Annotated in this window: 112 protein-coding genes and 2 pseudogenes (2 of these 114 cut by a window edge); 65 read left to right on the forward strand and 49 right to left on the reverse strand. The window is 62.5% G+C overall.

The window, feature by feature from the left end; translation table 11 throughout:
* From NRG23_RS19935 to phoB, 3 genes are all read right to left on the reverse strand, one after another.
* On the reverse strand, positions 1–45 hold the 5' end (the start) of the coding sequence (locus tag NRG23_RS19935) for a hemolysin family protein (RefSeq protein ID WP_257371816.1). It extends 1,296 nt beyond the left edge of the window; only the first 45 of its 1,341 coding nucleotides appear in the window; the start codon lies at positions 43–45; the stop codon falls past the left edge of the window.
* 116 nt (positions 46–161) lie between these two features.
* Positions 162–1,454, reverse strand: coding sequence for a phosphate regulon sensor histidine kinase PhoR (phoR, locus tag NRG23_RS19940; protein WP_257375083.1), 1,293 nt, complete (start codon positions 1,452–1,454; stop codon positions 162–164).
* 80 nt (positions 1,455–1,534) lie between these two features.
* Entirely contained in the window at positions 1,535–2,224 is a 690-nt protein-coding gene (gene phoB, locus NRG23_RS19945; RefSeq protein WP_007896474.1) for a phosphate regulon transcriptional regulator PhoB, read from the reverse strand.
* 151 nt (positions 2,225–2,375) lie between these two features.
* Between phoB and NRG23_RS19950 the strand changes: the two genes are divergently transcribed.
* Positions 2,376–2,759, forward strand: a complete 384-nt coding sequence (locus NRG23_RS19950) for a hypothetical protein (protein WP_257371817.1) — start codon at positions 2,376–2,378, stop codon at positions 2,757–2,759.
* Between the two features lie 69 nt (positions 2,760–2,828).
* Here the strand turns inward: NRG23_RS19950 and ubiA are convergent, their stop codons facing one another.
* Both ubiA and NRG23_RS19960 read right to left on the reverse strand, forming a co-directional pair.
* Positions 2,829–3,719 carry a 4-hydroxybenzoate octaprenyltransferase gene (gene ubiA / locus NRG23_RS19955; protein ID WP_009051597.1) on the reverse strand — a complete coding sequence of 297 codons (891 nt, stop codon included), beginning with the start codon at positions 3,717–3,719 and terminating at the stop codon, positions 2,829–2,831.
* Entirely contained in the window at positions 3,719–4,282 is a 564-nt protein-coding gene (locus tag NRG23_RS19960; protein WP_257371818.1) for a chorismate lyase, read from the reverse strand. Before NRG23_RS19960 ends, ubiA begins: the two co-directional genes overlap by 1 nt.
* A 216-nt stretch (positions 4,283–4,498) precedes the next feature.
* Between NRG23_RS19960 and NRG23_RS19965 the strand changes: the two genes are divergently transcribed.
* The 28 genes from NRG23_RS19965 to NRG23_RS20100 all read left to right on the forward strand — a co-directional run bounded on the left by NRG23_RS19965 (position 4,499) and on the right by NRG23_RS20100 (position 36,288).
* Entirely contained in the window at positions 4,499–4,666 is a 168-nt protein-coding gene (locus NRG23_RS19965) for a rubredoxin (RefSeq protein ID WP_009051595.1), read from the forward strand.
* A 39-nt stretch (positions 4,667–4,705) separates the two neighbouring features.
* A complete protein-coding gene (locus NRG23_RS19970) occupies positions 4,706–5,854 on the forward strand; it encodes an NAD(P)/FAD-dependent oxidoreductase (protein WP_257371819.1) in 1,149 nt (382 codons plus the stop codon).
* Between the two features lie 188 nt (positions 5,855–6,042).
* A complete protein-coding gene (locus tag NRG23_RS19975; protein ID WP_003213368.1) occupies positions 6,043–6,318 on the forward strand; it encodes an HU family DNA-binding protein in 276 nt (91 codons plus the stop codon).
* Positions 6,319–6,949: 631 nt separating this feature from the next.
* A complete protein-coding gene (tssA, locus tag NRG23_RS19980; RefSeq protein WP_257371820.1) occupies positions 6,950–8,506 on the forward strand; it encodes a type VI secretion system protein TssA in 1,557 nt (518 codons plus the stop codon).
* A 33-nt stretch (positions 8,507–8,539) separates the two neighbouring features.
* On the forward strand, positions 8,540–9,043 hold the full coding sequence (tssB, locus tag NRG23_RS19985) for a type VI secretion system contractile sheath small subunit (RefSeq protein WP_007930286.1): 504 nt from the start codon (positions 8,540–8,542) through the stop codon (positions 9,041–9,043).
* A 29-nt stretch (positions 9,044–9,072) separates the two neighbouring features.
* Positions 9,073–10,548, forward strand: a complete 1,476-nt coding sequence (gene tssC, locus NRG23_RS19990) for a type VI secretion system contractile sheath large subunit (RefSeq protein WP_009051592.1) — start codon at positions 9,073–9,075, stop codon at positions 10,546–10,548.
* 14 nt (positions 10,549–10,562) lie between these two features.
* On the forward strand, positions 10,563–10,970 hold the full coding sequence (gene tssE, locus NRG23_RS19995; RefSeq protein ID WP_007930282.1) for a type VI secretion system baseplate subunit TssE: 408 nt from the start codon (positions 10,563–10,565) through the stop codon (positions 10,968–10,970).
* 14 nt (positions 10,971–10,984) lie between these two features.
* Entirely contained in the window at positions 10,985–11,491 is a 507-nt protein-coding gene (locus tag NRG23_RS20000) for a PAAR domain-containing protein (RefSeq protein ID WP_373922230.1), read from the forward strand.
* A gap of 4 nt (positions 11,492–11,495) precedes the next feature.
* Positions 11,496–12,347, forward strand: a complete 852-nt coding sequence (locus NRG23_RS20005; protein ID WP_257371823.1) for a hypothetical protein — start codon at positions 11,496–11,498, stop codon at positions 12,345–12,347.
* Positions 12,344–12,748 carry a hypothetical protein gene (locus NRG23_RS20010; protein WP_016703139.1) on the forward strand — a complete coding sequence of 135 codons (405 nt, stop codon included), beginning with the start codon at positions 12,344–12,346 and terminating at the stop codon, positions 12,746–12,748. The genes NRG23_RS20005 and NRG23_RS20010 overlap by 4 nt, the downstream gene beginning before the upstream one ends.
* Positions 12,749–12,845: 97 nt before the next feature.
* Complete coding sequence (locus tag NRG23_RS20015; RefSeq protein ID WP_023967800.1) at positions 12,846–13,052, forward strand: hypothetical protein; 207 nt, start codon at positions 12,846–12,848, stop codon at positions 13,050–13,052.
* 116 nt (positions 13,053–13,168) lie between these two features.
* Entirely contained in the window at positions 13,169–14,956 is a 1,788-nt protein-coding gene (gene tssF, locus NRG23_RS20020) for a type VI secretion system baseplate subunit TssF (protein ID WP_007930278.1), read from the forward strand.
* Positions 14,920–15,927, forward strand: a complete 1,008-nt coding sequence (tssG, locus tag NRG23_RS20025) for a type VI secretion system baseplate subunit TssG (RefSeq protein ID WP_007930277.1) — start codon at positions 14,920–14,922, stop codon at positions 15,925–15,927. The genes tssF and tssG overlap by 37 nt, the downstream gene beginning before the upstream one ends.
* A gap of 11 nt (positions 15,928–15,938) precedes the next feature.
* Entirely contained in the window at positions 15,939–18,593 is a 2,655-nt protein-coding gene (tssH, locus tag NRG23_RS20030; protein WP_101283998.1) for a type VI secretion system ATPase TssH, read from the forward strand.
* A gap of 10 nt (positions 18,594–18,603) precedes the next feature.
* The gene (locus NRG23_RS20035) at positions 18,604–20,121 is read left to right on the forward strand and encodes a sigma-54-dependent Fis family transcriptional regulator (protein WP_009051587.1); all 1,518 of its coding nucleotides are present in this window, start codon (positions 18,604–18,606) and stop codon (positions 20,119–20,121) included.
* Between the two features lie 95 nt (positions 20,122–20,216).
* The gene (locus NRG23_RS20040) at positions 20,217–20,357 is read left to right on the forward strand and encodes a hypothetical protein (protein WP_007930271.1); all 141 of its coding nucleotides are present in this window, start codon (positions 20,217–20,219) and stop codon (positions 20,355–20,357) included.
* Between the two features lie 17 nt (positions 20,358–20,374).
* On the forward strand, positions 20,375–21,568 hold the full coding sequence (gene tagH / locus NRG23_RS20045) for a type VI secretion system-associated FHA domain protein TagH (RefSeq protein WP_009051586.1): 1,194 nt from the start codon (positions 20,375–20,377) through the stop codon (positions 21,566–21,568).
* 5 nt (positions 21,569–21,573) lie between these two features.
* The gene (gene tssJ / locus NRG23_RS20050) at positions 21,574–22,074 is read left to right on the forward strand and encodes a type VI secretion system lipoprotein TssJ (protein ID WP_009051585.1); all 501 of its coding nucleotides are present in this window, start codon (positions 21,574–21,576) and stop codon (positions 22,072–22,074) included.
* 2 nt (positions 22,075–22,076) lie between these two features.
* Positions 22,077–23,408 carry a type VI secretion system baseplate subunit TssK gene (gene tssK / locus NRG23_RS20055; protein WP_009046207.1) on the forward strand — a complete coding sequence of 444 codons (1,332 nt, stop codon included), beginning with the start codon at positions 22,077–22,079 and terminating at the stop codon, positions 23,406–23,408.
* A gap of 5 nt (positions 23,409–23,413) precedes the next feature.
* On the forward strand, positions 23,414–24,283 hold the full coding sequence (icmH, locus tag NRG23_RS20060; protein WP_007930266.1) for a type IVB secretion system protein IcmH/DotU: 870 nt from the start codon (positions 23,414–23,416) through the stop codon (positions 24,281–24,283).
* A gap of 14 nt (positions 24,284–24,297) precedes the next feature.
* Complete coding sequence (gene tssM / locus NRG23_RS20065; RefSeq protein ID WP_257371826.1) at positions 24,298–27,825, forward strand: type VI secretion system membrane subunit TssM; 3,528 nt, start codon at positions 24,298–24,300, stop codon at positions 27,823–27,825.
* Positions 27,825–28,553: a PP2C family serine/threonine-protein phosphatase gene (locus tag NRG23_RS20070; RefSeq protein WP_007930264.1), complete on the forward strand. Its 729-nt coding sequence runs from the start codon at positions 27,825–27,827 to the stop codon at positions 28,551–28,553. Before tssM ends, NRG23_RS20070 begins: the two co-directional genes overlap by 1 nt.
* Entirely contained in the window at positions 28,550–29,620 is a 1,071-nt protein-coding gene (locus NRG23_RS20075) for a serine/threonine-protein kinase (RefSeq protein WP_257371827.1), read from the forward strand. The genes NRG23_RS20070 and NRG23_RS20075 overlap by 4 nt, the downstream gene beginning before the upstream one ends.
* A gap of 21 nt (positions 29,621–29,641) precedes the next feature.
* Entirely contained in the window at positions 29,642–31,723 is a 2,082-nt protein-coding gene (locus NRG23_RS20080) for a type VI secretion system tip protein VgrG (RefSeq protein ID WP_257371828.1), read from the forward strand.
* 11 nt (positions 31,724–31,734) lie between these two features.
* Positions 31,735–32,541, forward strand: a complete 807-nt coding sequence (locus NRG23_RS20085) for a DUF4123 domain-containing protein (protein WP_124302267.1) — start codon at positions 31,735–31,737, stop codon at positions 32,539–32,541.
* Positions 32,538–33,080 (forward strand): DUF3304 domain-containing protein, encoded by a 543-nt coding sequence (locus NRG23_RS20090; protein ID WP_124302266.1) that lies wholly within the window; start codon positions 32,538–32,540, stop codon positions 33,078–33,080. The genes NRG23_RS20085 and NRG23_RS20090 overlap by 4 nt, the downstream gene beginning before the upstream one ends.
* Positions 33,068–33,694 (forward strand): DUF3304 domain-containing protein, encoded by a 627-nt coding sequence (locus NRG23_RS20095; protein WP_226303220.1) that lies wholly within the window; start codon positions 33,068–33,070, stop codon positions 33,692–33,694. Before NRG23_RS20090 ends, NRG23_RS20095 begins: the two co-directional genes overlap by 13 nt.
* Positions 33,679–36,288: a DUF2235 domain-containing protein gene (locus NRG23_RS20100; RefSeq protein ID WP_101283990.1), complete on the forward strand. Its 2,610-nt coding sequence runs from the start codon at positions 33,679–33,681 to the stop codon at positions 36,286–36,288. The genes NRG23_RS20095 and NRG23_RS20100 overlap by 16 nt, the downstream gene beginning before the upstream one ends.
* Before the next feature lie 51 nt (positions 36,289–36,339).
* Here NRG23_RS20100 and NRG23_RS20105 read toward each other — a convergent pair.
* A pseudogene (locus tag NRG23_RS20105) lies at positions 36,340–36,613 on the reverse strand (DUF3077 domain-containing protein).
* A 575-nt stretch (positions 36,614–37,188) separates the two neighbouring features.
* Here NRG23_RS20105 and NRG23_RS20110 point away from each other — a divergent pair.
* From NRG23_RS20110 to NRG23_RS20135, 6 genes are all read left to right on the forward strand, one after another.
* On the forward strand, positions 37,189–37,332 hold the full coding sequence (locus NRG23_RS20110) for a hypothetical protein (RefSeq protein WP_257371829.1): 144 nt from the start codon (positions 37,189–37,191) through the stop codon (positions 37,330–37,332).
* A 1-nt stretch (position 37,333) separates the two neighbouring features.
* A complete protein-coding gene (locus NRG23_RS20115) occupies positions 37,334–37,864 on the forward strand; it encodes a DUF3304 domain-containing protein (protein ID WP_257375084.1) in 531 nt (176 codons plus the stop codon).
* A gap of 38 nt (positions 37,865–37,902) precedes the next feature.
* Positions 37,903–38,406, forward strand: a complete 504-nt coding sequence (locus tag NRG23_RS20120) for a DUF3304 domain-containing protein (RefSeq protein ID WP_257371830.1) — start codon at positions 37,903–37,905, stop codon at positions 38,404–38,406.
* 26 nt (positions 38,407–38,432) lie between these two features.
* Positions 38,433–38,939, forward strand: coding sequence for a DUF3304 domain-containing protein (locus NRG23_RS20125; RefSeq protein WP_373922231.1), 507 nt, complete (start codon positions 38,433–38,435; stop codon positions 38,937–38,939).
* 87 nt (positions 38,940–39,026) lie between these two features.
* A complete protein-coding gene (locus NRG23_RS20130; RefSeq protein ID WP_257371831.1) occupies positions 39,027–39,455 on the forward strand; it encodes a hypothetical protein in 429 nt (142 codons plus the stop codon).
* Between the two features lie 193 nt (positions 39,456–39,648).
* Complete coding sequence (locus tag NRG23_RS20135; protein WP_009051576.1) at positions 39,649–40,032, forward strand: hypothetical protein; 384 nt, start codon at positions 39,649–39,651, stop codon at positions 40,030–40,032.
* A gap of 79 nt (positions 40,033–40,111) precedes the next feature.
* Here NRG23_RS20135 and NRG23_RS20140 read toward each other — a convergent pair whose 3' ends face one another.
* From NRG23_RS20140 to exbB, 6 genes are all read right to left on the reverse strand, one after another.
* Positions 40,112–41,512, reverse strand: a complete 1,401-nt coding sequence (locus tag NRG23_RS20140; RefSeq protein WP_124314494.1) for an aminoacyl-tRNA deacylase and HDOD domain-containing protein — start codon at positions 41,510–41,512, stop codon at positions 40,112–40,114.
* A 78-nt stretch (positions 41,513–41,590) separates the two neighbouring features.
* Positions 41,591–43,666 (reverse strand): ATP-dependent DNA helicase RecG, encoded by a 2,076-nt coding sequence (gene recG / locus NRG23_RS20145; protein WP_025807008.1) that lies wholly within the window; start codon positions 43,664–43,666, stop codon positions 41,591–41,593.
* 9 nt (positions 43,667–43,675) lie between these two features.
* Positions 43,676–44,596, reverse strand: coding sequence for a hydrogen peroxide-inducible genes activator (locus NRG23_RS20150; protein WP_257371832.1), 921 nt, complete (start codon positions 44,594–44,596; stop codon positions 43,676–43,678).
* 169 nt (positions 44,597–44,765) lie between these two features.
* On the reverse strand, positions 44,766–45,512 hold the full coding sequence (locus NRG23_RS20155; protein WP_009051572.1) for an energy transducer TonB: 747 nt from the start codon (positions 45,510–45,512) through the stop codon (positions 44,766–44,768).
* Positions 45,509–45,937 (reverse strand): TonB system transport protein ExbD, encoded by a 429-nt coding sequence (exbD, locus tag NRG23_RS20160; RefSeq protein ID WP_007921142.1) that lies wholly within the window; start codon positions 45,935–45,937, stop codon positions 45,509–45,511. Before exbD ends, NRG23_RS20155 begins: the two co-directional genes overlap by 4 nt.
* 6 nt (positions 45,938–45,943) lie before the next feature.
* Entirely contained in the window at positions 45,944–46,930 is a 987-nt protein-coding gene (gene exbB / locus NRG23_RS20165) for a tonB-system energizer ExbB (RefSeq protein ID WP_041985121.1), read from the reverse strand.
* A gap of 187 nt (positions 46,931–47,117) precedes the next feature.
* Between exbB and NRG23_RS20170 the strand changes: the two genes are divergently transcribed.
* Positions 47,118–47,975 (forward strand): SDR family oxidoreductase, encoded by an 858-nt coding sequence (locus NRG23_RS20170; protein ID WP_257371833.1) that lies wholly within the window; start codon positions 47,118–47,120, stop codon positions 47,973–47,975.
* A 49-nt stretch (positions 47,976–48,024) separates the two neighbouring features.
* On the opposite strand, the gene NRG23_RS20175 is transcribed toward NRG23_RS20170, so the two are convergent.
* The 6 genes from NRG23_RS20175 to NRG23_RS20200 form a co-directional block, all read right to left on the reverse strand.
* On the reverse strand, positions 48,025–48,765 hold the full coding sequence (locus NRG23_RS20175; RefSeq protein ID WP_124340894.1) for a hypothetical protein: 741 nt from the start codon (positions 48,763–48,765) through the stop codon (positions 48,025–48,027).
* A 55-nt stretch (positions 48,766–48,820) separates the two neighbouring features.
* Complete coding sequence (locus NRG23_RS20180; RefSeq protein WP_007921133.1) at positions 48,821–49,201, reverse strand: RidA family protein; 381 nt, start codon at positions 49,199–49,201, stop codon at positions 48,821–48,823.
* Between the two features lie 36 nt (positions 49,202–49,237).
* A complete protein-coding gene (spoT, locus tag NRG23_RS20185; RefSeq protein ID WP_007921131.1) occupies positions 49,238–51,343 on the reverse strand; it encodes a bifunctional GTP diphosphokinase/guanosine-3',5'-bis pyrophosphate 3'-pyrophosphohydrolase in 2,106 nt (701 codons plus the stop codon).
* A 57-nt stretch (positions 51,344–51,400) separates the two neighbouring features.
* Positions 51,401–51,664, reverse strand: coding sequence for a DNA-directed RNA polymerase subunit omega (gene rpoZ, locus NRG23_RS20190; RefSeq protein ID WP_007921129.1), 264 nt, complete (start codon positions 51,662–51,664; stop codon positions 51,401–51,403).
* A gap of 167 nt (positions 51,665–51,831) precedes the next feature.
* Positions 51,832–52,452 carry a guanylate kinase gene (gmk, locus tag NRG23_RS20195; RefSeq protein WP_009051568.1) on the reverse strand — a complete coding sequence of 207 codons (621 nt, stop codon included), beginning with the start codon at positions 52,450–52,452 and terminating at the stop codon, positions 51,832–51,834.
* Between the two features lie 12 nt (positions 52,453–52,464).
* The gene (locus tag NRG23_RS20200; protein WP_007921125.1) at positions 52,465–53,328 is read right to left on the reverse strand and encodes a YicC/YloC family endoribonuclease; all 864 of its coding nucleotides are present in this window, start codon (positions 53,326–53,328) and stop codon (positions 52,465–52,467) included.
* 269 nt (positions 53,329–53,597) lie between these two features.
* Between NRG23_RS20200 and rph the strand changes: the two genes are divergently transcribed.
* Together rph and NRG23_RS20210 are read left to right on the forward strand one after the other, a co-directional pair.
* Entirely contained in the window at positions 53,598–54,320 is a 723-nt protein-coding gene (gene rph, locus NRG23_RS20205) for a ribonuclease PH (RefSeq protein WP_007921124.1), read from the forward strand.
* Between the two features lie 31 nt (positions 54,321–54,351).
* The gene (locus NRG23_RS20210; RefSeq protein WP_257371838.1) at positions 54,352–54,720 is read left to right on the forward strand and encodes a DUF4870 domain-containing protein; all 369 of its coding nucleotides are present in this window, start codon (positions 54,352–54,354) and stop codon (positions 54,718–54,720) included.
* Positions 54,721–54,781: 61 nt separating this feature from the next.
* Here the strand turns inward: NRG23_RS20210 and NRG23_RS20215 are convergent, their stop codons facing one another.
* Entirely contained in the window at positions 54,782–55,561 is a 780-nt protein-coding gene (locus tag NRG23_RS20215; protein WP_003176915.1) for an exodeoxyribonuclease III, read from the reverse strand.
* An 81-nt stretch (positions 55,562–55,642) separates the two neighbouring features.
* Here NRG23_RS20215 and pyrE point away from each other — a divergent pair, with 81 nt between their 5' ends.
* Positions 55,643–56,287 (forward strand): orotate phosphoribosyltransferase, encoded by a 645-nt coding sequence (gene pyrE, locus NRG23_RS20220; protein WP_007921122.1) that lies wholly within the window; start codon positions 55,643–55,645, stop codon positions 56,285–56,287.
* A gap of 143 nt (positions 56,288–56,430) precedes the next feature.
* Here pyrE and argB read toward each other — a convergent pair whose 3' ends face one another.
* The 4 genes and pseudogenes from argB to coaBC all read right to left on the reverse strand — a co-directional run bounded on the left by argB (position 56,431) and on the right by coaBC (position 60,700).
* Positions 56,431–57,336: an acetylglutamate kinase gene (gene argB, locus NRG23_RS20225; RefSeq protein WP_007921120.1), complete on the reverse strand. Its 906-nt coding sequence runs from the start codon at positions 57,334–57,336 to the stop codon at positions 56,431–56,433.
* 39 nt (positions 57,337–57,375) lie between these two features.
* Positions 57,376–58,779, reverse strand: a pseudogene (locus NRG23_RS20230) (phosphomannomutase/phosphoglucomutase); the annotation flags it as partial.
* Between the two features lie 251 nt (positions 58,780–59,030).
* Positions 59,031–59,486 (reverse strand): dUTP diphosphatase, encoded by a 456-nt coding sequence (gene dut / locus NRG23_RS20235; RefSeq protein WP_009051563.1) that lies wholly within the window; start codon positions 59,484–59,486, stop codon positions 59,031–59,033.
* A 5-nt stretch (positions 59,487–59,491) separates the two neighbouring features.
* Positions 59,492–60,700 carry a bifunctional phosphopantothenoylcysteine decarboxylase/phosphopantothenate--cysteine ligase CoaBC gene (gene coaBC / locus NRG23_RS20240; RefSeq protein WP_016703156.1) on the reverse strand — a complete coding sequence of 403 codons (1,209 nt, stop codon included), beginning with the start codon at positions 60,698–60,700 and terminating at the stop codon, positions 59,492–59,494.
* A gap of 131 nt (positions 60,701–60,831) precedes the next feature.
* On the opposite strand from coaBC, the gene radC reads away from it, so the two are divergent.
* Positions 60,832–61,506 carry a DNA repair protein RadC gene (gene radC / locus NRG23_RS20245; protein WP_007921116.1) on the forward strand — a complete coding sequence of 225 codons (675 nt, stop codon included), beginning with the start codon at positions 60,832–60,834 and terminating at the stop codon, positions 61,504–61,506.
* 95 nt (positions 61,507–61,601) lie between these two features.
* Here the strand turns inward: radC and NRG23_RS20250 are convergent, their stop codons facing one another.
* Complete coding sequence (locus NRG23_RS20250) at positions 61,602–63,188, reverse strand: ABC transporter substrate-binding protein (protein ID WP_110175286.1); 1,587 nt, start codon at positions 63,186–63,188, stop codon at positions 61,602–61,604.
* A gap of 544 nt (positions 63,189–63,732) precedes the next feature.
* Between NRG23_RS20250 and rpmB the strand changes: the two genes are divergently transcribed.
* Together rpmB and rpmG are read left to right on the forward strand one after the other, a co-directional pair.
* On the forward strand, positions 63,733–63,966 hold the full coding sequence (gene rpmB / locus NRG23_RS20255) for a 50S ribosomal protein L28 (protein WP_007921114.1): 234 nt from the start codon (positions 63,733–63,735) through the stop codon (positions 63,964–63,966).
* Positions 63,967–63,977: 11 nt separating this feature from the next.
* A complete protein-coding gene (rpmG, locus tag NRG23_RS20260) occupies positions 63,978–64,133 on the forward strand; it encodes a 50S ribosomal protein L33 (RefSeq protein ID WP_003177274.1) in 156 nt (51 codons plus the stop codon).
* A 58-nt stretch (positions 64,134–64,191) separates the two neighbouring features.
* Here the strand turns inward: rpmG and NRG23_RS20265 are convergent, their stop codons facing one another.
* Entirely contained in the window at positions 64,192–64,554 is a 363-nt protein-coding gene (locus NRG23_RS20265) for a cupin domain-containing protein (protein WP_016703158.1), read from the reverse strand.
* A 235-nt stretch (positions 64,555–64,789) separates the two neighbouring features.
* Between NRG23_RS20265 and NRG23_RS20270 the strand changes: the two genes are divergently transcribed.
* Together NRG23_RS20270 and NRG23_RS20275 are read left to right on the forward strand one after the other, a co-directional pair.
* Positions 64,790–66,283 carry an aldehyde dehydrogenase gene (locus NRG23_RS20270; RefSeq protein WP_016703159.1) on the forward strand — a complete coding sequence of 498 codons (1,494 nt, stop codon included), beginning with the start codon at positions 64,790–64,792 and terminating at the stop codon, positions 66,281–66,283.
* 143 nt (positions 66,284–66,426) lie between these two features.
* Positions 66,427–67,575: an MFS transporter gene (locus tag NRG23_RS20275; RefSeq protein WP_257371839.1), complete on the forward strand. Its 1,149-nt coding sequence runs from the start codon at positions 66,427–66,429 to the stop codon at positions 67,573–67,575.
* A 97-nt stretch (positions 67,576–67,672) separates the two neighbouring features.
* Here NRG23_RS20275 and NRG23_RS20280 read toward each other — a convergent pair whose 3' ends face one another.
* Together NRG23_RS20280 and NRG23_RS20285 are read right to left on the reverse strand one after the other, a co-directional pair.
* Positions 67,673–69,211 carry a phospholipase D family protein gene (locus NRG23_RS20280; protein WP_373922264.1) on the reverse strand — a complete coding sequence of 513 codons (1,539 nt, stop codon included), beginning with the start codon at positions 69,209–69,211 and terminating at the stop codon, positions 67,673–67,675.
* Positions 69,212–69,301: 90 nt separating this feature from the next.
* Complete coding sequence (locus NRG23_RS20285; protein WP_016703162.1) at positions 69,302–70,732, reverse strand: PLP-dependent aminotransferase family protein; 1,431 nt, start codon at positions 70,730–70,732, stop codon at positions 69,302–69,304.
* Between the two features lie 180 nt (positions 70,733–70,912).
* Between NRG23_RS20285 and NRG23_RS20290 the strand changes: the two genes are divergently transcribed.
* Positions 70,913–71,158 carry a DUF1127 domain-containing protein gene (locus NRG23_RS20290; RefSeq protein WP_016703163.1) on the forward strand — a complete coding sequence of 82 codons (246 nt, stop codon included), beginning with the start codon at positions 70,913–70,915 and terminating at the stop codon, positions 71,156–71,158.
* Positions 71,159–71,284: 126 nt separating this feature from the next.
* On the opposite strand, the gene NRG23_RS20295 is transcribed toward NRG23_RS20290, so the two are convergent.
* Positions 71,285–72,598 carry an FAD-binding oxidoreductase gene (locus tag NRG23_RS20295; protein ID WP_257371841.1) on the reverse strand — a complete coding sequence of 438 codons (1,314 nt, stop codon included), beginning with the start codon at positions 72,596–72,598 and terminating at the stop codon, positions 71,285–71,287.
* A 148-nt stretch (positions 72,599–72,746) separates the two neighbouring features.
* Between NRG23_RS20295 and NRG23_RS20300 the strand changes: the two genes are divergently transcribed.
* Entirely contained in the window at positions 72,747–73,100 is a 354-nt protein-coding gene (locus tag NRG23_RS20300; protein ID WP_009051553.1) for a YkgJ family cysteine cluster protein, read from the forward strand.
* A 112-nt stretch (positions 73,101–73,212) separates the two neighbouring features.
* Here the strand turns inward: NRG23_RS20300 and NRG23_RS20305 are convergent, their stop codons facing one another.
* Positions 73,213–73,701: an Lrp/AsnC ligand binding domain-containing protein gene (locus tag NRG23_RS20305; RefSeq protein ID WP_007932443.1), complete on the reverse strand. Its 489-nt coding sequence runs from the start codon at positions 73,699–73,701 to the stop codon at positions 73,213–73,215.
* A 156-nt stretch (positions 73,702–73,857) separates the two neighbouring features.
* Between NRG23_RS20305 and dadA the strand changes: the two genes are divergently transcribed.
* The 6 genes from dadA to NRG23_RS20335 all read left to right on the forward strand — a co-directional run bounded on the left by dadA (position 73,858) and on the right by NRG23_RS20335 (position 79,986).
* Positions 73,858–75,159: a D-amino acid dehydrogenase gene (gene dadA / locus NRG23_RS20310; protein ID WP_009051552.1), complete on the forward strand. Its 1,302-nt coding sequence runs from the start codon at positions 73,858–73,860 to the stop codon at positions 75,157–75,159.
* Positions 75,131–75,484 carry a RidA family protein gene (locus tag NRG23_RS20315; RefSeq protein WP_009046176.1) on the forward strand — a complete coding sequence of 118 codons (354 nt, stop codon included), beginning with the start codon at positions 75,131–75,133 and terminating at the stop codon, positions 75,482–75,484. Before dadA ends, NRG23_RS20315 begins: the two co-directional genes overlap by 29 nt.
* Before the next feature lie 91 nt (positions 75,485–75,575).
* Complete coding sequence (gene alr / locus NRG23_RS20320; RefSeq protein ID WP_041985100.1) at positions 75,576–76,652, forward strand: alanine racemase; 1,077 nt, start codon at positions 75,576–75,578, stop codon at positions 76,650–76,652.
* 128 nt (positions 76,653–76,780) lie between these two features.
* Positions 76,781–77,329, forward strand: a complete 549-nt coding sequence (locus NRG23_RS20325; protein WP_007932420.1) for a cupin domain-containing protein — start codon at positions 76,781–76,783, stop codon at positions 77,327–77,329.
* Positions 77,330–77,512: 183 nt separating this feature from the next.
* A complete protein-coding gene (locus NRG23_RS20330; RefSeq protein WP_009046174.1) occupies positions 77,513–77,926 on the forward strand; it encodes a cytochrome c5 family protein in 414 nt (137 codons plus the stop codon).
* Positions 77,927–78,060: 134 nt separating this feature from the next.
* The gene (locus tag NRG23_RS20335; RefSeq protein WP_009051550.1) at positions 78,061–79,986 is read left to right on the forward strand and encodes an acetyl-CoA hydrolase/transferase C-terminal domain-containing protein; all 1,926 of its coding nucleotides are present in this window, start codon (positions 78,061–78,063) and stop codon (positions 79,984–79,986) included.
* 103 nt (positions 79,987–80,089) lie between these two features.
* On the opposite strand, the gene NRG23_RS20340 is transcribed toward NRG23_RS20335, so the two are convergent.
* Together NRG23_RS20340 and rep are read right to left on the reverse strand one after the other, a co-directional pair.
* The gene (locus tag NRG23_RS20340) at positions 80,090–80,659 is read right to left on the reverse strand and encodes a xanthine phosphoribosyltransferase (protein WP_009051549.1); all 570 of its coding nucleotides are present in this window, start codon (positions 80,657–80,659) and stop codon (positions 80,090–80,092) included.
* Positions 80,660–80,761: 102 nt separating this feature from the next.
* Positions 80,762–82,771, reverse strand: a complete 2,010-nt coding sequence (gene rep / locus NRG23_RS20345) for a DNA helicase Rep (RefSeq protein ID WP_009046172.1) — start codon at positions 82,769–82,771, stop codon at positions 80,762–80,764.
* A 266-nt stretch (positions 82,772–83,037) separates the two neighbouring features.
* Here rep and NRG23_RS20350 point away from each other — a divergent pair, with 266 nt between their 5' ends.
* Positions 83,038–84,711 carry a bifunctional diguanylate cyclase/phosphodiesterase gene (locus NRG23_RS20350; protein WP_257371842.1) on the forward strand — a complete coding sequence of 558 codons (1,674 nt, stop codon included), beginning with the start codon at positions 83,038–83,040 and terminating at the stop codon, positions 84,709–84,711.
* Positions 84,712–84,753: 42 nt separating this feature from the next.
* On the opposite strand, the gene NRG23_RS20355 is transcribed toward NRG23_RS20350, so the two are convergent.
* Positions 84,754–86,163, reverse strand: coding sequence for a NorM family multidrug efflux MATE transporter (locus NRG23_RS20355; RefSeq protein WP_172833386.1), 1,410 nt, complete (start codon positions 86,161–86,163; stop codon positions 84,754–84,756).
* Positions 86,164–86,320: 157 nt separating this feature from the next.
* On the opposite strand from NRG23_RS20355, the gene NRG23_RS20360 reads away from it, so the two are divergent.
* The 3 genes from NRG23_RS20360 to NRG23_RS20370 all read left to right on the forward strand — a co-directional run bounded on the left by NRG23_RS20360 (position 86,321) and on the right by NRG23_RS20370 (position 90,504).
* Positions 86,321–87,241, forward strand: coding sequence for a LysR substrate-binding domain-containing protein (locus tag NRG23_RS20360; RefSeq protein ID WP_009051546.1), 921 nt, complete (start codon positions 86,321–86,323; stop codon positions 87,239–87,241).
* A gap of 189 nt (positions 87,242–87,430) precedes the next feature.
* Positions 87,431–89,407 (forward strand): methyl-accepting chemotaxis protein, encoded by a 1,977-nt coding sequence (locus NRG23_RS20365; RefSeq protein ID WP_038635898.1) that lies wholly within the window; start codon positions 87,431–87,433, stop codon positions 89,405–89,407.
* A gap of 125 nt (positions 89,408–89,532) precedes the next feature.
* Positions 89,533–90,504 (forward strand): Ca2+-dependent phosphoinositide-specific phospholipase C, encoded by a 972-nt coding sequence (locus NRG23_RS20370; protein WP_257371843.1) that lies wholly within the window; start codon positions 89,533–89,535, stop codon positions 90,502–90,504.
* A 4-nt stretch (positions 90,505–90,508) separates the two neighbouring features.
* Here the strand turns inward: NRG23_RS20370 and NRG23_RS20375 are convergent, their stop codons facing one another.
* A complete protein-coding gene (locus tag NRG23_RS20375) occupies positions 90,509–91,435 on the reverse strand; it encodes an ABC transporter six-transmembrane domain-containing protein (protein ID WP_174248211.1) in 927 nt (308 codons plus the stop codon).
* Between the two features lie 114 nt (positions 91,436–91,549).
* Between NRG23_RS20375 and NRG23_RS20380 the strand changes: the two genes are divergently transcribed.
* On the forward strand, positions 91,550–92,125 hold the full coding sequence (locus NRG23_RS20380; protein ID WP_009051542.1) for a TetR/AcrR family transcriptional regulator: 576 nt from the start codon (positions 91,550–91,552) through the stop codon (positions 92,123–92,125).
* 106 nt (positions 92,126–92,231) lie between these two features.
* The gene (locus NRG23_RS20385; RefSeq protein ID WP_257371844.1) at positions 92,232–93,446 is read left to right on the forward strand and encodes an aldose 1-epimerase family protein; all 1,215 of its coding nucleotides are present in this window, start codon (positions 92,232–92,234) and stop codon (positions 93,444–93,446) included.
* 6 nt (positions 93,447–93,452) lie between these two features.
* Here NRG23_RS20385 and NRG23_RS20390 read toward each other — a convergent pair whose 3' ends face one another.
* The 9 genes from NRG23_RS20390 to NRG23_RS20430 form a co-directional block, all read right to left on the reverse strand.
* The gene (locus tag NRG23_RS20390; protein WP_124345218.1) at positions 93,453–94,946 is read right to left on the reverse strand and encodes a YifB family Mg chelatase-like AAA ATPase; all 1,494 of its coding nucleotides are present in this window, start codon (positions 94,944–94,946) and stop codon (positions 93,453–93,455) included.
* Positions 94,947–95,054: 108 nt separating this feature from the next.
* A complete protein-coding gene (locus tag NRG23_RS20395; RefSeq protein ID WP_198919513.1) occupies positions 95,055–95,804 on the reverse strand; it encodes a phosphocholine cytidylyltransferase family protein in 750 nt (249 codons plus the stop codon).
* A 6-nt stretch (positions 95,805–95,810) separates the two neighbouring features.
* Complete coding sequence (locus NRG23_RS20400; protein ID WP_257371845.1) at positions 95,811–96,443, reverse strand: gamma-glutamyl-gamma-aminobutyrate hydrolase family protein; 633 nt, start codon at positions 96,441–96,443, stop codon at positions 95,811–95,813.
* Positions 96,440–98,842: a PEP/pyruvate-binding domain-containing protein gene (locus NRG23_RS20405; RefSeq protein ID WP_257371847.1), complete on the reverse strand. Its 2,403-nt coding sequence runs from the start codon at positions 98,840–98,842 to the stop codon at positions 96,440–96,442. The genes NRG23_RS20400 and NRG23_RS20405 overlap by 4 nt, the downstream gene beginning before the upstream one ends.
* Positions 98,839–99,567 carry a formyltransferase family protein gene (locus NRG23_RS20410; RefSeq protein ID WP_257371848.1) on the reverse strand — a complete coding sequence of 243 codons (729 nt, stop codon included), beginning with the start codon at positions 99,565–99,567 and terminating at the stop codon, positions 98,839–98,841. Before NRG23_RS20410 ends, NRG23_RS20405 begins: the two co-directional genes overlap by 4 nt.
* A complete protein-coding gene (locus NRG23_RS20415) occupies positions 99,564–100,136 on the reverse strand; it encodes a hypothetical protein (RefSeq protein WP_124340888.1) in 573 nt (190 codons plus the stop codon). Before NRG23_RS20415 ends, NRG23_RS20410 begins: the two co-directional genes overlap by 4 nt.
* Positions 100,130–100,657, reverse strand: coding sequence for an adenylyl-sulfate kinase (locus NRG23_RS20420; protein WP_016703177.1), 528 nt, complete (start codon positions 100,655–100,657; stop codon positions 100,130–100,132). Before NRG23_RS20420 ends, NRG23_RS20415 begins: the two co-directional genes overlap by 7 nt.
* A gap of 4 nt (positions 100,658–100,661) precedes the next feature.
* Positions 100,662–101,723, reverse strand: coding sequence for a CDP-glycerol glycerophosphotransferase family protein (locus NRG23_RS20425; RefSeq protein WP_016703178.1), 1,062 nt, complete (start codon positions 101,721–101,723; stop codon positions 100,662–100,664).
* 227 nt (positions 101,724–101,950) lie between these two features.
* Complete coding sequence (locus NRG23_RS20430; protein ID WP_007926648.1) at positions 101,951–102,211, reverse strand: accessory factor UbiK family protein; 261 nt, start codon at positions 102,209–102,211, stop codon at positions 101,951–101,953.
* Between the two features lie 416 nt (positions 102,212–102,627).
* Here NRG23_RS20430 and glnK point away from each other — a divergent pair, with 416 nt between their 5' ends.
* From glnK to sutA, 4 genes are all read left to right on the forward strand, one after another.
* Complete coding sequence (glnK, locus tag NRG23_RS20435; RefSeq protein WP_002555808.1) at positions 102,628–102,966, forward strand: P-II family nitrogen regulator; 339 nt, start codon at positions 102,628–102,630, stop codon at positions 102,964–102,966.
* 35 nt (positions 102,967–103,001) lie between these two features.
* Entirely contained in the window at positions 103,002–104,339 is a 1,338-nt protein-coding gene (locus NRG23_RS20440) for an ammonium transporter (protein ID WP_009051452.1), read from the forward strand.
* Between the two features lie 211 nt (positions 104,340–104,550).
* Complete coding sequence (locus NRG23_RS20445; protein WP_016703180.1) at positions 104,551–104,976, forward strand: secondary thiamine-phosphate synthase enzyme YjbQ; 426 nt, start codon at positions 104,551–104,553, stop codon at positions 104,974–104,976.
* Positions 104,977–105,079: 103 nt separating this feature from the next.
* On the forward strand, positions 105,080–105,403 hold the full coding sequence (sutA, locus tag NRG23_RS20450) for a transcriptional regulator SutA (RefSeq protein ID WP_007926654.1): 324 nt from the start codon (positions 105,080–105,082) through the stop codon (positions 105,401–105,403).
* A gap of 97 nt (positions 105,404–105,500) precedes the next feature.
* On the opposite strand, the gene NRG23_RS20455 is transcribed toward sutA, so the two are convergent.
* From NRG23_RS20455 to NRG23_RS20480, 6 genes are read right to left on the reverse strand one after another with little or no spacing between them, the layout of a single operon-like run.
* Positions 105,501–106,205, reverse strand: a complete 705-nt coding sequence (locus tag NRG23_RS20455) for an HAD family hydrolase (protein ID WP_257371852.1) — start codon at positions 106,203–106,205, stop codon at positions 105,501–105,503.
* Positions 106,205–107,101, reverse strand: a complete 897-nt coding sequence (gene xerC / locus NRG23_RS20460; RefSeq protein WP_009051449.1) for a tyrosine recombinase XerC — start codon at positions 107,099–107,101, stop codon at positions 106,205–106,207. Before xerC ends, NRG23_RS20455 begins: the two co-directional genes overlap by 1 nt.
* A 2-nt stretch (positions 107,102–107,103) precedes the next feature.
* Entirely contained in the window at positions 107,104–107,829 is a 726-nt protein-coding gene (locus tag NRG23_RS20465) for a DUF484 family protein (protein ID WP_009051448.1), read from the reverse strand.
* Between the two features lie 13 nt (positions 107,830–107,842).
* Complete coding sequence (gene dapF / locus NRG23_RS20470; RefSeq protein WP_009051447.1) at positions 107,843–108,673, reverse strand: diaminopimelate epimerase; 831 nt, start codon at positions 108,671–108,673, stop codon at positions 107,843–107,845.
* A 4-nt stretch (positions 108,674–108,677) separates the two neighbouring features.
* The gene (gene lysA, locus NRG23_RS20475; protein ID WP_257371854.1) at positions 108,678–109,925 is read right to left on the reverse strand and encodes a diaminopimelate decarboxylase; all 1,248 of its coding nucleotides are present in this window, start codon (positions 109,923–109,925) and stop codon (positions 108,678–108,680) included.
* A gap of 9 nt (positions 109,926–109,934) precedes the next feature.
* Positions 109,935–110,087 (reverse strand): lipoprotein, encoded by a 153-nt coding sequence (locus NRG23_RS20480; RefSeq protein ID WP_007926668.1) that lies wholly within the window; start codon positions 110,085–110,087, stop codon positions 109,935–109,937.
* Between the two features lie 239 nt (positions 110,088–110,326).
* On the opposite strand from NRG23_RS20480, the gene cyaY reads away from it, so the two are divergent.
* The 3 genes from cyaY to rnk all read left to right on the forward strand — a co-directional run bounded on the left by cyaY (position 110,327) and on the right by rnk (position 111,458).
* On the forward strand, positions 110,327–110,659 hold the full coding sequence (cyaY, locus tag NRG23_RS20485) for an iron donor protein CyaY (protein WP_007926670.1): 333 nt from the start codon (positions 110,327–110,329) through the stop codon (positions 110,657–110,659).
* 4 nt (positions 110,660–110,663) lie between these two features.
* Positions 110,664–110,897 (forward strand): DUF1289 domain-containing protein, encoded by a 234-nt coding sequence (locus NRG23_RS20490; protein ID WP_257371859.1) that lies wholly within the window; start codon positions 110,664–110,666, stop codon positions 110,895–110,897.
* A gap of 147 nt (positions 110,898–111,044) precedes the next feature.
* Complete coding sequence (gene rnk, locus NRG23_RS20495) at positions 111,045–111,458, forward strand: nucleoside diphosphate kinase regulator (RefSeq protein WP_007926672.1); 414 nt, start codon at positions 111,045–111,047, stop codon at positions 111,456–111,458.
* 18 nt (positions 111,459–111,476) lie between these two features.
* On the opposite strand, the gene NRG23_RS20500 is transcribed toward rnk, so the two are convergent.
* A protein-coding gene (locus tag NRG23_RS20500; RefSeq protein WP_009051443.1) for a class I adenylate cyclase crosses the window boundary here: on the reverse strand, positions 111,477–111,627 show its 3' end. The gene runs 2,699 nt beyond the window's last position; only the last 151 of its 2,850 coding nucleotides appear in the window; its start codon lies beyond the right edge, outside the window — the gene reads right to left on this strand; the stop codon is at positions 111,477–111,479.

Below are 111,627 nucleotides of genomic sequence, written 5' to 3' on the forward strand. Positions count from 1 at the left end.
GTCGGCGAAAAGAGACGCGAGGGTAAAACCAGGGGAAGGGTCCATGATGGAGTTTTGCGGGTTCCGTGTATTCGAAAAAGAGAGAAATGCGCGGCGCAATGGCAGGCGCAAGCCAGCCAATGTAGCGGCTGGCAGGGCGATTGCCTAGTGGCGCGTGGCTGTCACCGCTGGTCGGTCAGGGTGCCGGCACGGAATCTTTTCACCTGGGCCGGGGCGAAATGGCAGGTAAAAGTGCTGCCGTGGCCGGGTACGCTGCTGATCTCCAGGCGCGCCCGGTGGCGCAGCAGCACATGCTTGACGATGGCCAGGCCCAGGCCGGTGCCGCCGGTGTTGGAGTTGCGGCTGGAGTCGACCCGGTAGAAGCGTTCGGTCAGGCGCGGCAAGTGCTTGCTGTCGATGCCGATCCCCGAGTCCTGCACGCTCAGGTGCGCGCCTTGCTCGTCGCCCCACCAGCGGATGCGGATGTTGCCCTCGGCCGGGGTGTATTTCACGGCGTTGAACACCAGGTTGGAAAAGGCGCTGCGCAGTTCCGCCTCGCTGCCCTTGAGCTGGATCTGCGCGTCGGCTTCCAGGGTGATGCGCTGGTTGCGCTCCCCGGACAGCGCCTGGGCATCGCTCTTGATCGATTGCAGCAGCGCATCGATCGGCACCGGCTGGTTGTCCGACGGGTAGTCGGTGGCTTCCAGCTTGGCCAACAGCAGCAGGTCGTTGAGCAGGGTCTGCATGCGCTCGCCTTGCTGCTGCATCTGCTGCAGGGCGCGGCTCCAGCGTGGGTTCACTTCCTCGACGTTGTCGAGCAGGGTTTCCAGGTAGCCGCAGATCACCGTCAGCGGCGTGCGCAGCTCGTGGGAGACGTTGGCGATGAAGTCCTTGCGCATCTGTTCCAACTGGTGGATGCGGGTCACGTCGCGCACCAGCATCAGGTGTTCGTTGTTGCCGTAGCGGGTGATGTACAGCTGGATGCGTATCCGGTCGTTGGTCGGCGAGGGGATCTCCAGTGGCTCGTTGTAATTGTCCTGCTCGAAATATTCCTTGAAGCGCGGATGGCGCACCAGGTTGGTCACCGGCTGGCCGCTGTCCTGCGGGGTCTTCAGGCCCAGCAGGGTTTCCGCGGCGCGGTTCCACCATTCCAGGTTGCCGTCGCTGTCGAGCATGATCACCGCGTCTTTCAGCGCCGCAGTGGACTCCTGGACCCGGTCGATCACCGCTTGCAGGCGCCCGCGCACTCGTTGGTCGCGGCGTTGCAGGTGATAGATGCTGTCGAACACCTCGCCCCACAGGCCGTAGCCATCGGGCGGTGCTTCATCGGGTTGGTGCAGGCGCAGCCATTCGTGCAGGCGCAGCAGTTGCTTGAGGGTCCAGGCCAGATAGATCCCCAGGCCGATGGCCAGGCTCCAGCCGTAGTAACCGCTGATCAGGCCCACCAGCAGGCAGCCGGTGACCAACAGCAGCATGTGGCGAATCAGGGTGCCATGCCAGTTCTGGTTCACTTAACACGCGTCCTTGTAAGCGTCTGGCGAATAAGGGGCCGGCTTCAGGCCTTGGTGGAAAAACGGTAGCCGGTGCCGCGCACGGTTTGTACCAGATTCTCGTAGGCATCGCCCAAGGCTTTGCGCAGGCGGCGGATATGCACGTCGACGGTACGCTCTTCGACGTAGACGTTGCCGCCCCAGACCTGGTCCAGCAACTGGCCGCGGGTGTAGGCGCGCTCCTGGTGGGTCATGAAGAATTGCAGCAGGCGGTATTCGGTCGGGCCCATCTCGGCCGGTTTTCCGTCGATGGTCACGCGGTGGCTGATCGGGTCCAGCAGCAGGCCGCCGACTTCGATCGGCGCCTCGCCGTCGGTCGGGCCGGCGCGGCGCAGCACGGCCTTGAGGCGCGCGACCAGCTCGCGAGGGGAGAACGGCTTGGTGATGTAGTCGTCGGCGCCGACTTCCAGGCCCTGGATCTTGTTGTCCTCTTCGCCCTTGGCGGTGAGCATGATGATCGGGATGTCACCGGTCAGCTCATCGCGTTTCAGGCGCCGGGCCAGCTCGATGCCGGAGGTGCCGGGCAGCATCCAGTCGAGCAGGATCAGGTCGGGCTTGCGGTCGACGATGATGGCATGGGCCTGCTGGGAGTTCTCCGCCTCCAGGCAGTCGTAGCCGGCCATTTCCAACGCAACGGCGATCATTTCGCGAATGGGCGCTTCGTCGTCAACGATCAGAATGCTCCTGCCAACCATGCTTAATCCTCTTGTCATTTAACTGTCTTGCGCCGCATTAGATAACGGAATTATTGCAGTCGTGTGACAGTATTTTAGGTGCTGGGGCGAGGGCTGCATTCGTGGACTAAGCTTTGGGTCCGAATCCTGACAACCACCAAAGAAGGTTTCTATGACTCAACTCACGCAATCCTGGAAAACCCTGTTGCTGAGCGCTGCGCTGGCCCTGCCGGGGCTGGCGTTCGCCGCAGAACCGGCAATGGTCAAGGACGGTATGTTCGTCGATCTCAAGGGCATGACCTTGTACACCTTTGCCAAGGACGCCGGCGGCAAGTCCATGTGTAACGACAAGTGCGCCGCCAACTGGCCGCCGCTGATGGCCGCCAGCGGCGACAAGGCCATGGGCGAGTGGACCGTCATCAAGCGTGACGACGGCTCCATGCAGTGGGCCTACGACGGCAAGCCGCTGTACACCTTCGTGATGGACAAGAAAGCCGGTGACATGACCGGCGACGGTAAGATGGACGGCGCCTGGAAAGTAGCCAAGCCTGATTGATGGCAGGGCGATTATCGCGGGCCAGCCTCTTTCCTGCGCAGGAGCGAGGCTGGCCCGCGATCACGATCCTCAGCGCACCGCGTAATCCACGACTATCCCCAGGAAAATCGCCAACCCCGCCCAGTGGTTATGCAGGAAGGCCTTGAAGCACTTCATCCGGTCGCGATCGCGGGTGTACCAGAACTCCCAGGCAAAACACCCGGCCGCCACCAGCAAACCCAGGTGGAACCAGATACCCAACTCGAAACGCGCGCCCGCCAGCAGCAGGCACCCCAGCGCCAGGCCCTGCAGGGTCAGGATGATCACCCGGTCGGCTTCGCCGAACAGGATCGCGGTGGATTTCACCCCGATCTTCAGGTCGTCGTCGCGGTCGGTCATCGCGTAATAGGTGTCATAACCCACGGTCCACAGCAGGTTGGCGATGTACAACAGCCAGGCGGTGGCCGGCAGTTCGCCGGTTTCGGCGGTGAAGGCCATCGGGATGCCCCAGGAGAACGCCGCGCCCAGCACCACTTGCGGGTAATAGGTGTAGCGCTTCATGAAGGGGTAGGTGGCCGCCAGGGCCAGGCCGCCCAGCGACAGCCAGATGGTCGCCGCGTTGGTGCACAGCACCAGCAGGAAGCTGATGAACATCAGCACGGCGAAGAACACCAGGGCTTCCTTGGAACTGATCTTGCCGCTGACCAGCGGACGCTGTTCGGTGCGCTTCACGTGGCCGTCGACCTTGCGGTCGGCCCAGTCGTTGATCACGCAACCGCCGGCCCGGGTGAGGGTCACGCCGAGGACGAAAATCACGATATTGGCCAGCGATGGCGAGCCTTCGCCGGCAATCCACAGGGCCCAGAGGGTCGGCCAGAGCAGCAGGTAGATGCCGATCGGCTTGTCCATGCGGGTCAGCTGGATAAAGTCCCAGGCGCGCGGATTCAGGCGGTTGAGGGATTTGAGCAGGCTCTGATACATCAGCGGTTCTCCGGCTGGGCGCCGGCGGCGCTCCACAGGGACGGCAGGAAGATTTCGGCGACCAGCACGCTCAGGGTTGCGCGATCGAAGCGTGAACGGCGGGCCCAAAGGTCATCGGCTTGCACCTCGTCGGGCAGCCACGGGCGTGGGTAATGGCAGACCTCGATGGGGCGGCGCGCAAAGGCCTGGTCGCAGAACAGCAGTTCACCCAGGGAGCGGCTACCCAGTTCGTCCATGTTCAGCCCGCCATCCTGCAGGGCGCTACGGGCCGCCACGCTGCGGGCGAATACCCAGGCCTGGCCGTGACCGCGCAGATACACCTCGCGTACCCAGCCCTGGCTACCTAGCGGCAGGTCCAGCGCGGCGCATTCGTCGGCACGCAGGGTCTGCCAGCCCTCGACCAGCGGCGTCACGCTGAAACCGTCATTGGAGAGACGGGTCAGGCGCCGGGTCAGCGAACCTTCATCGAACAGCCAATCGAGGGTCTGTGCGTCGGGGAGGGGCGTCAGCCGGCTTTGCGAGAGCCAGTCCGGGGTGGAAAATGGAGAGATTGAGTGCGGCACAGTGGGTCATTATTGGCAGCAAATGAGGCCGCGAGCTTAGCATGGCGACAGGCGATTTTGCCGCAATGGAGCGGCCGTCCGCAGCGAACGTGCTTGCATCCGTCGGTGCTCATCAGTACAAAACGCGCTGGGCCGGACGCGCCCCCTGGCGTCATCCAGAGTCGATTCATCGACCATCCCGCCGGCAACAGCCTGAGAACCTGAGGAAACGCGTAAATGAAAAAGTGGCAATGTGTGGTCTGCGGCCTGATCTACAACGAAGCCGACGGCTGGCCGGACGACGGAATCGTGCCCGGTACCCGCTGGGAAGACGTGCCTGAAGACTGGCTCTGCCCGGATTGCGGAGTCGGCAAAATGGATTTCGAAATGATCGAGATCGGCTGATCACAACCTGGTGATCCCCTGAACCTGAAGGAGTAAGGAATGAAACCACCTGTCGTCATCGTGGGCACCGGGCTGGCCGGCTACAACCTGGCCCGAGAGTTTCGCAAGCTCGATAGCGAAACGCCGCTGCTGCTGATTACCGCCGATGACGGACGTTCCTATTCCAAGCCGATGCTTTCCACCGGCTTCGGCAAGAACAAGGAAGCCGACGGCCTGAGCATGGCCGAACCCGGCGCCATGGCCGAGCAGTTGAAGGCCGAGGTGCGCACCCATACCCGCATCAGCGGCATCGACCCTGGCCACAAGCGCCTGTGGATTGGTGAAGAAGCGGTGAACTACCGCGACCTGATCCTCGCCTGGGGCGCGGAAACCGTGCGCGTACCGGTGGAGGGCGATGCCGGCGACCTGATTTTCCCGATCAACGACCTGGAAGACTACGCGCGCTTTCGCGCGGCCGCGGCCGGCAAGCGCCGGGTGTTGCTGCTGGGCGCCGGCCTGATCGGCTGCGAGTTCGCCAACGACCTGATCCTCGGCGGTTATGAAGTGGACCTGGTAGCGCCTTGCGAGCAAGTCATGCCGACGCTGTTGCATCCTGCGGCAGCTGCCGCGGTACAGGCCGGGCTGGAAAGCCTGGGCGCGCGCTTCCATCTGGGGCCGGTGCTCAATCGCTTGCAGCGCACAGCGGATGGCCTCGAGGCGCATCTGTCCGACGGCGAGGTGATCGCCTGCGATCTGGTGGTGTCGGCGATCGGCCTGCGCCCACGCATCGACCTGGCCGCCGCCGCGGGGTTGATGGTCAACCGCGGGGTGGTGGTGGACCGGCATCTCAAGACGTCCCACGCCAACATCTATGCCTTGGGCGACTGCGCCGAGGTCGATGGGCTGAATTTGCTGTACGTCATGCCCCTCATGAGTTGTGCGCGAGCGCTGGCACAAACCCTGGCGGGTAACCCGACGGCAGTCAGTTACGGGCCGATGCCGATCACCGTGAAAACCCCGGTCTGTCCATTGGTGGTTTCGCCACCGCCACGCGGCCTGGAAGGCGTGTGGGCGGTCGAGGGGCAGGGCGCCGACATCAAGGCGCTGTGCCGCGATGCCAGCGGCAAGCTGCTGGGTTATGCCCTGACCGGGGCCGCGGTCATGGAGAAATTGGCCCTGAACAAGGAGCTTCCCGGCTTATTGGCCTAAATACCGGTCGTTCTGTCGGAATAATCATGTGTTTGCCGCTACAAAGGTCGCGCAGAGACTGGCGCCACTCCTAACCGCGTGCCATCCTCACACCCGTCTGCCGCAGAGTAGAGCCTGCGGCGCCTTGGGCGCTGTTCCGGAAGAACAGCACGGACATAACAACAAAAAACCGTCAAAGAGGCTTCACTATGCGTAAACCAGAACTCGCCGCTGCAATTGCTGAAAAAGCGGATCTGACCAAAGAACAAGCCAACCGCGTTCTCAACGCCGTTCTCGAAGAAATCACCGGCGCCCTGCATCGTAAAGACAGCGTCACCCTGGTAGGTTTCGGAACCTTCCTGCAGCGTCACCGTGGCGCCCGTACCGGCAAGAACCCGCAAACCGGTGAGCCGGTGAAGATCAAGGCCAGCAACACCGTAGCCTTCAAGCCAGGCAAATCGCTGAAAGACAGCGTCAATCCATAACTGTTGCGAACTCCCTCGATAGCAGGGAGAACCGTATTGAAAAATGGGCAAGCCGATACTTCGGATGCCCATTTTTTATGGGTGGCTGTTCCGTATATAAAGAACAGGAATGCATGAAGCAAGTTTTGTTAGAACTCCATCTGTACTGTTCAAAAAACATACAGATTGTTGCGATAGCAAACTACCGTCTCGAGTGCCATCATATTGGTGGCACTTTTCAAAGTTAGGTGTTGTACGCGGACTGCACTTTTTTATAAAAGTTCAAAATTAAGATTGTTCCCGTATCCGGCACTTTTCGACTCTGTCTGGCATTGTCCCTTAATCATTGAATCGTTCTCTGGTTTATATCGCGCAAGGCTCTGGCCGGCGGCTCCCAGCGTTTCTGGTTGAAATAGGGATTCAACTGACTGCCTAAGGGGAACCCCTGTCATATATAAGGCAATCTCTTACGAGCAGCCGATGACAGTTCGTCTTGTCGTTTGAAGGGATGCTTGCTAGTGGCCATCATACTGATTACGATGCGCGCTCTTGAAAGAGCAGGCTCAATTGGATGAGTACGCTCTTCGATACTGTCCAGCACGTGAAAAAAGTCTCGCGTGCGTATAGACCGTAATCTCAAAAAAGGCCATGGATGTCCTACTCAAGTAAACTTTCTGCCCATTACCTCGACCTCGCCAAGGCCTCTGTTTCCAAAGAGAGTTTTGCGGGCGAGGACGTTCGCTTCTCCAGCGAATACGAGGCACTGGAAAGTGAGCTGTGCAAAGCCCAATCCATGCACGAAAGCGGCCAGATCGACTGGCTGAAAATCCTCGAAAACAGTGAAGCGCTGCTGCGTATCCAGTCCAAGGATCTGCGGGTGGCCGCCTGGCTCACCTGGGCCTTGTATCAGCGTGAATCCTTCCCCGGCCTGCTGGCCGGCCTTGGTCTTCTGCAGCACCTGTGCGAACAGCATTGGGCGCAGATCCACCCCGCCAAACTGCGTACCCGGGCTGCCGCCATCGGCTGGCTGGTGCCGCGTCTCGAGCAGGTGCTGGGCGAAAACATCGCGATCAAGGAGCAACTGCCGCTGTTCCGCCGCCTGGTGGAACACCTGGAAGGGCTCGATACCGTGCTCACCGAGCATCTGGGCGACAACGCGCCCTTGCTGCTGCCGATCTGCCGGCGGCTGTCGACCATGGTCCAGCGCGCCGCCGACAACCAGCCGGAACCCGGCGCCGTGGGCGCGGTGGTGGCGCAGGTCAAGCAGGCCGCGACCCAGCTGTTCACGCCCGGCGCGCCCATCGACAACGAGAAGGAAGCGCAGAAGGCCCTGCGCGCGTTGCAGGAAAACGCCCGGCCGCTGAGCGCCTGGTGGCTCAAGCAGAAGGCCACCGATGTGCGCGCCCTGCGCCTGAACCGCACCATGCTGTGGTTGCCCATCGATGCCGTCCCGGAGCGCAATGCCGAGCAGATCACCGCGTTGCGCGGGTTGCCGGCCGACAAGCTCAAGACCTATCAGGAACGTTTTACCAACGGGCAGTACGCCGACCTGCTGGTGGAGCTCGAAGCCAGCCTGGCCAGGGCGCCATTCTGGTTCGACGGCCAGCGCATGGTCTGGGAATGCCTGCAGGGGCTGAACGCCGACCAGGCGATGCGCGAAGTGGAGTTTCACTTCGCACTCCTGTTGCAGCGTCTGCCGGGGGTGGTCGAACTGCGTTTCCACGACGGCGCGCCTTTTGCCGATCCGGCCACCCGCAGCTGGATCAGCGCTCACGTCATGCCCCATCTGCAAAGCGCCAGTGCGCCGCGCAAGGTCGAAGCGACCACCAGCCAGCCGGCCTGGGAAGAAGCCCTCGAAGAGGTCTTGCCGATCCTGCGCAAGGACGGCCTCAAGGCCGCCGTGCAGGTCCTCAAGCAAGGCCTGCAGAACGCCCACGGCGGGCGGGTGCGGTTCTTCTGGCAGTTCAGCCTGGCGCGGCTGTGCTTCATGGCCAAGAAATACGAACTGGCCAAGACCCAGCTTGAAACCCTCGATCAAGAATTACTGAGCTCGGGCCTGCATGCCTGGGAGCCGGATCTTGCGTTGGAAGTGCTGCACCTCCTGCATAGCTGCTGTGAGTTGTTGCCGCAGAACCACGCAGTGCGAGAACGCAAGGAAGAGATTTATCGCAGGCTGTGCCACCTCGACCTCGAAGTGGTACTCGAATAGGCCCCAGGGCCAACAACCGCAAGGAGAAAAGCCATGGCCAAAGAAGGCTCGGTAGCCCCCAAGGAACGCATCAACGTCACCTTCAAACCCGCCACCGGCGGTGCTCAGGAAGAGATTGAACTGCCGTTGAAGCTACTGGCAATCGGTGATTACACCCAGCGCGTGGACGAGCGCAAAGTGGAAGACCGCAAGCCGATCAGCATCGACAAAATGACGTTCGACGAAGTGCTGGCCAAGCAGGAGCTGAGCCTGACGCTGAGCGTGCCTAACCGTCTTCAGGAAGAGGGCGACACCGAAGAGCTGGCGGTCAAGCTGCGCGTCAACTCGATGAAGGACTTCAACCCGGCCAGCCTGGTCGAGCAAGTGCCTGAGCTGAAAAAACTGATGGAACTGCGCGACGCGCTGGTGGCCCTCAAGGGTCCGCTGGGTAACGCCCCTGCATTCCGTAAAGCCATCGAAGGCGTACTCGCCGACGACGAATCGCGCGGTCGTGTACTCGGTGAGCTGGGCCTGAACGCCGCAGCCACCGAAGCCTGAGTCTCTATCAGTCAAGGAAGCCAAACACTATGAGCACTAGTGCAGCACAACAGAAAAGCAACGAGAACGGCGAGTACAGCATTCTCGACAGCATCATCGCCGAAACCCGCCTGACTCCGGACGACGAAGCCTACGACATCGCCAAGCGCGGCGTGTCGGCCTTCATCGAAGAGCTGCTCAAGCCTCAGAACGACGGTGAGCCGGTCAAGAAGGCCATGGTTGACCGCATGATCGCCGAGATCGATGCCAAGCTCAGCCGCCAGATGGACGAAATCCTTCACCACGAAGACTTCCAGTCCCTGGAATCGGCCTGGCGTGGCCTGCAGTTGCTGGTCGACCGCACCAACTTCCGCGAAAACATCAAGATCGAAATCCTCAACGTCTCCAAGCAGGACCTGCTGGACGACTTCGAAGATTCGCCGGAAGTGATGCAGTCTGGCCTGTACAAGCACATCTACACCGCTGAATACGGCCAGTTCGGTGGCCAGCCGGTGGGCGCGATCATCGCCAACTACTTCATGTCGCCAAGCTCGCCAGACGTGAAGCTGATGCAGTACGTGTCCAGCGTTGCCTGCATGTCCCACGCGCCGTTCATCGCCGCGGCCGGTCCGAAATTCTTCGGCCTGGAAAGCTTCACCGGCCTGCCGGACCTGAAGGATCTGAAAGATCACTTCGAAGGCCCGCAATTCGCCAAATGGCAGAGCTTCCGCCAGTCGGAAGACTCGCGCTACATCGGCCTGACCGTACCGCGCTTCCTGCTGCGCAACCCGTACGATCCGGAAGAGAACCCGGTCAAATCCTTCGTCTACAAGGAAACCGTTGCCAACAGCCACGAGCACTACCTGTGGGGCAACACCGCGTACGCCTTCGGTACCAAGCTGACCGACAGCTTCGCCAAGTTCCGCTGGTGCCCGAACATCATCGGCCCGCAGAGCGGTGGCGCAGTAGAAGACCTGCCGCTGCACCACTTCGAAAGCATGGGCGAAATCGAAACCAAGATCCCGACTGAGGTCCTGGTTTCCGACCGTCGTGAATACGAACTGGCCGAGGAAGGCTTCATCTCCCTGACCATGCGCAAAGGCAGCGACAACGCGGCGTTCTTCTCCGCAAGCTCGGTGCAGAAACCGAAGTTCTTCGGCATCAGCGCCGAAGGCAAGGCTGCGGAGCTGAACTACAAGCTCGGCACCCAGCTGCCGTACATGATGATCGTCAACCGCCTGGCTCACTACCTGAAAGTGCTGCAGCGCGAGCAACTCGGTTCGTGGAAAGAACGTACCGACCTCGAGCTGGAGCTCAACAAGTGGATCCGCCAGTACGTCGCCGACCAGGAAAACCCGAGCGCCGAAGTTCGTGGCCGCCGTCCGCTGCGCGCCGCGCAGATCATCGTCAGCGATGTGGAAGGTGAGCCGGGCTGGTACCGCGTCAGCCTGAACGTGCGCCCGCACTTCAAGTACATGGGGGCCGATTTCACCCTGTCGCTGGTTGGCAAGCTGGACAAAGAGTAACCAGGAGCTAGGTCATGACCGGATACGGCAGCCTTTTCGAACGCCTGAGTGGCGAGGCCGACAAACGTGTCGGCTGGAGCCGCGAGGTTTCCGCCATGGCGTCGGTGGCTGCCCATCTGGGCAAGATGCTCAGCACCCGTGCGGGCAGCGTGCAGACGCTGTCCGATTACGGGCTGCCCGATCTCAACGACATGCGCCTGAGCCTGCACGACGCCCTGAGCCAGGCTCGCCTGGCCATCGAAAGCTTCATCGAAGCCTACGAGCCGCGTCTGAGCAATGTGCGTGTCGTTTCCCTGCCGCGTGATCACGACCAGCTCAAGCTGGCTTTCAATATCGAAGGCCTGCTTGAGGTGGACGGGTTCAAGCGCCAGGTCAGTTTTTCCGCGCGCCTGGATGGCAGCGGACAGGTCAAGGTCAGTTAAGCAAGGAAACGACGATGTCAGGTAAACCCGCAGCACGCGTCAGCGACCCCACCGCCTGCCCGCTCCCCGGCCATGCAACCAACCCGATCGCCGCCGGTTCCGGCGATGTGTTCTTTGACGGCCTGCCCGCCGCCCGCCAGGGCGATACCTCGGCCTGTGGCGGCGCGATGTCCGGCGCCCTGGCGACCACCGTGCTGATCAATGGCAAGCCGGCGGCCACGGTTGATTCGGTCGGGACTCATGGAAATATCGTTATCGGTGGGTCGGGGACGGTGATTATCGGGAATTCCCACTCGGCGGCGCCGTTTGTGGCGCCGGAGCCTGTAGTCATTCCTGGAGTCTTCAATCGTATTTTTTCGTTCCAGACTGCAGATGGGCAGCCAGCCGCCAACTTGAATTACAGGATGGTTTCTGAAAGTGGAATAGAAAAAGCTGGATGTTCATCGGCAGCTGGAGGAACTGGATGTTTTTCAACCGGTAAGCAAAGCGAAATGGTCACCATTTACGTGTCGTCGGAGTAACTGCGTGGAAACCACAATTGTTATCGACGGCGTTTCCCATGTTTTCAAGACTTCCGATAGAAAGACGGAGCTGAAAATTAAGGCGGAAACAACGCCCAGTGAGGACAAGAAGCCGAAACAGCTTCCATTGCCCAATGTCTGGTTGGTAACCAGGAATAATGGGGTGCCGCTTTTTGCTCTAAAACCAGCAGCCTCAGACATTCAATTCCGAATTCTGACGGCTGAGAAGCTGTACGAGGCAAAACGTCAGTGGTTTGAACCGTTGGCGGATAATTACCGGAAAATGATATGGGTTAATCCGGAGTCTCAAACAGCTGGTTCGGAGTCTTATAGTGCGTACAAGCACTTTACATGGGCGCAAATCATCAAGTTCGCAGTCGTGGATCGTATGTCGATCAGCTTTGCACCAAAAATGCCTGGCGACTGGAAAAACAGCGCAGAAGGCGGAGCCAAGTTTCTGATAGTAATGATTGAGGGCAAGCCTTATTGGTCCGATGCTGTAGGGCAGATACCATTCGCTACTGATACATACCGTCTTTATTTTGAAGAAACCAAGCAACTTGAAGCCTCTATCCTGAAGACGGTCGAGACGGGCATGAAGTATGGAGACGGTCTTCCTGTATTTCCAAAGGAAGACTTTTCCAATGAGTATGACAACTACATGGTCTTACGTGGCGCGCTATGGGCTTCTGAAAACTTTGAGCTACGTGTGGAAAAGGTAAGGGTGTTTGCCGGTCGCATGGGCTATCGCGAAAAGATCGTAACCAGCACTGTGTACCGCGGTGCATCGGACCAGAAACTGAGAAGCTCCATTACACAAGATTCGGTACAAAAGTACGGGGTTTGGCAGAAGTGATAGCGAGGATCGCTGTAGGCTTGTTTGTCCACTTCTGTGCCTGTGTGGCATATGTGGTGCTCAACTATTACGGGGTTTCTTTATATAAACACCTGTTTGGTGGGCTGACTTCCCGAGGCGCATCCATCGGGATCGCCATGTACATGGTTTTTTATCTTTTTGTTGCGGTGAACCTTGTTGTTTCTCTAGTTCCAAAGGTCGCAGTTAAATGGGGGGCGCTAATGGTTATGGTCGCCCTGATATCGATTTACCTGCTTCCTGAATACCCTGTTCGAGCATTTGCATACAGTGCGTTGAGCGGCAGCTTGACTGCAGTGGCGATACTTGTTGCGAATAAAGTGAATAAATATTTATCGCAGCGAATCGCAAAGCAAGGGGCAAAGGGTGAACTCAATGACTAAGTTCGCCGGCTTCCTCCTGTTTCCTGTGACCTTGAGACGCGGCGCAACAGGTCTACAACAAACCATTTGTCTGTCGCGAACCGGGGTTCAATAAGTGATGGATCTTAAAGGTTATTTGGCGGTATTGGCGGATAGCGACCTGTTTGGCGTTTTGGCAATCGTCTGTTTTTTTGTGGCGATTGGTGGCCTGTTTGCCGGTATCAGGAATTCCAAGGGGCATAGGGCTCTGGTCTTTCTATGTCTGATGTCTGTTCCGTTGCTTGAGGCCGTTGGTAGCTACTTCGCTAATTTGCCTCCAGCCTGAATGCCGATTTTGGGTTGGGCTGAATGAACTTCCTGAATCAACTGCCCGAATGAATATGAAGACTACGTCGACGCACATACCGAGTTCACCCGAATTCAACACCAAGCAGGTAACCCGTGTCCTTTAACCACTACTACCAAAGCGAACTCACCGCGCTGCGCCAGCTGGGTCGCCGTTTCGCCGAGCGTAGTCCGGCCCTGGCGCCGTTTCTCGGGCAGGCCGGGCGGGACCCGGATGTGGAGCGCCTGCTCGAAGGTTTCGCGTTCCTCACCGGTCGCCTGCGGCAGAAGCTCGATGACGAGCTGCCGGAGCTGAGCCACTCGCTGATGCACCTGCTGTGGCCGAACTACATGCGGCCGTTGCCGGCATTCAGCATCCTGCAGTTCGACCCGCTGAAGCAGTCCGGGCCGGCCCTGCGTGTGGAGCGTGATACGCCGGTGGAGAGCAAGCCCATCGATGACGTGCGCTGCCGCTTCCGGACCTGCTACCCGACCGAAGTCCTGCCGCTGGACCTGACCGCGCTGAACTACTCGGTGAAAGGCGACGGCGCACTGCTCAGCCTGCGCCTGGAGATGAGCTGCGACGGCCATCTCGGCGAGCTGAACCTGAGCCGCCTGCGCCTGCACCTGGCGGGCGAGCGCTACATCAGCCAGATGCTCTACCTGAGCCTGCTGCGCAACCTCGAAGGCATCGAGCTGGTGCCGCTGGGCATGGATGGCAAGCCGTTCCCGGGTGTCAGTGGCAATGCCATGTCGTTCAAGATGCCCGGCAACCGCGTGCAGCCGGTGGGCTTTGCCGAAGAAGAGGCGTTGATCCCGTACCCGCTCAACACCTTCCGCGGTTATCGCTACCTGCAGGAGTATTTCGCCTTCCAGGACAAGTTCCTGTTCGTCGACCTGAACGGCCTGGACCTGCTCAAGTCGCTGCCGGAGGACACCCTCAAGCAGTTGCACGGCCTTGAGGTGCGCTTCGACATTCGCAAGAGCGGCATCCAGCGCCTGCGGCCGACCCTGGACAACGTGAAGCTGTATTGCACGCCGATCGCCAACCTGTTCAAGCACGACGCGCTGCCGATCCGTCTCGATGGCAAGCAGGACGAGTACCTGCTGTTGCCGGCCGAGTACGACCTGGAAAACTGCGGCGTGTTCTCGGTGGAAACCGTGACCGGCTGGAAGCCCGGCGGCCTGGGTTACCAGGAATATGTGCCGTTCGAATCCTTCGAGCACGATCCGAGTTTCGACGTCCCGCAAAGCCGCCCGCACTACAGCATCCGCCAGCGCTCCTCGTTGCTGCATGACGGCCTGGACACCTACCTGAGCTTCGGCATCCGCCACACCGAGGCCCACGAAACCCTGTCCATCGAGCTGACCTGCACCAACCAGAACCTGCCGCGCCGGCTCAAGCTCGGCGAGATCAACCAGGCGTGCGAGGAAACCCCGGAATTCCTCAGTTTCCGCAACATCACCCCGGCCACTTCGAGCTACGCGCCACCGCTGAATCGCGACTTCCTGTGGAAGCTGATCAGCAACATGTCGCTCAACTACCTGTCGCTGGCCAACGTCGACGCGCTCAAGGTGATCCTGGAAACCTACGACTTGCCGCGCTACTACGACCAGCACCTGGAAAAGGTCAGCAAGCGCCTGCTGGGTGGGCTCAAGTCGATCCGCCACGAGCATGTCGACCGGCTGCACCGGGGCCTGCCGCTGCGCGGTCTGCGCACCGAGCTGACCATCGATCCGGAAGGTTATATCGGTGAAGGCGACATGTTCGTCTTCGCTTCGGTTCTCAACGAGTTTTTCGCTCTTTACGCCAGTCTCAACTCGTACCACGAGCTGCGGGTAAAAAGTACACAGGGAGAGGTGTACCAATGGACACCACGTATGGGTCTACAGCCCCTGCTTTAAGCGGGCTGACCCGGGTCATCCGCGAGTACTCGCTGTTCCAGGCCGTGCTGCTGGTGGTGGACCGGCTGCGCGATTCCCATCCGGGCCTGAGCGAAGAGGATCTCTACGACCAGCTGGAATTCCAGGCCAATCCGAGCCTGGGTTTCCCTGGCAGCGACGTCGATCGCGTGGAGTTTTTCGAAGAGCACGGGCAGATGCGCGCGCGCCTGCGGTTCAACCTGATCGGGCTGTTCGGCTCCGGCTCGCCGCTGCCGGCGTTCTACGGTGAGCAGGCCCTGGGCGACAGCGAGGACGGCAACCCGACCCGCAACTTCCTCGACCTGTTCCATCATCGCCTGCAGCGGCTGATGCTGCCGATCTGGCGCAAGTACCGCTACCGCGCCAGCTTCAAGAGCGGCGCGCTCGACCCGTTTTCCGCCCAGCTGTTCGCCCTGATCGGTCTCGGCGGCGAAGACATCCGCAAGGCCAAGGAACTGAACTGGAAGCGCCTGCTGCCGTACCTCGGCCTGCTCAGCCTGCGGGCACACTCGGCGGCGTTGATCGAGGCCGTGCTGCGCTACTACTTCAAGCATGCGGACCTGGTGATCGAGCAGTGCATCGAGCGTCGGGTGGAGATTCTCGAAGAGCAACGCAACCGCCTGGGTCGCGCCAACAGCCAGCTCGGCGAAGACCTGGTGCTGGGCGAGCGGGTGCGCGACCGCAGCGGCAAGTTCCGCATCCATATCCGCCAGCTCGACTGGCAGCGCTTCCACGAATTCCTGCCGATCGGTTTCGGCTACCAGCCGTTGTGCGCGCTGGTGCGGTTCACCCTGCGTGACCCGCTGGACTATGACATTCGCCTGGTCCTGCGCCAGGAAGAAATCCGCGAACTGCGCATCGGTGAGCAAAACGCCTGTCGCCTCGGGTGGACCAGTTGGCTCGGCCGCGAACGCGCGGACGGCGTGGTGACCCTGGGCAGCAAAATTCATTAAGGACAGATGACATGATCAACGTAGACCTGCAGCAACTGATCCAGGCGCTGGACGCCGAAACCCGCCGTGACCTGGAAAGCTCCGCCGAACGCTGCGTCGCCCGTGGCGGCAGCAAGATCCTGGTCGAAGACCTGTTGCTGGGTCTGCTGGAGCGTCCGCAAGGCCTGCTCGCCCGCGCGCTGCAGGACGCCGAAGTGGATGCCGGCGAACTGAGCGCGGCACTGCAATCGCGGGTCGAGCACAGTGCCTCGCGCAACCCGGTGTTCGCCCCGGAACTGGTGCAGTGGCTGCAGGACGCCTTGCTGGTGGCCAACCTCGAACTGGGCCAGAGCCAGGTCGAACAGGCGGCGCTGATCCTCGCCCTGCTGCGCAACCCGATGCGTTACGCCGGTAGCCGTTACCAGCCGCTGCTGGCCAAGCTGAACATCGAACGGCTGAAGGATTTCGCCCTGTCGCAGAAGGAAGAGCCGGCCAGCGGCAAGCCGGCGGCGCCGGGCGAATCGCTGTTGCAGCGCTTCACCCACAACCTGACCCAGCAGGCGCGCGAGGGCAAGCTCGACCCGGTGCTGTGCCGCGATGGCGCGATCCGCCAGATGGTCGACATCCTCGCCCGGCGCCGCAAGAACAACCCGATCGTGGTCGGCGAAGCCGGCGTCGGTAAAACCGCGGTGGTCGAAGGCCTGGCCTCGCGCATCGCCGCCGGTGAAGTGCCACAGGTGCTCAAGGGCGTCGAGTTGCTGTCGCTGGACATGGGCCTGCTGCAGGCCGGCGCCAGCGTTAAGGGCGAGTTCGAGCGCCGCCTCAAGGGCGTAATCGACGAGGTCAAGGCTTCGCCTAAGCCGATCATTCTGTTTATCGACGAAGCCCACACCCTGATCGGCGCCGGCGGCAACGCGGGTGGTTCCGACGCGGCCAATCTGCTCAAGCCAGCCCTGGCCCGCGGCGAGCTGCGGACCATCGCCGCCACCACCTGGGCCGAATACAAGAAGTACTTCGAGAAAGACCCGGCACTGGCCCGTCGCTTCCAGCCGGTGCAGCTGCACGAACCGACCGTCAGCGAGGCGGTGACCATCCTGCGTGGCCTGGCCCAGGTCTACGAAAAGAGCCACGGCATCTACCTGCGCGACGACGCGGTGGTGGCCGCGGCCGAACTGTCGGCCCGCTACCTGGCTGGCCGCCAGCTGCCGGACAAGGCGGTGGACGTGCTCGACACCGCCTGTGCCCGGGTGCGCATCAGCCTGGCGGCGGCGCCGGAGAGCCTGGAACGCCTGCGTGGCGAGCTGGCCGAAGGCGGCCGTCAGCGCCAGGCACTGCGCCGCGATGCAGAGGCCGGCCTGGTGATCGACCAGGAAGCGCTGGACGCGTTGGAAGCCCGTCTGGCCGACGCCGAGGCCGAGCAACAAGCCCTGGAAACCCTGTGGAGCGAACAGCGCACCCTGGCCGAGCGTCTGCTCGAACTGCGCCAGCAACTGGCCAAGGCTCGCGACGCGGCCAACCAGCCACCGCGGGTATCGGTGGAAGAAGACGCCGAAGGCACGGTGATCGAAACCCTCGCCGCCGAAGTGGAAGAAGGGCAGAGCGTCGAGGCGCTGGAGGCTGCCCTCAACGAAACCCATCGCGCCCTGAGCGATGCCCAGAGCCAGGAGCGTCTGGTCAGCTTCGAAGTCTGCCCGCGCCTGGTGGCCGAAGTGATCAGCGCCTGGACCGGTGTGCCACTGACGCAACTGGCCCGTGAACACAACGCCAAGGTGGCGAGCTTCGCCACCGACCTGCGCGCCCGCATTCGTGGCCAGGAGCAGGCGGTGCATGCGCTGGATCGCTCGATGCGCGCCACCGCCGCTGGCCTGAACAAGCCGGATGCGCCGGTGGGGGTATTCCTGCTGGTGGGCCCGAGCGGCGTCGGCAAGACCGAAACCGCCCTGGCCCTGGCCGACCTGCTGTACGGCGGCGATCGCTTCATCACCACCATCAACATGTCCGAGTTCCAGGAGAAGCACACCGTGTCGCGCCTGATCGGCGCGCCGCCAGGCTACGTTGGCTACGGCGAAGGCGGCATGCTCACCGAGGCGGTGCGGCAGAAGCCGTATTCGGTGGTGCTGCTCGACGAGGTCGAGAAAGCCGACCCGGACGTGCTCAACCTGTTCTATCAGATCTTCGACAAGGGCGTGGCCAACGACGGCGAAGGGCGCGAGATCGACTTCCGCAACACGCTGATCCTGATGACCTCGAACCTGGCCAGCGACCGCATCAGCGCCCTGTGTGAGAACGGTGAGCGGCCGAGCGCCGAGATCCTGGAAGAGACCATCCGCCCGGTGCTCAGCAAGCACTTCAAGCCGGCGCTGCTGGCGCGCATGCGCGTGGTGCCGTACTACCCGGTGGGCGGCCCGGTGCTGCGCGAGCTGATCGAAATCAAGCTGGGCCGCCTGGGCGAGCGCCTGAACCGTCGCCAGCTGGATTTCACTTACTGCCAGAACCTGGTCGACCACCTGGCCGAGCGCTGCACCCAGAGCGAAAGCGGCGCGCGCCTGATCGATCATCTGCTCGACCTGCACGTACTGCCGCTGGTGGCCGACCGCCTGCTGGACGCCATGGCCACCGGCGAGAACCTCAAGCGCGTACACGCGACGCTCGACAGCAGCGGCGGCGTGACCTGCGAGTTCGCCTGAGGTGGGTGTGATGTTCACTCGTGTACCGCAACCGCTGATCTATGCCGAGGCGCTGTTGGCGCAGTTCGCCAGCCTGTCGCGGGCGGCGGACGGTGGCGCGCTGCTGGGCGATTTCGTGCGCGGCGTGGCCGGGCTCAGCGGTTGCGAGCTGAGCCAGCTGTACCTGCTGGATGCCACCCATACCCGGCTGGGCCTGAGCGCCGAATGCCTGGGCGGCATCCTGCAACCGCGGGAAGCGGCGAGCCTGCCGGCGGACTACAACGGTGAGCAGCTGCTGCAGTTCGCCCTGTGCCAGAACCGCGTGGTGAGCCTGGTGGGGCTGAGCGGCAGCCTGCACGAAACCAGCTTCCTGCCGGCCCGGGATACCCCCTGGCAGTCACTGCTGTGCGTGCCGCTGGTGAACACGCAAAAGGCCGTCGAGGGCCTGCTGCTGTGCGCCAGTCGCGAACATATCGACCTGCAGGGTTTCGCCGATTCCATGGGCCAGTTGGGCTCGTTCGTGCTCGGGCAATTGCACCTGCTGCAACGCCTGCGTCGTCCGGTGGGCGACGCGACGCCCGTGGCCAGCACCCCGGTCAGCGCCAGCGGCTACGGGCTGATCGGCAACAGCACGGCCATGCGCCAGACCTACCAGTTGATCAGCAAGGTGCTGCACAGCCCCTACACCGTATTGCTGCGCGGCGAGACCGGCACCGGCAAGGAAGTGGTGGCGCGGGCCATCCACGACTACGGCCCACGGCGCTCCCAGGCGTTCATCGTGCAGAACTGCGCGGCGTTCCCGGAGAACCTGCTGGAGAGCGAGCTGTTCGGCTACCGCAAGGGTGCCTTCACTGGCGCCGATCGCGACCGTCCGGGGCTGTTCGACGCGGCCAATGGCGGCACCCTGTTGCTGGACGAAATCGGCGACATGCCGCTGTCCCTGCAAGCCAAGCTGCTGCGCGTGTTGCAGGAGGGCGAGATCCGTCCGCTGGGTTCCAACGACACCCACAAGATCGACGTGCGCATCATCGCCGCGACCCACCGCGACCTGGCGGTGCTGGTCAGCGAAGGCAAGTTCCGCGAGGACCTGTACTACCGCCTGGCGCAGTTCCCGATCGAGTTGCCGGCCCTGCGCCAGCGCGAAGGCGACATCCTCGACCTGGCCCGGCACTTCGCCGACAAGGCCTGCGCCTTCCTGCAGCGCGACCCGGTGAGCTGGTCGGAAACCGCCCTCAATCACCTGTCGGGCTACACCTTCCCGGGCAACGTGCGCGAGCTCAAGGGCCTGGTGGAACGGGCGGTGTTGTTGTGCGAAGGCGGTGAGCTGCTGGCCGAGCATTTCTCCCTGAGCAGCGAAGCGCTGCCGGAAGAACCCGGCCTGAACCTGCGCGAACGCCTGGAGAAAGTCGAGCGCCACCTGCTGCTCGATTGCCTGCGCAAGAACGACGGCAACCAGACCCTGGCGGCCCGCGAGCTGGGGCTGCCCAGGCGCACGCTGCTGTACCGCCTCGGGCGGTTGAACATCAATCTTGGCGACTTCGAGGGTTAGCGCGACATGACTTTCCCCAGCGCCTTTTTCGTTTCGCCAAGCGTCGCCCGCCAGGGTCGGCGCTTTGTGCATTGTCTACCCATGGAGACCCTCTGATGTCTGTTCGTCACTGGCAAGCCGCCCTGCTGGCTCTGATCGTTCTCAGCGGCCTCGGCGGCTGTAGCGGTAATTACAAATTCAACGACAACACCTATCGCCCATTGGGTGATCCGCAGGCGGTCAATCGCGGCAAGTGACCGCAAGGAGCATCATCATGGAACTGGTTTTCGAAATGCTGAACACCAAGCAGTTCGTGCCCACGGAGTTGAGCAGCAAAACCTTCAAGCAGGCCGGTGGGGTGATCGGGCGGGGCGAGGATTGCGACTGGATCATTCCGGACCGCAAGCGTCATCTGTCCAATCACCACGCGATCGTCAGCTACCGCGACGGAATGTTTTTCCTCACCGATACCAGCAGCAACGGTATCCAGGCCAGCGACAGCGGCGCGCGCCTGCGCAAGGGCGAGCCGCAGCGTATCGAGCACGGCAGCGTGTATGTGCTGGGGGATTTCGAGATCCGCGCGCGCCTGGTGCGCGATCCGGCGACCTTCGACGCCGAAGTCGGTCGTCCGCAAGCCGCTGGCAGCATCATTCCCGATGACGCATTCCTCGACCTCGACCCGCTCAACGCGCTGGACCAGCAGGAGCGGGTGTATTCGGAAATCGACGAGCTGACCGCGCTCAACACGCCGCGCCAGGAACCACGGCAGCGCGCGGACTATGCGCGCATCGACATGGAAAGCCTGCTGGTGCCGGAACTGGTGGCCCAGCCCGAGGCGCCGGTCGCCGTCGAGCCGGCCCCGGTGGAGCGCCAGCGCGAAGGCTTCTGGGAGCATTTCGGCGCGGCGCTGGGGGTGGACCTCAAAGGTCTCGATCACGACGCCCGCGAAGCCCTGGCGATCGATGCCGCGCGCCTGCTCAAGCAAAGCATCGGCGGCCTGCAGCAGAGCCTGCGCACCCGCAGCGAGCTGAAAAACGAACTGCGCCTGGCCCTGACCACGGCCCAGGGCGGTAGCAAGAACCCGCTCAAGTTTGCCGTGGACGCCAGCGAAGCGCTGGGCATCCTGCTGCAGGGCAACAAGCCCGGCCAGTTGCCGGCCGAGCAGGCGATCTCCCGCGCGTTCCGCGATCTGCAGGCGCACCAGGTGGCGCTGCTGACCGCCAGCCGCGCGGCCGTGCGCGGCACCCTCGAGCATTTTTCGCCGCAGCAACTGACCCTGCGTTTCGAGCGCGACAACAAGCCGTTGCTGGCCACATCCGGCAGCCGCTGGCGCGCCTACAACCGCTACCACCAGGCCCTGCGCCAGGACGATGACTGGAGCGAACGCCTGCTGGCCCGCGACTTCGCCCAGGCCTACGAAGAACAGATCCGCCTGATCTCCACCCTTCACACCGAACACCAAGGATGATGCGCATGTCTCGCTGCTCGACCCTGTTACTCAAGACGCTGGCTGCGCTGACCGCCCTGGCGTTGCTCGCCGGCTGCTCGTCGCTGTCGCCGTACTCGACCATGACCAAGCTCAACCTCAAGCTGACCGCCAGCGACCAGCTCAACCCGGACCTCAACGGTCGTCCGTCGCCGATCGTGGTGCGGCTGATCGAGCTCAAGCATCCGGTGGCCTTCGAGAACGCCGATTTCTTCAGCCTCTACGAGCGCGCCAAGGAGTCCCTGGCCCCGGACATGGTGGCCAGCGAAGAACTGGAACTGCGCCCGGGTGAAACCGTGGAACTCAAGCTCAGCGTCGAAGAAGGCAGCCGCTACGTCGGCGTGCTGGCGGCCTACCGCGACCTGTCGGAAACCCAGTGGCGCTATGTGGTGCAGCTCACTCCGGTGGAACTGACCGAAGCCGACCTGACCCTCGACCAGGCCGGTATCCGCACCAGCAATGCAACGCTCGCCAAGGCGGACAAGTAATCATGAACGTGCATAAAGTCATTTGGCAGGAAGGCATGTTGCTGCGCCCGCAGCACTTCCAGCACAACGATCGCTACTACGACTACCAGATGAAAACCCGCACCCAGTTGCTGGGCAGTTATTCCTGGGGGTTCCTGAGCCTGGAGATCGACCTGCAGTTCCTCAACATGGGCAAGCTGGTGATCAGCCAGGCCTCCGGCATCCTGCCCGACGGCAGCCTGTTCGAGCTGGGTGGCAACACCGAGCCGCTGGCCCTCGACGTACCGCCGAACACCGGCAACACCCCGGTCTACCTGGCCTTGCCGCTGGTGACCGGCAACCACATCGAGTCGCGCCGTCCGGAGCAGTCCGATGTGCTGGCGCGCTACACCACCTACGAGGCGGAAGTGGCCGACTCCAACGCCGGCGACGATTCCAGCAGCCAGGTCAGCTGCGCCCGGCCGGACTTCCGCCTGCTGCTCGGCGAGCAACAGAGCGACCAGGCCTATGTGAAGCTCAAGCTCTGCGAAGTCCTCGACACCACGCCCGACGGGGTGATCAGCCTCGACCCGGACTTCGTGCCGACCTTCATCCACGCCCATGCCTCGAGCTACCTGCTGTCGTGCCTGAAGGAAGTGATCAGCATGCTCAGCCACCGCGGCGACACCATTGCCGACCGGATCCGTTCCAACGGCAAGGTCGGCGGTGCCGAAGTCGGCGACTTCATGATGCTGCAACTGATCAACCGCACCGAACTGCTGCTGCGCCACTACCTGGGCCTGGAGCAGGTGCATCCGGAAGAGCTGTACCGCACGCTGCTGACCATGCTCGGCGATCTGGCGACCTTCGCCAGCGACAGCAAGCGGCCGCGCCTGGACAGCCGCTACCAGCACAGCGACCAGGGCGCGAGCTTTCGCAAGTTGATGGACGCGATCCGCCAGGTGCTGTCGATGGTGCTCGAACAGCACGCCATCGAGCTGGTGCTGCAGGCTCGCCAGTACGGGATCATCGTGTCGCCGTTGCATGACCACAAGCTGCTGGGTTCGGCTTCGTTCGTCCTGGCCGCCAGCGCCAACTGCGACTCCGAAGAACTGCGCCATCGTTTGCCGGCGCACCTCAAGGTCGGCCCGGTGGAGCGCATTCGCCAGCTGGTCAACCTGCACCTGCCGGGGATCAAGGTCAAACCCTTGCCGGTGGCGCCACGGCAGATCGCGTTCCACTCCAACAAAACCTATTTCATCCTCGAACTCAGTTCCGAAGACCTGGCGCAACTGGAGCGTTCCGGTGGTTTCGCCTTCCACGTGTCCGGCGAATTCGCCGAGCTTGAACTGAAATTCTGGGCCATCAGGAACTGACCGACATGATCAAGGACATGGAACACAACCAGGACGACAAGACCGTCCTGCTCGATCGCCAGGGCCATGGCCCGGCGCAGAGTCCGCTGACCGATTTCGCCGCGCCGCCACGCTTCGAGCAACTGGAAGAACGGATGATCTACGCCGCGCGCCTGCGCCCGGCCGAGGCCTTCAACATCAGCCTGAACGCGCTGGTGGCGGCGGCCTCCGATCTGTTGTCGGAAGTGGTGCGCCTCAAGCACAGCGACACCCGCGAAGACCTGTACGCGCTCAACGAGCGGCTGACCTCGGCCCTGAAACTGTTCGAGGTGCGCGCCCTGCACAACGGCGCCGAAAGCAGCCAGGTCATGGCCGCCCGCTACGTGCTGTGCACCGTGGTCGACGAGGCGGTGGTCACCACTCCGTGGGGCAATGAAAGCGAGTGGTCGCAGATGAGCCTGCTCAGCAGCTTCCACAACGAGACCTTTGGTGGCGAGAAGTTCTTCCAGCTGCTGGACCGGTTGTCGAAGAACCCGGTCAAGCACCTGCCGATGCTGGAGCTGATGTACCTGTGCCTGTCGCTGGGCTTCGAGGGCAAGTACCGGGTCATGGCCCGCGGCATGCTCGAACTCGAAGGCATCCGCGATGCGCTGTACCGGCAGATCCGCCAGCTGCGTGGCGACGTGCCGCGCGAGCTGTCGCCGCATTGGGAAGGCCTGCACGACAAGCGCCGCAGCCTGGTGCGCATCGTGCCGTGGTGGATGGTCGCGCTGTTCACGGTGGTCTGCCTGGTGGTGATGTATTCGGGGTTCGCCTGGGTTCTGGGCGAGCAGCGCGAGACCGTTCTGCAACCTTATCAGCAGCTTGACCCGGCCGTGGTCCAGCCCCAGCCGTAATACAGGGACGTGTGATGAAAAACTTCTTCAAGAAAGTCGGCGCCTTCCTGCGCAAGACGTGGGTCTGGACGCTGTTGCTGGTGCTGTTCGTGGCGCTGCTGGTGTGGTTCGTCGGGCCGCTGCTGGCGGTCAACGACTACAAATTCTGGGAAAGCGCGACCTCGCGCCTGCTGACCATCAGCGTGCTGTTCCTGATCTGGGGCCTGACCATGGTCTTCGTCAGCTGGCGCGCCGGGATCCGCAAGAAAGAAATGGAAGACAGCGAAGACGGCCAGGAACGCCTGCGCCGTGAAGAGCTGATCGACGAGGAACAGAAAGAGCTGCGCAGCCGCTTCAAGGAAGCCATGCGCACCCTCAAGACCTCCAGCCTGTACCGCGGGCGCAGCGAGCGCTGGCGCAACGACCTGCCCTGGTACCTGCTGATCGGTCCGCAGAGCAGCGGCAAGACCAGCCTGCTGGACTTCTCGGGCCTTGAGTTCCCGATCAACAAGATCGACCGCAAGCTGACCCGCGACACCATCGGCACCCGGCATTGCGACTGGTACTTCGCCGACCACGGCGTGCTGATCGACACCGCCGGCCGCTACCTGACCCAGCCCGACGCGGAAGTCGACGGCAGCGCCTGGAGCACCTTGCTCAACCTGCTGCGCAAGCGCCGTCGCGGGCGTCCGCTCAACGGTGTGTTGGTGACCATTCCGGTGGAACTGCTGCTGAGCGGCAACGAGCCGGATCTCGACACCCTGGCGCGCCAGGTCCGCGCGCGCCTGCAGGACGTGCACCAGAAGCTGCACGTCGACGTGCCGGTGTACCTGGTGCTGAGCAAGGCCGACCAACTGCTCGGCTTCGACGAGTTCTTCGACCAGCTGAGCCGCGAGGAAAGCGATCAGGTGCTCGGCACCAGCTTCCGCAAGGAGCAGAACGGCACCGACGTCGCCGTGCTGCGCCAGGAGTTCGAAGAGCTGCTGCGCCGCCTGAACAGCCAGGTGATCATGCGCATGCACCAGGAGCGCGATACCCAGCGCCGTGGCCGCATCCTCGACTTCCCGCACCAGTTGGGGCAGATCGGCGAGCGTCTGTGCCTGTTCGTCGACATGGCATTCACCGGCAACCGCTACCAGCGGGCCAGCCAGCTACGCGGTTTCTACCTGACCAGCGCGCCGCACCTGACGGAAAAACTCGACCCCGACACCGCCAGCATCGGCGCCAGCCTGGGCATGGCGGCCGGTGTGCTGCCGACCCTGCGCAGCGGTCGTTCGCGCTTCATTCACCACCTGCTGAGCCGGGTGATTTTCCCCGAGGCCGACCTGGCTGGCCTGGACAAGCGCGAGCGCAATCGCATCCATTGGGGCCAGCGTGCGCTGTACGTTGGCGCGCTGGTGGCCCTGGGCTTGTTCGGCCTGCTCTGGGCCGGCGGTTTCTCCGCCAACTACGAGCGCCTGGAAAACCTGCGCTCCCTGGCGCAGAACTGGAACCAGCAGCGCACCGCGCTGACCGCCCGCGACGACGCGATGGCGGCGCTCAAGACCCTCGACACCAGCTTCGAAGCCACCAAGGTGTTCCCGGCCAAGGGCGACGTCTCGCTGCACGAGCGGGTCGGCCTGTACCAGGGCGAGGAAAGCAACCCGGTGGTGCTCAGCGCCTACGAGCGTGAGCTGCAAGCGCAGCTGCTGCCACGGGTGGCGCAGATGCTGGAAGGGCAGATCCGCAGCAACATGCGCGACCGCGACCGCCTGCTCAACAGCCTGCGGGCGTACCTGATGCTGAACATGCAGGACCGTCGCGATCCGTCCTGGCTCAAGGACTGGGTGGCCAGCGACTGGTCGACACGCTACGCCGGCAACACCGCGGTGCAGAACGGCCTGAACGCGCACTTCGAACGCCTGCTCAAGCTGCCGTTCAGCTACCCGCTCAACGACACGCTGGTGGCCCAGGCGCGCCAGGTGCTGCGCAGCGAGTCGTTGGCCAACGTGGTCTATCGCGTGCTGCGCGAACAGGCGCGGAGCCTGCCGGAGTACCGCCTGAGCCAGCATCTGGGGCCGCAAGGCAGCCTGTTCGTCGGCACCGACTACGCGATCCCGGGCTTCTACACCCAACAGGGTTACCAGCAGTATTTCTCGGTCCAGGGCACGGCGCTGGTCACCGATATCCTGCGTGACAACTGGGTGCTGGGCGAAGGCAGCGGCATCAGCGGCATGGACCTGCGCCGCCTGATGGTGGAACTGGAACAGCTGTACTTCCGCGACTACGCCAACTTCTGGAGCGAAGCGGTCGGCCAGGTCGGTCTGCAACCGTTCAACGACGCTGGCGAAGGCGCTGATCAGGTCGCCGGCCTGACCTCGGCCAACTCGCCAGTGCTGCAACTGTTGGTGGAGGTGCGCGAGAACACCCGCTTCCAGGCCATCGCCGAAAGCGCCGAAGACGTGACCGCCGCGGCGGACAAGGCCGCCGAGAAGGGCGGGGCGCTGGGCAAGGTCGCGGCGGCTGCCGCGGGCAAGGCCCAGGAAGCCCTGGCCAAGAACCTGCCGGACACCGCGAAGAAGTCGCTGCAACGTCGCTTCGAACCGCTGCACCGCCTGCTGGACGACAACAACGGCCCGGCCGCTGACCTGACGCCGGCGCTGCAAGCGCTGAACGACCTGCAACTGCAACTGGCCGGCCTGGCCCGTGCCAGCGCGCCCGAGCAGGCGGCGTTCGAGATGGCCAAGACCCGCATGAGCGGTCAGCGCGATGCCCTGAGCAGCCTGCGCAACGCCTCGGTGCGCCTGCCGCGTCCGGTGAGCGTGTGGTTCAACGTGCTGGCGGAAGACACCTGGCGCCTGGTGCTCAACGACTCCTACCAGTACCTCAACCAGCGTTACCAGAGCGAGCTGTACAGCTTCTACGGCAAGGCCATCAGCAAGCGTTATCCGTTCAGCGCCCACAGCACCAGCGATGTCGCCATCAGCGACTTCCGCGAGTTCTTCAAGGCGCAAGGCATCGCCGATCGCTTCTTCGAAACCTACATGCGGCCTTTCGTCAGCGGCGATCCGGGCAACTACCGCCTGCGCAGCATCGACGGCCACAGCCTGCCGATGTCCAAGGTCTACCTCGACCAGATGGCCGCGGCCCAGGTGATCCGCCAGAGCTTCTTCTCGGAGAACCCGGCGGAGCCGCAGGTGCAGTTCAAGCTGGAGCCCTACACCCTGGACCCGGCGGTGAGCCGCTCGGAGTTCCGTTTCGGCGACAAGACCATGGAATACCGCCACGGCCCGATCGTGCCGGTGTCCTTCAAGTGGCCGACCGACGCCGAAGACGGCCGCACCAGCCTGGTGCTGGACAAGATGGCCGGGCGCCCGGTGGGCATTGAAAAGAACACCGGCCCCTGGTCGCTGTTCCGCCTGTTCGACCTGATGCAGACCGAGTACCTGACCGGCCGTGACGTGCTGGTGCTCAAGGCCGACCTGGGCGGCCTGCGCGCCAACTACCTGCTGATGAGCCAGCGCACGCCGAACCCGTTCGACATGGGCGTGCTGCGCACCTTCCGCATGCCGGTGCAGCTCTGATGCTGGTTGCCAGTACCTGGCGCAGCGCTGCGCGCACCGACCCGGGCAAGGTTCGGGCGCGCAACGAAGATGCCTTCCTCGACTGTCCGGAGCAGGGGCTCTGGGTGGTCGCGGACGGCATGGGCGGGCATCAGGGTGGCGACATCGCCAGCCAGTTGATCGTCGCCAGCCTGGCCGAGTTGCCGGCGCAGGACAGTTTCGACGAGCGGCTCAAGGGCTTGCGCCAGTGCCTGCACTGGCTCAACCGGCGCCTGGGCCAGGAGTTGACCGTCACCGCCGAGCGCCACGACAGCATCATGGGCAGCACCGTGGTCGCGCTGTTGCTGGAAGGCGACCGCGCGGCGTGCATCTGGGCCGGCGACAGCCGCTGTTACCTGTGGCGCGGGCAGCGTCTGTACCAGCTGTCCAAGGACCATTCGCTGCAACAGCAACTGATCGACGAGCAGCAGATGAGCGTCGAGCAGGCGCGGGCCCATCCGGCGGCCAATGCCCTGACCCGGGCGGTGGGCGCCAGCGAGCAGCTGACCCTGGATGTGCTGGAGCTGCAGGTCTACCCCGGCGATGCCTTCCTGCTGTGCAGCGACGGCCTGTACCAGGGGCTGACCAGCGACGCGCTGGGCAACGCCTTGAGCCTGGCTTCGCCGCAGGTGGCGCTGGAGCGCCTGTTCGACGGCGCCCTGCGCGGCTCGGCCCGGGACAACCTGACAGCCGTGGTGATCCGCCAATGAGTGATCTCAAATCCGGTCTGGATAACATCCTGATGAGCGAGGAAGAGGCCAGCAACCTGACCTATTTCGCCTTCGCCAAGGCCAATGAGGCGCCGCGTCCCGTGGCGCCCAAGGCCAAGGGCAAGGGCAAGGGGCGCAACCGCTCGAGGAACCGCTCCCGTTCCAAGGCCAAGGCCGTGGCGCCTGTGGGTGGGCTGCCGGATGTGCTGGCCGGACGTTACCGCCTCGAGCGCCTGCTCGGGGCCGGTGGCATGGGCGCGGTCTACCGCGCGCGGGACCTGCTGCATGAGCAGTTCGGCGATCCCGACCCTTACATAGCGCTCAAAGTCATGAGCGAAGAATTCTCCGAGACGCCGGATGCCAGTGCCTTGCTCTACAGCGAGTTCGCCCTGACCCGACGCCTGCGCCACCCGAACGTCGTGCGCTTGCACAGCTTCGAGGTGGACACCCAGTGCCAGCGCGCCTTCATCACCATGGAGCTGATGCGCGGACTGACCCTGGACAAACTGCTCTGCGAGCGGCCGTTGGGCCTGCCCTGGAAAGAGCTGCGCGATGTGGTGCGGCCACTGCTCGATGCCCTGGCGTACAGCCACGCGCGCGGTGTGCTGCACGGCGACCTGAAGCCGAGCAACGTGATGCTCTGTGAAGACGGCGTGCGGCTGTTCGACTTCGGCCTGAGCCAGGCCGAGGAGGGCTTGCTGCCCGGCCTGCCGCAGCTGAGCCGCAGCCGCTTCAACGCCTGGACGCCCGGCTATGCCGCCCCCGAATTGCTGGAGGGCGGGGCCTTGTCGGCCAGCGCCGATCTGTACGCGGTGGCCTGTGTGATCTTTGAGCTGGCCTGCGGCAAACACCCGTATCGCCGGTTGCCGTCGACCCAGGCCCGCGACGAACGCCTGGACCGCACGCTGCAGGCGCCCAAGAACCTTCCCAGACACTGTTGGCCAGCCCTGCGCGCGGCGCTGGCCTTCGATGCGGCGCAACGCACCATCTGCGCCCAAGCATTGCGCGACGCCATGCGCGCGGATTCGTCCTGGCTGCAACGCTGGTTCCATCGGCGTAACGGATGACCACCGAACAGGGAGCAAGATATGTTCAATCCTTCCAATGAAACCCACTTCAGCCTGACGGTCGACGACTTCCAGGGTGACTTGCAGGTGCTGTCTTTCGAAGGGATCGAAGGCATCAGCCAGCCGTTCCGTTTCGATCTGGAACTGGTCAGCGAGAACCCCGACCTGGACCTGGAGACGCTGCTGCACAAGCAGGCGTTCCTGGCCTTCGACCCGACTGCTCTGAACGGCGGGGGCTCGGGCATCCACGGGCAGATCTACCGCGTGGCCCAGGGCGATGCCGGCAAACGTCTGACCCGCTACAAGGTGTCGCTGGTGCCGCAACTGGCCTACCTCGAACACCGCACCAACCAGCGCATCTACCAGCAAATGTCGGCGCCGAAGATCATCGCCCTGATCCTCGAAGAGCACGGCATCCAGGGCAACGCCTACCGGTTCCAGCTCGGCACCCCGTGCCCGGACCGCGACTACTGCGTGCAGTACGACGAAACCGACCTGCATTTCATCCAGCGCCTGTGCGAAGAGGAAGGCCTGCATTACCACTTCCAGCACAGCCCGCAAGGCCACCTGCTGGTATTCGGCGACGACCAGACCGTGTTCCCCAAGCTCGGCCAGCCCACCGCCTATATCCAGGGCAGCGGCATGGTCGCCGACGAGCCGGTGATCAAGGGTTTCAACCTGCGCCTGGAAACCCGCACCCGCCGCACCACCCGCCGCGACTACGACTTCGAGAAGCCGCGCCTGCAACTGGAAGCGGCCTATAAGCCCGAGGCTGAAAGCGAAGAACCGGACCTGGAAGACTACGACTACCCGGGCCGCTTCACCGACCGTGCGCGCGGCAAATTCCTCAGCCAGCGCGCCCTCGAACGCCACCGCGCCGACTACCAGCAGGCCGAAGGCTGGGGCGACCAGACCCGCCTGGTCAGCGGCCACTTCCTGGAACTGTCCGAGCACCCGCGCAGCGAGTGGAACGACCTCTGGCTGCTGACCCACATCGTCCACGAAGGCAAGCAGCCACAGGTGCTGGAAGAGTCGGTGACCAGCGACACCACCGACAACAAGGATGACTTCCACCAGGGCTATCGCAACCGCTTCCTCGCCACGCCCTGGCAGGTGTTCTACCGCCCGGCCCTGAACCACCCGAAACCGCGCGTGCTCGGTAGCCAGACCGCGGTGGTCACCGGGCCCAAGGGCGAAGAAATCCACTGCGACCAGTATGGGCGGGTCAAGGTGCAGTTCCACTGGGATCGCGAAGGCAAGGCCGACGACAAGACCAGCTGCTGGCTGCGCGTGTCCTCCAGCTGGGCCGGCGACCGCTACGGCGCCATCGTCATCCCGCGCATCGGCATGGAAGTGTTGGTGACCTTCCTCGAAGGCGACCCCGACCAGCCGCTGATCACCGGCTGCCTGTACCACAAGGAACATCCGGTGCCTTACGCCCTGCCGGCGAACAAGACCCGCACGGTGTTCAAGTCCATGAGTTCCCCCGGCGGCGCCGGCTACAACGAACTGCGCATCGAAGACAAAAAAGGCGCCGAACAGATCTTCATCCACGCCCAGCGCGACTGGGATGAAAACATCGAGCACGACCAGAAAATCCGCATCGGCCACGAACGCCACGACACCGTGGAGAAGAACACCTACACCGAACTCAAGGCCGAAGAACACCGCATCACCCACGCCGACCGCAAGACCGAAACCCGCGTCGACGACCACCTGACCGTGGGCGAAAACCAGCACATCAAACTCGGCACCGCCCAACTGACCAAAGCCGGCCAGGAAATCCACCTCAAGGCCGGCGCCAAGATGGTCATCGAAGCCGGCAGCGAACTGACGATCAAGGCCGGGGGGAGCTTTATCAAGCTCGATGCCGGCGGCGTCACGGTGGTGGGGCCGGTGGTGAAGATCAATGCGGGGGGCTCTCCGGGGAGTGGCACCGGGATCGGCATTAAGCCGCCGACGTTGCCGGGGGCGGCGGATAAGGATGTGGCCGGTGATCTGCCGGTGGTTGCGCCGAGCAACATACCGATGCCACCGCCACCGGTGTGCAAGGAATGCCTGGCCCGGGCCAAACGTAACAGCCAAGCCCTGGCGGCACGCTAAAGGACCCTGACATGTACGCAAGCAATCCGCAGTGGCACGAGCTGTTATGGGACGAAGCCCAACGACTGGGCCAGGAGCATATCGACCTGCTGATCGACGCCACCAGCCTCGACTACCCGTTGCTGGCAGAGCTGGCGAACCAGCCGGACGCACCGGCATTGGCCAAGCTGTTCGACAACACCCCGGAAGTGGCGATCGCCGACTTCGGCCCGCTGCTGCTGCGGGTGAACAAGGCGCAGAAACCCTGGTTGAAAACCTTCATCAGTGCTGTCGACTGCAATCAGCATGTGCTGGCGCTGTTCAGCCCCTGGAGCTTCGAAGCCCTGGCCGGGCATCTGCGCAGTTGCACCCAGGCGCGCTGGAACCAGGGCCGCTCCGAAGGCGTGTTGCGCTACTACGACCCGCGCATGTTCGTGCCAGTGTGCGAAACCCTGACCCCGGCTCAAGGCCAGGCCTTCCACACCCCGGTCATCGTCTGGCACTGGCTCGACCGTGACCAGCAAGCCCAGAGCCTGCCCGGCAACTACGTGCGCCACGCCCCGCCACCGGTTATCGAGCCCTTCATGTTCGACCACCCGCAAGTGGCCAACCTGCTGGCCTGGACCGAGGCCGACAACTACCGCATCGAACGCTGCGCTACCCCGCAGGACTACGGCATGAGCCGTAAGGAAGGCCTGATCCGCCACCTGTTCCACAGCCAACTGGCCGCCAATAAAAAAGGCCTCAAGGAACCGGAAGAGCGGCAACCCTTTATCCAGGAATGGCTGCTGGATAACTCGCCTTTCGTCATCGACGAGCCACCGAGGCCGTTGATATGAAGCGGTCTTTCAAGGGGAATGCCTGCAGCCAGGTGCTACGGCTGCTGTTGGGCGTGGGCAGCGTACTGATGATTACCGCCTGCCAGAGCCCCTCCAAGATGTTGGGCGCTCCGGTGACTGGTTATAACCATACTTCTGCAGCGATCAACCGTTTTACGGTTAATGGTGCTGGAGGGCCGAACTTGGGCCCCCATCAAGGAGGGGGAAAACAGGTCTGCTGCGGTCTTGTTCCTCGCGAGTGGGTGCCAGGGCTTAGGGCGATTGTTGAATGGGAGAAGGATCCTGATCCTGGCGGCTACATCAAGCGAGACCAATATGGCCAGCTTGATACTGAGGACTACAAACGGCATGCCGCCAACTACTCACATCACAAGGTTACGGTTGAAATCCCTCGGTACGCTGTAGCAGGGAGTTTGAAAGTGCATTTTCTTCCGTGCGACCAAGTGCATGTTTCTGTAGACAACATTAAACCCGGCTCTCCGGGTTATCCCTATAACTACCCGATGAACATGGAGGGGCCGAAGGTATGTGTACTTTAATTATAAATAAGATTATGGCGTACTTTTTCTTGCTCAGAAAAAATGGCTTTTTATCGGGGGCATATGTGCATGTCCAAGGTCGATTTTATATTTTTGATTTAGTTCGTTGTTCGTTGTTGGTTTTGGGGGTAGTGACAGTAAGTGCCTGTCAAGCTGAATCAAAAATGTTATCTGCTCCAGTAACTGGTTATAACCATACCTCTGCTGCTATCAATCAGTTCACCATTAACGGAGCAGGTGGACCAAACTTGGGGCCGAATCTGGGGGGTGGTGGTGAGGTTTGCTGCAGTGTAATTCCTCGTAAATGGAACCCGGGATTAAAGGCAATCGTGAAGTGGGAAAAGGATCCTAATGCTGGCGCGTCAGTAAATTGGCCTCCGCTTGGAACAGATGCTTATCGAGAGGCATATCGAAAGCACGCTGCTAAATTTACTCGCCATCAAGTAGTCGTAGATATCCCCCAGTATGGGGAAAAAGTTTGCGCGCTGCAGGTTCATTTCCTTCCTTGCGATCAGGTTAAGGTATCTACAACATGCTTTACGCCGTCCAATCCTAACTATCCTGACAAAGAATATTTCAAAATTAAGGAGCCGGCGGTATGTCCGAGTCATTAAGAAAAGACGTTTCTCCGTCTCCTAGTGCGGCGTTGATTGCACCCAAATTTCCTCAAGATGGCCGGCTTCCCAGCGATGCTAAGGCTCTTTCAGAGAATATTGCCATACAGAGGCGTGGTGAGGTTGCTTTCGGAAATAAACTTCGTAAAAAGCTACAGGCTAAAGGAGAAGCCTATAGCGGGATGCCTTGCTGTAAGACTCTGCACATTACTATCGCATTTGATGGAACTAATAATAACGATAAGGCTGACAGAGCTTCGATTCCGTCGTCCTGTAGTAATATTGCAAGAATCTTTCATGCCAGTATTGGTGGAGTTGCAGCTGAAGAGCAGGGTTTTTTCCGTTATTACAGTCCTGGTGTAGGAACCGTATTCCCAGATGTTGGTGAGTACGCCCCCAGTGATAGTGGGCTGATGTTTGCTAGTGGTGGTGAGAGTCGCATCAACTGGGGGCTCACTCGATTAATCGATGCATTGAAACAGACATTGGAAGGTACTAGGCTCGATCTACCCAAGACGCAAGAACTCGTGGAGTCTATGGCGACTGGTACAATTACTTTTCTGAGTGGTGGATTGCTTCAGAATGGTGAGAAGAAACGCGCTGCAACTATGGGAGATGAAATATCCAAATTAGAAAAAATTCTGGATAAACGTGTTGAGTCAGAAGAAAAGCCACATATTTTAGCAATAAAATTATATGTCTATGGCTTTTCTCGTGGTGCAGCACAAGCGCGTACATTTGCGAACTGGTTACAAGTACTGACTCGTGTGCAAGGAGATTCTGGTAAAACAGAATACCGTTTCGCCGGTCTTCCAATTTCTATAGAGTTTCTTGGTATTTGCGACACAGTGGCTGCTGTAGGCATGGCTGACAGTATGCCGTTCGCTGCTGGTCATATGGGGTGGGCAGACGACACAATGCGTCTGCCTGATGAAGTGTTAGCACAGTGCATGGACACAGCACTTCCAAATGATTGTCACTATTTGAAGCGGTGTGTGCATTTGGTTTCAGCACACGAGCAACGTGCAAGCTTTCCTTTAGATTCTATTCGGCGTAGACCGAAAAATGCTCAAGGTAAACGCGACTCTAAACAGGCATCTGGTTATCGTGATGGTACTGAAGAGTATCTGTACCCTGGTGTGCACTCTGATGTCGGAGGAGGTTATTCGCCAGGGAATCAAGGGAAGGCTATGGGAGGTTCGGCAGAGTTACTTTCGCAGATTGCTTTACATCATTTGTATGCGGAGGCATTCAAGGCTGGAGCACCATTGCAAGTTCCAAAAAGTATTCTTATTACAGATATTCATGAAGCCTACCGCGGGATGGATGACATCACGCAAAACGAATTCGACTTTAGCTCGACATTAGTAACACGTTTCAATGCTTGGCAGTCCCAAGCTAGAGCCGGCACGATGGACGAGATGATGAGGCGCGAGCATGCGTTGATTACCGCTTGGCGTATTGATCGCTATGCAGGCGGTCTGGCTCAACGCGGTTTCTTCGCAAATGTGGAAAAGGATATGCCTAAGGCCGAACAGGAAGCCTGGGAGGCAATCTACAAGCGTCATTCAGCCAAGGATGCCGCTGCTGCTCAAGGGAAACCGCTGCCAACATATACAGAGAAGGAGGAAAAGGAATATCAGGCGAATGTCCAACTTGTAGGCCAAGACAAAGTGGATAGCATTAGTACGGAAAAGGCGTTCGATCCTCCGCTGGATCAGGCTCAGCTACTCGGTGCAGCCGCAGAGTTTCGCCGTGACTATTTTAAGGAGTGGGGAATTGTCGATGATTGGAAGTACGGAAGCTTAATTGTCGATATGTTGGTGGGGGGGACGGTCTATGCAATTAACGAAGAAGATGAGGCCGAGGAATACAATTACCTGCATGACAACGGTACTAAACGTTATCAAGAGATATTCAGTGCTCCAGATAAGCCCCGTAAGGGGCAGGAAGACTTAGTGGCATTGTTCGATGACCAAGTGCATGACTCTCGCGCATGGTTTATGAATACATCGGGGCTTGGTCCCCGTGAGCCGTTCACTGACTATTTCCGTATTCGACTGGTACATTTTGATAACGAATCCAATAAGCAACTTTCACCAATAGTGACAGCAGGACGTGTAATAGGCTTGGGTATTGCCGTGGCCAGTATTGGCTTGAGCATCAAGAAGCGTGACCCTCGAATGCTACTGGCATTACCTTTGATGACTGCGGTCAGCCCAATTCTCACAGGTAAAGTCAGTCTGCCGGAAATCAGTGCTTTCGACCCTGTCACTGGCATAGCCCTACCGATGATGAACAACTTGGATTCGCTACGAGCTTTTACTAAAACACCGGGAGACGTCACGGCCAAGGTCGCGGCATTACCGCCACTGTTGCCATTGAGCGAAGCAACTGCCAACACACCTGCGTTGCAGAAAATCCTGGTGGCGCACCAGGCTCTGGAGGCTGTGGAGGCGGCACGCAACAAGGATGCGGGATCATTGGCTGGAATGCTGGCGAAAGCTGCCAACGACGAGGACAAGCCCGGAAGTTGGAAAGACATGCTGGCGAATCAGGTCGGCAATATGAAGTCGTCCGAGAAGAAGGTGTAGCGGCAAGGAAGTAAAGGGCGGCACTCGTTGAGTCGCCCTTTGCTTGCTGATTTAGGCGTGCTCTTGAGTGGTGGTTACGTCAGAGAGCATTGCAGTAGAAAGGTCATCCACCACCGCTTTGCCCATTTCGCACAGATAATAAGCCGGCCAAGCGTAGCGCTCTCCTTGTTCCTCCATTGCCGCATCGAGCATGAGTTTTTTGGTTGGAAGCATGCTCCAAGGCTTCCCGAACTGGGATATCTGGATTGACGCGGAACAGGCTTTGTTCTTTTTCGCCGCAATCGGCGAAGGTGACGATGCCAATGGTTTTGACTGAGGTGGTCATTGCGCACCTCCAGCTCTGGGCAGGGAATGGGTTTTGAATGGGGTGGTGATGTGCATGGCAGTAACTCCGTTTACTGAATTGAGCTGCCGTTTCGTTTCCAGTCGAAAGGGTGGCAGCTATGCGCGGGCTGGAAAACCGGAGTAAACGGAACCCGGCAGACCCGAAGGTCTCCCGCGCACAGCCGCCATAACACGAGAAAGCCAGGCACAAAAAAGCGCCAGCAATCGTGATAGTTGGCGCTGCTGCACCGTTTACTCATCGGGTTTCCAGGCCCGGCCGCTGATTTTGCAGCGACGGCGGAAGGATAGCGGGGAGGCTGGGCAGCTGCAACGACAGGATTACTGCATTTTATGACGATGTGTTTTCGGCGTGTTCAGCGGGCTTGGGTGACAGCGTCAGTCCGATCTTTATGAGTCGCGCACTAAATAGGAATCATCGCGCCGCTAAATTGGTGTTTTCCTACATTCGCCAAACGCTCAACTTGGTAGCGTCTTGTGAGTTTCTCGTTGGGCTTCGATAAGCAACTCTTCATAGCCTCACGGATGTAATGGATGGCTATCGACAGGGAGTAAGCAATGTTCATCCTCTTCAACGAAAAGTACTTCACCCCTCTGCCTGGCTTTGATTGCTATGACCCATGTTGCGGTGTGCTGGCGGTGAATAAAAAAGGGCCAAAGACTGACTCCTTCGTTGTCATCAACGACCGGCGCCGTGGCTGATATGAGCCAGGGGAGATTGTTCGGAGGAATGGCGCTGGGGGTGTTGGGTGCGCTGATGCTCTCTGCATGCCAGGCTCGTCAGGAAATACTGAGTGCTCCGGTGGCGGGGTACAACCACACCTCGGCTGCGATCAACTGGTTCAGCGTCAATGGCGCTGGAGGTGGTAATGCGGGTCCGCATCAGGCGGGTGGCAGTGAGGTGTGTTGTGGCATGGTCCCGCGAAACTGGACCCCAGGCTTGCGAGCTATTGTGGTGTGGGAAAAGGATCCCGCGCCCTATGCTTACGGAAAATGGAGTGAGCGCCCTTACTCTGATGAATGGAGGGCGCGTATGGCAGTGCATAAAAAACAATATTCACGTCATGAAATGACAGTGGAAATACCAAAATACGATGAACCAGGAAGCCTGAAGGTTCACTTTCTTCCCTGTAATGAAGTACGGGTTTCAGCTACAGGCATTACTCCTGGGTACCCTGGTTATCCCTACAACTTTCCGATGAATATGCCAGAGCCCAAAGTATGTCCGGACTGATGAGGTGCGCTATGAGGTGGGGAGCGTTGCTTGGGCGAATGACAGTTGGGATAGCGGTGATGCTGATGTTTTTGGCGTGTCAGACCGAGCCGAAAATGCTGGCCGCACCGGTGACGGGATACAACCACACCTCGGCTGCAATCAACTGGTTCAGCATCAATGGCGCAGGAGGCGGAAATTTGGGGCCTCATGAAGGTGGAGGCAGCCAGGTTTGTTGTGGGGTGGTACCGAGATACTGGACGCCAGGGCTGAGGGCGATTGTCGAGTGGGAAAAGGACCCTGACCCATACTCTTCGAAGATGTGGCCAGAGCAACCTTACTCAGATGCCTGGACCAAGCGGATGGAAGCAAAAAAGCGGCAGTACACACGTCATAAGGTGACGGTTGAAATTCCGAGGTATAACGAGCCCGGAAGTCTGAATGTTCACTTTCTCCCCTGTAATGAAGTACGGGTTTCAGCTACAGGCATTACTCCTGGGTACCCTGGTTACCCCTACAACTTTCCGATGAATATGCCAGAGCCCAAAGTATGTCCGGACTGATAAGGCGAGGAGTATTGCTTGGGCGAATGACGGTTGGGATGGCAGGGATACTGATGCTTTTAGCGTGTCAGACCGGCCCGCAAATGTTGAGCGCACCAGTAACCGGATACAACCACACTTCGGCGACTATCAATTCCTTCACCATTAACGGTGCTGGAGGGCCAAATCTTGGTTCGAATTTGGCTGGTGGGGGTGAGGTTTGTTGCGCTGTCTTACCCCGCCATTGGCGCCCGGGTTTGAAGGCAACAGTGACGTGGGAAAAGGATCCCAATCCAGGTGAGTCTGTAAATTGGCCTCCCCTTGGAACGGACGCTTATCGAGAGGCATACCGAAAGCATGCCGCCAAGTACACCCAACATCGCGCCGTTGTGGATATCCCGCAGTATGGGGAGAAAGTCTGTGCACTCCAGGTTCACTTCCTTCCCTGCGATCAGGTGCGGGTATCGACAACCTGCTACACACCCAGCAATCCCAACTACCCCGACCGGGAATACTTCCAGATGAAGGAGCCGGCAGCATGCCCGGTTCTTTGATCAGTTTTGGGGCCTCATGAGGGTGGAGGTCGCCAGGCATGACTATTACGAGTTGTCGCGAGTTCTCTTGTTTAAGGTAGAAAATCCATGAGGTTTGTCATTCAGCCCCCTTCCTTTAACGCATTTGAAGGCCTGTTCTCTGTAAAGCGTATAAGCCGACTCGGCGCTGGTGTCTTGCTCGGAACGCTGTTGCCGATCATGACCTGCTCAGCGCAAGGCCGGGAATCGGGAGAGGGTTGTTACGGTTACCTCACTGAGTTGGTCAGGAGCAGCAATTTTCCCTTTCGAGAGGTCGCCAAAGAGAAGGCCAACTTGCTGATCGATGAGGATGATGGCGAGACGATCCGGGCCAAGGTGTTTTTCGATACGCAGGGGACGGGCACGCTTGGGTGGGTGAAGTATGGTGTGAACGATGGGTCGTTGCTGGATATCACGGTGGATCCTGAGGAGCCGGTGGTGCTGCGTTATGACGAGCGTTTTGCGCAGGGGTACAGCAAGTGTCTTGAGCAGCGATAGTGCTGGGGCTGTATTCGTCGGCGAGTGCTGCGCACTCGATCGCAGCCTTCGGCAGCGGCTACAGAGTGCGTGACTTGGTGGTCATTTTCGCTAAAAAGACATTCATCTTTCTCTAACGCTGCATAACGGTGGCGTTCCCTTCCGAAGCCGCTACACTGCGCCAGCCGTTCATTTTTTCTTTGGGGCTTTGCGCATGAAATTTCGTTTTCTGCTGTGGATGATGGGGCTGTTGATGGGCAAGGCCAGCCGGACCAATCCTGCGTTTCAGCAGCAGTTGGGTGACAAGGAACTGGTGTTTCAGTTGCAGACGCTGGATGGCAAGGTGGCGCGGCATTTCCGGGTGAAGGACCAGCGGATTACTAGCAAGTCCGGTGTCTATCCCGAGCCGGCGTTCGCCATTGCCTTTAAAGACGCGGCCTATGGTTTTGCCACGATGCAGGCGAAGAACAAGCAATTGGCCTTTATGACCGGGATTCAGGACAAGTCGATCCAGATCAAGGGCAACCCGGCGCTGGTGATCTGGTTCCAGGGGCTGACCAAGTACCTGAAGCCGAAGAAGGCCAAGCCGAAGGCGTGAGGCCGGTCAGGTAGACCGAGGTGGATTCATCGCGGGCAAGCCTCGCTCCTACAGGGGCGGGGGCTTGTCCGTTTTGTTTTCAGTGCTGGCTGAACTGCGAGGCCAGTTCGCGCAGCAGCACTTCGGCTTCGAGGACTTTGCTGACCACGTCTTCGGCTTTGTCGCGGGACAGGCCGAGGCGTTCGAGCAGGGCGTCAGGGATGTCTTCGACGGGGCCGGAGCCGATGCCGCGGCTGCGCAGCAGGCGCACGGCCAGGCACACCAGGTTCGGGTATTCGGCGTAGGCACCGTCATAGCTCGGGTCGTGCTGGAAGCGCAGGGCGGTGGACAACTCGTCCGGCATATCCCAGTAGCGCATCAGCCAGGCGCCGATCTGCTCGCGGCTGATGCCCAGCAGGTGCTGTTCGACGTAGCTGTGGCACAGGTGCGGGTTGACCTCCAGGTGGCGGCAGATCAGCGAGAAGTGCGGCGGGAAGACGTGGGCCAGCAGCAGGTAGCCGAAGTTGTGCAGCAGGCCGGCGAGGTAGGTCAGGCCGGATTCCGGGCGCTGCGCGCGCGGCATGGCGCGGGTCAGGCCTTCGATGACGGCGGCGGTGTAGATCGACTGCTGCCAGTACGGCGTGCTGTGTTGCGGGTGGTCCTTGGGCAGGCTCAGGGTCTTGCCCAGGGCCAGGCCCAGCGCCAGGTTGATCACCAGGTCGAAGCCCAGCACGCGGACGATGGCGTCTTCCACCGAGCGGATCTTGCCCGGCGAAGCGTAATAGGGCGAAGCCGCCCAGCTCACCACTTGCGCGGCCAGGGCCGGGTCGGTTTCCACCACGCCGGTGATGTCGTCGATGGTGGCGTTGGGGTCGACCCGCAGCTTGATGATCTTCTGCGCGGTTTCGGCGAGCGGCGGAATCTCGATGGTCGCTTCCAGGCGTTGCTGGATGCGCCGGGCGGTGAAGGCCTGCATGGCCTGGGTGATTTCCTCGCGGTCGTCGTCCGGGCGGTCGAGGTTCGGGCGGATGCTGCTCAGGGCTTCGCCGAAGTTGCCGGCGCTGGCCTTGCTCAGCATGCTCTTGAAGGCGTCGCTGGTGATTTCCAGCAGTAGGCCCGGCTCGCCGGAGTTGATCAGCAGGTGCGGCTCGCGCAGCAGGCTTTCTTCGTACAGGCAGGGCGAGCTGGTGAGCGCCGGCAGGCCGGGCAGCAGGCTCAGGTTGTGTTTGCCGAGCATGCGCTCCAGGCGTTCCGTGGAGACGGCGGTCAGGCGGCGGCCGGTCAGTTCGGCGAGGCGATTGAGGTCCAGCAACTGGCTCTGCGGGAACAGCACCATCAGCGCGCCGACGGCGTCGTCCAGCAGGACGGCCTGTACCTTGCGCGCGGCTGGCAGGCCCGGGTGGTCGAGGACTTCCGTGAAGCCGATGTCCAGTTTACCGAGCAGCAGCCGGATTACAGACGGAGCGTGCGGGGCTGCGGTGGCGAGGGCAACTTCTGTCATGGTCTGTATCCGTTTTCAAACAATTTCAGGAGTATAACCAGCTTGATCGGGGCATTCGCCCCTTAACTGAGACGCTGCTCACACTTGGCCGTATTGCTGCCCGTGGCGCAGCCAGCGTTCCAGCAGCGGGCTGACGTGATGCGGCCAGCGCTCCAGCAAGGCCTGGGCGGCATCGCGCACGGCCGGCAGCAGGTCGGCATCGCGCATCAGGTCGGCGACCTTGAATTGCAGCAGGCCGGTCTGGCGGGTGCCGAGCATCTCGCCGGGGCCGCGCAGTTCCAGGTCCTTTTCGGCGATGACAAAACCGTCGTTGGTTTCGCGCATGATGCCCAGGCGCTGGCGGCCGATCTGCGACAAGGGAGGATGGTAGAGCATGACGCAATGGCTGGCGGCGCTGCCCCGACCAACGCGACCGCGCAGCTGGTGCAGCTGGGCCAGGCCCAGGCGCTCGGGGTTCTCGATGATCATCAGGCTGGCGTTGGGCACATCGACGCCGACTTCGATCACGGTGGTGGCCACCAATAGTTGCAATTCACCGGCCTTGAACTGGCCCATGACCTCGGCCTTTTCCGCCGGCTTCATGCGCCCGTGGATCAGGCCGACCCGCAGTTCGCCCAGGGCGCTGCTCAGGTCTTCGTAAGTGGTTTCCGCGGCCTGGCACGTCAGCTCTTCGGATTCCTCGATCAGCGTGCACACCCAATAGGCCTGGCGCCCTTCGGCGCAGGCGGCGCGCACCCGCTCGATGACCTCGACGCGGCGCGAGTCGGTCACCAGCACGGTGTTCACCGGCGTGCGGCCTGGGGGCAGTTCGTCGAGGATCGAGGTGTCCAGGTCGGCGTAGGCGCTCATGGCCAGGGTCCGCGGGATCGGCGTGGCGGTCATGATCAGTTGGTGCGGGCACAGGCGCCCACCCACGCCTTTCTGGCGCAGGGCCAGGCGCTGCTGCACGCCGAAGCGGTGTTGTTCGTCGATGATCACCAGCGCCAGGTTCTTGAACTGCACTTCGTCCTGGAACAGCGCGTGGGTGCCGACCACCATCGGCGCGCCGGCGGCGATCTGCTCCAGGGCCGCTGTGCGGTTCTTGCCCTTGAGCTTGCCGGCCAGCCAGGCGACCTCCAGCCCCAGCGGTTCGAGCCAGCGCTTGAAGGTGATGAAGTGCTGCTCGGCGAGGATCTCGGTCGGCGCCATCAGCGCCACCTGATAACCGGCCTCCAGCGCCTGCAGGGCGGCAAGGGCGGCGACCACGGTCTTGCCGGCCCCCACGTCGCCCTGGATCAGCCGCAGCATCGGCTCGGGCTGGCTGAGGTCGTAGGCGATCTCGTTGCCGACCCGCTGCTGCGCCCCTGTGGGCGGAAAGCCGAGGTTCTTCAGGTACTGCGCCGGCAGCCGGGTAGCCTTGGGTAGCGCCGGGGCGAGTTGCGAGCGCAGGCTTTCGCGCAGGCGCTGCTGGGACAGCTGATGGGTCAGCAGTTCCTCGAACGCCAGGCGATGCTGTGCCCAATGGTGACCCAGGGCCAGCTCGTCGACATCGGCGTCGGCCGGCGGGTGGTGCAGGTAGCGAATCGCATCGTCCAGCGGCGCCAGCTGGTAATCCCGCGCCAGCTCTTGCGGCAGCCAGTCCGGCAGGCTGCGCGGGCCGAGCAGGGCCAGGCTCTGCTGGCACAGCATGCGCAGGCGTTGCTGGGTCAGGCCTTCGGTGAGCGGGTAGATGGGGGTCAGGGTCTGGTCCACGGGCGGCGGTTCATCGCCGCTGATGGCGCGGTATTCCGGGTGGTAGATTTCCAGCCCCGAGGCGCCAGGGCGGGCTTCGCCATAACAGCGCACGCGGGTGCCGCGCTTGAGGCCTTCCTTCTGCGCGTTGCTGAAATGGTAGAAGCGCAGGCTGAGCCCGCCGGTGCCATCCTGCAGGCGTACCAGCAGGCTGCGGCGCTTGCCCATCACCACGTCGGCGCCGCTGACGGTGCCTTCGATCACCGCGTCCTGCCCAGGGCGCAGCGCGCCGATCGGCACCACGCGCGTGCGGTCCTGATAACGCAGGGGCAGGTGGAACAGCACGTCCTGCAGGTTCTCCAGGCCGACCTTGGCCAGCTTTTCGGCCATGGCTTCGCCGACGCCCTTGAGTGCCGTGACCGGCACGTTCGACAGCTCAGTCATCGCGACGGCTTAACTCGCGGCAGGCGGCTTGGCCACCGAACACAGGCGGATCGAGTCGGCGAGGATCTCGATGGCTTTCGGCCGCGGAAAGCTGGCGCGCCAGGCGATCGCCACGGTGCGGAACGGCACGGGCGCGCTCAGCGGCCGTACTTCGATCACGCCGGGGGTGTAGTGATGGCTGTCCACCGCCGAGAGCGGCAGGATCGAGACGCCAAGGCCGGAAGCGACCATGTGGCGGATGGTTTCCAGGGAGCTGGATTCCACCGTGGTGTGCTTGGCGCCGTCGTTGCCTTTGGCCAGGGTCGGGCAAGCCTCGAGTACCTGGTCGCGGAAACAGTGGCCTTCGCCCAGCAGCAACAGGCTCTTGTCGTTGAGCAGGTTGGCGTCGATGCTCTCTTTCTGGGTCCAGGGGTGGGTGCTTGGCATCAGCACGTAGAAGGGTTCGTCGTACAGCGGCAGGGTCAGCACGTCGGCTTCGTTGAACGGCAGGGCGATGATGATCGCGTCCAGTTCGCCGTTGCGCAGCTTGTCGCGCAGCGCGTGGGTGAAGTTCTCTTCGATGTACAACGGCATCTGCGGGGCGACCCGGTGCAGTTGCGGGATCAGGTGTGGGAACAGGTAGGGGCCGACGGTGTAGATCGCGCCGACTTTCAGCGGGGCGGTCAGCTGGTTCTTGCCGGCCTGGGCCAGCTCGCGAATGCCCTGGGCCTGTTCGAGGACCTTTTGCGCCTGGGCGACAATGCCTTCGCCGACCGGCGTCAGACGTACCGCACTCTTGCTGCGCTCGAAAATCAGCACACCGAGTTCGTCTTCAAGCTTCTTCACGCCCACCGACAGGGTCGGCTGGCTGACATGGCAACGCTCGGCCGCGTGGCCGAAGTGCTGCTCTTGGGCGAGGGTAACGATGTAGCGTAATTCAGTCAGAGTCATAGCGGACGTCCATGAGGTTGCGGGCCAAGCATACCGGCTGCAATCGATAGACGCACGTTATCAGACTCAATGCTCGCTGTGACACTGGGCAATCCATGTTGCTCATGCCCGGAAAAGCAAAAAGGCACCTTTGGGTGCCTTTTTGCTGGGGATCGCCTGTGCGTCATGCTCAGCGGCGACGTTTCTCCAGGGAGTAAACGAAGGGCGCGACGATCTCGATCGAGCCGTTGTTGAGCATGTCCGCCGGTGGCTTGGGCAGCGGTTGGGCGCGGCGGATCATTTCCAGGGTGGCCCGGTCCAGATCGGCATTGCCCGAGCGTCCCACCAGCTCATAGGACAGCACGTTGCCTTGGGCGTCGACCACGAAGCGCAGTCGGTTCAGGCCTTCCTTGCCGCGTGCCTGAGCGCCCGGCGGGTACTTCTTGTACTTGGCCAGGTGCGCCAGCAGCGTGCCTTGCCAGCTTTCCTTGGCGGCGATCTGGGCCGGCGACGGACCCGGAGCAGGTGCCGAGGACGGTGCCGCGGTAGGAGTCGGCGGAGCGTCGCTGGGCTTCTCTTCGCTGGGCTTTTCCTTCGGCGGTTCCGGTTTTTTCTCCACAGGCTTGGGCGGTTGTGGCTTGGGCTTGGGTTTGACCGGCTTGGGCACGGAAATCGTCGGCTTCGGCGCTTCCGCGAGTTTGGGCAGCGGCAACTCTTCGACCGGAGCCGGCGGCTGCGGTGGCGTCACGACCTTGGGCGGTGCGGGAGGAGGCGGTGCCGGAAGCGGCGCCAACTCGACCATCATCGCCTGGGGTGGCAGCTCGACCGGCGTGGGGGAACTCCAGTTGAGCGCGAGCAGGATCGCGACCGCATGGACCCCCAGTACGATGGCCAGGCTACCGCTGTAACGCGTCAGTTTTTGGCGCGTCGTGATCATTTCTTGGTAGCCGTCTCAAGTCCGACCAGGCCGACCTTCAGGTATCCGGCGGCCCGCAGGGCATCCATCACGCTCATCAGGTCGCCGTAATCCACGCCTTTGTCGGCCTGGAAGAAGATCGTCGTGTCTTTTTTGCCCTGGGTCTTGGCGTCGAGGGTGGCGCCGAGGGCTTCGGCCTTCACTTCGTCGTCGCCGAGGTACAGGCGTTGGTCGGCCTTGACGCTGAGAAACACCGGTTTCTCGGGGCGTGGCGCCGGTTTGGCCGTCGAGGCCGGGAGGTCGACCTTGATGTCCACGGTAGCCAGCGGCGCCGCGACCATGAAGATGATCAGCAGCACCAGCATCACGTCGATGAACGGCGTGACGTTGATTTCGTGGTTTTCGGCGAGATCGTCTTCTGCGCCTTCTTTCAAATGCAGGCCCATGGCGGATTACCCTACTTTGGCCACATGAGGTTGCGCAGAGCGCTCGGCGGTCGGCAGGTGATCGAGATCACGGCTGACCAGCAGCAGGACTTCTGCGGAGGCGTCGGAGACCTGGGCCTTGTAGCCGGCGATGGAGCGGGCGAAGACGTTGTAGATGACTACAGCCGGAATGGCCGCGACCAGACCCAGGGCGGTTGCCAGCAGGGCTTCGGCGATGCCGGGGGCGACGACGGCGAGGTTGGTGGTCTGGGTTTTGGCGATGCCGATGAAGCTGTTCATGATGCCCCATACGGTACCGAACAGGCCGACGAAGGGCGCGGTGGAACCGATGGTGGCGAGCACGCCGGTGCCGCTGCTCATGTTGCGGCCGCAGGCGGCTACCAGGCGCTCGAGGCGGAAGCTGACGCGTTCCTTGATGCCTTCTTTCTCGCGGCTGTTGGCCGACAGGCGCATTTCTTCCAGCGCATCGTGGACCAGCAGATTGGCCAGGGTGCCTTCTTTGGCAGCGGTGACGCTGGCTTCCTTGAGGGTGGTGGCCTTTTTCAGGGCGAGGATCTCACCGCGCAGGCGACGCTTGGCGCCCATCAGCTCGAAGCCTTTGGCGATCCAGATGGTCCAGGTGATGATCGAGGCGATAGCCAGGCCGATCATCACCAGCTTCACGATGATGTCGGCGTTCTGGTACATGCCCCAAGGGGACAGGTCGTGGGCCATGCCCAGGCTGTTGTCCGCTTCGAGGACTTCAGGTGCGTCGTCGGCCGGCTCGCCTTCGACAGGTGCCGGCGCTGCGGCGACCGGGGTGGCTACCGGCGCCGCGGCATCGGCCGGCGCGTGGGCTGCCGCAGGTGTCGAGGCGCCAGTCGGGGCCTGCTCATCGGCGAAGGCCGCGGTCGGTGCCAGCAGCAGGCTGAACAGCAACGCCGCGGCCGCACTCATGGCGCGCAGCGGGCTTGGGCGTTGGGTTGGCGAAGCGGAGAATGGATTGCGTGTCATGCTGGCCGGACCTGAGAGGGAAAAGGGTAAGTGTCCTTCTAGGCCTCGCAGGGCCGAGAACAAATGGGCCGTCATTATTGCAACTAATTCTTGTTAACAGAAGTAATAGAGTATCTTTTTTTCTTTGATTGCTAGCCGCTCGTCCATTGCCGACGCTAGTCTGTGCCTTTCTGATAGGAGTTTTCTGATGTCCGCCCCTTCTGTTCTGATCGCTGGCTGCGGTGATGTCGGCAGCCGTCTGGCGAAGCAACTGCTGGCTGAAAACTGGCAGGTCTACGGCCTGCGGCGCACGGTTTCGCAATTGCCGGAAGGGGTGATCGGCGTGGCGGGCGATCTTTTCAGCGAGCAGTGCCCGGCAGCCTGGCCCACCACACCGCTGGATTACCTGGTGTACAGCGCGGCCGCTACCGAGCATGACGAGGCGGGCTATCGCGCGGCCTATGTCGAGGGGCTGACCCATGTGCTGGGCTGGCTCAAGCAGAACGGGCAGTCTCCGAAGCGCCTGTTGTTCGTTTCCAGCAGCAGCGTCTATGGGCAGAAAGACGGCGAGTGGATCGACGAGACTTCTCCTGCGCAGGCCGGCGGCTATTCCGGCCGGCTGATGCTCGAGGCCGAGCAAGTGGCGTTGCAGAGTGGCATTCCAGCCAGCCTGGTGCGCTTGACCGGGATCTACGGCCCGGGGCGGGAATGGCTGTTGAACCAAGTGCGCCAGGGGTATCGCGTGGCCATCGATCCGCCGTTGTATGGCAACCGCATCCATGCCGACGACGCCGCGGGGTTGCTGGCCTTCCTGCTGCAGGCCGATCGGCGTGGCGTGCAGCTTGAGGACTGCTACATCGGGGTCGACGACGCGCCGGTGCCTTTGGCGGAGGTGGTGGGCTGGCTGCGCGAGTACCTGGGCGTGACCGAGTGGGCGGACAATTCGAGTGTGCGGCGCTCCGGCAGCAAGCGCTGCAGCAATGCCCGCGCCAGGGCCCTGGGCTGGGAGCCGCGTTATCCGAGTTTTCGCGAGGGGTATGCGGAGATTATCGAGGGGCAGGACTGAGTTGCAGATAGATAAAGAAAAAGGAGCCTTTGGGCTCCTTTTTGCTGGATCACTGTTTTTCCAGTAGCCACTGGCGCGTACCCGGGGTGAGGGAAGGTACCTCATCCGCCTGGGCGGTGTTGATGGTCTGGAAGATCTCCAGTTGCTCACCGTTACGCGCGAAGATCCACGGGTTGCCCTGGCCGTTGAGCTGCAGCCAGAGGTTGTCGTAGCCGCCGCTCATCGACGCGCAGTCGCCGGCGAGGCAGAGTGCGTAGCGATCGGCGCCCGGCAGGCCCATGACCTGGCCGTTGGACTGGAACAGCACGGTGCCGCCTTCGCCCGGGCCGTTGACGATTTTCCATTCGCCGCCCAGGTAAGCCGAGTACAGCGCACGCTCGAAGTTGGCGCCCAGTGGCGCGCCTTCCGGTGCTGGCTCCTTGGGACGATCGAACACCTGTTCCGGCTCGTTGTCGTTGGCTTCTTGCAGCAGCTGTTTGCCGTCGCGGCTCAATGTGCTGGCGGAGCTACCGTAGAAATCGATTTTCCAGGAGCCGGACTCTTCAGCCAGCACCTTGCCTTCGACATTTTCGAAGCCGTTGGTGTAGCGCGCCTGGCTGGCCTTGGTGTTGACGTCCCATTCCAGGTTCGGGCCGTAGCCTTGCAGGGCTTCGCGCAGCGGTCCGCCTTTGGCGGCGGCGTCGATGGCGACCTGATTGATCCAGGTGCCACTGATGTCACGGTCAGCGGGATCGCTGGCACAGCCGCCGAGGAACAGGGCGCACAACGAGAGGGCTAGCGCTTTGCGCATGAGGAAATCCTTTCAGAACGAAGACGGCGCGGCCTGGGTAGCCGCGCCGGACGTGTTACTCGATGACCAGGATGGCATCCATTTCAACCTGCGCGCCTTTTGGCAGGGCGGCAACGCCGATGGCGGCGCGGGCAGGGTAAGGCTGCTGGAAGTACTTGCCCATGATCTCGTTGACCTTGGCGAAGTGGCTCAGGTCGGTGAGGAAGATGTTGAGCTTGACGATGTCCTTGAACGAACCACCGGCGGCCTCGGCCACGGACTTGAGGTTCTCGAATACCTGGACGGTCTGGGCTTCGAAGCCTTCCACCAGTTCCATGGTCTTTGGATCGAGCGGGATCTGGCCGGACATGTAGACGGTGTTGCCTGCCTTGATCGCCTGGGAATAGGTGCCGATCGCGGCGGGTGCCTTGTCGCTGGTGATAACGGTCTTGGTCATGAATGACTCCTTGTAATGGGCGGGCTGTATAGCGAGCTATGCACGCATGCGAGTGATGCGAATGACCCCGGTCAGGGCGCGCAGTTTCTTGATCACACGAGCCAGGTGCACGCGGTCGTGCACGCTGACCACCAGTTGGACCACGCTGATGCGACCATCCCGTTCGTCCATGCTGATTTTCTCGATATTGCCGTCGGCCGCGTTGACGCTGCTGGCCAGCAGGGCGATCAGGCCGCGCTGGTGTTCCAGCTCGACGCGCAGCTCGACGTTGAATTCGCCGGTGACATCCTTGGCCCACGAAAGCTGGATGCATTTTTCCGGGTTGTGGCGGATTTCGCTGATATTGCGGCAGTTGTCCAGGTGCACCACCATCCCCTTGCCCGCGGACAGGTGGCCGACAATCGGGTCGCCCGGGATCGGCGTGCAGCACTTGGCGTAGCTCAGGACCAGGCCTTCGGTACCGCGAATGGCCAGCGGACCTTCCGGGCTTGGCAGCTGTTCGCCTTCGCCGAGCAGGCGGCGGGCGACCACATAGGCCATGCGGTTGCCCAGGCCGATGTCTTCCAGCAGGTCTTCGATCAGTTCCAGGCGATACTCGGTGAGCATCGCTTGCACGCGTTCGGCGGGGATCTTTTCCAGCGCGCTGTCGAAACCGTTGAGCACCTTGTTCAGCAGGCGTTCGCCCAGGCTGATGGACTCGGAGCGGCGTTGCAGTTTCAGCGCATGGCGAATGTGGGTGCGAGCCTTGCCGGTGACCACGAAGTTGAGCCAGGCCGGGTTGGGGCGTGCGCCCGGGGCGCTGACGATTTCCACGGTGGAGCCGCTTTGCAGCGGTTCGGACAGCGGCGCCAGGCGGCGATTGATACGACAGGCGATGCAGCTGTTGCCCACGTCGGTGTGCACCGCGTAGGCGAAGTCCACTGCGGTGGAGCCTTTGGGCAGCTCCATGATCCGGCCCTTCGGCGTGAACACGTAGACCTCGTCGGGGAACAGGTCGATCTTCACGCTCTCGATGAACTCCAGGGAATTGCCGGCGCGTTGCTGCATCTCCAGCACGCCCTTGACCCACTGACGAGCCCGGGCATGAGTGCCCTTTGGCTGCTCGTCGCCGCTGGATTTGTACAGCCAGTGGGCGGCGATGCCGTTGTTGGCCATCTCTTCCATTTCGCGGGTGCGGATCTGGATCTCGATCGGAACGCCGTGCATGCCGAACAGCGTGGTGTGCAGCGACTGGTAGCCGTTGGCCTTGGGAATCGCGATGTAATCCTTGAAGCGACCTGGCAGCGGCTTGTACAGGTTGTGTACGGCGCCGAGCACGCGGTAGCAGGTGTCGACCTTGTCGACGATGATCCGGAACGCGTAGACGTCCATGATCTCGTTGAAGGCCCGGCGTTTGCCGCGCATCTTTTTATAGATGCCATACAAGTGCTTCTGGCGGCCGCTGACCTCGCCCTGGATGCCGTCGATGGCCAGGCAGTGGCTCAGGGATTCTTCGATCTTGTTGACGATTTCCTTGCGGTTGCCCCGGGCGCGCTTGACCGCTTGGTAGATCCGCGCGGAACGCATCGGGTGCATGGCCTTGAAACCGAGGTCTTCGAATTCGATGCGGATGCTGTGCATGCCCAGGCGGTTGGCGATGGGCGCGTAGATCTCCAGGGTTTCCTTGGCGATCCGCCGGCGTTTTTCACCGGACAGCACTTCCAGGGTGCGCATGTTGTGCAGGCGGTCGGCCAGCTTGACCAGGATCACGCGAATGTCGCGCGCCATGGCCATGGCCATCTTCTGGAAGTTTTCCGCTTGGGCTTCGGCCTTGGTCTCGAAGTTCATCTGGGTCAGTTTGCTGACCCCGTCGACCAGTTCGGCCACGGTTTCACCGAACTGCGCTTGCAGCGCTTCTTTGGCGATACCGGTGTCTTCGATCACGTCATGCAGCATGGCCGCCATCAGGCTCTGATGGTCCATATGCATGTCGGCGAGAATGTTTGCGACCGCTAATGGGTGCGTGACGTACGCCTCGCCGCTGCGACGGCGCTGACCGTCATGGGCTTGTTCGGCGTAGAAATACGCTCGGCGGACCAGATTGACCTGGTCCGTGCCGAGATAGGTCGATAAGCGATCGGCGAGGGCGTCTATGCTCGGCATGATGACTCCTGCCGTAGGCTGTGATCCCGCGCCGTGCTACGTCGACCAGGCATAGGCTTAGACGGCCTCGTTGGACTCGTCCTCGAAAGCAGCAAAAAGCGGTTCATCTTCAACGATTTCGGCTTCGGCGATAGCTGCGTAGTCGATCAGGCCTTCAGCGATTTCACGCAGGGCGACGACGGTAGGCTTGTCGTTTTCCCATGCTACTTTCGGCTCTTTGCCGCCGGTTGCCAGTTGACGGGCACGCTTGGTAGAGAGCATGACCAGCTCAAAGCGGTTATCCACGTGTTCTAGACAGTCTTCAACGGTTACGCGGGCCATGGTCTTCCTCGTAGCAAATGCAATATGCGCGCTGCCCGGATGGGCGAGCGGACTCAACAGTTTAAAAAATCACCAGCGATTAGGGAAGCGCTGATTTTTTAACCAAGCTTTCCGACGCGCTACAAGCGCCAATGTAAAGCCCTTGCAGCGGTTTTGGGAAGTGCTATTCAGCCCAGCAATTCGGCGAGCAATTTGCCGAAACGCTGTTGCTGATGCTTTTGGTGCAGCTGGTTGGTGCGGAAAATCGCCTTCAGGTCGTCCAGCGCATGGGCGAAATCGTCGTTGATGATCAGGTAGTCGTAATCGACGTAGTGGCTCATCTCGCTGACGGCTTCGCGCATCCGGCCTTCGATGATCTCGTCGCTGTCCTGGCCGCGGTTGGTCAGGCGCTGGCGCAAGGCCTGCTGGGACGGCGGCAGGATGAAGATCGAACGCGCCTGGGGCATCAGCTTGCGCACTTGCTCGGCACCTTGCCAGTCGATTTCCAGGATCAGGTCGTGACCTTCGTCCAGGGTCTGCTGCAAGTGGCTTTGGGAGGTGCCATAGAGATTGCCGAAGACTTCGGCGCGCTCGAGGAAGTCGCCGTGTTCGCCCATCTTCACGAATGCTTCGCGGGAGACGAAGTGGTAGTTCACGCCGTCCACTTCGCCCGGGCGCATGGCGCGGGTGGTGTGGGAAACGGAAACACGGATCGACGGGTCGGCGTCGATCAGGGCCTTGACCAGGCTGGTCTTGCCCGCGCCCGAGGGGGCGGAAATGATGTAGAGGGTGCCGGTGCTGTGGTTCATGTCTGGGTAGCCTTACTCAATATTCTGTACTTGTTCGCGCATCTGCTCGATCAACACCTTGAGGTTGACCGCAGCCTGGGTACTGCGCGGGTCGAAGGCCTTGGAGCCCAGTGTGTTGGCTTCGCGGTTGAGTTCCTGCATCAGGAAGTCCAGGCGCCGGCCAGCGGCGCCGCCGGACTTGAGTACGCGGCGCACTTCGATGATGTGGGTGCTCAGGCGGTCCAGTTCTTCGGCGACGTCGCTCTTCTGGGCGAGCAGCACCATTTCCTGTTCCAGGCGGGTAGGGTCCAGTTCGGCCTGCATGTCGGCGAAGCGATCGAGAACCTTCTGGCGCTGGGTCGCGAGCATCTGCGGGACCAGTTCGCGCAGGGTCACGACATCTTCCTCGATGGAGGTCAGGCGTTCGTTGATCAGCCGGGCCAGCTCCGCGCCTTCGCGCTCGCGGCCGCTCTTCAGCTCTTTCAGCCCCTGGTTGAACAGGCTCAGGGCTTCGTTGTTCAGCGCCTGCGGGTCGCTGGCATCGGCCACCAGGACGCCGGGCCAGGCCAGCACTTCCAGTGGGTTCAGCGCCGCCGGCTGCTTGATCAGGCTGGCAACGGACTCGGCTGCCGCCACCAGTTGCGCGGCGCGCTCCCGGTCGACCTGCAGTGGTTTGCCGGTGGTTTCTTCGGTGAAGCGCAAGGTGCATTCGAGCTTGCCGCGCGACAGTCCCTGGCGCAGCGCCTCGCGGACCGCGCCTTCCAGATCGCGAAAGGATTCCGGCAAGCGCAGGTGCGGTTCCAGGTAACGGCTGTTGACCGAGCGCAGTTCCCAGCTCAGGGTGCCCTGAGTGCCGGCCCGTTCTACCCGGGCGAAGGCGGTCATGCTGTGCACCATGGAGGTACCTCCGATACAGGTCCGCCACCAACCGCAAAGGGTTGTACGGGCCCGATATGAATGAATTGAAGCCGACAGGCTGCGAAGGCGCAGGATTGTAGCGCAGTGCGGTGGATGCTCCCAAACCGCGGGTGTGACAAAGCGCTGCGAAGCGACCGGAGGGCCGTTCCAGAGGTATCGCCGACGGGCCGGGGTTTTTAGAACTGCCCAGGCAAGGCCGTGGGCTCTATAATGATCGGCAGTTTTCCGTCCCCGTACAGGTATTCCCTATGAAACGTCCAAGTGGTCGCGCTGCCGATCAGCTCCGCTCGATCCGCATCACCCGCAACTACACCAAACACGCCGAGGGATCTGTACTGGTCGAGTTTGGTGATACCAAAGTGATCTGCACGGTCAGCGTCGAGAACGGCGTGCCCCGCTTCCTCAAGGGTCAGGGCCAGGGTTGGTTGACCGCCGAATACGGCATGCTCCCGCGCGCCACCGGCGAGCGTAACCAGCGTGAAGCCAGTCGCGGCAAGCAAGGCGGCCGTACCCTGGAGATCCAGCGTCTGATCGGTCGTTCCCTGCGCGCTGCGCTGGACATGACCAAGCTGGGCGACGTCACCCTGTATGTCGACTGCGATGTGATCCAGGCCGATGGCGGTACCCGTACCGCGTCGATCACCGGTGCCATGGTGGCCTTGGTGGACGCTTTGAAAGTGATCAAGAAGCGTGGCGGCCTGAAGGGCGGCGACCCGATCAAGCAAATGATCGCGGCGGTGTCCGTGGGCATGTACCAGGGTGAGCCGGTGCTGGATCTGGATTACCTGGAAGACTCGGCGGCCGAGACCGACCTCAACGTGGTCATGACCAGCACTGGCGGTTTCATCGAAGTCCAGGGCACTGCCGAAGGCGCGCCGTTCCAGCCGGAAGAACTGAACGCCATGCTGGCTTTGGCCAAGAAAGGCATGAGCGAGATTTTTGAATTGCAACAGGCAGCCCTGGCTGACTGATTGCCCGGTAGCTTTCAGCAAGGAGAGCAGCATGAGCGACGACCAGCTTCCGCAACCTGTCCCGAGCCATGAGGTGCGTCAGTGGGCGATGTTCTGTCACCTGTCGGCGTTGCTGGGCATCTGGATTCCGTTCGGCACCCTGATCGGCCCGCTGGTGCTCTGGCAGATGAAGCGCGAGACGGACCCGTTCATCGATGCCCAGGGCAAGGAAGCGCTGAACTTTCAGATCACCGTGGCTCTTGCCTCGCTGGTCTGTTTCCTGCTGATGGTGGTGCTGGTGGGTTTCCTGCTCTTCGGTCTGCTGGCGATCGGCGCCCTGGTGCTGACCATCATCGCCGGGGTCAAGGCCAATGAAGGGATGGCGTACCGTTACCCGTTCACCTGGCGATTGATCAAATAGGCCGAGCGCCCACAAAAAAGCCGACAGTGATGTCGGCTTTTTTGTGGCTGCGAAAAGACGCTTAGATGGTCAGCGTCCAGTCGTAGTCCACGATCAGCGGCGCGTGCTGCGAGAAGCGCGGCTGGCGTGGCAGGCGTGCGCTGCGCACGAAGCGACGCAGGCCTGGGGTCAGCAGCTGATAGTCGAAGCGCCAGCCCAGGTTGAGCATCTCGGCCTGTTCGTTGTCCGGCCACCAGCTGTATTGATCGCCTTCACGGCTGACTTCGCGCAGGGCATCGACATAACCCATGTTGCCGACAATCTCGTCCATCCAGGCACGCTCAGGCGCCAGGAAACCCGGAGATTGCTGGCTGTCACGCCAGTTCTTGATATCCAGCTTCTGTTGCGCCACGTACAGCGAGCCACAATAAATGTACTCGCGACGTTTGCGCCGCTGTTTATCCAGGTAACGGGCGAAGTCGTCCATAAGCTTGAACTTCTGGTTCAAGTCTTCATCGCCGTTCTGCCCGGAAGGAAGCAGCAAGGTCGCGATGCTGACCTTGTCGAAATCGGCTTGCAGGTAGCGCCCGTAGCGGTCGGCCGTCTCGAAGCCGAGACCGCTGATGACAGCCTTCGGTTGCAACCGCGAGTACAAAGCCACACCGCCTTGGGCGGGAACTTCGGCATCGCAGGCATAAAGGAAGTAGCCATCCAGTTGGAAGGCTGGATCGTCCAGTTCAAAGGCGGAGGCGCGGGTGTCCTGCAGGCAGATGACGTCGGCATTCTGTGCTTGCAGCCAACTGAGCAAACCTCGCTCCACTGCAGCCTGAATACCATTGACGTTCACACTGATGATCCGCATAAATGGCCCCAAAAATCACGTGCGTGTATGATACCCGAGGTCTACCTAATTAGCTAAATCCGTGGTATTTGGGGCTTTTTCATGCAGGCGTATCAGCGCGATTTCATTCGTTTTGCCATCGATCGCGGGGTTTTGCGCTTCGGTGAGTTCACCCTGAAGTCCGGGCGTACCAGTCCTTACTTCTTCAATGCCGGCCTGTTCAACAGCGGTTCGGCCCTGGCACAGCTGGGGCGTTTTTATGCCGCGGCGATCGTCGACAGCGGCATTTCTTTCGATGTGCTTTTCGGTCCTGCGTACAAAGGTATTCCTTTAGCGGCAGCGACGGCCGTGGCCCTGGCCGAGCATCATCAGCGCGATCTGCCATGGTGCTTCAACCGCAAGGAAGCCAAGGCTCACGGCGAAGGCGGCAGCCTGGTCGGCGCGCCATTGACTGGCGACGTGCTGATCATCGACGACGTGATCACCGCGGGCACCGCGATTCGCGAAGTGATGCAGATCATCGAGTCCCAGGAAGGCGCCAAGGCGGCGGGTGTGTTGATTGCCCTGAACCGTCAGGAGCGTGGCAACGGTGAGTTGTCGGCGATCCAGGAAGTCGAGCGCGATTTCGGCATTCCGGTGGTGAGCATCGTTTCCCTGACCCAGGTCCTGCAGTTCCTGGCGGACGATCCGGCACTCAAGCAGCATCTGCCGGCGGTGGAAGCCTACCGCGCGCAATTCGGCGTTTGACCCTGTTCTGTAGGAGCGAGGCTTGCCCGCGATAGCGGTCTAACCTGATACACCGCTATCGCGGGCAAGCTCCGCTCCTACGGAAGGCGCAATAAAAAGACCCCGCCTGGCTTGGCCAGGCGGGGTCTTTTTATTTGCAGCGCTTAAGGGCGCTTGCGATTGCTGATCAGGGTGCCGACACCGGTATCGGTGAAGATCTCCAGCAGAATCGCATTGGGTACGCGGCCGTCGATGATCAACGAGCTGCCCACGCCACCCTGTACTGCTTCCAACGCACAGCGAATCTTCGGCAGCATGCCGCCGTAGATGGTGCCGTCTTCGATCAGGGCATCGACCTGCTGGGTGGTCAGGCCGGTCAGGACCTTGCCCGACTTGTCCATCAGGCCAGCGATATTGGTCAGCAGCATCAGCTTCTCGGCTTTCAGCGCCTCGGCCACCTTGCCGGCTACCAGGTCAGCGTTGATGTTGTACGACTCGCCGTTGGCGCCGACGCCGATCGGCGCGATCACCGGGATGAAATCACCTTTGACCAGCAGGTTCAGCAGGTCGGTGTTGATGCCGACCACTTCGCCGACGTGGCCGATGTCGATGATTTCCGGGGTGGTCATTTCCGGCGTCTTGCGGGTGACAGTGAGTTTCTTCGCGCGAATCAGCTCCGCGTCCTTGCCGGTCAGGCCGATGGCGCTGCCGCCATGGCGGTTGATCAGGTTGACGATGTCCTTGTTCACCTGGCCGCCGAGAACCATCTCCACCACGTCCATGGTCGCCGCGTCGGTGACGCGCATGCCATCGATGAAGTGGCTTTCGATGGACAGGCGCTTGAGCAGGTCACCGATTTGCGGACCGCCGCCGTGCACCACCACCGGGTTGATCCCGACAGCCTTCATCAGCACGATGTCGCGGGCGAAGCCGGTCTTCAGCTCCTCGCTTTCCATCGCGTTGCCGCCGTATTTGATCACCAGGGTCTTGCCGACATAGCGGCGAATATAAGGCAGCGCTTCGGACAGGACCTTGGCGGTATTGGCGGCGGCATCGCGTTCGAGGGTCATTCAGGGCTCCGGCACTTCAATAAAGGCGCTTGAAGAAAATCAAAACGGTAGTTGGAGGTCAGGTGCAACACGTTTCAGCTGGGTGTGGAACACATCCTTGATGCGCTGCAGTTCGGCTTCGTCATCGGCCTCGAAGCGCAGCACCAGCACCGGCGTGGTGTTGGAGGCGCGAACCAGGCCCCAGCCTTTGGGGTAGTCGACTCGTACGCCGTCGATGGTGGTCAGGTCGGCGCCTTCGCCCCACTGCGCGTCGTGCAGCGCATCAATGATGCTGAATTTGCTCTCTTCGGTCACATGGATATTGATTTCCGGCGTAGAAATATCGTTCGGGAAGGTGGCAAACAGCTCTTCCGCGTTGGATTTTTCCTTGCTGAGGATCTCCAGCAGCCGCGCGGCGCTGTAGATGCCGTCGTCGAAACCGAACCAGCGTTCCTTGAAGAAGACATGCCCGCTCATTTCACCGGCCAGCAACGCGCCGGTCTGCTTCATTTTCTTTTTGATCAACGAGTGGCCGGTCTTCCACATGAGTGGGCGACCGCCGTATTCCTTGATCAGCGGGATCAGGCGGCGGGTGCATTTGACATCGAAGATGATCTCCGCGCCCGGGTTGCGGGCTACCACGTCCTTGGCGAACAGCATCAACAGGCGATCGGGGAAGACGATGCTGCCGGTGTTGGTTACTACGCCGACACGGTCGCCGTCGCCGTCGAAGGCCAGGCCGAGATCGGCGTTGGTTTCGGCGACCTTGGCGATCAGGTCTTCCAGGTTCTCGGGCTTGCCCGGATCCGGGTGATGGTTGGGGAAGTTGCCGTCCACTTCGCAGAACAGCGGGATGACTTCGCAGTTCAGGGCTTCGATCAACTGAGGCGCGATGACGCCGGCAGCACCGTTACCGCAGTCGACCACCACTTTCAGGCGGCGGGCGAGTTTGATGTCTTGAACGATTTCAGTGTTGTAGCGATCGAGGATATCGACCTTGGTGATGCTGCCCTGACCGCTGCTCAGGTTGTTGGTCTTGAGGCGATCGTGCAGGGCCTGGATCTGTTCGTTGGCCAGGGTATCGCCGGCGATGACGATCTTGAAGCCGTTGTAGTTCGACGGGTTGTGGCTGCCGGTCAGCATCACCCCGGATTTGCCAGCCAGCACATTGGCCGCGTAATACAGCGCCGGTGTCGGTACCAGGCCGACATCGCTGACGTGGCAACCACTGTCGTGCAGGCCCTGGATCAGTTGCTCCACCAGCTCGGGGCCGGACAGGCGACCGTCACGGCCTACGCAAACGTTGGGTTCGCCCTGGGCCAGGCTCTCGGAGCCAATGGCGCGACCGATCCAGTAGGCGGTTTCTGCGTTCAGGGTTTCCGGAACGGTTCCGCGAATGTCGTAGGCGCGAAAGATGCTTTCAGGGAACTTGGGTACGACTTGGGCTGCATTGCTCATCACTGGGGGTGCTCCGTCTAAAAGGGGGCAGGACAGGCCGGAATACTGACCGGAAGGCTCAAACTGAAGGGTATGACGGCGTTTTTGCCCTTGGGTTCATGGTGCAAAAATGCCATCTGATGAGCGTCAGCTCTTTTCAATCACCTTGTACCGTGATTCCGGGTGCTTGAGTCCGCGAATAAATCTGCTGAGTTTTTCGTGCTGAAACACAACCCACCAATCTTAGGCGAGCCGCTGGTGCGGCCCGGATTTTTTGCTTAATGGCTGCCGGAGTGACCGAAACCGCCGGCGCCACGCTGGCTTTCGTCGAAGGCTTCGACCACTTCGAAGTGCGCCTGGACCACAGGTACCAGCACCAGCTGGGCAATGCGTTCGCCCACTGCAATGTTGAACACGGTCTGGCCACGGTTCCAGCAGGAGACCATGAGTTCACCCTGGTAATCGGAGTCGATCAGGCCGACCAGGTTGCCCAGGACGATGCCGTGCTTGTGGCCCAGGCCGGAGCGCGGCAGGATCAGCGCGGCGAGGCCAGGGTCGCCGATGTAGACGGACAGGCCGGTAGGAATCAGCAGGGTCTGGCCCGGTTCCAGGATAGTGTCCTGCTTGAGCATGGCGCGCAGGTCGAGGCCGGCGGAGCCTGGCGTGGCGTACTGCGGCAGAGGGAATTCGTTGCCGATGCGTGGGTCGAGGATCTTGGCTTGTAAAGCGTGCATGCGAGTTAAACCTGGTTCAGCCGTTCGGCGATGAAAGAGATCAGTTGGCGGGCAATCTTGCCCTTGCTGGTCTGGGCGAAGAGAGTTGCGTGCAACTCCCGGTCAATCACGCTGCAGGCGTTTTCCTCGCTGTTGAAGCCAATGCTCGGGTTGGCCACGTCGTTGGCGACGATCAGGTCGAGGTTCTTGTCTTTGAGTTTGCGCGCAGCGTAGTCGAGCAAGTGTTCGGTTTCAGCGGCGAAGCCGACGCTGAACGGGCGGTCGGGGCGGGTGGCGATGCTGGCCAGGATGTCCGGGTTGCGCACCATCTGCAGCAGCAGGCCGTCGCCGTTCGTAGGGTCTTTCTTCAATTTCTGTGGGGCGACGACTTCCGGGCGGTAGTCCGCGACCGCGGCCGAGGCGATGAACAGGTCGCAGGGGATGGCGGCCTCACAGGCGGCGAGCATATCGCGGGCGCTGACCACGTCGATCCGGGTCACACGATCCGGGGTCGGCAGGTGCACAGGGCCGGTGATCAGGGTCACCCGGGCGCCGGCTTCGACCGCGGCTTCAGCCAGAGCAAAGCCCATTTTTCCGGAGCTGTGGTTGGTGATGTAGCGCACCGGGTCGATGTTTTCCTGGGTCGGGCCGGCGGTAATCAGCACGTGTTTGCCGGTCAGCGCCAGGTGCTGGAAGCAGTCGGCGGCGCACAGTGCCAGATCGTTGGCTTCGAGCATGCGGCCCAGGCCGACGTCGCCGCAGGCCTGGCTGCCGGACGCCGGACCGAAGACCTTCAGGCCACGGCTTTGCAGCAGTTGGGTATTGGCCTGGGTGGCAGGGTCACGCCACATGGCCTGGTTCATGGCCGGGGCGATGGCGACAGTGGCATCGGTGGCCAGGACCAGGGTGGTCAGCAGGTCGTCGGCGATGCCTTGGGCCAGACGGGCGATCAGGTCGGCCGTGGCCGGGGCGATCAGCACCAGGTCGGCCCATTTGGCCAGTTCGATATGACCCATGGCGGCTTCGGCCGCAGGGTCGAGCAGGTCCAGGTGGACCGGGTGCCCGGACAGGGCCTGCATGGTCAGCGGGGTGATGAATTCACTGCCGCCACGGGTCATGACCACACGCACTTCCGCGCCATGGTCGAGGAGTCGGCGAACCAGCTCGGCGCTCTTATAGGCAGCGATGCCGCCGCCGACGCCGAGAACGATGCGTTTCCGATACAGCCGCTGCATAGGCCTGCCTTTCAGTTCAATGATTGCTGCGTGTAACACCCCCTCCCCAGGGGAAATCCCACGCAAAAAGATGGGCTAAGATAGCACAGCGACCGCTATGGAACAGCGGCGCCCACACACATGGAGGTGCTATGAGCATTCGCGACTGGCCTGCGGCGGAGCGCCCGCGGGAGAAGCTTCTCGAGCAGGGCGCGCTGGCCCTTTCCGACGCCGAATTGCTGGCGATCTTCCTGCGCACCGGGGTCGCTGGAAAAAGCGCGGTCGACCTGGCGCGACACCTGTTGCATCAGTTCGGCAGCCTGCGTGGCCTGCTCGAGGCGGACCAATTGACCTTCAGCCGGCAACTGGGTCTGGGCCCGGCCAAGTTCGCGCAATTGCAGGCGGTGCTGGAAATGGCGCGGCGGCATCTGGCGGAAAAGCTCAGTCGCAATTCGGTGCTGGAAAGCCCGGTGGCGGTCCGCGACTACCTCAAGGCGATGTTGCGGCATGAGCCGCATGAGGTCTTCGGTTGCCTGTTTCTCGACTCCAAGCACCGGGTGCTGGCGTTCGAAGCGCTGTTCCAGGGCTCCATCAACACCACCAGCGTCTATCCGCGGCAGGTGGTCAAGCGTGCCCTGGCGCACAACGCGGCAGCCCTGATCCTGTGTCACAACCATCCTTCGGGCGTTTCCGAGCCGAGCCAGGCGGATCGGGTGCTGACCCGCAGGCTCACGGAGGCGCTGGACCTGGTGGATGTGCGCGTACTCGACCATTTCATCGTCGGCGAGGGCGAGCCGCTGTCGATGGCCGAGTACGGCTGGATGTAGAGAAGCAGCGACAAGCTTCCAGCGGCAAGCTGCAAGTTAAAGCGGTACGAGGACTGCTCTGAACTTGCAGCTTGTAGCTCGCCGCTTGCCGCTGCTTATCTGAGGCTGACCTTCGAGTAGTCCTGGCGACCGAATGGGCTGACCTGATACCCATGGACATCCTTGCGCGTCAGGGCGAAGGCGGTCGGATGGGCCAGCGGCAGCCACAGGGCCTGCTGCTGGATCTGGGTTTGCGCCTGCTGATAAAGCTTGCTGCGCACGCCCTGCTCGGTGGTGGTCTTGCCAGCGGTGATCAGCTTGTCCAGGCCCGGGTCGCAGTAGCGGGCGAAGTTGGTCCCGGACTTCACTGCCGCGCAGGTGAACTGCGGGGTGAGGAAGTTATCCGGGTCGCCGTTGTCGCCGGCCCAGCCCATGAACAGCAGGTCGTGTTCGCCGGCCTTGGCCCGACGAATCAGTTCGCCCCATTCGATTACGCGGATCTCCGCCTGGATCCCGACTTCCGCCAGGTCTGCTTGCAGCTGTTGCGCGCCCAGGCTCGGGTTGGGGTTCAGCAAACTGCCGGAAGGGCGGGTCCAGATTGTGGTCTGGAAGCCGTCCTTCAGACCGGCCTTGGCCAGCAGCTGGCGCGCTTTCGCCGGGTCGTGGGCGTAGCCCGGCAACTCCTTGGCGTAGCTCCAGGTGTTGGGCGGGAAGGGGCCGTTGGCGGGTTCCGCGGTGTTTTCGAAGACCGCTTTCAGGTAGTTGGCCTTGTCAAAGGCGAGGTTGATGGCCTGGCGCACTTCAGGTTTGTCCAGCGGTGGGTGCTGGCTGTTGATAGCAACGAACGCAGTCATGAAAGCCGCGGTTTTCTCGACTTTGAGCGCAGGCTCTTCAAGTGCGGCGGTCACGTCCAGCGGCTTGGGCGACAGGGCGATCTGGCATTCGTTGCGGCGCAGTTTCTGCAGGCGCACGTTGGCGTCCGGGGTGATGGCGAAGATCAGCGAGTCCACCGCCGGCTTGCCGGCAAAGTAGTCGGGGTTGGCCTTGTAGCGGATCGAGGCGTCTTTCTGGAAGCGGCCGAAAACGAAGGGCCCGGTGCCGATCGGCTGGCTGTTGAGCTTGTCCTGGGTACCGGCCTTGAGCAACTGGTCGGCGTATTCGGCGGAGTAGATCGACGCAAACCCCATGCTCAGGGTGGCGAGGAAGGTCGAATCAGCGTGGTCGAGGGTAAAGCGCAGGGTCAGCGGATCCAGGGCGTCGATCTTCTTGATCAGCGCCGGCAGTTGCAGCGACTGGGCATGGGGATAGCCGCTCTGCGCCACTTTATGCCAGGGGTTGGCCGGGTCGAGCATGCGGTCGAAGCTGAACTTCACGTCTTCGGCGGTCAGCTCGCGGCTCGGGTTGAAGTACGCGGTGCGGTGAAACTTCACTTTCGGGTGCAGCTTGAACACATAGGTCAGGCCGTCGGCCGAGACTTCCCAGCTGTCGGCCAGGCTCGGCACCACCTTGCCGCTGCTGGCGTCGAACTCCACCAGGCGATTCATCAGCACATCGGCCGAGGCGTTGGTGGTGGTCAGCGAGTTGTACTGCACTACGTCGAAACCTTCCGGGCTGGCCTCGGTGCACACACTTAATGCGGCGGCGTGGGCCAGCGGGCTCAGAAGAAGAGGGGCGAACAGGAGCGGGAGGGCAGCGAGGCGCATGTTTGGCTTCCTTTGCAGATCGAAGGCCCATCTGCGAGTGCAGTCTGGAAAAGGCCTACCCTAGTGGCCTCGCTGGAAAATGACTATCCCCTTTTTGGGCCTGCGGACCGGAAAGGTTTGCGTTTATTGCTGCGCCAAGCCTCTCTGCGGCCAGTTGCCATGGTCACATTAGGCATAAATTGACAGAGTTTTTTCCATATATTGACCTGGAGTGACCGGCGCAGCGGCGGTTCATGCTGGTTTTGCCGTTTGTTTCGTCCACGGAAAATTTATTCTGCGACGAGCGGTCAGTCATGGCCCCAGCCCTTGGTGCAGGCATCCGGAGCAAGAAAACAGGGAGTTTTCGAAATCCAAAGCACACCGGCTGTTGTTGCTACGGGGTCTTTCTGGTATAAAGCAGCGCTCTTTTCTAGGGGCCCGGTTCCTTCGCTTGTAGGTGTAGCCGGTAAGACCCTAAAGAAACGCGGCGCCTGGCGCCAAATGACTGAGAGATTAAGCGGCCAACCCATGCCGGGTTGGGCATGTGGTTTTAGAGGGCTGAGGCATGTCGAGAGTCTGTCAAGTTACCGGTAAGGGTCCGGTGACTGGGAATAACATTTCCCACGCAAACAACAAAACCCGTCGTCGTTTCCTGCCGAACCTGCAGCATCACCGCTTCTGGGTTGAGTCCGAGAAACGTTTTGTGCGTCTGCGCGTATCTGCCAAGGGCATGCGTATCATCGACAAGCGTGGCATTGATGTCGTGCTGGCCGAACTTCGTCGCGATGGCAAGGTTTAAGGGAGCTAATCATGCGTGAATTGATTCGTTTGATTTCGAGCGCCGGTACTGGTCACTTCTACACTACCGACAAGAACAAGCGCACTACTCCGGACAAAATCGAGATCAAGAAATATGATCCGGTTGTTCGTAAGCACGTGATCTACAAGGAAGGCAAAATCAAGTAATTGATTTTTCTTCTGACAAAAAAACCCGCTTTCAAGCGGGTTTTTTTGTGCCTGCGATTCAGGCTTTCGGTTCGAAGATCACATAGATCTTGCGGCACGGCTCCAGCACCTCCCAGGTGCCGCGGAAACCGGCGGGAATGACGAAACGATCGCCAGCGCGCAAGGTCTTGGCATTGCCCTCGCCATCACGCAAGACCGAAACCCCCTGCACGATCTCGCAATACTCATGCTCGGTGTAGTTCACCGTCCACTGGCCGACCTCGCCTTCCCACACTCCGGCGTTCATCTGGCCGCACGGGCTGTTGTAGTGGTTGAACACGGTTTGCTCGGGGTCGCCCTTGAGGACTTTTTCCTGGGCGGGGCGATACCGCTCGGCCGCAGTGTTGGCCTGATTGAAGTCGACGATGTCCTGGATGCTCATGCTGGTATTCCCCCCTGGTTGTGCTGCGAGTGGCTGGAAAGCCCAAAGTCTATGTTTATTAAAATGAACATAGCAATGGCGTTTGCCCGGCCTCTGTCAAATATATTGAAACTTCGGGTGCCGCTGGTTTAGGGTGGCGAATGCCATGGGCCGAAGCAGGCTGGCCGGGCAGAATTCCTGAAGGTGCCGGCATCGATCGCGTGGCGCCTGTATCCAACAAGAGGAGGACACTCGCATGACCACCCTGACTCGAGCCGACTGGGAACAACGCGCCCGCGAACTGAAAATCGAAGGCCGCGCCTACATCAATGGCGAATACACCGCCGCCGTTTCCAACGAAACCTTCGAATGCATCAGTCCGGTCGATGGCCGTCTGCTGGCCAGTATTGCCAGCTGTGACGCCGCCGACGCGCAACGTGCCGTGGAAAACGCCCGTGCCACCTTCAACTCCGGCGTCTGGTCGCGCCTGGCGCCGGCCAAGCGCAAGGCCACCATGATTCGTTTTGCCGGCCTGCTGAAGCAGCACGCCGAAGAACTGGCCCTGCTCGAAACCCTGGACATGGGCAAGCCGATCAGTGACTCCCTGGGTATCGACGTTCCGGGCGCGGCGCAAGCGCTGAGCTGGAGCGGCGAAGCCATCGACAAGATCTACGACGAAGTCGCCGCCACGCCCCACAATCAACTGGGCCTGGTGACTCGCGAACCGGTGGGCGTAGTCGGCGCCATCGTGCCGTGGAACTTCCCGCTGATGATGGCCTGCTGGAAACTCGGTCCGGCGCTGTCCACCGGTAACTCGGTGATCCTCAAGCCGTCGGAAAAATCGCCGCTGACCGCTATCCGTATCGCTGCGCTGGCTGTCGAGGCCGGGATTCCGGCTGGCGTGCTCAACGTGCTGCCAGGTTATGGCCACACCGTGGGCAAGGCCCTGGCCCTGCACATGGACGTCGATACCCTGGTGTTCACCGGTTCGACCAAGATCGCCAAGCAACTGATGGTCTACTCCGGCGAATCGAACATGAAGCGTGTCTGGCTGGAAGCTGGCGGCAAGAGCCCGAACATCGTGTTCGCCGATGCCCCGGACCTGCAGGCCGCGGCCGAATCCGCGGCCAGCGCCATTGCCTTCAACCAGGGCGAAGTCTGCACCGCCGGTTCGCGCCTGCTGGTGGAGCGTTCGATCAAGGATAAATTCCTGCCGCTGGTGATCGAGGCCCTCAAGGCCTGGAAACCGGGCAACCCGCTGGATCCGGCCACCAACGTCGGTGCGCTGGTGGATACCCAGCAGATGAACACCGTGCTGTCGTACATCGAGTCTGGCCATGCCGACGGCGCCAAGCTGGTGGTGGGCGGCAAGCGCACCCTGCAGGAAACCGGCGGGACCTATGTCGAGCCGACCATCTTCGACGGCGTCAGCAACGCGATGAAGATCGCCCAGGAAGAAATCTTCGGCCCGGTGCTTTCGGTCATCGCCTTCGACACGGTAGAAGAAGCCATCCAGATCGCCAACGACACGCCGTATGGCCTGGCCGCGGCGGTATGGACGGCCAATATCTCCAAGGCCCACCTGACCGCCAAGGCGTTGCGTGCCGGCAGTGTCTGGGTCAACCAGTACGACGGCGGCGACATGACTGCGCCATTCGGTGGCTTCAAGCAGTCGGGCAACGGCCGCGACAAGTCGCTGCACGCGTTCGACAAGTACACCGAACTGAAGGCGACCTGGATCAAGCTGTAATTCAAGGGGCGCGGATCTCGGGCATCTGAACAGACGCCACCCCGCGCACCGTTAGCCGATCCATATCGCAGCCGGACTTTCCGCCAGGGAGGTCCGGCTGCGTTGTCTCTGTCATGAAAAAAACCATCCACAGGAGCGTGGAAATGCGCTGGGCAACTTATTTCGCCGTTTTGGCGGCTGTCCTGAGTGTGGGCCTGGCCCTGGGCGTGAGCATGCCGCTGGTGTCGTTTCGCCTGGAGAGCTGGGGATATGGGCCCTTTGCAATCGGGGTGATGGCCTCGATGCCGGCGATTGGCGTCTTGCTCGGGGCGAAGGTGTCCAGCCGCCTGGCGGCGCGCTTTGGCACGGCGGGGCTGATGCGCCTGTGCCTGTGGGGCGGGGCGATCTCCATTGGCCTTCTGGCGCTGTTGCCGAGTTATCCCCTGTGGCTGGTGCTGCGGCTGATGATCGGCGTGGTGCTGACCATTGTCTTCATTCTTGGCGAAAGCTGGATCAACCAATTGGTGGTGGAGCGGTGGCGCGGTCGCCTGGTGGCGCTGTATGGCAGCAGCTATGCCCTGAGCCAGTTGACCGGCCCGCTGCTGCTGGGGGCCTTGGGCACCGAGCATGACTACGGTTTCTGGGTGGGCGTTGTGCTGCTGGTGGTGTCGCCTCTGCTGCTGATGGGCCGCAGCGGCGCGCCGAGCAGCGAGTCCTGCAGCGTGACCTTCGGTGACCTATGGCGGTTCTGCCGTGGCCTGCCGGCCATTGGCTGGGCGGTGGCGCTGTTCGCCGCGTTTGAAGCGATGATCCTGACCCTGCTGCCGGTCTACTGCCTGCGCCAGGGGTTTACCGAGGACATCGCCCTGGCAATGGTCAGCACCGTGGTGGTGGGCGATGCCTTGTTGCAGCTGCCAATCGGCGCCCTGGCTGATCGCATATCGCGGCGCGCCTTGTTCGCCGGTTGTGCGGTGATCCTGCTGCTGTCGAGCCTGGCCATTCCGTTGCTGCTCGACACCCTGCTGATCTGGCCGCTGTGGGTGCTGTTTGGCGCCAGCGCCGGGGGGCTGTTCACCTTGTCGTTGATTCTGATCGGCGAACGCTACCGCGACGATGCGCTGGTGCGCGCCAATGCCCACGTCGCCCAGCTGTGGGGCATTGGCTGCCTGATCGGGCCGCTGGTGGCGGGGGCGGGCAGCCAGTGGATCAGCGGGCATGCCTTGCTGTTGCTGATGGCGGCCGGGGCCATGGGGCTGATTGTGCTGTTGTTGCGTGAAGGCGCGTTTGGCGTGGCCCAACCACAAACCCTGTAGGAGCGAGGCTTGCCCGCGATGACGGAGTTACATTCAATCAAGATGTTGCCTGTCAGCCCCTCATCGCGGGTAAGCCTCGCTCCTACAAGGGCGGCGCTCAGAGCATCCGTTCGAGGCCGATGGTATTGCTCATCCAGGCATTGAAGCGCCGCCACCAGCTGCCCGGCTCGCGGGTCAGGGTGTGCAGTTGCTGGTTGTCTTCGGTGACCCAGACCAGCTTGCCGTCCTGCAGCTTCGTTTCGTAGCTCAGGGCCGGCGCCATGCCTTGCAGCGCCAGGCTGCGAACGCGTTCGGCCAGCTCGGGGCTGTCCACCAGTACCCCGACTTCGGTGTTCCACAGCACCGAGCGCGGGTCGAAATTGAAGGAGCCGATAAAGGACTTCTGGCGATCGAAAATCATCGCCTTGCTGTGCAGGCTGGAGTCCGAGCCAGGATACGACGGGCTGTGGAACAGATGAGGGCCACTGCCGCCGCCATTACCGGGTTGGCGCCGCAGTTCGTAGAGTTTCACGCCGTGTTGCAGCAGCGCCTTGCGATACGGTGCGTAGCCGCCGTGGACCGCCGGTACGTCGGTGGCTTCCAGGGAGTTGGTCAGCAGGCTCACTGCAACCCCGGCGTCGGCGCGCCCGGTGAGGTAGACCAGGCCCGGCTGGCCGGGAACGAAGTAGGCCGAAACCATCATCAGCTCTTTGCTGACGCTCTGCAGCTCCGGTGCCAGCTGGGTGGTCAGCAGCAGGCGCGGGTCGGGCTCGCCGTTGGACAGGACCTTGCTCGGAGCATCCCACAGCGCCTGGTTCCAGGCCCAGATCAGCTCCTTGCGCCAGGTGTTCATGCGCGGCTGGGTCCGATAGGTCTTGAGCTCCTGAAACAGCGCATGGTTCTGTTGCTGCGCCTCGTCCAGCGATTGCTCCAGGCGCAGCCGGGTGTTGGCCAGCTCCCTGGCCGATGGCAGGCGCGACAGAAACTCGCCTATGGGTTTGCTCAGGGCGCTGTTCCAGTACTGGTCGAAACTGTGTCCGAGCTGTTCGGCCACCGGGCCGACGCCGAGGATGTCGATGTCGGTGAAATTCAGGTTGGGTTCGGCGTCGAAGTACTCATCCCCCAGGTTGCGCCCGCCGACGATGGCCGCGCTGTTGTCCGCCAGCCACAGCTTGTTGTGCATCCGCCGATGCTGCAGCGACAGGTTGAACAGGCGCCCCATGGTACGAGTCACGCCTGTGCTGCGCCCCAGGTGCAGGGGGTTGAACAGGCGGATCTGTATCCGCGGATGGGCGGCGAGAGTGGCCATGATCTGGTCCAGGCCGTCGCTGGTGGTGTCGTCCAGCAGAATGCGGATGCGCACGCCGCGGTCGGCGGCCTTGAGCAGTTCGTCCACCAGCATCCGGGTGCTGATGCCGTCATGGACGATGTAGTACTGCAGGTCGAGGCTGCTTTGGGCATTGCGGATCAGTTCGGCGCGGGCCATGAAGGCTTCGCTGCTGTCGGACAGCAGGCGAAAGCCGGAGCGCCCCTGGTAGGGGGCGGCCTGGGCCTGGATCGAGCGACCGAAGGCCGAGTCGGCGGCCGGTAGTGCCTGGCTGGGCTCGCGAGGCACATTGAGGCTGACGCAGCCGCTCAGGCACAGCGCGATCAGCATAAGGAAGGCCAGGGCCTGTCGGGATCTCAAGTCAGCTCATCTCGAATCGCTGCGATGGTCTAGCTGTGACGCCGGTTTCACAGGAAAAGGTCAGTCCGTTGCGCACTCTTCAGCCAGCAGCTTGATGGCCGCGGCCCCCACTTTGCGCACGGCCTCCTCGATCTGTGGGGTTGGCTTGGCAGCGTAGTTCATCCGCAGGCAATTGCGGTACTTGCCCGAGGCCGAAAAGATGCTGCCCACCGCAATCTGCACGCCCTGGCCGAGCAGCGCACGGTTCAGGCGCAGGGTGTCGAAGCCTTCCGGCAGCTCGACCCACAGCATGAACCCGCCCTGCGGCCGGCTGGCGCGGGTGCCGGTGGGGAAGTAGCGGCTGACCCAGTCGATCATCAGGTCGCGGTTGCGCTGGTACTGGGTGCGCATGCGCCGCAGGTGCGGCTCGAAATTGCCGCTCTTGAGGAACTCGGCGATGGCGATCTGCGGCTGTGGCGCGGTGGAGCCGGTGCTGATGTATTTCATGTGCAGCACCCGCTCCAGGTAGCGCCCGGGGGCGACCCAGCCGATGCGCAGCCCCGGTGCCAGGGTCTTGGAGAAGGAACTGCAGAGCAGCACCCGGCCATCGTCGTCGAACGACTTGATGGTCCGCGGGCGTGGGTAGGTGTAGGACAGCTCGCCATACACATCGTCTTCGATGATCGCCACGTCGAAGCGCTGGGCCAGGGTCAGCAAGGCCCGTTTGCGCGACTCCGGCATGATATAGCCCAGCGGGTTGTTGCAGTTGGGGGTCAACTGTATGGCCTTGATCGGCCATTGCTCCAGGGCCAGTTCCAGGGCATCGAGGCTGATGCCGGTGAGCGGGTCGGTGGGGATTTCCAGGGCCTTCATGCCCAGGCCCTTGAGGGTCTGCATGGCGCCGTGGAAGCTCGGCGAGTCGACGGCGACGATATCCCCGGGCTCGCAGGTGGCACGGATGCTGGTGGACAGGGCTTCGTGGCAGCCGGTGGTGATCACCAGGTCGTTGGCGCCGAGCTGGCAGCCGGAATCGAGCATCAGCCGCGCCAGCTGTTCACGCAGTTCGTGCACGCCGTAGATGGTGTCGTAATACAGGCCAGGCATGTCCTGGCGCCGGCTGATGCGGGCCAGCCCGCGCAGCAGGGGCTTGAGGGTCGGGCTGGTGACATCGGGCATGCCGCGGCCCAGCTGGACGATGTCCTTGCGCGGCACGCTGCGGATCAGCTCCAGCACCTGGTCCCACTGCGAAATCTCCACCGGCCGCTGCGCCGGGCGGCCCACCGCGGGCAATGCCGGCAGCTCGCGACTGACCGGCACGAAGTAGCCGGACTTGGGCTTGGGCGTCGCCAGGCCGCTGTCTTCCAGCACCCGATAAGCCTGTTGCACGGTACTCAGGCTGACCCCGTGTTCGACACTCAAGGCCCGTACCGACGGCAGCCGGTCGCCGGGGCGATAGAAGCCTTGTTCGATACGTGTGCCCAGCAGTTCAGCGAGATTGACGTACAGGGTCATGGCGCAGCCTCGGGGTGATTTAATCGGGTGACCGGTACAGATGGCGCAAAATTACAGGATTCAGCCCGGATAGGGGAAATTCTGTATGGAAATAATAGCGGTGCTTTGAATCTGTAATGGTTTTTAGCACCCGCGCATGATGTCTGCTCATAGCGACCCAAGTAAACAGGAGCAGCAAACATGAACGGCTTGAGCGATGTGCGTCTGTCGTTACACAGTCAGGAACTGGCGGCTGGGCAGGAGCGGGCAGCAGGGGCGACGTCCGCCCGCAATGCGCCGTCCGGCCTCGGTCTCTGGGGCTTGTACTGGCATCGACTGCGTACACGCAAGGCACTGCTTGAGTTGAGCACCGAACAGTTGCGCGATATCGGCCTGAGTCGCGAACAGGCGCGGCAGGAAGGGCTCAAGCCGTTCTGGCGGCTGTGAAAGCCCCGCTGATCGGTAGCCGCTGGCGCAGCCTGCGATCGGTTGTGTAGCAACCGCAAAAGGCCGCATCCGATTTCACCGGATGCGGCCTTTTTCATGCCTGCCATGTGGCGGCTACAGGCACCTTCAGACCAATTCTTTCAACCGATGCCAGAGCATCCCCAGCGCCAGCAGGGGCGAGCGCAGGTGCTTGCCGCCCGGGAAGGTGATGTGCGGGACCTGGGCGAACAGGTCGAAACCGCCGCTCTGTTGGCCGCTGATGGCTTCGGCCAGCAGCTTGCCGGCCAGGTGCGTGGCATTCACGCCGTGGCCCGAATAGGCCTGGGCGTAATACACATTGGGCTGGTCCTTGAGCCGGCCGATCTGCGGCAGGCGGTTGGCGCCGATGCCGATCATGCCGCCCCATTGGTAGTCGATCTTCACTGCCGCCAGTTGCGGGAACACCTGCAGCATCTTCGGCTGCATATAAGCAGCAATGTCCCGCGGGTCGCGGCCGGAATAATGGCAGGCGCCGCCGAACAGCAAGCGGCGGTCGGCGGAAAGGCGGTAGTAATCCAGGGCCACTCGCTGGTCGCAGACCGCCATGTTCTGGGGCAACAGGGCGTGGGCCAGCTCTTCGCTCAAGGGTTCGGTGGCGATGATGTAGCTGCCGGCCGGCAGCACCTTGCCACCCAGTTGCGGGTTGAGGTCGTTGAGGTAGGCGTTGCAGCCCAGCACCAGGGTGTTGGCGCGCACCGAACCCTGGGCGGTATGGACCTTGACCTGCGGCCCGTAGTCGATGCGGGTCACGGCCGAGTGTTCGAACAGGCGCACGCCCAGTTGCTGCGCGACCGCGGCTTCGCCCAGGGCCAGGTTCAGCGGGTGCAGGTGCCCCGAGCCCATGTCGATCAGGCCGCCGACATAACGGTCGGAGCCCACCACACTGTGCATCTCATGGGCTTGCAGCAGGCGGGTTTCATGGCGATAGCCCAGGTCGCGCAACTCTTGGGCATCTTCGGCGAAACCTTCGAGGTCGCGCGGCTTGTTGGCCAGGTCGCAATAACCCCAGGTCAGGTCGCAGGGAATCTGGAAGCGTTCGATGCGCTGGCGGACGATTTCCACCGCTTCCAGGCCCATCAGCTTCATCTGGCGTACGCCGTCTTTGCCGATTATTGGGGCGAACTGCTCAAGACCATGACCGACCCCGCGAATCAGTTGCCCGCCGTTGCGCCCGCTGGCGCCCCAGCCGATCTTGCGCGCTTCCAGCAGAATGACGCTGAGCCCGCGCTCGGCCAACTCGATCGCGGTGTTGAGCCCGGAAAAGCCGCCGCCGACCACGCAGACATCCGCCACCTGCTCGCCGGTCAGCGCCGGATAATCGGGCTGGGGCAGGCTGCTGGCGGCGTAGTAGGAGGCGGGGTGCGAATGGCCTGGCCCCGACGGCTGAACACGGGTGTTCATGTGGATCATCCTGATTCGTGTGTTTGGAAAATTTGACGGAGCATAAGCCGGACCTTTCCGGCGCGGCAACACTGGTCGGCCAGTGCTGTCTGGAACAGGGCTTTTAGGGCAAAATCGCCGTCTCTCCATACTCCCGGTAAGCGTTTCGATGAGCTGCAACAGCCAGAAAGTCCGCATGCTCCGACAGCAGATCCCCTCGTTCGAGTGCGTGCCCGGCTGTCACGACTGCTGCGGTCCGGTCACCACCTCGACCGAAGAAATGTCGCGCCTGCCGCGCAAGACCCGGGCCGAGCAGGACGCGGCGATGGAGGAGCTGAACTGTGTGCACCTGGGGCCCAACGGCTGCACGGTGTATGACGAGCGGCCGCTGATCTGTCGCCTGTTCGGGACCACGCCGAGCCTGCCATGCCCCAATGGCCGGCGCCCGGTGGAACTGATCCACCCGCGGGTGGAAAAGCAGATCCATGAATACATGGCGAGCACCCGGCAGGTGCTGGTCTGATCCAAAGCCATCGCGGGCAAGCCTCGCTCCTACAGGTTGCACAAGTCCGGTAGGAGCGAGGCTTGCCCGCGAAAGCGATTGCCCTGACGACAGGGTCTCCGGGCCGTTGCAATCAATCCGGAATCGGCAGGCTCAGGCTCTCTTTCACCTCTTCCATCACGATATAGCTCTTGGATTCGCGCACGTGGGGCAGCTTGAGCAGGATGTCGCCCAGCAGTTTGCGGTACGAGGCCATTTCGGAAATCCGCGCCTTCACCAGATAGTCGAAGTCCCCCGACACCAGGTGGCATTCCAGTACGTGCGGCAGTTTCAGCACTGCGCGCCGGAACTCTTCGAAGGTGTCGCCGGACTTGTAGTCCAGGCTGATTTCGACGAACACCAGCAGGCTACCCTTGAGGTGTTGCGGGTTGAGACGGGCGTTGTAGCCCATGATGATGCCTTCGCGCTCCAGGCGGCGGACCCGCTCGGTGCACGGCGTGGTCGACAGCCCGACCTTTTCCCCCAGCTCAGTAAAGGAGATGCGCCCATCGGCCTGCAGGATGCGCAGGATATTGCGATCGATCTTGTCCAGCTCGCGCTTCGTCTGGTGGTTGGTCCGCATAGGGGATGCGCCTCCGTGAAAAGGGTTTTTACCGAGAATTCTCGCCAAATATAGGCGTTTATATAGTGAAAAGCACTGGTCATTGCTTTTTATACTGCGCGCATCTTCGCTCTGAATAACAAACGTCAGCGGTTATCCGCGATGAGGGATATGAAAATGCGCGTTCTGGTCTTGGGTAGCGGCGTGATCGGTACCACCAGTGCCTACTATCTGGCCCGTGCCGGTTTCGAAGTGACGGTTGTCGACCGTCAGCCGGCCGTTGCCATGGAAACCAGCTTCGCCAACGCCGGCCAGGTTTCGCCGGGTTATGCCTCGCCCTGGGCCGCGCCGGGCGTGCCGCTCAAGGCCATCAAGTGGCTGCTGCAGCGCCACGCGCCGCTGGCGATCAAGGCCACCGCCGACATCGATCAATACCTGTGGATGGCGCAGATGCTGCGCAACTGCACCGCCGCCCGCTACGCGGTGAACAAGGAACGCATGGTCCGTCTGTCCGAGTACAGCCGCGACTGCCTCGACGAACTGCGCCTGGAGACCGGCATCGCCTATGAAGGCCGCAGCCTGGGGACCACCCAGCTGTTCCGCACCCAGGCGCAACTGGATGGCGCGGCCAAGGATATCGCCGTGCTCAAGGAGTCCGGCGTACCTTTCGAAGTGCTGGACCGCGAAGGCATCGCCCGCGTCGAGCCGGCCCTGGCCAGCGTGACCGACATCCTGGCCGGCGCCCTGCGCCTGCCTAACGACCAGACTGGCGACTGCCAGATGTTCACCACGCGCCTGGCGCAAATGTGCACCAAGCTGGGTGTGGAATTCCGCTTCGACCAGAACATCCAGCGCCTGGACTTCGCCGGCGACCGCATCAACGGTGTCTGGATCGACGGCAAGCTGGAAACCGCCGATCGCTACGTGCTGGCCCTCGGCAGCTACTCGCCGCAGCTGCTCAAGCCGCTGGGCATCAAGGCCCCGGTGTATCCGCTCAAGGGTTACTCGCTGACCGTGCCGATCACCAACCCGGCCATGGCCCCGACTTCGACCATCCTCGACGAAACCTACAAGGTGGCGATCACCCGTTTCGACAACCGTATTCGCGTTGGCGGCATGGCGGAAATCGCCGGTTTTGACCTCTCGCTGAATCCGCGTCGGCGCGAAACGCTGGAGATGATCGTCAACGATCTTTATCCTCAGGGCGGCGATCTGTCCGAGGCCAGTTTCTGGACCGGCCTGCGTCCTACCACCCCGGACGGCACGCCGATCGTCGGCGCCACGCCCATGCGCAACCTGTTCTTGAACACGGGGCATGGCACGCTTGGCTGGACCATGGCTTGTGGTTCCGGTCGTCTGCTGGCTGACCTGATGGCGAAGAAAAAGCCGCAGATCAGCGCCGAAGGTCTCGATATTTCTCGTTACGGTAATTCTCAGGAGCCTGCAAAACATGTCAATCCAGCGCCAGCTCACCAATGAGCGCATGAGCCAGATCGTCGTTCACAGCGGTACCGTGTATCTGGCCGGGCAAGTCGGCGACGACCTGAACGCCGGGATTGAACAGCAGACCCGTGAAACCCTCGCCAACATCGAGCGTTTGCTGGACCTGGCCGGCACCGACAAGTCGCGCCTGCTGTCGGTGACTATCTACCTGAAGGACATCGATGCGCACTTCGCCGGGATGAACAGCGTATGGGACCAGTGGCTGCCAAAAGGCGTCGCCCCGGCCCGTGCAACCGTCGAAGCCAAGCTCTGCGAACCGGAAATCCTGGTCGAGCTGTCCGTCGTGGCCGCTCTGCCTTAAGCAAGATCCCTCTCCCGGCGCCACCGATGGTTAACGCTGTCGGCCGGCGCCGGTTTTTTCTTCCCACATGACCGCCTAGAAGTCTGCCGCCATGCGTCCTGCCCGTGCCCTGATCGATCTTCAAGCCCTGCGTCACAACTACCAACTGGCCCGCGAAGCGTCGCCGGGCGCCCGTGCGCTTGCCGTGATCAAGGCCGATGCCTATGGCCATGGCGCGGTGCGTTGCGCCCAGGCGCTGGAAGCCGAGGCCGACGGCTTTGCCGTGGCCTGTATCGAAGAGGCCCTGGAACTGCGGGCGGCGGGGATTCGCGCGCCGATATTGCTGCTCGAAGGTTTTTTCGAGGCCGACGAGCTGGACCTGATCGTCGAGCATGATTTCTGGTGCGTGGTGCATTCGCTGTGGCAGCTGGAAGCCATCGAGCAGGCCAGCGTCGCCAAGCCGCTGACGGTATGGCTCAAGCTGGATTCGGGCATGCACCGCGTCGGCCTGCACCCCAAGGATTACCAGCCGGCCTATCAGCGGCTGCTGGCCAGCGGCAAGGTGGCGAAGATCGTGCTGATGAGCCACTTCGCCCGCGCCGACGAGCTCAGCTGCAGCCGCAGCGACGAGCAGGTCGCGGTGTTCGAGGCGGCGCGCCAGGGCTTGTCCGCCGAGATCAGCCTACGCAACTCGCCAGCCGTGCTCGGCTGGCCGAATATCCCCAGCGACTGGGTACGCCCCGGCATCATGCTGTATGGCTCGACTCCGTTCGAAGAGCCGCATCCGCTGGCCGCGCGCCTGCAACCGGTGATGACCCTGGAGTCGAAAGTGATCTGCGTGCGCGAACTGCCGCCCGGCGAACCGGTGGGGTACGGCGCCAAATTTGTCACGCCGCGGCCAATGCGGATCGGCGTGGTGGCCATGGGGTACGCCGACGGTTATCCGCGGCATGCGCCGACCGGTGCGCCGGTGCTGGTGGCGGGGCAGCGTACCCAACTGCTCGGCCGGGTTTCCATGGACATGCTGTGCATCGACCTGACCGACGTGCCAGAGGCCGGGCTGGGTTCTACTGTCGAGCTGTGGGGCAAGCACATCCTCGCCAGCGAGCTGGCGGCCGCCGCCGATACCATTCCTTACCAGCTGTTCTGCAACCTGCGCCGGGTGCCACGCGTCTATTCCGGGGACTGAGCAGCGCCGCGCACTGCCGAAAGTCGCCTTGCCCCCCGGGATTGGGGCCCAAGTGTTGTAAATACTGAACGCTATCGCCATGATAACGCTCAACTACAACAACGCCTGATCCCTAGGAGGCTGCCGCATTGGACGTCGGTGAACGACTGCAATCCATCCGTAAACTCAAAGGCCTTTCCCAGCGTGAACTCGCCAAGCGCGCGGGCGTCACCAACAGCACCATTTCGATGATCGAGAAGAACAGCGTCAGCCCCTCGATCAGTTCGCTGAGAAAGGTTCTTGGCGGCATTCCCATGTCGATGGTCGAGTTTTTCTCGGAAGAAATCCTCCAGGAAAAACCTACCCAGATCGTCTACAAAGCCAACGAGTTGATCGATATTTCCGATGGCGCGGTGACCATGAAACTGGTGGGCCGGGCACATCCGAGCCGGGCGATCGCTTTTCTCAACGAGATCTACCCACCGGGCGCCGACACCGGTGAAGAGATGCTCACCCACGAAGGCGAGGAAACCGGGATTCTCGTGGAAGGGCGCCTGGAACTGGTGGTGGGCCTTGAGACATTCGTGCTCGAAGCCGGTGACAGCTACTATTTCGAAAGCACCAAGCCACACCGTTTCCGTAATCCTTTCGATGCACCCGCGCGACTAATCAGCGCAGCCACGCCCGCGAACTTCTAATAGAAGAGGCGTCCTGCAAGGATTGCAGCGGTGCCCGAAGCAGTATTTCGCCCCTCTCTAATCCCCCTTTGAATCTAGGGTTGTTTCAGAGTGGCGGGCTAACCGTTATACTTGCGCCCGCCCGCGAAACCGTGGCCGTGGGCGTGACTAGCCACCATTGAGGGTGTACGCGTGAACCTAATTATGAAAATGCTGGCTGCACCAGCAACCGTATTGGCCCTCTGGGCTGTCAGCGCTCAAGCTGCGACCAACGACGATATTGCCAAGCGCCTCGAGCCGGTTGGCCAGGTCTGCGTCCAGGGGCAGGAATGCAAGGGTATGGAAGTCGCTGTTGCCGCCGGTGGCGGTGGTGCGAAGACTCCAGACGAAGTGATTGCCAAGCATTGCAATGCTTGCCACGGTTCCGGCCTGCTGGGCGCGCCGAAAATCGGCGACGCCGCTGCCTGGAAAGAGCGCGCGGATCACCAGGGCGGCCTCGACGGCATCCTGGCCAAGGCCATTACCGGTATCAACGCGATGCCGCCTAAAGGCACCTGCGCCGATTGCTCCGACGAAGAGCTCAAGGGCGCCATCCAGAAGATGTCCGGCTTGAAATAAGCCTGTATCTTCCGCAAAAAAGCCGCTTACGAGCGGCTTTTTTCATGCCTGCGATCCGGCCGGGACTGTTCATTGCAGCAAAGACCCGGCAAGCTCGGTCCAACCTCAATTCATGGAAGGTTCTGGAGGATCGGATGGTGCAGTCATGTTCTATCGAGCGGGCGGTCGATGAGGTCCTGGCACGCTTGCCGGCGCATATTCACATGGGCATGCCGCTGGGGCTGGGCAAACCCAATCGCTTCGCCAATGCCCTGTATCGTCGGGTTGCACAGCTGCCCGAACGCCAACTGACCATTTACACCGCCCTGAGCCTGGGCCGCCCGCCACTGGGTGATGGCTTGCAACGGCGCTTCCTCGAGCCTTTCATCGAGCAGGTATTCGGCGACTACCCCGAGCTGGAATTCCTCGCCGACCTGCACCGCAACCAGGTGCCGGCCAATATCCATATCGAACAGTTCTTCATGCAACCCGGCAGCCTGCTCAACAGTGCAACGGCGCAGCAGGATTACGTCTGCAGCAACTACAGCCACGCCGCGCGCGACATCAATGCCGCTGGCCTGAACCTGGTCGCGCAACTGGTGGCCCGGGACCCGCAACAGGCCGACCGCCTGAGCCTGAGCTGCAACCCGGACATCACCCTCGACCTGCTGCCGATGATCGCCGAGCGACGTGCCGCCGGCGAAACCATCCTGCTGCTGGGCCAGGTGCATCGCGACCTGCCTTATATGCCGGGCGACGCCGAGATCGACGCTGTCACCTTCGACCTGCTGATCGACGAAGAGGAGGGCAGCACGCTGTTTTCCACGCCGAACATGCCGGTAGGGTTCCAGGATCATTTTATCGGCCTGCACGCCAGCACCCTGGTGCGCGACGGCGGCACCCTGCAGATCGGCATCGGCTCCATGGGCGATGCGTTGACGGCGGCGTTGCTGGCGCGCCAGGCGGACAACGACGGCTATCGGGCGCTGCTGGCGGACCTGGAGATCCAGTGCTGGAAACCGCTGATCGAGCGCGAAGGCGGGGTGGAGCCTTTCGCCAAGGGCCTGTATGGCTGCAGCGAGATGTTCGTCAACGGCCTGCTGGCCCTGGCCGATGCTGGCATTGTGCGGCGCAAGGTCTATCCCTCGGTGGCCCTGCAGCAACAGGCCAACGCCGGGACCCTGGATGAAGACCAGGCGCCGGGCGGGGTGTCGGTGCATGGTGGCTTTTTCCTCGGGCCGCGCAGTTTCTACCAGCGCCTCAGGGATCTGCCCAAGAGCAAGCTTGGCGAGTTCAACATGACCGCCATCAGCTACATCAACGAGCTGTATGGCCAGGAAGAGCTCAAGCGCCTGCAGCGCCAGGATGCGCGGTTCATCAACAGCTCGATCATGGTCACCCTGCTCGGGGCTGGGGTCGCGGATCAGCTGGAAGACGGCCGGGTGCTCAGTGGCGTCGGCGGGCAGTACAACTTTGTCGCCCAGGGCCATGCGCTGCGAGGCGCGCGCTCGATCCTGATCCTGCGCAGCTGGCGCGAGTCCGCGGGCCTGGTCAGCTCCAACATCGTCTGGGAATACGGCCATTGCACCATCCCGCGGCACCTGCGGGACATCGTGGTCACCGAGTACGGCATCGCCGATCTGCGCGGCAAGACCGATGCGAAAGTGGTCGAAGCGCTGCTCAATATCAGCGACTCGCGGTTCCAGCCGGGCCTGATCGAACAGGCGCAGAAGGCCGGCAAGCTGCCCAAGGACTTCCGCCTCGATCCGCGCTTCACCGATAACCACCCACAACGCCTATTGGCGATCCAGGCGCAGCACCGGCACCTGTTCCCGGAATATCCGCTGGGCAGCGACTTCAGCGTGGAGGAGCGGGATTTGCTGCGGGCGCTGAACTGGCTGAAGAGCAAGTTCAAGCTCAGCGAGATTCTCGAATTGGGCAAGGCGGCGCTGGATGCGCCACCACCGGAAGCCTTCCCGGCGCATCTGCAGCGGATGCAACTGGTGAAGCCCGATGGTTGGCGCGAGGAGATCTATCAGCGTTTGCTGCTGGCCGCCTTACGCGAGACAGCGCAGGCATAAGGTAGACGCCTGGCAGCGTCATCGCGGGCAAGCCTCGCTCCTACAGAAGCAGGCGGCATCTGTAGGTGCGAGACGTGCTTGCGATTGAAGAGGCAACGCCTCTTTAGATAAAGCTCACCACGCCACCGGCCAGGGACTTGACCCGGGCCAGGGATTCCACGCGATAGCCTTGCGCGTCCAGTTCGGCGCGGCCGCCCTGGAACGACTTCTCGATCACGATGCCCAGGCCGGCCACGGTGGCACCTGCCTGCTTGATGATCGAGATCAGCGCCTGGGACGCCTTACCGTTGGCCAGGAAGTCATCGATGATCAGCACGCGGTCGCTGCTGGTCAGGTGGCGCGGGGAAATCGCCACGGTGCTTTCGGTCTGCTTGGTGAACGAATACACGGTCGCCGACAGCAGGTTCTCGGTCAGGGTCAGGGACTGGTGCTTGCGCGCGAAGATCACCGGTACGCCCAGGTTCAGGCCGGTCATGATCGCCGGAGCGATGCCCGAGGCTTCGATGGTGACGATCTTGGTGATGCCCGAGTCCTTGAACAGCGTGGCGAATTCGTCGCCGATCAGCTTCATCAAGGCCGGGTCGATCTGGTGGTTCAGAAAGGCGTCGACTTTCAGGACCTGGTCGGAAAGCACGATGCCTTCTTCGCGAATTTTCTTGTGCAGTGCTTCCATGAAGCTTTCCTCTTTTGGCGCCTTGTGCGCCTGAGCTCTGATAAAAGGTGTTCGGTTAAAAATGCTTGGGTTAAAAATGCTGCGGCTAAAAAATGTTCAATTCTAGCGCTTTAACATCGCCCGTATATCCGCCAGCGCATTATTGCCGCGAACAGCTTTGACTTCGGTCGGAGTGTCGTCGTTGCCTTCCCACGCCAGGTCGTCCGGCGGCAATTCGTCGAGGAAGCGGCTGGGGGCGCAGTCGATGATTTCACCGTACTGTTTGCGCTTGGCGGCGAAGGTGAAGGCCAGGGTCTGGCGCGCGCGGGTGATGCCCACGTAGGCCAGGCGGCGTTCTTCCTCGATGGTGTCGGCTTCGATACTGGAGCGGTGGGGGAGAATTTCCTCCTCCATGCCCATGATGAACACATAGGGGAATTCCAGGCCCTTGGAGGCATGCAGGGTCATCATCTGCACGCCCTCGGCGCCGTCTTCCTCTTCCTGCTGACGCTCCAGCATGTCGCGCAACACCAGCTTGCCGATGGCGTCTTCGACGGTCATTTCGCCGTCTTCGTCTTTTTCCAGGGTGTTCTTCAGCGCCTCGATCAGGAACCACACGTTACCCATGCGGTAGTCGGCGGCCTTGTCGCTGGAGCTGTTGGTGCGCAGCCAGTTCTCGTAGTCGATGTCCATGACCATGCTGCGCAGGGCGGAGATCGGGTCTTCGCCGGCGCACTGCTCGCGCACCTTGTCCATGAAGCGCTTGAAACGCGCCAGGCGGTCGGTGAAGCGGCTGTCCAGGTGCTCGCCCAGGCCGATTTCGTCGGTGGCGGCGTACATCGATATCTTGCGTTCGGTGGCGTAGTTGCCGAGCTTTTCCAGGGTGGTCGAGCCGATTTCCCGGCGCGGCACGTTGATCACCCGCAGGAAGGCGTTGTCGTCGTCCGGGTTCACGATCAGGCGGAAGTAGGCCATCAGGTCCTTCACTTCCTGGCGCCCGAAGAAGCTGTTGCCGCCGGACAAGCGATAGGGAATCTGGTGATGCTGCAGCTTCAGCTCGATCAGCTTGGCCTGGTAGTTGCCGCGATAGAGGATCGCGAAATCGCTGTAGGGCCGGTCGGTGCGCAGGTGCAGGCTGAGGATTTCCATGGCCACCCGCTCGGCCTCGGCGTCCTCGTTGCGGCAGCGGATCACGCGGATCTCGTCGCCGTGGCCCATCTCGCTCCACAGCTGTTTCTCGAACTCGTGGGGGTTGTTGGAGATCAGCACGTTGGCGCAACGCAGGATGCGGCTGGTGGAGCGGTAGTTCTGCTCGAGCATCACCACCTTCAAGGACGGGTAGTCCTCCTTGAGCAGCATCAGGTTTTCCGGGCGGGCGCCGCGCCAGGCGTAGATCGACTGGTCGTCGTCGCCCACCACGGTGAACTGGTTGCGCTTGCCGATGAGCATTTTTACCAGCAGGTACTGGCTGGCGTTGGTGTCCTGGTATTCGTCCACCAGCAGGTAGCGCACCTTGTTCTGCCACTTCTCCAGGATGTCGGCGTGTTCCTCGAACAGCTTCACCGGCAGCAGGATCAGGTCGTCGAAGTCCACCGCATTGAACGCCTTGAGCGTGCGCTGGTAGTGGGTGTAGACGATGGCCGCGGTCTGTTCCTTGGGGTTGCGCGCGTTCTCCAGGGCCTGGGCCGGCAGGATCAGGTCGTTCTTCCAGGCGCCGATCATGTTCTTGATCTCGTCGACGCCGTCGTCGCCCGAGTATTCCTTTTGCATGATGTCGGTCATCAGGGCCTTGACGTCGGTCTCGTCGAAGATCGAGAAGCCCGGCTTGTAGCCCAGCCGTACATGCTCCTTGCGGATGATGTTCAGCCCCAGGTTGTGGAAGGTCGATACGGTCAGGCCACGGCCCTCGCCACTGCGCAGCAGGGTGCCGACCCGCTCCTTCATCTCCCGCGCGGCCTTGTTGGTGAAGGTCATGGCGACGATGTACTGCGCGCGAATGCCGCAGTTCTGGATCAGGTGGGCGATCTTGCGCGTGATTACACTGGTCTTGCCGGAGCCTGCACCGGCGAGCACCAAAAGAGGGCCGCCGACATAGTTCACGGCTTCTTGCTGCCGGGGATTGAGTCGGGACATGACGAAAAAAGGGGTCTGTAACGAAATGGGCGGGCATTTTAACAGGCTGGACGGATTCTGCTGCTCTCTCCGACTTGTGACGCAGCACGCTATCTAAATTTGCCGGTTTTGATACTTTCCCTCAGGATGCGCGCTGAATATGCGTCTAATGTTCGAGTTAGAGCGATACAAGAAACCGCGTTTGATAATCAATATCATTTGTCATTGTTTATCCACGCGTCATAATGCCCGCCGCCAACTTCTATTACAGAGTCTAGGGAGCTAGCTTGTCCAAGCCTGTCGAACCCTTGCGCTTGCTGCTGCTGGCCGAAGAGCCGGCGTGGGCAGCGTTGTTGCGCGAGTGTCTCGCTCCGTTGGGAGACTCGGTGGTGCTGATCAGTGCGCCGACCTGGGAATCTGTCAGCCGTCTGTTCGATGAAGATCGCTCTGCGATTCTGTTAACCGTTCCCCAACTGCAACCGGCTCCCGGTCGTTGCAGCCTGCCCACGGTATTGCTGCTGGAGCAGGAGCCGCTGAATACGCCGGCCGGCGCCAGCGACTGGCTGGTGAATAAAAACCTCAGTACCGATACGGTGCGCCGTTGCCTGCGCCATGTGCGTGAGCGCGGGGTGCTGGAAAGCACCCTGTTGCGCCTGGCCGAGCAGGACCCTTTGACCGGCATCGCCAACCGCCAGGGTTTCCAGACCCTGCTGGCGGCGCGCCTGGCGGAAAACGAAGGGCGCGGGCTGGCGCTGGGGCACCTGGACCTGGACAACTTCCGGCATGCCAACGATGCGTTGGGCCACCAGGCCGGCGACCGGTTGATCCTGCAAGTGGTCTCGCGGCTCAAGAGCCAACTTGAGGCCGGGGACCAGCTGGCGCGCCTGGGCAGCGACGAATTCGCCCTGCTGATCGATACCCGCCGGGCGCCGCAACGCGCCGAGTGGATGGCCGAGCGCATCGCCGAAGTCATGGCCGAACCGTACTGGATCGACGGCGAAAGCCTGCTGATCGGCTGCAGCCTGGGCATCGCCCATGCCAGAGCGAATGCCGGCGCCGACCCGCTGATGTGGCACGCGCACATCGCCATGCAGCAGGCCAAAAGTACCCAGGGCTGTACCTTTCATATCTTCAACGAACGCATCAACCGCAATGCCCGCAGCCTCGCCGACCTGGAAAGCGAGCTGCGCCGGGCCTTGCGCCGCGACGAGCTGGAGCTGCACTACCAGCCGCGCCTGAACCTGCATGACGGGCAGATCGTCGGCCTCGAAGCCCTGGTGCGCTGGCGCCATGGCGAACGCGGGCTGTTGCCGCCGAGCGAGTTCGTGCCGCTGGCCGAGCAGAGCGGTTTGATCGTGCCGCTGGGCTACTGGGTGATTTCCCGGGCGCTGCGCGACATGCAGGTCCTGCGCGAACGCGGCCTGGCGCCGCTGCACATGGCGGTCAACCTGTCGTTCCGCCAGTTCCAGGACAGCCAGTTGCTGTCGACTCTCAGCCGGCTGATTGCCGAGCGGGGTGTCGAGGCGCAATGGCTGGAATTCGAGCTGACCGAAACCGCGGTGATGCGCCGCAGCGACCTGGTCAAGCAGACCATGGATGCGCTGGGGCGTCTGGGAGTGCGGTTTTCCCTGGACGACTTCGGCACCGGGTTTTCGTCTTTCGTGCACCTCAACAGCCTGCCGATTGCCCTGCTCAAGATCGACAAAAGCTTCGTCGGCGGCATGGAGCAGCGCGAAGAGAACCGCAAGCTGGTGCACGCCATGATCAACCTGGCTCACAACCTCCATCTCGAGGTGGTGGCCGAGGGCGTGGAAACCCCCGAGCAGCTGGCCTTGCTGCGCAGCTTTGGTTGCGATCAGGCGCAGGGCTACCTGATCAGCAAGCCGCTGCCGCTGGCGGAACTGGTGGAATACCTGACGTTCGGCGCAAGCCAGCAAGTCCTGGTCGGCGAGGTCAGCTGACGGCATCCCGCTGTAGCGGCAGGAGCCCTCGAGCTCCTGCAGCTACAGGGAATCCTGGGCAGTCTGGAAGTTATCCCGTGGCGCGGGTTCCGCGCCTTCCCGGCGAATCATCCGCCGCATCTTCCATTCGAAGGCCAGGGTCAGGCTGATGGCGGCGCACGCCAGCCCCGATGCCAGGCCCCACCACACGCCGGTCGCGCCCCAGCCCAGGGTGAAGGCCATCAGCCAGGCCGCCGGCGCACCGATCAGCCAATAGCAGCCCAGGCCCACGAGGAAGGTGGTCTTGGCGTCCTTGAGCCCGCGAATCGCGCCCATGGCGATGGTCTGCGTGCCGTCGAACAGCTCGAACCAGGCCGCGACCGCCAGCAGGCTGACCGCCAGGTTGATCACATCGCGAAAGGCCGGGTCGTCATGGTCGAGGAACAGCCCGATCAACTGGTTCGGCAGCAGCCAGAAAATCATGGCGAAACCCAGCATGGCCGCGCCGCCAAAGGCGATCCCGACCCGCCCGGCCATGCGCGCGTGCAGCAGCTGCCCGGCGCCGTAGTGCTGGCCGATGCGCATGGTGATCGCGTAGGAGATCCCGGCCGGCACCATGAAGGCCACGGAGACGATCTGCAGGGCGATCTGGTGCGCCGCCAGCTGGGTGCTGCCCATGGTGCCCATGCACAGCGCGGCAAAGGCGAACAGCCCGACTTCCACCGCGTAGGTGCCGCCGATGGGCAGGCCCAGGCGCCAGAGTTCCCGCAGGTACTGGCGATTGGGCCGCGCCAGGCCCTGGCGCAGCGGGTAGGCGGCGTAGGCCGGGTGGCGCTTGATGTGCCAGGCCAGCGCCACGGCCATGCAGTTGGCGACGATCGCGGTGACCAGGCCGATCCCCACCAGCCCCAGTTTCGGCAGGCCGAACATGCCGGTGATCAAGGCGTAATTGAGCAGGAAGTTGGCCACCGTGCCGGCCAGGCTGATGACCATCACCGGCGTGGCGCGGCCGATGGCGCTGGTGAAGCCGCGCAGGGCCATGAAGCTCAGGTAGCCGGGCAGGGCGAACGGCAGGATCAGCAGGAACTGGCCGGCGGACTGCACGTTGGTTTCGGTCTGGCCGAACAGCAGCAACACCGGCTTGAGGTTCCACAGCAGCAGGCCGGCGACCAGCGCCATCAGCCACGCCAGCCAGAGCCCGGCCTGGGTCAGGCGCGCGGCGCCTTCGATGTCGCCGGCGCCCTGGCGAATCGCGACCAGGGTCCCGACCGCCGCGATCACGCCGATGCAGAAGATCGACACGAACGAATAGGTGGCCGCGCCGAGACCGCCGCCGGCCAGGGCTTCCGGGCTCAGGCGGGCCATCATCAGGGTGTCGGTCAGCACCATCAGCATGTGCGCCAACTGTGAGGCGATCAGCGGCCCGGCCAGCCGCAGGATGGCCCAGAGTTCGGTGCGTGCTGGATGCTGCATGGTCATCGGTCTCGATACGGGGGAGGCAGTTAAGAGGGTTGATTCTCGGCGCTCTCGGCGACTTTCACAAAGGGATAAAAACGATTGGTGGCATGATTAAAACTCATGCTTTGCCGATTCTGGTAACTTGGCGCCATTGCGCCTGTGGAGTGCTGCCATGCCCCGTCGTCTTCCGCCCCTGTATGCCTTGCGCGCCTTTGAAGCCGCGGCGCGACACAGCTCGTTCACCCGCGCGGCGGAGGAGCTGTCGATCACCCAGAGTGCGGTCAGCCGGCATATCCGCACCCTGGAAGACCACTTCGCCTGCCGGCTGTTCCAGCGCAGCGGGCGCAACCTGCAGCTGACCGAGGCCGCGCGCCTGCTGCTGCCAGGTATCCGCGAAGGCTTCACCGCCCTCGAGCGCGCCTGCAATACCCTGCGCGCCGAAGACGACATCCTGCGCATGAAGGCGCCCTCGACCCTGACCATGCGCTGGCTGCTGGCGCGTCTGAGCCGCTTCCGCCATCTGCAGCCGGGCAACGAGGTGCAACTGACCAGCGCCTGGATGGACGTCGATTCGGTGGACTTCAACCAGGAGCCCTTCGACTGCGCGGTGCTGCTGAGCAACGGCCACTTTCCGCCGGACTGGGAGGCCAGCTACCTGTTTCCGGAATTGCTGATCCCGGTGGGTGCGCCGAACCTGCTCAACGACCAGCCGTGGGACGTGGCGCGACTGGCCGCCACTGAGCTGCTGCACCCGACCCCGGATCGCCGCGACTGGCGCAACTGGTTGGAGCGCATGGGGCTGTCCGAACAGGTCTCGCTCAAGGGTGGGCAGGTGTTCGACACCCTGGAGCTGGGCATGATCGCCGCGGCCCGGGGCTACGGGGTTTCCATGGGTGATCTGCTGATGGTGGCCGAGGATGTGGCCCAGGGTCGGCTGAGCCTGCCCTGGCCGACGGCGGTGGCCAGTGGCGAGAATTACTACCTGGTCTGGCCCAAGACCCGGCCTGGAGGTGAACGTTTGCGCCGCCTCAGCGACTTTCTCCAGAACGAGGTCCGGGCCATGCAATTGCCCGACGTAGAGCGGCTCGGCTGAAACGATGAAGGCCCCATGACCAGGGGCCTGCGCGATACCCGTGCGACTCGCTCAAGTATTGAGCGGCGCCGCCGAATCCTTGGAAGTGGAACCTTCGTTCTGATCGGTTCCGACATCTCATTCTTATTAGAACCATTGCCGAGCGTGTGACGCGATCAGGACGATCCGGTCTCTCGGCCAGGAGCTGTCATGCCTCAACCTCGTGCCCGGATCGCCTCGCAGCTTGGTCTCGCACTCGCCGTGGTACTGGCGATCGTGATCAGCGGCAGTACCGTCTTCGCCCTGCGCTCGCTGGACGCCGCCAACCTCGCCACCCGGGAAGAACACCTGGCCAGTGAGGCACGGCTGCTGGCCGACCAGCTCAATACCTTCCACGGCACCCTGCGCGAAAGCACCCAGCGCCTGAGCGGGCTGTTCGAAAAGCGTTTCAGCGGCGGCCTGAGCCTGCACCCGGACCAGCCGGTGACTGTGGCCGGTACCCAGACCCCGGGCCTGCACCTGGGTGACGTGGTGCTGAACAACAACTTCGAGGAAGTCGACGAGTTCAAGCAGATGACCGCCGGCGTGGCCACCGTGTTCGTGCGCAGCGGCGACGACTTCATCCGCGTCAGCACCTCGCTGAGCAAGCAGGATGGCAGCCGCGCCATCGGCACCCTGCTGGACCACGCGCACCCGGCCTACCAGAAACTCATGGCGGGGCAGAGCTATGTCGGTCGCGCGCTGCTCTTCGAGCGCCTGTACATGACCCAGTACACGCCGGTGCGGGACGGCGCCGGCAAGGTGATCGCGGTGTTGTTCGTCGGCTTCGACTACACCGATGCGCAGAACGCCCAGTTCGACAACCTCAAGCGCTTCCGCATCGGCCAGACCGGCTCCCTGGCGTTGCTCGACGAGCAGCATAAATGGCTGGTGCCGCCGGCTGGCGTACAGGCACTGGAGCAGTCGGCCACGACCATTACCGAACTGGCCGGGCAGCCGGGCAAGGGCCGCTTCTGGAGCGACAAGAGCGAGGACTTCTACAGTGTCGCCGTCCCCTTCGAAGGCGGGCCCTGGTCGGTGGTGGCGAGCATGCCGAAGGCCGAGATTCGTGCGGTGACCTGGAGCGTCGGCACGCGCCTGGTCATCGGCAGCCTGTTGGCGATGCTGCTGGCGGTGGGCGCCACGGTCTGGCTGCTGCGTAGCAAGCTTGCGCCCCTGGGCGACCTGGTGCGCCAGGCCGACGCTTTGGGCAAGGGCGACCTGAGCGCGCGCCTGAATGTCTCCAGCCAGGATGAAATCGGCCAGTTGGCGAGCAGCTTCAACCAGATGGGCCAGGCCCTGTCGACCATGGTCGAGCACATCCGCAGGGCCGCCGAGGAGGTCAATGGCCGGGCCCAGGCGCTGTCCGGGCTGTCAGGCGGGGCGTACGAGGGCATGGAGCAGCAGTCGGGCGAGATCAGCAGCATGGCCGGGGCGGTGGAAGAGTTCAGCGCCACCTCGCTGAACATCGCCGACAACATGGGCAACACCGAACGCCTGGCCCAGGAAAATGCCCAGCAGACCCGGATCGGCCGCACCTCGATGGAAGAGGCCTCGGCCTCGCTGGAGCAGATCGCCGGTGCCTTGAACAGCACCGCGACGGTGATCAATACCCTGGGCCAGCGCTCCGAGGAAATCGGCGGCATCGTCGGGGTGATCACCGCGATTGCCGACCAGACCAACCTGCTGGCGCTCAACGCCGCCATCGAAGCCGCACGCGCCGGCGAACAAGGCCGCGGCTTTGCCGTGGTCGCCGATGAGGTGCGCAACCTGGCGTCGCGGACCCGCGAAGCCACCGACGAAATCTCGGGGATGATCAACAGCATCCAGCAGGAAACCGGCAACGCCATCGCCACCATGGAGCAGGGCAATGTGCTGATGCAGGAAGGCCTGTCGCGCAACGCCAATGTCGCCTCGGCTCTGGCGCGCATCGACGAGCAGAGCCGCTCGGCCGGCCAGCAGTTCGCCGCGATCACCACCGCGACCCAGGAGCAGAGCAGCACCGCGACCCTGCTCAGCAGCAACCTGCAAAGCATTGCCCTGGCCAACAGCGAACAGCGCGAAGTGGTGTCGAACCTGGCGATCACCGCCAAGGAACTGGAGAAGCTGGCGGCGGACTTGCGCCAGGAGGTCGATCGGTTCCGTTGATACCGGTTGCGTGCTCCGATCGCGTGGCCGCTGGGCAGCGGCGGGAGGCCGATTGCAAATGCGTGGGGCTGGGCTAAAACATAGGGGCAATTTCCCTACAGGATGCCTTCCCGGCAGGAGCTGACATGTCCCGTCTCACTCGTTTTGCCCTCCGTACAGCCGTACTGCCCCTGGCGCTGGCCAGCCAGATGGCGTCCAGCCAGGAGGCCGCGGGATTCATTTCTCCGGCTTCCTGGTACAGCGCCTTCAACGCTATCGCCCAGGTGGCGTGCCATAACTGCTACGAAAAACAGTACGCCAGCACCTTCACCAGTGTGCTCGACAGCGTGCGTACCCTGGAGCTGGATTTCTGGGACCAGCGCGATGCGGTCACCGGTGGTTCGGCCGGTCACTGGTTCGTGCGGCACAACCCCGGCACCCTGTTCCAGTCCGGCAATGACAACAACTGCACCGGCGACGGCAAAGGCACCAACGATCTCGAGGCCTGCCTCAACGACATCAGGCTCTGGAGCGACAGCCATCCCGGGCACTTCCCGATTACCCTGATCCTCGACAAGAAGCAGGGCTGGTCGAAGGAAAGCTCCGGGCGTACGCCGAAAGACTTCGATGATCTGGTCAGCCGGATTTTCCAGGGCAAGCTCTATACCCCGGGCGACCTGGCCCAGCACCTGGGTGTCAGCAGCAGTGCCTTGCAGGGCTCGCTCAAGGGCAAGTCCTGGCCGACCGCTAGCCAACTGCAGGGCAAGGTGCTGCTGGTGCTCAACCACTCGGAGAACCAGAAGCTCTCGCAATACGCCGAAGCCCGAACCGCCAGCGCCAAGGTGTTCATTTCACCGGTCACCAACGGCCAGAACGATGTCAGTGGCGAGGTCAGCGGCATGTCCAGGACGTCGTCCGGTTACGTGGCGATGAACAACATGGGCAAGGGCGACAAGCAGTGGGCCGCGCAAGCCTTTGCCTACAGCCACATCGGTCGGGTGTGGGGTGATGACGGCGTGTCATTCACCCAGCACATCGCCGAGAAGGTCAATCTGTCGGCGTATTACAAGTTCGCCGAAGCCAAGGATGGCAACGGCTATCGCATCCGGCCGTTCTAATATTTCAGCGGGGCTCGTCCGGTTCGGCGAGCCCCGGATCCACCCGCTTGCCGATATCCCGCAGGCGTGCGAGCTGATCGACCATGGTCGGCGCTTCATCCAGGCTGCTGACAAAGGTCCACAGGTAGGTCATCACCGCGTACACATGCCCGGCCTTGACCCCTTCGGTCAGGGCCAGTTGGCTGATGGCGATCACGAACAGCAGCGCGGCCGCCGAGCCAAGCAGGAGATAGGCCGCCGCCTCGCGGTCCGACAGCCAGATCCGCAGCCGCGACAGTAGCCGGTAGTGCCGTTGCAGGGACGTGGCGCCGACCTTGGCCACCAGGCCGATTTCCTTTTCCAGCCGGTCGTTCAGGCGCTCATGCAGCTCCTGATTGCGCCGGGCAAAACGCGGCAGCAAGGTGATGCACAGCAGCAAGGCCACCAGGCAGGCCAGGCCGACCCAGGGTTCGATCACCAGCAGCATCACCGCCGCCCCGACAATCGAGACCAGCGCGGTGGCGATGGTTGGTACGTGCTTCTCGAAGAAGTCGACGAACTCCCGAGCCAGCACCACCCGCGCCGCGGCGGTGGAGGTGCTCTGGTTCTGCAGGCGCTGGTTGAGGATCACCGGCACCGCCAGGTCGGCGTAGATCCGCGTGAAGGTGCGGGTATCCACCGCCCGCCGCGCGGCCCCGACCACCCAGAACCCCAGCACCACCAGGGCATAGACCAGGGCGCTGCCGGCGTCGCCGCGAATGATCGAGTCCACCGCGAACCCGGCAAACAGCGGGTAGGCCAGCAGCAACGCGTTCTCCAGCGCCACCAGCGACAAGGTGCAGAACAGCTTGCCGGGGTAGGCGCGGGCGATGGCTTTCAGGGTCTGGCTGGCGGATTGCTGGCCGATTTTCTTGCTTTCATCGATCAGGACTTGCGGGGTAACGGCTGGCATGAGTGCACCGGAGGGAAGATAAACGCTATTATTGAGCGACTGCTCAATGGTATTTGAGCGATCGCTCAAAATGCAAGCGCCATCCATCCACCGGCGCCCTGAGGTAATGCCCGTATGTCCCGTACCGACCGCAAAGACCAGATCATCGCCGCCGCCCTGGAGCTGTTTCTCAGCAAGGGCTTCGCCGCCGTTTCCACCCGCGACCTGGCGGACCACGCTGGCCTGTCCCGTAGCCACATCTATCACTACTTCAGCGATTGGAACGAATTGCGTCGCGAAGCCTTCGTGCGTTTTGCCACAGAGCAACTGGACGCCGTAGGCGCCCCCCTGGTTGGCTTGCCGCCGCTTGCGGCCCTGCACGGATTCCTGCGCGATTGCCTGCCGGTGTCTGCCGAAGACAGCTGGGCGCTGTGGCTCGATGCCTGGGATGAAGCCATGCACGACACCGCGCTGGCCGAGGCCTACCAGAAGGTGGATGAGCAGTGGCAGGCCATGCTCGCCAGCATCATCGAAGCCGGCGTGCAGGCCCAGGTGTTCCAGTGCGCATCACCCGCACGCGCAGCCCGGCAGATCTTCGCCCAGATCATGGGCTATGCCGACGGCCTGTTGCTGCGACCCTCGGCCGAGGCCGCGGCGGCGGCGATGGACGAGGTGATGGAAGTGGTCGAGTTGTTATTGAAGATTCGATGAGCCCGGGAGAGGTGTTCGAGTGTGCCGACCGGTTGCGGAAATTAGGTTGCTGAAACGATTCATCAGCGCTATAAAAATCCCACAACTCCAATAAAGGCACACGCCCATGACACCGCTCAGACTGCTGGTCGCTCTTTCCGCATTCACCGCTGCTTCCCACGCCATGGCCTGGGACTATGTCCTGCTCGATACCGACAAGGCCGCCCAGGACTTCCATATCACCAGCGCGCAGCTGGGAGTAAAAACCGCCAAGCCCTTTTCCGTGACCCTGCGTACCCTGCATGGCGGACGGCAGGAAGGGGTGAGCATCGTTGATATCGACAACGGTGCGATGAAACTCTCTGTGGTGCCGACCCGCGGCATGAACGTGCTGCAGGCTTCCGTCGGCCCGGTGCGCATGGGGTGGGATTCGCCGGTCAAGGAGGTGGTCAATCCGTCGTTCATCGAGCTCAACGGTCGTGGCGGCCTGGGCTGGCTGGAAGGGTTCAACGAGCTGGTGACCCGCTGTGGCTACGAGTGGGTCGGGCACCCGGGCATGGATAACGGCGAGCTGCTGACCCTGCACGGTCGCGCGGCGAACATCCCGGCGAACAAGGTCACCCTGCATATCGACGAGAAGCCGCCGTACACCATCAGCCTGCGCGGCGAGCTCAAGGAACAGGCGTTCAAGAAGGTCGATTTCTCGGTGGCCACTGAGCTGGTGACCGAGCCGGGCAGTGTCAGTTTCGCCCTCAACGACACCCTGACCAACAACGGCGATTACCCGAAGGAATACCAGGCGCTGTATCACAGCAACTTCAGCACGCCGTTCCTCGAAGAGGGCGCGAAGTTCACTGCACCGGTGAAGCAGGTGTCGCCCTTCAATGACAAGGCCAAGGCCGACCTTACCGATTGGCAAACCTACCGCGGCCCGACCCGGGACTACGACGAGACCGTCTACAACGTGGTGCCTTATGCCGATGCCCAGGGCGATACCCTGACGGTGCTGCACAACAAGGCCGGCAGCCTTGGCGTGGCGGTGGGCTTCAATACCCGGCAACTGCCGGTGTTCTCCCTGTGGAAAAACACCGATACCCAGGGCCAGGGCTACGTGACCGGCCTGGAGCCGGGCACCAGTTTCTCCTACAACCGTCGCTACCAGCGCCCGCTGGGCCTGGTGCCGACCATCGAGGCCAGGCAGAGCAAGCAATTCCAGATCCGCTACAGCCTGCTGGCCGACAAGGCGGCTGTGGATAAATCCCTGGCCGAGATCAGCCAGATCCAGAATGACCGGCAGACCGAAGTACGGCCGACGCCGCTGGTGGACCTGAGCAAGGAGTGATCCTCTTCAGCTAGCGGCCGGTCGGTATTGCAGCGCTTCGGCCAGGTGTTCGCGGCTGATCTGCTCGGCCTGCTCGAGGTCCGCCAGGGTGCGGGCGACCTTGAGCAGGCGGTGGGCGGCGCGCAGGGACAAGGTCAGGCGTTCGCAGGCGGCTTCCAGCCAGCGCTCGTCGGTTGTGGATAACTGGCAATGCCGGCGCAGGCCCGGCAGGTCGAGAAAAGCATTGGCGCAACCCTGGCGTCGCTGTTGCCGCTCCCGGGCGCGAGCCACCAGGGCCGCGGCTTGCGCGGTGTTGTCCCCAGCCGGGGGCTTGGGGTTGAGGGCCGTGCTTTCCCGGGCCACGGTCAGGTGCAGGTCGATGCGGTCGAGCAGCGGCCCCGAGAGCTTGTTGCGATAACGCTGGATCTGCTCCGGGGTGCAGCGGCAGCGGCCACTGGGTTCGCCCAGATATCCACAGGGGCAGGGGTTCATTGCTGCCACCAACTGGAAGCGCGCGGGGAAATGTACCCGGTCACGGGCCCGGGCAATGACGATCTGCCCCGACTCCAGGGGTTCGCGCAGCACCTCCAGCACCTTGCGATCAAATTCCGGCAATTCATCGAGGAACAGCACGCCGTGGTGGGCGAGGGTGATTTCGCCGGGTTGCGGTTTCGAGCCACCGCCCACCAGGGCTGGTCCTGACGCAGAGTGGTGCGGTTGACGGAAGGGCCGTTGCGGCCAATGGCTCAGGGGAATGTGGCTGGTGACCGACTGGATGGCTGCCACTTCCAGGGCTTCCTGTTCCTCCAGCGGCGGTAACAGGCCGGGCAGGCGGCTGGCCAGCAAGGTCTTGCCGGTGCCTGGCGGGCCGCTGAACAGCAGGTTATGCGCACCGGCCGCGGCCACCAGTAAGGCGCGTTTGGCAGCCAGTTGGCCCTGCACTTCATTCAGGTCGGGATAGGGGCGGTTCTGGTAGAGCAGGCCGTCCGAAGCATAGGGCTCGATCGGGGTGTGGCCGTTGAAGTGGGCGACGGCTTCCAGCAAATGCTCGACGGCAATCACCTTCAGTCCTGAGGCCAGGCAGGCTTCCTCGGCATTCGCGCGTGGCACCATCAGCGTGCGTCCGGCCTGTCGCGCGGCCAGGGCCGCCGGCAGCACGCCACGCACCGGGCGAACCGCGCCGGACAGCGCCAGCTCGCCCAGGCATTCGACATTCTCCAGGGCCAGGGTCGGTACCTGCACGCTGGCGGCCAGTATACCCAGGGCAATTGCCAGGTCGAAGCGCCCGCCGTCCTTGGGCAGGTCGGCCGGAGCGAGATTGAGGGTGATGCGCCGGGCCGGAAAATCGAAGCCGGCATTGAGAATGGCGCTGCGCACCCGGTCCTTGCTTTCCTTGACCGCCGCTTCGGGCAGGCCCACCAGGGTCAGGGCCGGGAGGCCGTTGGCCAGATGGACTTCGACCGAAACGGCCGGCGCTTGCACGCCGGTCTGGGCACGGCTGTGGACAATGGCCAGAGACATGACTCGTTCCTTGAGGCTGGGAAACCGCGTCCTGCGGTTGTGCAAGCCTAGCCCCGGCCGAGGCTACGCCGCACCAGCAAATAGACTCAGGATGTTGCGGCGGGCGGCTCAGCCGCGCCAGTCGTGGGACCAGCCCGGTTGGGCGATGCGCTGTTCGTACAGGGCGATGTCCGACTGATTGTCGACTTCCACCCAGCCGCCGCGAATGGCCACGGTGGCGATAGCGGTGCCGGCCTGGAGCAGGGCGCGCAGCAGGCTGGTCATGTCCAGTTTGTCGATCTGCGGGTCGCTCATGCCGGACAGCAGCGCCCGGACCTGGCGCCATCCTGCGGGGGTGAATTTCAGCAGGCCCATGTACTGACCCTCGATTTCCTCGCGGCTGGCGACCCTTTCACCGATACCCAGCAACTGGCCAGCCTGTTGACGGAAGCTTTCGGCGTCGCTGAGGGGATCATCGGAGCGCGCCGACCACAGGTCCCACCAGTCGAGGTCGTAGGTGATGCTCAGGGGGGCCTGGGAGGCCATCAGGTCACGGACGATGTCCGGGCGGTAGACGATATCGCCGTAGCACACCAGGGTCGGTTCGCTGGATAGCAGGGCATCGGCGCGCATCAGGCTGCGCACCATGTTGCTGCTGGCCCAATGCGGGTTGTACAGCCGGCTCTGGCCATAGCCTTCAAGGGCTTCGCGGCAATAACCGCTGACCAGATGCACCTCATCGACCCCGGCGTTTTCCAGGGCTTGCAGCTGCCATTCGAGCAGCGGCTTGCCAGCCAGGCGGGCCAGGGGCTTGGGTTGCGCGGCGGTCAGGTGTTTCAGGCGGGAGCCGCGGCCGGCGGCGAGAATTACGGCTTTCATGTCAGGTCACTCAAAGAGCCATTGGCACAGTTGTCGATCGGCTTCGTCCAGCGTTGCTTCGCGCTCGGGATGCCACATGATGCCGGCCACCTTGAGGCTGGTATGCACCAGGGCCTCGCAGGTTCCGGCTGCGTCCAGGGCCCAGGGGCGCAGGGTGGCGGGCAGCGGGTCGAGCAACTGTTTGCCGTGGAAGGAATTGACCGAGCGCGAAGCGGCCTGGCCCGGTAGCCAGGGCAGCTCGTCGGCGGCCAGCAAGGTGATGAGGTGGCGTTGCGCGACGTGCACGTTGCGGTCGGCATCGGCCAGCCGGCCGCCGAAAAAGCTGTGGATCAGTTGCAACCCGCGGCAGACCCCCAGCACCGGCCACCGCTCGGCCACGCAGTGGGCCAGCAGCGCCTGTTCGCTCCGGTCGCGCAACGGGTCGCCGCCGAGGTCGTCGCCACCGCTGAAGATTACGCCTTGCACGCCCTGGGCACGGGCATAGGCCACGGTGTCCTCGCCCAGGTTGGGCAGCAGCAGCCATTGATTGCCGCAGCCGAGTTCGGCAAAAAAGCGGTACCAGTCCCTGGCCAGGCCGTCGCGCGGTTCGTGATAGGCCTGCGGGTTGCAGGTTCTCAGGGTGATGCCGAGGCGTTTCATGGCTGCACCGGGTTCAGGGTCTTGTCGCGACAATTGAGGGCGATGCGCGGGCTGCGCAGGATCCGGTTGAACAGCTGTTCGCCACAACCGATGGCCGCTGGAATGCCGAACTCGGCGCAGCGGATGGCCATGTGCGAGTTGGCCCCGCCGTATTGGGTGACCAGCCCGGCGATGCCGCGGGTGAAGACCCAGTCATAGCCGGGGTCGGCATTTTCGATGCAGACGATCTTGCCCTTGAGCGGCGCCGAGGCCGGGGTGTCCTGGCGCAATTCCATGCCGACGGCTTCGACGTTCTGCCGGGTGATGAAGTTGGGCAGGCTGCGATGCAGCGGCGCGACGAACACATCGTCGACCGCGCTGATCAGGTGCCCGAGCTTCAGCGAGATGCCCTGTTCATAACTGCGTCGCGCCTGGCTGGCCGCTTCCAGCAGGACCCGGTCGGTGTCGTCCATCAGCGGCGTGGTGAGGCTGTCGAGCAGCGGGTGGATATCGAGAAAGGACAGGTCTTCCCTGGCCAGGCCAACGTCGGCGCCCCAGCTCACCAGCAGTTGCAGGGCGTCGGACAGGTCCCGGGTGAACACCAGCTTGGCGTATTCCCGGGCCTGGATGGCCTGGCTGGCATAGTCCAGCAGGTGTTCGGTCGACAGCGGCCAGCCTTGTTCGTCGATCAACTGCTGCAGGGCCTGGCGCTCTTCGGGTTGCAGTTGGAAGGTTGCTTGCGAACTCTCGCCATGACCCAGCTCGACGGTCGCGGCAGCGAACAGGTCGTGGCGCTCGTCATAACGCAATGAGGTGATGTCGTAGGTACCGGGACGCAGATGGCCGAACTTGGCGACAAAGGCTGGCAGTGTCCGGACGTCGGCGCAGACCTGGGCGTATTCGCGCGTCAGTTCGGTGGTGACGGTGTGGATCGACTGCTTCCAGGCCAGCAGGCGCTCGTTGCTCAGGGCGCCACGGCGGCAGGCCGAGCGCAGCAGGGCTTCGGCGATGAATGCATGCCGGGCGAGCATGGCGAACGGCAGCGTGCCTTGCTCGCGGCAGTCCAGCAGCAGGCGGTGGATGCTGTCGAGGTCGGCTGGAATGGCATCGAGACGCCGGCGTTGCTGCTGGCGCTCGTGGGCGCGCACCTGGTCCAGCAAGGGCGGCAGAGCGCCGGCGCCGTTACCGCTCAGCGCGCGCAGCGTCAGTTGGTCGAGGGCCGAGCGATAGGCCCGTTGCTCGGCGGCGCTGAGGCTGTCGCCATAACGCTCGGCGGAGTCGGCATCGAAGGTGAAGTCCAGGCAGGTCTGGACGACTTCGAACTCGACCTTGTCGTGCCATTGCGGGTGGGCCTGCAGGCGCTGCAGCCAGGCGTTGACCAGCCTGGTGCACAACCCCGGCTCCAGGCCTGCCGGCAGGAACGAGTTGAAGCTGCAGCGCACGTCGATATACGGGTGATGGCCGAGCATCACCATCAGCGCCTGGTGCCGCGGCTGGTGATAGCCCATCAGGGCGCGGGCTTCGCGCCAGGTCGAATCGGTCACCAGGCGCCGATACAACGAGGCCGCCAGCGGGCGCGGGGTGGTGCCGATGATTTCCGCCGGGTTCCAGTCGGGCATCACCCCCAGCAGGGTGCTGTCGCCATACAGGCCGGCCTGGGGCGCCAGGCGTTTGCCCAGGAAGCGCTGGATGTGCTCAAGCTGGCGCGCCACCCGCCGTTCGGTGACCGGATGCCAGGTGTTGCACAGGGTGATGCGCCGTACCTGCAACACATACACCTGCTGGTGGTGGTCGACGGCGAATTCGATGTCCAGCGGCACGTTGCCGCAGAGCGTTTCCAGCTCCCTGCAGGCGTCGATCACTGCCTGCAGGCGTGGGGAGCGCAACTGGGCACTCTCGGTGTCGCGGTAGACCAGCACGGTTTTCTGGATGCCCTGGCCGCCGGTGATGGTATCGGTCAGGCCGCTCTCGTCGTCGTAGTTCACCACGTAGTAAGGGGCGCCATGCTCCAGGTCGTGGGTCATCACCACGCCGCTCATCTGGATCGAGGTCAGCATTGGCTGGATCAGGATCTGGTTGTCCTCGCAGCGGTGCTCGGCAAAGGACGCGATCACCTGTTCGATGGCGACGCTCAGGGCCTGAGGGTCGGTGACACTGACATTCAGGCAACTGGTGAACAGGCCGGCCATGGAACTGTTGACGCTGTCTTCGTTCTGCGCGCTGCTGCGCACGATCACAAAGAAGCCGCCATGCTCCAGCCGGGCAATGTTTTGCAGCACATCAGCGGGGTCGTCCCGCCACTGTCGGGCGGTGAAGAAGTACAGCGGCAGGATCCGCGAGCGGATGACCCGCGGCTGCAGGCGCTCCAGGGTTTCGGACTTGGTCCCAAAACGAATGGTGTTCGCGGCGGCCTGGTTCATGGCGCGTCCTCGTGCTTGTCCACCGCCAGCAGGGCCAGGTGCTTGAGCAACGGGTGAATGATGAAGTAGGGCGGCTTCTCGGCCTCGGCCGGCAGGGGCCGCAGGGCCTGGGCGCCTTCGCGTCGCCAGTGGCTCAGGACTTGTACCAGCAGGTCGGCGCGGATCGCATTGTCATACAGGTAGTCGACATCCATGCCAGGCGGCGGCAGTGGATAAGCCTTGCGTGCCAGCACCGGGCCGGTGTCGATCTGCTCGTCGAGCAGCAGGGCGCTGGCGGCGCATTCGCGCTGTTCGATGATCTGGTAGTACAGGGTGGTGCTGCCACGATAATCCGGCAGCCAGCCGGAATGGATATGCAGCACCGGGTAACGACTCAACAGGGCCGCCGGCACCAGTTGCCCGCCGTACCCAGAGTAGACCAGCAGGTCCGGCGCCTGGCGGGCGATCAGTGCGAGCAACTGCGGGTCGTCGAGGGCCTGGGCCGGGCACACCTCGTGGGGCCAGCCCAGGGTGGCCAGGCAGGTGTCGATGTCCTGGCTCAGGTCCGGGCAGAACAACCCTGCAAGTGGCTGTACCTGCAACTCGCGGGTGGTCTGCAACGCGCCGCCGCCCTGGCCGTAGACAATCACCGCGTCAGGTTCGATACCGGCTGCCGCCATGCCTTGCAGGTAGGTGACCGAGCGCGCGGTGCGGGCGCAGAGGATCAGCAGGCGGGCGCGACTCATAGGCCGGCCTCCCGGGCGACGGTGGCCAGCACCTGTTGTTCCTGGGTCAGCAGCCAGGCCAGGTAGGCGCCCTGGTCCGGGTCGAGGCGGCCCTGCTGCGACACCAGGGTGTCCGTCAGCTTGAGCAGGCCACTGAGGTAATAGGCCGCGCCGCTCGCTTGCCAGCCGTGCAGCATGCACTCGGCCAGCAGCAGATAAGGCGGTACGGACCCGTAGCTGCCGTGGGGCAGCGGACGGTGCGGAGCCGCGGCTTCGTAGCCGGTATACAGGCGTTTGCTCACTTCGAATTTCTTCAGCAGGCGCGGCAGCCAGTAGGCCGCCAGCGGGCCGGAGACTCCGGTGCCCGCGCGCATTTCCAGGCACAGGTGGCTCAGCAGCGCCGTGCTGTCCTCGGCGTGCGCCGGGCCTTGTGGATGCAGCGTGGGCAAGGCCGGCGCCGGCAAGTGGGCGCACGCAGCCAGGCGCGAGGTGCGCCAGGCGTCGACTAAGGCTTCGCCCTGGAAGCTGCTGTAACGGTAGGTCTGTGGGTTTTCCAGCAGGTCCCCGTCGCTGTAGACGTAGTTCAGCATGACAGTGGATACCCACAGAGCTGGCGAATGCGTTCCACGTAGCCAGGAATATCGTCGGGCTCGTGACGGTTGTGCAACACCAGGTCCGGGCGTTGCGGCGGCGGGTATTCGATGTCCACACCCACCACGTTGCTCTGTTCGCCCCGCAGGGCGGACTGATACAGCCCCTTGTTGTCACGGCTGACCAGGGTGCTCAGCGGCACATCGACGAACACTTCCCGGTAGCTGGAGAAACGCTGGCGGTTGTCGTCGCTGATGTCCTGGAACATCGACAGGATGCAGCAGACCACATCGATGCCCTGGCCATCGAGCCAGCCGCACAGGGCCTGGATTCGTTCGGCGTTGACCCGCCGTCCGGCGACGCTGTAGGCGTCCGCCCGCTGGTCATGGCGGAACAGCGCGCGAATCTCGTCGCCGTCGACGAACACGGTCTGCGGCCGCTGCGCTTTCAGGCTGGCATACAGGGCCCGGCCAATCGTGGTTTTGCCCGCTCCTGACATGCCGACCAGCCAGATCACCATGGCTTCACCCCTGCTTGAGTATGTTTTCGATGTTGCGCAGCGCCAGTACCGCCAGCTCCGCCGAGAAACCATAGCTGGGCGCGAAGTAATGGCGACGCAGGCGCTGACGGACTGCGGCCTGCTGTTGCCAGAGGCTCTCGTCCCCCAGCAGGTCGGCCAGTTGCCAGCGCGCCTCGGGGTCGAGGTTGACGATGTCATTGCGCAGCAGCACATCGGGCGACTCCTCGCCGGTCAGCGCGTCCTGCTCGGCGTCCGGTACGTTCAACAGCAGCAGGTTCTTGTCCAGGTACAGGGCGCCGAACGCGGTTCCGCCGTAGTCCGAAACCACATAGTCGGCGCAGCGGAACAGGGTGAGGTTGTCGTAGACGCGGGTAATCACCGCGGTGAACGGGTATTGCTCAAGCAGTTTCAGCGCCTCGGGATCGGCCTCGGCCGACAGCGGATGGGTCTTCACGATGACGTTGTAGCGATCGCACAACCCGGCCATGGCGTCGGCGAAGCGGCTGATCGACGACAGCTCCATCCAGGTCGGCAGCCACAGCACGGTCTTTTTCGTCGGGTCCAGGGCCAGGTCCGCCGGGTGCTGGCCTTGCAGCGAGGTTTCGCGGAAGTAGGCGTCGTAGCGCGGGTAACCCATCTGGAAGGTCACGGCGTCGCAGCATTCGCGCAGGCGCTCGGCCTGCCAGGGGCCGAAACACAGGATCAGGTCGTAGTGCCGGTTCCAACTGGAAAAGTTGTGTTTGTACTTGCCCAGGGCGTACATGAAGCGCACCTGCCGATGGCCCAGCGCCTTGATCATCGGCTGCGAGCCGTGGTCGTACATGCTGTGGTTGGAGACCACCACGTCATAGCGGTGATTGGCCTTGATCACATCCAGGCTGCCGTGGCAGCTGTAACCCAGGCCGCCGATCAGTTCGCGGCTTTGCGCGCGCTCTTCATGGGTGCCATGCAGGACCACGTCGAAAGCGTCGGCCCCGAGCAGGCTCCAGACCGCCTGATAGTGATTGAGCATCTCGGCGGTATGAACGAAGAAGGCCAAGCGGCTGAAGGGTTTTGGCGCGGTCATAGGGCTACCTGGTGCAATTAAGTCGAGGCAAGCGTTCGCGTTGCTTGGCGGTGTTGCGGGGCATGACTCGCCCAAGGGGGGCCAGGATCGCAAACGCTGGACATGTTATCGGCGGAGTAGGGGGGAAATGAACGGGCGGGGCGGAAAATCTTTGCTGGCAGGGCCCGGCTCGACCGATGGCAGGTGCTGCCCGGTCGAGCCTATGCGCAGGAGCACGGTCGAGCTGGTTATTGCTCGCTCGGATTGAGCTTCGCTTCCAGCTCGGCCACCTTCGCCTCGAGGCTTTCCAGGCGGGCGCGGGTGCGGGCCAGGACGACCATCTGGCTGTCGAATTCTTCCCGGCTGACCAGGTCCAGCTTGCTGAAGCCGCTTTGCAGCAGGGCCTTGAACTGGCTTTCGATTTCGGCGCGGGGCAGTGGGGTATCGCCGCTGAACAGGCGGGCGGCATGGCCGCTCAGGGCATCGAGGAGGTCTTTGGGCGCGAGCATGGGAGGTGTCCTGAAAACAATGGCGGGCAGTGTATCACGCACTGTCTATAGTCAATTGGCAGGCGGGGATGCACGCTTTTCGCGCATCGCGCCGGGCAGTGGCGCACCGTTGTTGTGCGTATCCGTGGCGATGATGGCGAAGTGGTCTCCGTGGCGGCGGCCAAGGGACTGAAATCAGTGGGTTTTCATGAGATGGCAAGGTTTCTGCTTAGTCGCTGATGACCCATGCACTGATGCAGTCGCTGTGACGAATGCAGTGCGGCAGGCGGAGCGGGGAAGTGTTTCGTCGGCAGCGGTTAGCTGGCGTCGGTCTGGTCGAGGAAGGCCGACGATGCGTTACAAAGCCAGGCACTGCGCTTAGACTTGAGTCGGGTTTGTTTTCCTGGGGCAAGTCCACCAATTCGGGAGAAAGTTTCATGAAGCTAGTCACTGCCATCATCAAGCCGTTCAAGTTGGACGACGTGCGCGAGTCGCTGTCCGAGATCGGCGTGCAGGGCATTACCGTTACTGAGGTCAAAGGCTTCGGCCGGCAGAAGGGGCACACCGAGCTGTATCGCGGCGCGGAGTACGTAGTCGACTTCCTGCCCAAGGTGAAGATCGACGTCGCCATCGACGACAAGGATCTTGATCGGGTCATCGAGGCGATAACCAAGGCCGCCAACACCGGCAAGATCGGTGACGGCAAGATCTTCGTGGTCAATCTGGAACAGGCTATTCGCATCCGTACCGGCGAAACCGATACCGACGCCATCTAAGCCGCCCCAAACCCAACGCCCCAGGAGAAAACAATATGACTCTGCGTAAAATCGCAGGGCTAGGAGCCCTGTTGTCCCTCGTAATGCCTGGCCTGGCCATGGCGGCGGACGAAGTGGCAGCCCCAGTCCTCAATTCCGGCGATACCGCCTGGATGCTGACCTCGACGGCCCTGGTGCTGTTCATGACCATTCCCGGCCTGGCGCTGTTCTACGGCGGCATGGTGCGCTCGAAAAACATTCTTTCCGTGATGATGCAGTGCTTCGCCATTACCGGTCTGATCAGCATCCTGTGGGTCATTTATGGCTACAGCATCGCGTTCGACACCACCGGCATGGAGCAGGGCGTCGTCAACTTTAACTCCTTCGTCGGCGGCATGGGCAAGGCCTTCCTGGCCGGCGTCACCCCGGCGAGCCTGACCGGCCCGGCGGCGCTGTTCCCCGAGGCGGTGTTCATCACCTTCCAGATGACCTTCGCCATCATTACCCCGGCGCTGATCGTCGGTGCCTTTGCCGAGCGGATGAAGTTCTCCGCCATGCTGATCTTCATGGCCATCTGGTTCACCCTGGTCTACGCGCCGATCGCGCACATGGTCTGGTCCGGCAACGGCGGCCTGATGTGGGACTGGGGCGTGCTGGACTTCGCCGGCGGCACCGTGGTGCACATCAACGCCGGTATCGCCGGCCTGGTGGCTTGCCTGGTGCTGGGCAAGCGTAAAGGCTTCCCGACCACCCCGATGGCGCCGCACAACCTGGGTTACACCCTGATGGGCGCGGCCATGCTGTGGATCGGCTGGTTCGGCTTCAACGCCGGTTCCGCCGCCGCCGCCAACGGCACCGCCGGCATGGCGATGCTGGTGACCCAGATCGCCACCGCCGCCGCGGCGCTGGGCTGGATGTTCGCCGAATGGCTGACCCACGGTAAGCCAAGCGCCCTGGGCATCGCCTCGGGTGTGGTTGCCGGCCTGGTGGCGATCACGCCTGCCGCTGGCACCGTAGGCCCGATGGGCGCCCTGGTGATCGGCCTGGCTGCGGGCGTGGTGTGCTTCTTCTGCGCGACCACCCTGAAACGCAAACTGGGCTACGACGACTCCCTGGACGCCTTCGGCGTGCACGGTATCGGCGGTATCCTCGGCGCGATCCTCACCGGCGTGTTTGCCGCGCCATCGCTGGGCGGCTTCGGCACCGTGACCGACATCGCCGCACAAGTGTGGATCCAGTGCAAAGGCGTGGGCTTCACGGTGATCTACACCGCGATCGTCACCTTCATCATCCTCAAGGTGCTGGATGTGGTCATCGGGCTGCGTGTCACCGAGGAAGAAGAGTCGGTCGGCCTCGACCTGGCGCAACACAACGAGCGTGGTTACAACCTGTAATTTCGCCTGAAAAAAATGCCCGGCTTGCCGGGCATTTTTTTGTCTGCGTTTTGTCATTGAGAGACAGCTGAAAGGTTTTTCCCAGAGCTTGTCAGCCAGTTTGATGAGCGCTTTTTTTTCGGGTCAATGACTTACAGCATTGGAGGAATATTCGGCACTTTGTTTTTTCCCAGAGCGCGCTAGAATGCGCGCCGAATGTGCGGAGAACTGTATGTGGCAACAGACTCTGATTACCCTGCGGGCAAGGCCCCGGGGCTTTCATCTGGTAACGGACGAGTTGCTCGCCGGCCTGCCTGAACTGAAGGCATGCCGGGTCGGTCTGTTGCATTTGTGGCTGCAGCATACCTCGGCCTCGTTGACCATCAACGAGAATGCCGACCCTGCGGTTCGTCGTGACTTCGAGCGTTTTTTCAACACCCTGGTGCCGCAAGGCATGGCCGGGTATGAACATGACGACGAAGGGCCCGATGATCTGCCGGCGCACTTCAAGGCCAGTTTGCTAGGCTGTCAATTGAGCTTGCCGGTATCGGCAGGTCGCTTGGCGTTAGGCAGCTGGCAAGGCGTTTATCTGGGCGAGCATCGCGATCATGGCGGTGCCCGCAAAGTCCTTGCCACCTTGCACGGTGATAAGGCATAAGCCGCTGGTTATCAGTGGATGTTGATTTTTTTTCCAGCGGCCTTCGACAGTCGGCTCAGCTGGGCTATAACTAATCTGCTTTTCGCAAGTCATGAGGTAGAACATGAGCGACGATGATCTGGAAAACGACGACCTCGAAGTAGGCGACGAAGACGAAACCGAAGAAGGTCTTGAAGCGGCCGCCGACGATGTGGCGGAAGACGATGGCAGTGATGTTCCTGCCCCGACCGCCAAAGGCAAGGCCAAGGCTGCCGTCTCGGTAGACGAGTTGCCGAGTGTCGAAGCCAAGAACAAAGAGCGTGATGCACTGGCGCGCGCCATGGAGGAGTTCCTGGCCCGTGGCGGTAAAGTGCAGGAAGTCGAGGCCAATGTGGTTGCCGATCCGCCCAAGAAGCCTGATAACAAGTACGGTAGCCGGCCTATCTAAGCGCCCGCCACTTGCTTGCTGAAAAAGCCCGCCGTCGCTGCGGGCTTTTTCATGGGCGCTTGTTGGGCAATGACACCGTATTGCGGTGATCGAGCTATCAGGCGCCGCTGTGCCAGCGCGCCAGCAGTTTCGGCAGTTCGGTCAGGCTGCGGATTTCCGCGTCCGGCAGCCGCTCGGCCTCCCAGACCTTGCCGGCCGGGTTGAACCAGATGGCCCGCAAGCCGGCCTGCTGCGCCCCGGCGATGTCGTCGCCCGGGTGGTCGCCGATGTGCACGGCGGTGTCCGGCGTCGCCTCGCCCCGTTGCAGGGCCTCGTGAAACAGCCGTGCATCGGGCTTGGCGATGCCGATGTCTTCGGCGCACAGGGCGAACTTGAAGTAATCCGCCAGCCCCAGGCGGCGCACATCGGCGTTGCCATTGGTGACCACGCCCAGCGCGAAGTGGTTGGCTAGCGCTTCCAGGGTCGGCTGCACTTCGGGAAAGATATCCAGTTGATGCCGGGCATGCAGGAACACTTCAAAACTCTGGTCAGCCAGGGCATTGGCCTGTCCCAGGTCGTAGCCGGCTTCCTCCAGCGCATGAAACAGCACCCGCCGGCGCAGCGCGCTGATGCGGTACTTGAGCCCCGGTTCGTTGTTCAGCACCCGTTCACGGATGGCCCAGAGATGCTCCACCGGTACGCTGCCCAGCTGCGGAGCGTGGTCGGTCAGCCACTGGCGCAGTACGGCTTCGGCGCTGACGATCACGGGCGCGGTATCCCACAGCGTGTCGTCGAGATCGAAGGTGATCAGCTTGATCGTCATTACTCACCGCCTTTGTTGCGTTTGGCCCGTGGGTGGGCGCTGTCGTAGACCGCTGCCAGGTGCTGGAAGTCCAGGTGGGTATAGATCTGCGTGGTCTTGATATCCGAGTGCCCCAGCAGTTCCTGTACGGCGCGCAGGTCCTGGGAGGATTCCAGCATGTGGCTGGCGAAGGAGTGTCGCAGCATGTGCGGATGCAGGTTCTGTCCCAGCTCGCGCTCGCCGGCGGCCTTGACCCGCAGCTGGATCGCCCGGGGGCCCAGGCGCCGGCCCTGCTGGCTGACGAACACCGCGTCGTCCGGCGGATTGCTCAGCGCCCGCAGTGGCAGCCAGAGTTGCAGCGCTTCGCGGGCCTTTTTGCCGACCGGCAGGACCCGGGTCTTGCTGCCTTTGCCGTGCACCTGCACCAGGCCGTCGGCCAGGTCCAGTTGTTCGAGGTCCAGGCTGGTCAGCTCCGACAGGCGCAGCCCGGAGGAATAGAACAGCTCGAGAATCGCCTGGTCGCGGTGCGCGAGGAAATCGTCTTCCACCGCGCCATCGAGCAATTGCAGGGCGCGATCGGTGTCCAGGGTCTTGGGCAGGCGACGCTCGCCCTTGGGCGGCGCCAGGCCATTGGCCGGGTCGTGATTGCACAGGCCTTCGCGGTTCAGATAGTGATACAGGCCGCGCACGGCGGAGAGCAGGCGCGCCAGGCTGCGGGAGGATTGGCCCTGCTGGTGCAGGCGCGCAATCATGCTGCGCAGGCTCTGGATGTCCAGGTCGGACCAGCTGGAAACCTGCTGCTTGGCACAGAAGGCCAGCACTTTTTCCAGGTCGCGGCGGTAGGCTTGCAGCGTATGGGGCGACACTTGGCGCTCACTGCGCAGGTGCTCGCAGTAGGCGTCCAGTTGTCGTTCCATGGTCAGCGAACCGAGCGTAGCGAGTGAGTGAAGCGCGGCAGCACGCGGCCCATGACTTCGGCGATGTAGCTGAGGAACAGCGTCCCCACCGAGCTTTTGTAGTGCTGCGGGTCGCGGCTGGCGATGGCCAGCACGCCGTGAATGCCCTGATGGGCGATGGCGACCACGGCGCTGGAGCCGATCTGCTGGCGCTGTTCTTCGCCGAACAGGAAGTCCAGCTCATGCTCGCGCAGGCTGCCGCTGACGCTCTTGCCTTCGGTCAGCAAGCCGCCGATGGCGGTCTGGGCGTCGGCGGCGGTGACCCAGCGGCCTACCGGCATGGCACTGTCGCTGAATAGGATCAGGCTCACGAACGGCACCTGGAAGTCCTGGCGCAGACTGTCTTCGACGCTCATCACCACGTCTTCCAGGCTGTTGGCATCCATCAGCGCGAGAATCAGGCGGCGGGTCTTCTCGAAGAGCCGGTCGTTGTCGCGGGCCACGTCCATCAACTGCGAAAGCCGGTGGCGCATCTCGATGTTGCGCTCGCGCAGGATCTTCATCTGCCGCTCCACCAGCGAGATGGTGTCACCGCGCTGATGAGGAATGCGCAACGCCGGGAGCAGTTCTTCATGCTCGACGAAGAAGTCTGGATGCGCCTCCAGATACGCGGCGATCGCCGCCGCCTCGAGGTTTTCGGCAGGAGATTCGTCGGGCTGTTCGGCTGGAACCTGAGGCTGATCAGTCATGGTTTTCGCTCATTCAAAGACGCACCTGTCCTTCGTATACGCGCACTGCCGGGCCGGTCATCTTCACCGGTTGGCCAGGGCCTGCCCACTCGATGGACAGGCGCCCGCCCGGCAGGTCGATCAATAGCGGCGAATCCATCCACCCCTGGCTGATCGCGGCCACTGCGGCGGCGCAGGCGCCAGTACCGCAGGCCTGGGTTTCCCCGGCGCCACGTTCCCAGACCCGCAACTGCGCGCGCTGACGGTCGATGACCTGGATGAAGCCGACATTGACCCGGGCCGGGAAGCGCGAGTGATGTTCGATCTTCGGTCCCAGCTCATGCACCGGCGCGCTGTTGATGTCGTTGACCCGCAGCACGGCATGGGGGTTGCCCATGGACACGGCGGCCAGCTCGACGCTCTGGCCGTCGACTTCGACCTGGTAACTCAAGGCCTGGGCTGGCGCCACGAACGGGATCTGCTCGGGCACCAGGCGCGGCGCGCCCATGTCGACGCTGATCTGACCGTCGTTGCGCACATCCAGTTCGATGATGCCGCTCTTGGTCTCGACGCGGATCTGGCGCTTGGTGGTCAGGCGCTTGTCCAGGACGAAACGGGCGAAACAGCGCGCACCGTTGCCGCATTGCTCCACTTCGGAGCCGTCGGCATTGAAGATCCGGTAGCGGAAATCCACGTCCGGGTTGCTTGGCGCCTCGACGATCAGCAACTGGTCGAAACCGACACCGGTGTTGCGATCGCCCCATTGCTTGGCATGTTTGGGCAGGATGTGCGCGTGCTGGCTGACCAGGTCGAGGACCATGAAGTCATTACCCAGGCCGTGCATCTTGGTAAAACGCAGCAGCATGGTTCTACTCCGGCAGCAGGCTTTCGCCAGCAAACAACTCGGCTACCGTCTCGCGGCGACGCACTTCAACAGCCTGTTCACCATCGACCAGCACTTCAGCAGCCCGACCGCGGGTGTTGTAGTTGGAGCTCATGACGAAACCGTAGGCACCGGCCGAATGCACGGCAAGCAGGTCGCCTTCTTCCAGGGCCAGCTGACGTTCCTTGGCCAGGAAGTCGCCGGTTTCGCAGATCGGGCCGACGATGTCGTAGGTACGTGCCTGGCCATCGCGCGGGCGCACGGCGCTGACGTCCATCCAGGCCTGGTACAGGGCCGGGCGGATCAGGTCGTTCATTGCCGCGTCGACGATGGCGAAGTCCTTGTGTTCGGTGTGCTTGAGGTACTCGACCCGGGTCAGCAGTACCCCGGCGTTGGCGACGATGAAGCGGCCGGGTTCGAAGACCAGTTCCAGGTCGCGGCCGTCGAGGCGTTCGCGCACGGCCTTGACGTAGTCGGCGGCCAGCGGCGGCTCTTCATCGCGATAACGCACGCCCAGGCCACCACCGAGGTCGATGTGGCGCAGGTAGATGCCGCATTCGCCCAGGCGGTCGACCAGGCCCAGCAGACGGTCGAGGGCATCGATGAAGGGGGCCAGGGTGGTCAGTTGCGAGCCGATATGGCAGTCGACGCCGACCACTTCCAGGTTCGGCAACTGGGCCGCGCGGATGTACACGTCTTCGGCATCGGCGATGGCGATACCGAACTTGTTTTCCTTCAAGCCGGTGGAAATGTACGGGTGGGTGCCCGCGTCGACATCCGGGTTGACCCGCAGCGAGACCGGCGCGCGAACATTGAGTTCGGCGGCGACCTGTTGCAGGCGCTCCAGCTCGTCGCTGGACTCGACGTTGAAGCAGTGCACGCCGACTTCCAGGGCGCGACGCATGTCGTCACGGGTCTTGCCGACACCGGAGAAGACGATCTTGTCGGCCGCGCCGCCAGCTGCCAGGACGCGTTCCAGCTCGCCGCGGGAGACGATGTCGAAACCGGCGCCCAGACGCGCCAGGACATTCAGTACACCCAGGTTGGAGTTGGCCTTTACCGCGAAGCAGACCAGGTGCGGCATGCCGGCGAGGGCATCGGCGTACGCGTGGTACTGCGCTTCGATATGCGCTCGGGAATAGACGTAGGTCGGCGTGCCAAAGCGTTCGGCAATGGCGGACAACGCTACACCTTCCGCGAACAGCTGCCCGTCGCGGTAGTTAAAAGCGTCCATGGGGTTCCCTTAGTTGGTGTCGTGCTTGTGCGACTGCGAGTGACCCTGGTCTTCGGGGGATTTGCTGTCATCGGGAAGATACAGCGGGCCTTTTTGACCGCAGGCAGTGACAAGGCAGGCAACCGCGACGAGCGCAGCAAGGGAAGAGATCAGGCGCTTCATGGCGAAATCCTTGAGAATGCGTTAATTGCGCCCGAGTATACCGACCACCCGACGGCTTGCCTATGCGCTGGAACACCCGTCCGGCGGGCCTTTGCCCCGGGCGCAGGGGTTGGGCGCGGCGGTTGCGGGGATATTTTCTCTGCTGTCCGCGCCCTTGATCGGTATCCTTTGCATTCGCCCGGATGCGCCCGTATCTTGCGGCGCTTGAGCGTGAGTAGACACTTTTCGAGGTTCCCGCAATGAGTTTGACTGAAGCCCGTTTCCACGACCTGGTCGATGCCACCCAGCAGACGCTGGAGGACATTTTCGAGGAGAGTGACCTGGATATCGATCTGGAGAGCTCCGCCGGTGTGCTCACCGTCAAGTTCGAAAACGGTAGCCAGGTGATCTTCAGCCGCCAGGAACCGCTGCGTCAGCTGTGGCTGGCCGCGCGCTCCGGTGGCTTCCACTTCGACTACGACGAAGAAAGCGAGCGCTGGATGTGCGACAAGAGCGAAGAGCAGCTGGGCGAAATGCTCGAGCGCATCGTCCTCGAGCAGGCCGACATCAAGCTCGAGTTCGAAGGGCTCTGAGACCGTGACGCCAACCGCCCCGGTGCGCCTGCCCAAGCCGCTGTACAGCAATGTCAGCCCGGCCGTGGCCTCGCCCTGCGTCAGCCTGTGCCGGCTGGACGAGGAAAAAGTCTGCAAGGGCTGTTTCCGGCATGTCGAAGACATTCGCGAATGGCGCTCGGCGGACGATGAGCGTCGGCGCGTCATCTGTCGCCAGGCGCTGGAGCGCAAGCGGGCGGCGGCGCCGAGCGCCGGCTAGCCCGGGCCCCTAAATCCGGTAGCTTGTTTATTTGTGCTGCTGTGGTAGTGTCCGGTTACGCCTCGCCACATCGAGGCCGGTGAAAACCCCGTCTTATCTGGACGGGGTTTTGCTTTTTTGTGCCGAAAAAAGGAGTCTGCCTGGATCATGAGCACCGCACCTTCCATCATTCTCACCCGCCTCGACGTGCAGCGTCTGGAGCGCCTGATCGACAGCCTGGACGACACGCTGCCTGGCGTCATTGCGCTGCAGACCGAGCTGGATCGCGCCGAAACCCTGGTGGGCCACGATGAAGTCCCGCCCGGTGTCGTGACCATGAACTCGCGCGTGCATTGCCGCGAAGAGGGCAGCGGCAAGGACTATCACCTGACTTTGGTGTATCCACAGGACGCCAACGCCGACGAAGGCCGGATCTCTATCCTGGCGCCGGTGGGCAGCGCCTTGCTCGGCTTGCAGGTCGGGCAGTACATCGACTGGCCAGCACCGGGCGGCAAGACCCTGAAGCTGACCCTGCTTGAAGTGGAATACCAGCCCGAAGCGGCTGGCGATTTTCACCTCTGATTAGGCGCCTCTGAGCGGCTAGACCTGCTCGAGTGCGTCGTTCAAGGCGCGCTCCAGGTCGGCCTTGTAGCGCAGGTAAAGATTGCTTGAGCCGTGGTGGTCACCGAGCAGGCCGGACAGGTCCAGGTCGGTGATGTAGCAGCGATAGCGTTCGGCTTCGCGGCGCTGG

It is taken from the genome of Pseudomonas sp. T8 (assembly GCF_024610635.1).
Taxonomy (GTDB): Bacteria; Pseudomonadota; Gammaproteobacteria; order Pseudomonadales; family Pseudomonadaceae; genus Aquipseudomonas; species Aquipseudomonas chlororaphis_I.

Coding starts and splice junctions, on each gene's coding strand:
- phoR (WP_257375083.1), bottom strand. CDS start 1,454: ATGCTGCTGTTGGTCACCGGCTGCCTGCTGGTGGGCCTGATCAGCGGT.
- phoB (WP_007896474.1), bottom strand. CDS start 2,224: ATGGTTGGCAGGAGCATTCTGATCGTTGACGACGAAGCGCCCATTCGC.
- NRG23_RS19950 (WP_257371817.1), top strand. CDS start 2,376: ATGACTCAACTCACGCAATCCTGGAAAACCCTGTTGCTGAGCGCTGCG.
- ubiA (WP_009051597.1), bottom strand. CDS start 3,719: ATGTATCAGAGCCTGCTCAAATCCCTCAACCGCCTGAATCCGCGCGCC.
- NRG23_RS19965 (WP_009051595.1), top strand. CDS start 4,499: ATGAAAAAGTGGCAATGTGTGGTCTGCGGCCTGATCTACAACGAAGCC.
- NRG23_RS19970 (WP_257371819.1), top strand. CDS start 4,706: ATGAAACCACCTGTCGTCATCGTGGGCACCGGGCTGGCCGGCTACAAC.
- NRG23_RS19975 (WP_003213368.1), top strand. CDS start 6,043: ATGCGTAAACCAGAACTCGCCGCTGCAATTGCTGAAAAAGCGGATCTG.
- tssA (WP_257371820.1), top strand. CDS start 6,950: ATGTCCTACTCAAGTAAACTTTCTGCCCATTACCTCGACCTCGCCAAG.
- tssB (WP_007930286.1), top strand. CDS start 8,540: ATGGCCAAAGAAGGCTCGGTAGCCCCCAAGGAACGCATCAACGTCACC.
- tssC (WP_009051592.1), top strand. CDS start 9,073: ATGAGCACTAGTGCAGCACAACAGAAAAGCAACGAGAACGGCGAGTAC.
- tssE (WP_007930282.1), top strand. CDS start 10,563: ATGACCGGATACGGCAGCCTTTTCGAACGCCTGAGTGGCGAGGCCGAC.
- NRG23_RS20000 (WP_373922230.1), top strand. CDS start 10,985: ATGTCAGGTAAACCCGCAGCACGCGTCAGCGACCCCACCGCCTGCCCG.
- NRG23_RS20015 (WP_023967800.1), top strand. CDS start 12,846: ATGGATCTTAAAGGTTATTTGGCGGTATTGGCGGATAGCGACCTGTTT.
- tssG (WP_007930277.1), top strand. CDS start 14,920: ATGGACACCACGTATGGGTCTACAGCCCCTGCTTTAAGCGGGCTGACC.
- tssH (WP_101283998.1), top strand. CDS start 15,939: ATGATCAACGTAGACCTGCAGCAACTGATCCAGGCGCTGGACGCCGAA.
- NRG23_RS20035 (WP_009051587.1), top strand. CDS start 18,604: ATGTTCACTCGTGTACCGCAACCGCTGATCTATGCCGAGGCGCTGTTG.
- NRG23_RS20040 (WP_007930271.1), top strand. CDS start 20,217: ATGTCTGTTCGTCACTGGCAAGCCGCCCTGCTGGCTCTGATCGTTCTC.
- tagH (WP_009051586.1), top strand. CDS start 20,375: ATGGAACTGGTTTTCGAAATGCTGAACACCAAGCAGTTCGTGCCCACG.
- tssJ (WP_009051585.1), top strand. CDS start 21,574: ATGTCTCGCTGCTCGACCCTGTTACTCAAGACGCTGGCTGCGCTGACC.
- tssK (WP_009046207.1), top strand. CDS start 22,077: ATGAACGTGCATAAAGTCATTTGGCAGGAAGGCATGTTGCTGCGCCCG.
- icmH (WP_007930266.1), top strand. CDS start 23,414: ATGATCAAGGACATGGAACACAACCAGGACGACAAGACCGTCCTGCTC.
- tssM (WP_257371826.1), top strand. CDS start 24,298: ATGAAAAACTTCTTCAAGAAAGTCGGCGCCTTCCTGCGCAAGACGTGG.
- NRG23_RS20070 (WP_007930264.1), top strand. CDS start 27,825: ATGCTGGTTGCCAGTACCTGGCGCAGCGCTGCGCGCACCGACCCGGGC.
- NRG23_RS20075 (WP_257371827.1), top strand. CDS start 28,550: ATGAGTGATCTCAAATCCGGTCTGGATAACATCCTGATGAGCGAGGAA.
- NRG23_RS20080 (WP_257371828.1), top strand. CDS start 29,642: ATGTTCAATCCTTCCAATGAAACCCACTTCAGCCTGACGGTCGACGAC.
- NRG23_RS20085 (WP_124302267.1), top strand. CDS start 31,735: ATGTACGCAAGCAATCCGCAGTGGCACGAGCTGTTATGGGACGAAGCC.
- NRG23_RS20090 (WP_124302266.1), top strand. CDS start 32,538: ATGAAGCGGTCTTTCAAGGGGAATGCCTGCAGCCAGGTGCTACGGCTG.
- NRG23_RS20095 (WP_226303220.1), top strand. CDS start 33,068: ATGTGTACTTTAATTATAAATAAGATTATGGCGTACTTTTTCTTGCTC.
- NRG23_RS20100 (WP_101283990.1), top strand. CDS start 33,679: ATGTCCGAGTCATTAAGAAAAGACGTTTCTCCGTCTCCTAGTGCGGCG.
- NRG23_RS20110 (WP_257371829.1), top strand. CDS start 37,189: ATGTTCATCCTCTTCAACGAAAAGTACTTCACCCCTCTGCCTGGCTTT.
- NRG23_RS20115 (WP_257375084.1), top strand. CDS start 37,334: ATGAGCCAGGGGAGATTGTTCGGAGGAATGGCGCTGGGGGTGTTGGGT.
- NRG23_RS20120 (WP_257371830.1), top strand. CDS start 37,903: ATGACAGTTGGGATAGCGGTGATGCTGATGTTTTTGGCGTGTCAGACC.
- NRG23_RS20125 (WP_373922231.1), top strand. CDS start 38,433: ATGACGGTTGGGATGGCAGGGATACTGATGCTTTTAGCGTGTCAGACC.
- NRG23_RS20130 (WP_257371831.1), top strand. CDS start 39,027: ATGAGGTTTGTCATTCAGCCCCCTTCCTTTAACGCATTTGAAGGCCTG.
- NRG23_RS20135 (WP_009051576.1), top strand. CDS start 39,649: ATGAAATTTCGTTTTCTGCTGTGGATGATGGGGCTGTTGATGGGCAAG.
- NRG23_RS20140 (WP_124314494.1), bottom strand. CDS start 41,512: ATGACAGAAGTTGCCCTCGCCACCGCAGCCCCGCACGCTCCGTCTGTA.
- recG (WP_025807008.1), bottom strand. CDS start 43,666: ATGACTGAGCTGTCGAACGTGCCGGTCACGGCACTCAAGGGCGTCGGC.
- NRG23_RS20150 (WP_257371832.1), bottom strand. CDS start 44,596: ATGACTCTGACTGAATTACGCTACATCGTTACCCTCGCCCAAGAGCAG.
- NRG23_RS20155 (WP_009051572.1), bottom strand. CDS start 45,512: ATGATCACGACGCGCCAAAAACTGACGCGTTACAGCGGTAGCCTGGCC.
- exbD (WP_007921142.1), bottom strand. CDS start 45,937: ATGGGCCTGCATTTGAAAGAAGGCGCAGAAGACGATCTCGCCGAAAAC.
- exbB (WP_041985121.1), bottom strand. CDS start 46,930: ATGACACGCAATCCATTCTCCGCTTCGCCAACCCAACGCCCAAGCCCG.
- NRG23_RS20170 (WP_257371833.1), top strand. CDS start 47,118: ATGTCCGCCCCTTCTGTTCTGATCGCTGGCTGCGGTGATGTCGGCAGC.
- NRG23_RS20175 (WP_124340894.1), bottom strand. CDS start 48,765: ATGCGCAAAGCGCTAGCCCTCTCGTTGTGCGCCCTGTTCCTCGGCGGC.
- NRG23_RS20180 (WP_007921133.1), bottom strand. CDS start 49,201: ATGACCAAGACCGTTATCACCAGCGACAAGGCACCCGCCGCGATCGGC.
- spoT (WP_007921131.1), bottom strand. CDS start 51,343: ATGCCGAGCATAGACGCCCTCGCCGATCGCTTATCGACCTATCTCGGC.
- rpoZ (WP_007921129.1), bottom strand. CDS start 51,664: ATGGCCCGCGTAACCGTTGAAGACTGTCTAGAACACGTGGATAACCGC.
- gmk (WP_009051568.1), bottom strand. CDS start 52,452: ATGAACCACAGCACCGGCACCCTCTACATCATTTCCGCCCCCTCGGGC.
- NRG23_RS20200 (WP_007921125.1), bottom strand. CDS start 53,328: ATGGTGCACAGCATGACCGCCTTCGCCCGGGTAGAACGGGCCGGCACT.
- rph (WP_007921124.1), top strand. CDS start 53,598: ATGAAACGTCCAAGTGGTCGCGCTGCCGATCAGCTCCGCTCGATCCGC.
- NRG23_RS20210 (WP_257371838.1), top strand. CDS start 54,352: ATGAGCGACGACCAGCTTCCGCAACCTGTCCCGAGCCATGAGGTGCGT.
- NRG23_RS20215 (WP_003176915.1), bottom strand. CDS start 55,561: ATGCGGATCATCAGTGTGAACGTCAATGGTATTCAGGCTGCAGTGGAG.
- pyrE (WP_007921122.1), top strand. CDS start 55,643: ATGCAGGCGTATCAGCGCGATTTCATTCGTTTTGCCATCGATCGCGGG.
- argB (WP_007921120.1), bottom strand. CDS start 57,336: ATGACCCTCGAACGCGATGCCGCCGCCAATACCGCCAAGGTCCTGTCC.
- dut (WP_009051563.1), bottom strand. CDS start 59,486: ATGCACGCTTTACAAGCCAAGATCCTCGACCCACGCATCGGCAACGAA.
- coaBC (WP_016703156.1), bottom strand. CDS start 60,700: ATGCAGCGGCTGTATCGGAAACGCATCGTTCTCGGCGTCGGCGGCGGC.
- radC (WP_007921116.1), top strand. CDS start 60,832: ATGAGCATTCGCGACTGGCCTGCGGCGGAGCGCCCGCGGGAGAAGCTT.
- NRG23_RS20250 (WP_110175286.1), bottom strand. CDS start 63,188: ATGCGCCTCGCTGCCCTCCCGCTCCTGTTCGCCCCTCTTCTTCTGAGC.
- rpmB (WP_007921114.1), top strand. CDS start 63,733: ATGTCGAGAGTCTGTCAAGTTACCGGTAAGGGTCCGGTGACTGGGAAT.
- rpmG (WP_003177274.1), top strand. CDS start 63,978: ATGCGTGAATTGATTCGTTTGATTTCGAGCGCCGGTACTGGTCACTTC.
- NRG23_RS20265 (WP_016703158.1), bottom strand. CDS start 64,554: ATGAGCATCCAGGACATCGTCGACTTCAATCAGGCCAACACTGCGGCC.
- NRG23_RS20270 (WP_016703159.1), top strand. CDS start 64,790: ATGACCACCCTGACTCGAGCCGACTGGGAACAACGCGCCCGCGAACTG.
- NRG23_RS20275 (WP_257371839.1), top strand. CDS start 66,427: ATGCGCTGGGCAACTTATTTCGCCGTTTTGGCGGCTGTCCTGAGTGTG.
- NRG23_RS20280 (WP_373922264.1), bottom strand. CDS start 69,211: ATGCTGATCGCGCTGTGCCTGAGCGGCTGCGTCAGCCTCAATGTGCCT.
- NRG23_RS20285 (WP_016703162.1), bottom strand. CDS start 70,732: ATGACCCTGTACGTCAATCTCGCTGAACTGCTGGGCACACGTATCGAA.
- NRG23_RS20290 (WP_016703163.1), top strand. CDS start 70,913: ATGAACGGCTTGAGCGATGTGCGTCTGTCGTTACACAGTCAGGAACTG.
- NRG23_RS20295 (WP_257371841.1), bottom strand. CDS start 72,598: ATGAACACCCGTGTTCAGCCGTCGGGGCCAGGCCATTCGCACCCCGCC.
- NRG23_RS20300 (WP_009051553.1), top strand. CDS start 72,747: ATGAGCTGCAACAGCCAGAAAGTCCGCATGCTCCGACAGCAGATCCCC.
- NRG23_RS20305 (WP_007932443.1), bottom strand. CDS start 73,701: ATGCGGACCAACCACCAGACGAAGCGCGAGCTGGACAAGATCGATCGC.
- dadA (WP_009051552.1), top strand. CDS start 73,858: ATGCGCGTTCTGGTCTTGGGTAGCGGCGTGATCGGTACCACCAGTGCC.
- NRG23_RS20315 (WP_009046176.1), top strand. CDS start 75,131: ATGTCAATCCAGCGCCAGCTCACCAATGAGCGCATGAGCCAGATCGTC.
- alr (WP_041985100.1), top strand. CDS start 75,576: ATGCGTCCTGCCCGTGCCCTGATCGATCTTCAAGCCCTGCGTCACAAC.
- NRG23_RS20330 (WP_009046174.1), top strand. CDS start 77,513: ATGAAAATGCTGGCTGCACCAGCAACCGTATTGGCCCTCTGGGCTGTC.
- NRG23_RS20335 (WP_009051550.1), top strand. CDS start 78,061: ATGGTGCAGTCATGTTCTATCGAGCGGGCGGTCGATGAGGTCCTGGCA.
- NRG23_RS20340 (WP_009051549.1), bottom strand. CDS start 80,659: ATGGAAGCACTGCACAAGAAAATTCGCGAAGAAGGCATCGTGCTTTCC.
- rep (WP_009046172.1), bottom strand. CDS start 82,771: ATGTCCCGACTCAATCCCCGGCAGCAAGAAGCCGTGAACTATGTCGGC.
- NRG23_RS20355 (WP_172833386.1), bottom strand. CDS start 86,163: ATGCAGCATCCAGCACGCACCGAACTCTGGGCCATCCTGCGGCTGGCC.
- NRG23_RS20360 (WP_009051546.1), top strand. CDS start 86,321: ATGCCCCGTCGTCTTCCGCCCCTGTATGCCTTGCGCGCCTTTGAAGCC.
- NRG23_RS20365 (WP_038635898.1), top strand. CDS start 87,431: ATGCCTCAACCTCGTGCCCGGATCGCCTCGCAGCTTGGTCTCGCACTC.
- NRG23_RS20370 (WP_257371843.1), top strand. CDS start 89,533: ATGTCCCGTCTCACTCGTTTTGCCCTCCGTACAGCCGTACTGCCCCTG.
- NRG23_RS20375 (WP_174248211.1), bottom strand. CDS start 91,435: ATGCCAGCCGTTACCCCGCAAGTCCTGATCGATGAAAGCAAGAAAATC.
- NRG23_RS20380 (WP_009051542.1), top strand. CDS start 91,550: ATGTCCCGTACCGACCGCAAAGACCAGATCATCGCCGCCGCCCTGGAG.
- NRG23_RS20385 (WP_257371844.1), top strand. CDS start 92,232: ATGACACCGCTCAGACTGCTGGTCGCTCTTTCCGCATTCACCGCTGCT.
- NRG23_RS20390 (WP_124345218.1), bottom strand. CDS start 94,946: ATGTCTCTGGCCATTGTCCACAGCCGTGCCCAGACCGGCGTGCAAGCG.
- NRG23_RS20395 (WP_198919513.1), bottom strand. CDS start 95,804: ATGAAAGCCGTAATTCTCGCCGCCGGCCGCGGCTCCCGCCTGAAACAC.
- NRG23_RS20400 (WP_257371845.1), bottom strand. CDS start 96,443: ATGAAACGCCTCGGCATCACCCTGAGAACCTGCAACCCGCAGGCCTAT.
- NRG23_RS20405 (WP_257371847.1), bottom strand. CDS start 98,842: ATGAACCAGGCCGCCGCGAACACCATTCGTTTTGGGACCAAGTCCGAA.
- NRG23_RS20410 (WP_257371848.1), bottom strand. CDS start 99,567: ATGAGTCGCGCCCGCCTGCTGATCCTCTGCGCCCGCACCGCGCGCTCG.
- NRG23_RS20415 (WP_124340888.1), bottom strand. CDS start 100,136: ATGCTGAACTACGTCTACAGCGACGGGGACCTGCTGGAAAACCCACAG.
- NRG23_RS20420 (WP_016703177.1), bottom strand. CDS start 100,657: ATGGTGATCTGGCTGGTCGGCATGTCAGGAGCGGGCAAAACCACGATT.
- NRG23_RS20425 (WP_016703178.1), bottom strand. CDS start 101,723: ATGACCGCGCCAAAACCCTTCAGCCGCTTGGCCTTCTTCGTTCATACC.
- NRG23_RS20430 (WP_007926648.1), bottom strand. CDS start 102,211: ATGCTCGCGCCCAAAGACCTCCTCGATGCCCTGAGCGGCCATGCCGCC.
- glnK (WP_002555808.1), top strand. CDS start 102,628: ATGAAGCTAGTCACTGCCATCATCAAGCCGTTCAAGTTGGACGACGTG.
- NRG23_RS20440 (WP_009051452.1), top strand. CDS start 103,002: ATGACTCTGCGTAAAATCGCAGGGCTAGGAGCCCTGTTGTCCCTCGTA.
- NRG23_RS20445 (WP_016703180.1), top strand. CDS start 104,551: ATGTGGCAACAGACTCTGATTACCCTGCGGGCAAGGCCCCGGGGCTTT.
- sutA (WP_007926654.1), top strand. CDS start 105,080: ATGAGCGACGATGATCTGGAAAACGACGACCTCGAAGTAGGCGACGAA.
- NRG23_RS20455 (WP_257371852.1), bottom strand. CDS start 106,205: ATGACGATCAAGCTGATCACCTTCGATCTCGACGACACGCTGTGGGAT.
- xerC (WP_009051449.1), bottom strand. CDS start 107,101: ATGGAACGACAACTGGACGCCTACTGCGAGCACCTGCGCAGTGAGCGC.
- NRG23_RS20465 (WP_009051448.1), bottom strand. CDS start 107,829: ATGACTGATCAGCCTCAGGTTCCAGCCGAACAGCCCGACGAATCTCCT.
- dapF (WP_009051447.1), bottom strand. CDS start 108,673: ATGCTGCTGCGTTTTACCAAGATGCACGGCCTGGGTAATGACTTCATG.
- lysA (WP_257371854.1), bottom strand. CDS start 109,925: ATGGACGCTTTTAACTACCGCGACGGGCAGCTGTTCGCGGAAGGTGTA.
- NRG23_RS20480 (WP_007926668.1), bottom strand. CDS start 110,087: ATGAAGCGCCTGATCTCTTCCCTTGCTGCGCTCGTCGCGGTTGCCTGC.
- cyaY (WP_007926670.1), top strand. CDS start 110,327: ATGAGTTTGACTGAAGCCCGTTTCCACGACCTGGTCGATGCCACCCAG.
- rnk (WP_007926672.1), top strand. CDS start 111,045: ATGAGCACCGCACCTTCCATCATTCTCACCCGCCTCGACGTGCAGCGT.